The organism is Pontibacillus chungwhensis BH030062 (genome assembly GCF_000770675.1).
GTDB classification, from domain to species: domain Bacteria; phylum Bacillota; class Bacilli; order Bacillales; family BH030062; genus Pontibacillus; species Pontibacillus chungwhensis.
The window spans coordinates 1-115,343 of sequence record NZ_AVBG01000008.1 but is presented as its reverse complement, the minus strand read 5'-3'; the positions used below and the strand labels follow the sequence as shown (position 1 = coordinate 115,343).

General features: G+C 41.4%; 107 protein-coding genes and 3 riboswitches (1 of these 110 running past the window's edge). Of the genes, 76 read left to right on the top strand and 31 right to left on the bottom strand.

Annotated features, from left to right (window positions below):
• Positions 1-544: the 5' portion of an amino acid ABC transporter permease gene (locus tag N780_RS11670; RefSeq protein ID WP_036784105.1), read on the bottom strand. Its footprint begins 122 nt before the window's first position; the window shows 544 of its 666 coding nt (coding positions 1-544); it begins with the start codon at positions 542-544; its stop codon lies beyond the left edge, outside the window.
• Positions 545-653: 109 nt separating this feature from the next.
• Positions 654-1,460, bottom strand: coding sequence for a glutamine ABC transporter substrate-binding protein (locus N780_RS11665; protein ID WP_084599550.1), 807 nt, complete (start codon positions 1,458-1,460; stop codon positions 654-656).
• A gap of 295 nt (positions 1,461-1,755) precedes the next feature.
• Between N780_RS11665 and N780_RS11660 the strand changes: the two genes are divergently transcribed.
• Both N780_RS11660 and N780_RS11655 read left to right on the top strand, forming a co-directional pair.
• Complete coding sequence (locus N780_RS11660; protein ID WP_084599548.1) at positions 1,756-2,712, top strand: ABC transporter permease subunit; 957 nt, start codon at positions 1,756-1,758, stop codon at positions 2,710-2,712.
• On the top strand, positions 2,709-3,614 hold the full coding sequence (locus tag N780_RS11655; protein ID WP_036784101.1) for an ABC transporter permease subunit: 906 nt from the start codon (positions 2,709-2,711) through the stop codon (positions 3,612-3,614). The genes N780_RS11660 and N780_RS11655 overlap by 4 nt, the downstream gene beginning before the upstream one ends.
• Before the next feature lie 327 nt (positions 3,615-3,941).
• Here N780_RS11655 and N780_RS11650 read toward each other — a convergent pair whose 3' ends face one another.
• The gene (locus N780_RS11650; protein WP_036784098.1) at positions 3,942-5,903 is read right to left on the bottom strand and encodes a hypothetical protein; all 1,962 of its coding nucleotides are present in this window, start codon (positions 5,901-5,903) and stop codon (positions 3,942-3,944) included.
• Between the two features lie 27 nt (positions 5,904-5,930).
• Positions 5,931-7,199, bottom strand: a complete 1,269-nt coding sequence (locus N780_RS11645) for an ATP-grasp domain-containing protein (RefSeq protein WP_036784094.1) — start codon at positions 7,197-7,199, stop codon at positions 5,931-5,933.
• A gap of 255 nt (positions 7,200-7,454) precedes the next feature.
• Here N780_RS11645 and N780_RS11640 point away from each other — a divergent pair, with 255 nt between their 5' ends.
• Positions 7,455-7,685 (top strand): excisionase family DNA-binding protein, encoded by a 231-nt coding sequence (locus N780_RS11640; protein ID WP_036784092.1) that lies wholly within the window; start codon positions 7,455-7,457, stop codon positions 7,683-7,685.
• Between the two features lie 34 nt (positions 7,686-7,719).
• The gene (locus tag N780_RS11635; protein WP_036784090.1) at positions 7,720-8,772 is read left to right on the top strand and encodes a C45 family autoproteolytic acyltransferase/hydrolase; all 1,053 of its coding nucleotides are present in this window, start codon (positions 7,720-7,722) and stop codon (positions 8,770-8,772) included.
• 331 nt (positions 8,773-9,103) lie between these two features.
• Here the strand turns inward: N780_RS11635 and N780_RS11630 are convergent, their stop codons facing one another.
• Positions 9,104-9,490: a Rid family detoxifying hydrolase gene (locus N780_RS11630; protein ID WP_036784087.1), complete on the bottom strand. Its 387-nt coding sequence runs from the start codon at positions 9,488-9,490 to the stop codon at positions 9,104-9,106.
• Between the two features lie 288 nt (positions 9,491-9,778).
• Positions 9,779-9,900: riboswitch (SAM riboswitch) on the top strand.
• A gap of 123 nt (positions 9,901-10,023) precedes the next feature.
• Between N780_RS11630 and msrA the strand changes: the two genes are divergently transcribed.
• The 4 genes from msrA (at position 10,024) to N780_RS11610 (ending at position 12,814) form a co-directional block, all read left to right on the top strand.
• Positions 10,024-10,494, top strand: coding sequence for a peptide-methionine (S)-S-oxide reductase MsrA (msrA, locus tag N780_RS11625; protein WP_036784085.1), 471 nt, complete (start codon positions 10,024-10,026; stop codon positions 10,492-10,494).
• Between the two features lie 422 nt (positions 10,495-10,916).
• On the top strand, positions 10,917-11,966 hold the full coding sequence (locus N780_RS11620) for an IS1595 family transposase (protein ID WP_036784083.1): 1,050 nt from the start codon (positions 10,917-10,919) through the stop codon (positions 11,964-11,966).
• Positions 11,967-12,068: 102 nt separating this feature from the next.
• Positions 12,069-12,539 (top strand): competence protein ComJ, encoded by a 471-nt coding sequence (gene comJ / locus N780_RS11615; protein ID WP_036784080.1) that lies wholly within the window; start codon positions 12,069-12,071, stop codon positions 12,537-12,539.
• A gap of 56 nt (positions 12,540-12,595) precedes the next feature.
• The gene (locus tag N780_RS11610) at positions 12,596-12,814 is read left to right on the top strand and encodes a DUF7660 family protein (protein ID WP_036784077.1); all 219 of its coding nucleotides are present in this window, start codon (positions 12,596-12,598) and stop codon (positions 12,812-12,814) included.
• Between the two features lie 429 nt (positions 12,815-13,243).
• On the opposite strand, the gene N780_RS11600 is transcribed toward N780_RS11610, so the two are convergent.
• Positions 13,244-13,636, bottom strand: coding sequence for a methyltransferase (locus N780_RS11600; protein WP_036784073.1), 393 nt, complete (start codon positions 13,634-13,636; stop codon positions 13,244-13,246).
• Positions 13,637-13,759: 123 nt separating this feature from the next.
• On the opposite strand from N780_RS11600, the gene N780_RS11595 reads away from it, so the two are divergent.
• From N780_RS11595 to N780_RS11570, 6 genes are all read left to right on the top strand, one after another.
• On the top strand, positions 13,760-15,232 hold the full coding sequence (locus tag N780_RS11595; RefSeq protein ID WP_036784071.1) for a methyl-accepting chemotaxis protein: 1,473 nt from the start codon (positions 13,760-13,762) through the stop codon (positions 15,230-15,232).
• 89 nt (positions 15,233-15,321) lie between these two features.
• Positions 15,322-15,648: a thioredoxin family protein gene (locus tag N780_RS11590; protein WP_036784069.1), complete on the top strand. Its 327-nt coding sequence runs from the start codon at positions 15,322-15,324 to the stop codon at positions 15,646-15,648.
• A gap of 224 nt (positions 15,649-15,872) precedes the next feature.
• A complete protein-coding gene (locus N780_RS11585) occupies positions 15,873-16,310 on the top strand; it encodes a hypothetical protein (RefSeq protein WP_036784067.1) in 438 nt (145 codons plus the stop codon).
• A gap of 59 nt (positions 16,311-16,369) precedes the next feature.
• On the top strand, positions 16,370-16,831 hold the full coding sequence (locus N780_RS11580; protein WP_036784065.1) for a DUF2188 domain-containing protein: 462 nt from the start codon (positions 16,370-16,372) through the stop codon (positions 16,829-16,831).
• Between the two features lie 96 nt (positions 16,832-16,927).
• Complete coding sequence (locus N780_RS11575) at positions 16,928-17,626, top strand: AIM24 family protein (protein ID WP_036784063.1); 699 nt, start codon at positions 16,928-16,930, stop codon at positions 17,624-17,626.
• 81 nt (positions 17,627-17,707) lie between these two features.
• Entirely contained in the window at positions 17,708-17,986 is a 279-nt protein-coding gene (locus N780_RS11570) for a hypothetical protein (RefSeq protein ID WP_036784061.1), read from the top strand.
• Between the two features lie 69 nt (positions 17,987-18,055).
• On the opposite strand, the gene N780_RS19525 is transcribed toward N780_RS11570, so the two are convergent.
• A complete protein-coding gene (locus N780_RS19525; protein WP_438942505.1) occupies positions 18,056-18,241 on the bottom strand; it encodes a CDGSH iron-sulfur domain-containing protein in 186 nt (61 codons plus the stop codon).
• 129 nt (positions 18,242-18,370) lie between these two features.
• On the opposite strand from N780_RS19525, the gene N780_RS11560 reads away from it, so the two are divergent.
• Complete coding sequence (locus tag N780_RS11560; RefSeq protein ID WP_052115035.1) at positions 18,371-20,089, top strand: WG repeat-containing protein; 1,719 nt, start codon at positions 18,371-18,373, stop codon at positions 20,087-20,089.
• A gap of 502 nt (positions 20,090-20,591) precedes the next feature.
• Entirely contained in the window at positions 20,592-22,499 is a 1,908-nt protein-coding gene (locus tag N780_RS11555; protein ID WP_036784057.1) for an ATP-binding protein, read from the top strand.
• Between the two features lie 102 nt (positions 22,500-22,601).
• Here N780_RS11555 and N780_RS11550 read toward each other — a convergent pair whose 3' ends face one another.
• Positions 22,602-24,614 (bottom strand): sigma 54-interacting transcriptional regulator, encoded by a 2,013-nt coding sequence (locus tag N780_RS11550; RefSeq protein WP_036784055.1) that lies wholly within the window; start codon positions 24,612-24,614, stop codon positions 22,602-22,604.
• A gap of 156 nt (positions 24,615-24,770) precedes the next feature.
• Here N780_RS11550 and yfcC point away from each other — a divergent pair, with 156 nt between their 5' ends.
• From yfcC to N780_RS11525, 5 genes are all read left to right on the top strand, one after another.
• Positions 24,771-26,273, top strand: coding sequence for a putative basic amino acid antiporter YfcC (gene yfcC, locus N780_RS11545; protein WP_052115034.1), 1,503 nt, complete (start codon positions 24,771-24,773; stop codon positions 26,271-26,273).
• 24 nt (positions 26,274-26,297) lie between these two features.
• Positions 26,298-27,467 (top strand): beta-aspartyl-peptidase, encoded by a 1,170-nt coding sequence (iadA, locus tag N780_RS11540; protein ID WP_036784053.1) that lies wholly within the window; start codon positions 26,298-26,300, stop codon positions 27,465-27,467.
• Between the two features lie 152 nt (positions 27,468-27,619).
• The gene (locus tag N780_RS11535; RefSeq protein WP_036784051.1) at positions 27,620-28,684 is read left to right on the top strand and encodes a PQQ-dependent sugar dehydrogenase; all 1,065 of its coding nucleotides are present in this window, start codon (positions 27,620-27,622) and stop codon (positions 28,682-28,684) included.
• Positions 28,685-28,752: 68 nt separating this feature from the next.
• Positions 28,753-29,307, top strand: a complete 555-nt coding sequence (locus N780_RS20180; protein ID WP_052115033.1) for a hypothetical protein — start codon at positions 28,753-28,755, stop codon at positions 29,305-29,307.
• 155 nt (positions 29,308-29,462) lie between these two features.
• The gene (locus tag N780_RS11525) at positions 29,463-30,836 is read left to right on the top strand and encodes an alanine/glycine:cation symporter family protein (protein WP_052115032.1); all 1,374 of its coding nucleotides are present in this window, start codon (positions 29,463-29,465) and stop codon (positions 30,834-30,836) included.
• A gap of 33 nt (positions 30,837-30,869) precedes the next feature.
• Here the strand turns inward: N780_RS11525 and nhaC are convergent, their stop codons facing one another.
• From nhaC to N780_RS19520, 3 genes are all read right to left on the bottom strand, one after another.
• On the bottom strand, positions 30,870-32,294 hold the full coding sequence (gene nhaC / locus N780_RS11520; RefSeq protein ID WP_036784047.1) for a Na+/H+ antiporter NhaC: 1,425 nt from the start codon (positions 32,292-32,294) through the stop codon (positions 30,870-30,872).
• Positions 32,295-32,517: 223 nt separating this feature from the next.
• Positions 32,518-33,525 (bottom strand): rod-share determining protein MreBH, encoded by a 1,008-nt coding sequence (gene mreBH, locus N780_RS11515; protein ID WP_036784045.1) that lies wholly within the window; start codon positions 33,523-33,525, stop codon positions 32,518-32,520.
• Positions 33,526-33,703: 178 nt separating this feature from the next.
• Positions 33,704-33,838, bottom strand: coding sequence for a YflJ family protein (locus tag N780_RS19520; protein ID WP_084599544.1), 135 nt, complete (start codon positions 33,836-33,838; stop codon positions 33,704-33,706).
• 363 nt (positions 33,839-34,201) lie between these two features.
• Here N780_RS19520 and N780_RS11510 point away from each other — a divergent pair, with 363 nt between their 5' ends.
• From N780_RS11510 to N780_RS11475, 8 genes are all read left to right on the top strand, one after another.
• The gene (locus tag N780_RS11510) at positions 34,202-34,954 is read left to right on the top strand and encodes a YkgJ family cysteine cluster protein (protein WP_036784042.1); all 753 of its coding nucleotides are present in this window, start codon (positions 34,202-34,204) and stop codon (positions 34,952-34,954) included.
• A gap of 288 nt (positions 34,955-35,242) precedes the next feature.
• The gene (locus tag N780_RS11505) at positions 35,243-35,977 is read left to right on the top strand and encodes a CAP domain-containing protein (protein WP_036784039.1); all 735 of its coding nucleotides are present in this window, start codon (positions 35,243-35,245) and stop codon (positions 35,975-35,977) included.
• Positions 35,978-36,089: 112 nt separating this feature from the next.
• Entirely contained in the window at positions 36,090-36,542 is a 453-nt protein-coding gene (locus N780_RS11500; RefSeq protein ID WP_036784036.1) for a nucleoside deaminase, read from the top strand.
• A gap of 206 nt (positions 36,543-36,748) precedes the next feature.
• Positions 36,749-37,246, top strand: a complete 498-nt coding sequence (locus N780_RS11495; RefSeq protein WP_036784033.1) for a PTS sugar transporter subunit IIA — start codon at positions 36,749-36,751, stop codon at positions 37,244-37,246.
• A 106-nt stretch (positions 37,247-37,352) separates the two neighbouring features.
• Positions 37,353-38,180, top strand: a complete 828-nt coding sequence (locus tag N780_RS11490; protein WP_036784030.1) for a PRD domain-containing protein — start codon at positions 37,353-37,355, stop codon at positions 38,178-38,180.
• Positions 38,181-38,398: 218 nt separating this feature from the next.
• Positions 38,399-39,772, top strand: a complete 1,374-nt coding sequence (locus N780_RS11485; protein WP_036784027.1) for a sucrose-specific PTS transporter subunit IIBC — start codon at positions 38,399-38,401, stop codon at positions 39,770-39,772.
• 113 nt (positions 39,773-39,885) lie between these two features.
• On the top strand, positions 39,886-40,836 hold the full coding sequence (locus N780_RS11480; protein WP_036784024.1) for a carbohydrate kinase family protein: 951 nt from the start codon (positions 39,886-39,888) through the stop codon (positions 40,834-40,836).
• 12 nt (positions 40,837-40,848) lie between these two features.
• Positions 40,849-42,291 (top strand): glycoside hydrolase family 32 protein, encoded by a 1,443-nt coding sequence (locus tag N780_RS11475; protein WP_036784021.1) that lies wholly within the window; start codon positions 40,849-40,851, stop codon positions 42,289-42,291.
• A gap of 66 nt (positions 42,292-42,357) precedes the next feature.
• Here N780_RS11475 and glsA read toward each other — a convergent pair whose 3' ends face one another.
• On the bottom strand, positions 42,358-43,305 hold the full coding sequence (gene glsA / locus N780_RS11470) for a glutaminase A (RefSeq protein ID WP_036784019.1): 948 nt from the start codon (positions 43,303-43,305) through the stop codon (positions 42,358-42,360).
• Between the two features lie 126 nt (positions 43,306-43,431).
• Here glsA and N780_RS11465 point away from each other — a divergent pair, with 126 nt between their 5' ends.
• The gene (locus N780_RS11465) at positions 43,432-43,806 is read left to right on the top strand and encodes a DnaJ family domain-containing protein (protein WP_438942504.1); all 375 of its coding nucleotides are present in this window, start codon (positions 43,432-43,434) and stop codon (positions 43,804-43,806) included.
• A 432-nt stretch (positions 43,807-44,238) separates the two neighbouring features.
• On the opposite strand, the gene N780_RS11460 is transcribed toward N780_RS11465, so the two are convergent.
• A complete protein-coding gene (locus tag N780_RS11460) occupies positions 44,239-45,015 on the bottom strand; it encodes a 3D domain-containing protein (RefSeq protein WP_036784015.1) in 777 nt (258 codons plus the stop codon).
• 683 nt (positions 45,016-45,698) lie between these two features.
• Positions 45,699-46,529, bottom strand: coding sequence for an HAD family hydrolase (locus N780_RS11445; RefSeq protein WP_036784008.1), 831 nt, complete (start codon positions 46,527-46,529; stop codon positions 45,699-45,701).
• Positions 46,530-46,695: 166 nt separating this feature from the next.
• On the opposite strand from N780_RS11445, the gene N780_RS19260 reads away from it, so the two are divergent.
• The 7 genes from N780_RS19260 to N780_RS11410 all read left to right on the top strand — a co-directional run bounded on the left by N780_RS19260 (position 46,696) and on the right by N780_RS11410 (position 52,850).
• Positions 46,696-48,450, top strand: coding sequence for a CAP domain-containing protein (locus N780_RS19260; protein ID WP_052115031.1), 1,755 nt, complete (start codon positions 46,696-46,698; stop codon positions 48,448-48,450).
• A 68-nt stretch (positions 48,451-48,518) separates the two neighbouring features.
• Positions 48,519-48,965, top strand: coding sequence for a DUF4385 domain-containing protein (locus tag N780_RS11435; RefSeq protein WP_036784004.1), 447 nt, complete (start codon positions 48,519-48,521; stop codon positions 48,963-48,965).
• An 80-nt stretch (positions 48,966-49,045) separates the two neighbouring features.
• A complete protein-coding gene (locus N780_RS11430) occupies positions 49,046-49,711 on the top strand; it encodes an SOS response-associated peptidase (RefSeq protein ID WP_036784002.1) in 666 nt (221 codons plus the stop codon).
• Between the two features lie 218 nt (positions 49,712-49,929).
• Entirely contained in the window at positions 49,930-50,403 is a 474-nt protein-coding gene (locus N780_RS11425) for a sigma-70 family RNA polymerase sigma factor (RefSeq protein WP_232299531.1), read from the top strand.
• Entirely contained in the window at positions 50,403-50,852 is a 450-nt protein-coding gene (locus N780_RS11420) for a zf-HC2 domain-containing protein (RefSeq protein WP_036783999.1), read from the top strand. Before N780_RS11425 ends, N780_RS11420 begins: the two co-directional genes overlap by 1 nt.
• Complete coding sequence (locus N780_RS11415; protein ID WP_036783997.1) at positions 50,845-51,930, top strand: hypothetical protein; 1,086 nt, start codon at positions 50,845-50,847, stop codon at positions 51,928-51,930. The genes N780_RS11420 and N780_RS11415 overlap by 8 nt, the downstream gene beginning before the upstream one ends.
• Positions 51,927-52,850, top strand: a complete 924-nt coding sequence (locus N780_RS11410; RefSeq protein WP_036783993.1) for a LiaF transmembrane domain-containing protein — start codon at positions 51,927-51,929, stop codon at positions 52,848-52,850. Before N780_RS11415 ends, N780_RS11410 begins: the two co-directional genes overlap by 4 nt.
• A gap of 468 nt (positions 52,851-53,318) precedes the next feature.
• Here N780_RS11410 and N780_RS11405 read toward each other — a convergent pair whose 3' ends face one another.
• The gene (locus N780_RS11405) at positions 53,319-54,689 is read right to left on the bottom strand and encodes an alanine/glycine:cation symporter family protein (protein WP_036783990.1); all 1,371 of its coding nucleotides are present in this window, start codon (positions 54,687-54,689) and stop codon (positions 53,319-53,321) included.
• 171 nt (positions 54,690-54,860) lie between these two features.
• Here N780_RS11405 and N780_RS11400 point away from each other — a divergent pair, with 171 nt between their 5' ends.
• From N780_RS11400 to N780_RS11390, 3 genes are read left to right on the top strand one after another with little or no spacing between them, the layout of a single operon-like run.
• Positions 54,861-55,331 (top strand): low molecular weight protein-tyrosine-phosphatase, encoded by a 471-nt coding sequence (locus tag N780_RS11400; RefSeq protein ID WP_036783988.1) that lies wholly within the window; start codon positions 54,861-54,863, stop codon positions 55,329-55,331.
• Between the two features lie 16 nt (positions 55,332-55,347).
• Positions 55,348-55,641 (top strand): YtxH domain-containing protein, encoded by a 294-nt coding sequence (locus N780_RS11395; protein ID WP_036783986.1) that lies wholly within the window; start codon positions 55,348-55,350, stop codon positions 55,639-55,641.
• A 38-nt stretch (positions 55,642-55,679) separates the two neighbouring features.
• Positions 55,680-56,495 carry a YihY/virulence factor BrkB family protein gene (locus N780_RS11390; RefSeq protein ID WP_036783983.1) on the top strand — a complete coding sequence of 272 codons (816 nt, stop codon included), beginning with the start codon at positions 55,680-55,682 and terminating at the stop codon, positions 56,493-56,495.
• Between the two features lie 339 nt (positions 56,496-56,834).
• Here N780_RS11390 and N780_RS11385 read toward each other — a convergent pair whose 3' ends face one another.
• Positions 56,835-58,766, bottom strand: a complete 1,932-nt coding sequence (locus N780_RS11385) for a heavy metal translocating P-type ATPase (protein ID WP_036783982.1) — start codon at positions 58,764-58,766, stop codon at positions 56,835-56,837.
• Between the two features lie 277 nt (positions 58,767-59,043).
• Between N780_RS11385 and N780_RS11380 the strand changes: the two genes are divergently transcribed.
• Complete coding sequence (locus N780_RS11380; RefSeq protein ID WP_036783980.1) at positions 59,044-59,886, top strand: transporter substrate-binding domain-containing protein; 843 nt, start codon at positions 59,044-59,046, stop codon at positions 59,884-59,886.
• Between the two features lie 112 nt (positions 59,887-59,998).
• Here N780_RS11380 and N780_RS11375 read toward each other — a convergent pair whose 3' ends face one another.
• Positions 59,999-61,165 carry an MFS transporter gene (locus N780_RS11375; RefSeq protein WP_036783977.1) on the bottom strand — a complete coding sequence of 389 codons (1,167 nt, stop codon included), beginning with the start codon at positions 61,163-61,165 and terminating at the stop codon, positions 59,999-60,001.
• Between the two features lie 212 nt (positions 61,166-61,377).
• Between N780_RS11375 and N780_RS11370 the strand changes: the two genes are divergently transcribed.
• Positions 61,378-61,776: an OsmC family protein gene (locus tag N780_RS11370; RefSeq protein WP_036783975.1), complete on the top strand. Its 399-nt coding sequence runs from the start codon at positions 61,378-61,380 to the stop codon at positions 61,774-61,776.
• 131 nt (positions 61,777-61,907) lie between these two features.
• Positions 61,908-62,717: a YfkD famly protein gene (locus tag N780_RS11365; RefSeq protein WP_232299530.1), complete on the top strand. Its 810-nt coding sequence runs from the start codon at positions 61,908-61,910 to the stop codon at positions 62,715-62,717.
• Positions 62,718-62,840: 123 nt separating this feature from the next.
• Here N780_RS11365 and N780_RS11360 read toward each other — a convergent pair whose 3' ends face one another.
• A complete protein-coding gene (locus tag N780_RS11360) occupies positions 62,841-63,722 on the bottom strand; it encodes a mechanosensitive ion channel family protein (protein ID WP_052115029.1) in 882 nt (293 codons plus the stop codon).
• Between the two features lie 144 nt (positions 63,723-63,866).
• On the opposite strand from N780_RS11360, the gene N780_RS20065 reads away from it, so the two are divergent.
• The 5 genes from N780_RS20065 to pdaA all read left to right on the top strand — a co-directional run bounded on the left by N780_RS20065 (position 63,867) and on the right by pdaA (position 68,104).
• Positions 63,867-64,013, top strand: coding sequence for an SE1561 family protein (locus tag N780_RS20065; RefSeq protein WP_188655004.1), 147 nt, complete (start codon positions 63,867-63,869; stop codon positions 64,011-64,013).
• A 357-nt stretch (positions 64,014-64,370) separates the two neighbouring features.
• Entirely contained in the window at positions 64,371-65,462 is a 1,092-nt protein-coding gene (locus N780_RS11355; protein WP_036783974.1) for an AimR family lysis-lysogeny pheromone receptor, read from the top strand.
• Entirely contained in the window at positions 65,434-65,604 is a 171-nt protein-coding gene (locus tag N780_RS19875) for a hypothetical protein (protein WP_156969162.1), read from the top strand. The genes N780_RS11355 and N780_RS19875 overlap by 29 nt, the downstream gene beginning before the upstream one ends.
• Before the next feature lie 173 nt (positions 65,605-65,777).
• Positions 65,778-67,097, top strand: coding sequence for a Na+/H+ antiporter family protein (locus tag N780_RS11350; RefSeq protein ID WP_036783972.1), 1,320 nt, complete (start codon positions 65,778-65,780; stop codon positions 67,095-67,097).
• A gap of 236 nt (positions 67,098-67,333) precedes the next feature.
• On the top strand, positions 67,334-68,104 hold the full coding sequence (gene pdaA / locus N780_RS11345) for a delta-lactam-biosynthetic de-N-acetylase (RefSeq protein ID WP_036784293.1): 771 nt from the start codon (positions 67,334-67,336) through the stop codon (positions 68,102-68,104).
• A 32-nt stretch (positions 68,105-68,136) separates the two neighbouring features.
• Here the strand turns inward: pdaA and N780_RS19255 are convergent, their stop codons facing one another.
• The gene (locus tag N780_RS19255) at positions 68,137-68,760 is read right to left on the bottom strand and encodes a class I SAM-dependent methyltransferase (protein ID WP_052115028.1); all 624 of its coding nucleotides are present in this window, start codon (positions 68,758-68,760) and stop codon (positions 68,137-68,139) included.
• 12 nt (positions 68,761-68,772) lie between these two features.
• Positions 68,773-69,174, bottom strand: coding sequence for a VOC family protein (locus N780_RS11335; protein ID WP_036783970.1), 402 nt, complete (start codon positions 69,172-69,174; stop codon positions 68,773-68,775).
• 150 nt (positions 69,175-69,324) lie between these two features.
• Here N780_RS11335 and N780_RS11330 point away from each other — a divergent pair, with 150 nt between their 5' ends.
• From N780_RS11330 to mbcS, 10 genes are all read left to right on the top strand, one after another.
• Complete coding sequence (locus tag N780_RS11330; protein ID WP_036783968.1) at positions 69,325-70,209, top strand: DNA-3-methyladenine glycosylase family protein; 885 nt, start codon at positions 69,325-69,327, stop codon at positions 70,207-70,209.
• 149 nt (positions 70,210-70,358) lie between these two features.
• Complete coding sequence (locus N780_RS11325) at positions 70,359-71,798, top strand: glycogen synthase (protein WP_036783966.1); 1,440 nt, start codon at positions 70,359-70,361, stop codon at positions 71,796-71,798.
• Entirely contained in the window at positions 71,798-74,221 is a 2,424-nt protein-coding gene (locus tag N780_RS11320) for a glycogen/starch/alpha-glucan phosphorylase (RefSeq protein ID WP_036783964.1), read from the top strand. Before N780_RS11325 ends, N780_RS11320 begins: the two co-directional genes overlap by 1 nt.
• Positions 74,222-74,453: 232 nt before the next feature.
• Positions 74,454-74,834: a hypothetical protein gene (locus N780_RS11315; RefSeq protein WP_036783962.1), complete on the top strand. Its 381-nt coding sequence runs from the start codon at positions 74,454-74,456 to the stop codon at positions 74,832-74,834.
• 62 nt (positions 74,835-74,896) lie between these two features.
• Entirely contained in the window at positions 74,897-75,337 is a 441-nt protein-coding gene (locus N780_RS11310) for an SRPBCC family protein (RefSeq protein WP_036783959.1), read from the top strand.
• A 335-nt stretch (positions 75,338-75,672) separates the two neighbouring features.
• Entirely contained in the window at positions 75,673-76,521 is an 849-nt protein-coding gene (locus tag N780_RS11305; RefSeq protein ID WP_036783957.1) for a YitT family protein, read from the top strand.
• Positions 76,522-76,582: 61 nt separating this feature from the next.
• Complete coding sequence (locus N780_RS11300; RefSeq protein ID WP_052115027.1) at positions 76,583-77,272, top strand: GntR family transcriptional regulator; 690 nt, start codon at positions 76,583-76,585, stop codon at positions 77,270-77,272.
• A 290-nt stretch (positions 77,273-77,562) separates the two neighbouring features.
• Positions 77,563-78,198: a YczE/YyaS/YitT family protein gene (locus N780_RS11295; protein WP_036783955.1), complete on the top strand. Its 636-nt coding sequence runs from the start codon at positions 77,563-77,565 to the stop codon at positions 78,196-78,198.
• 287 nt (positions 78,199-78,485) lie between these two features.
• Positions 78,486-79,124, top strand: a complete 639-nt coding sequence (locus N780_RS11290; RefSeq protein ID WP_036783952.1) for a YczE/YyaS/YitT family protein — start codon at positions 78,486-78,488, stop codon at positions 79,122-79,124.
• Between the two features lie 627 nt (positions 79,125-79,751).
• Positions 79,752-81,335 carry an acyl-CoA synthetase MbcS gene (mbcS, locus tag N780_RS11285; RefSeq protein ID WP_036783949.1) on the top strand — a complete coding sequence of 528 codons (1,584 nt, stop codon included), beginning with the start codon at positions 79,752-79,754 and terminating at the stop codon, positions 81,333-81,335.
• Between the two features lie 57 nt (positions 81,336-81,392).
• Here the strand turns inward: mbcS and N780_RS11280 are convergent, their stop codons facing one another.
• Positions 81,393-81,941 carry a GNAT family N-acetyltransferase gene (locus tag N780_RS11280; RefSeq protein WP_036783947.1) on the bottom strand — a complete coding sequence of 183 codons (549 nt, stop codon included), beginning with the start codon at positions 81,939-81,941 and terminating at the stop codon, positions 81,393-81,395.
• Positions 81,942-82,198: 257 nt separating this feature from the next.
• Between N780_RS11280 and N780_RS11275 the strand changes: the two genes are divergently transcribed.
• On the top strand, positions 82,199-83,257 hold the full coding sequence (locus N780_RS11275; protein ID WP_052115026.1) for a class I SAM-dependent methyltransferase: 1,059 nt from the start codon (positions 82,199-82,201) through the stop codon (positions 83,255-83,257).
• Between the two features lie 341 nt (positions 83,258-83,598).
• Here N780_RS11275 and N780_RS11270 read toward each other — a convergent pair whose 3' ends face one another.
• Together N780_RS11270 and N780_RS11265 are read right to left on the bottom strand one after the other, a co-directional pair.
• On the bottom strand, positions 83,599-84,105 hold the full coding sequence (locus N780_RS11270) for a cupin domain-containing protein (protein ID WP_036783945.1): 507 nt from the start codon (positions 84,103-84,105) through the stop codon (positions 83,599-83,601).
• Between the two features lie 145 nt (positions 84,106-84,250).
• Positions 84,251-85,093, bottom strand: coding sequence for an STAS domain-containing protein (locus tag N780_RS11265; RefSeq protein WP_036783943.1), 843 nt, complete (start codon positions 85,091-85,093; stop codon positions 84,251-84,253).
• A 1,008-nt stretch (positions 85,094-86,101) separates the two neighbouring features.
• Positions 86,102-86,146, top strand: a riboswitch (PreQ1 riboswitch).
• A 97-nt stretch (positions 86,147-86,243) separates the two neighbouring features.
• Here N780_RS11265 and queC point away from each other — a divergent pair.
• The 3 genes from queC to queE are packed head-to-tail and all read left to right on the top strand — an operon-like array spanning position 86,244 to position 88,097.
• Complete coding sequence (gene queC, locus N780_RS11255) at positions 86,244-86,909, top strand: 7-cyano-7-deazaguanine synthase QueC (RefSeq protein ID WP_036783936.1); 666 nt, start codon at positions 86,244-86,246, stop codon at positions 86,907-86,909.
• Positions 86,909-87,388 (top strand): 6-carboxytetrahydropterin synthase QueD, encoded by a 480-nt coding sequence (gene queD / locus N780_RS11250; protein WP_036783933.1) that lies wholly within the window; start codon positions 86,909-86,911, stop codon positions 87,386-87,388. Before queC ends, queD begins: the two co-directional genes overlap by 1 nt.
• Positions 87,381-88,097 carry a 7-carboxy-7-deazaguanine synthase QueE gene (queE, locus tag N780_RS11245; RefSeq protein WP_036783931.1) on the top strand — a complete coding sequence of 239 codons (717 nt, stop codon included), beginning with the start codon at positions 87,381-87,383 and terminating at the stop codon, positions 88,095-88,097. The genes queD and queE overlap by 8 nt, the downstream gene beginning before the upstream one ends.
• Before the next feature lie 756 nt (positions 88,098-88,853).
• On the opposite strand, the gene N780_RS11240 is transcribed toward queE, so the two are convergent.
• On the bottom strand, positions 88,854-90,485 hold the full coding sequence (locus tag N780_RS11240) for a BCCT family transporter (protein ID WP_036783928.1): 1,632 nt from the start codon (positions 90,483-90,485) through the stop codon (positions 88,854-88,856).
• A gap of 442 nt (positions 90,486-90,927) precedes the next feature.
• On the opposite strand from N780_RS11240, the gene N780_RS11235 reads away from it, so the two are divergent.
• Together N780_RS11235 and N780_RS11230 are read left to right on the top strand one after the other, a co-directional pair.
• Complete coding sequence (locus N780_RS11235; protein WP_036783925.1) at positions 90,928-92,166, top strand: aminopeptidase; 1,239 nt, start codon at positions 90,928-90,930, stop codon at positions 92,164-92,166.
• A 154-nt stretch (positions 92,167-92,320) separates the two neighbouring features.
• The gene (locus tag N780_RS11230; RefSeq protein ID WP_232299529.1) at positions 92,321-94,528 is read left to right on the top strand and encodes an ATP-dependent helicase; all 2,208 of its coding nucleotides are present in this window, start codon (positions 92,321-92,323) and stop codon (positions 94,526-94,528) included.
• Between the two features lie 30 nt (positions 94,529-94,558).
• Here the strand turns inward: N780_RS11230 and N780_RS11225 are convergent, their stop codons facing one another.
• Positions 94,559-95,764, bottom strand: a complete 1,206-nt coding sequence (locus N780_RS11225) for a helix-turn-helix domain-containing protein (RefSeq protein ID WP_036783922.1) — start codon at positions 95,762-95,764, stop codon at positions 94,559-94,561.
• Positions 95,765-96,021: 257 nt separating this feature from the next.
• A riboswitch (purine riboswitch) is annotated at positions 96,022-96,123 on the top strand.
• Positions 96,124-96,234: 111 nt separating this feature from the next.
• Between N780_RS11225 and N780_RS11220 the strand changes: the two genes are divergently transcribed.
• Positions 96,235-97,536, top strand: a complete 1,302-nt coding sequence (locus N780_RS11220; protein WP_156969165.1) for an NCS2 family permease — start codon at positions 96,235-96,237, stop codon at positions 97,534-97,536.
• Positions 97,537-97,691: 155 nt separating this feature from the next.
• Here N780_RS11220 and N780_RS11215 read toward each other — a convergent pair whose 3' ends face one another.
• Positions 97,692-99,179, bottom strand: a complete 1,488-nt coding sequence (locus N780_RS11215; protein WP_036783916.1) for a potassium/proton antiporter — start codon at positions 99,177-99,179, stop codon at positions 97,692-97,694.
• A gap of 428 nt (positions 99,180-99,607) precedes the next feature.
• Between N780_RS11215 and trpE the strand changes: the two genes are divergently transcribed.
• From trpE to N780_RS11170, 9 genes are all read left to right on the top strand, one after another.
• Entirely contained in the window at positions 99,608-101,131 is a 1,524-nt protein-coding gene (trpE, locus tag N780_RS11210) for an anthranilate synthase component I (RefSeq protein WP_036783914.1), read from the top strand.
• Positions 101,124-102,149: an anthranilate phosphoribosyltransferase gene (gene trpD / locus N780_RS11205; protein WP_036783911.1), complete on the top strand. Its 1,026-nt coding sequence runs from the start codon at positions 101,124-101,126 to the stop codon at positions 102,147-102,149. Before trpE ends, trpD begins: the two co-directional genes overlap by 8 nt.
• A complete protein-coding gene (gene trpC / locus N780_RS11200; protein ID WP_036783910.1) occupies positions 102,142-102,906 on the top strand; it encodes an indole-3-glycerol phosphate synthase TrpC in 765 nt (254 codons plus the stop codon). The genes trpD and trpC overlap by 8 nt, the downstream gene beginning before the upstream one ends.
• Positions 102,899-103,558: a phosphoribosylanthranilate isomerase gene (locus N780_RS11195; protein WP_036783908.1), complete on the top strand. Its 660-nt coding sequence runs from the start codon at positions 102,899-102,901 to the stop codon at positions 103,556-103,558. The genes trpC and N780_RS11195 overlap by 8 nt, the downstream gene beginning before the upstream one ends.
• On the top strand, positions 103,536-104,726 hold the full coding sequence (gene trpB / locus N780_RS11190) for a tryptophan synthase subunit beta (protein ID WP_036783906.1): 1,191 nt from the start codon (positions 103,536-103,538) through the stop codon (positions 104,724-104,726). The genes N780_RS11195 and trpB overlap by 23 nt, the downstream gene beginning before the upstream one ends.
• A gap of 13 nt (positions 104,727-104,739) precedes the next feature.
• Complete coding sequence (gene trpA / locus N780_RS11185; RefSeq protein ID WP_036784284.1) at positions 104,740-105,552, top strand: tryptophan synthase subunit alpha; 813 nt, start codon at positions 104,740-104,742, stop codon at positions 105,550-105,552.
• 43 nt (positions 105,553-105,595) lie between these two features.
• Entirely contained in the window at positions 105,596-106,195 is a 600-nt protein-coding gene (locus tag N780_RS11180; protein WP_036783904.1) for an anthranilate synthase component II, read from the top strand.
• A 239-nt stretch (positions 106,196-106,434) separates the two neighbouring features.
• Positions 106,435-106,731: a hypothetical protein gene (locus N780_RS11175; RefSeq protein WP_036783902.1), complete on the top strand. Its 297-nt coding sequence runs from the start codon at positions 106,435-106,437 to the stop codon at positions 106,729-106,731.
• Positions 106,732-106,859: 128 nt separating this feature from the next.
• Positions 106,860-108,320, top strand: coding sequence for an FAD-binding domain-containing protein (locus tag N780_RS11170; protein WP_052115025.1), 1,461 nt, complete (start codon positions 106,860-106,862; stop codon positions 108,318-108,320).
• A gap of 61 nt (positions 108,321-108,381) precedes the next feature.
• Here the strand turns inward: N780_RS11170 and N780_RS11165 are convergent, their stop codons facing one another.
• The 5 genes from N780_RS11165 to N780_RS11145 form a co-directional block, all read right to left on the bottom strand.
• On the bottom strand, positions 108,382-109,278 hold the full coding sequence (locus N780_RS11165) for an ABC transporter permease (RefSeq protein ID WP_036783900.1): 897 nt from the start codon (positions 109,276-109,278) through the stop codon (positions 108,382-108,384).
• Between the two features lie 14 nt (positions 109,279-109,292).
• Positions 109,293-110,297: an ABC transporter permease gene (locus tag N780_RS11160; protein ID WP_036783898.1), complete on the bottom strand. Its 1,005-nt coding sequence runs from the start codon at positions 110,295-110,297 to the stop codon at positions 109,293-109,295.
• Positions 110,298-110,473: 176 nt separating this feature from the next.
• Positions 110,474-112,144, bottom strand: a complete 1,671-nt coding sequence (locus N780_RS11155) for an ABC transporter substrate-binding protein (RefSeq protein ID WP_036783896.1) — start codon at positions 112,142-112,144, stop codon at positions 110,474-110,476.
• Between the two features lie 43 nt (positions 112,145-112,187).
• Entirely contained in the window at positions 112,188-113,162 is a 975-nt protein-coding gene (locus tag N780_RS11150) for an ABC transporter ATP-binding protein (protein ID WP_036783895.1), read from the bottom strand.
• Positions 113,143-114,153, bottom strand: coding sequence for an ABC transporter ATP-binding protein (locus N780_RS11145; RefSeq protein ID WP_036783893.1), 1,011 nt, complete (start codon positions 114,151-114,153; stop codon positions 113,143-113,145). Before N780_RS11145 ends, N780_RS11150 begins: the two co-directional genes overlap by 20 nt.
• 206 nt (positions 114,154-114,359) lie before the next feature.
• On the opposite strand from N780_RS11145, the gene N780_RS19250 reads away from it, so the two are divergent.
• Positions 114,360-114,671 (top strand): hypothetical protein, encoded by a 312-nt coding sequence (locus N780_RS19250; RefSeq protein WP_052115024.1) that lies wholly within the window; start codon positions 114,360-114,362, stop codon positions 114,669-114,671.
• Positions 114,649-115,343 (top strand): N-acetylmuramoyl-L-alanine amidase (locus tag N780_RS19245; RefSeq protein ID WP_198135855.1); only part of this gene is annotated, 695 nt, incomplete at its 3' end. The genes N780_RS19250 and N780_RS19245, both read left to right, overlap by 23 nt.

Sequence of the window (115,343 nt, the reverse complement as noted above, 5' to 3'; positions counted from 1 at the left end):
GTTTTCCGAGATATAAGAGCTCACCAATGGCGATAACGGAAAATAAAGAGGTATCTTTCAAACTGATAACAAATTGGTTTCCAAGAGGAGGAATCATTCGTTTAAAAGCCTGAGGCCATACGATAAGGCGCATTGTCTCCCGCTCACTTAACCCAAGTGCACGTCCTGCTTCACGTTGTCCTTTATCAATAGAGTGTACCGTACCGCGGACAATTTCAGCAATATAAGCGCCGGCATTTATAGCGATTGCAATAATGGCAGTTGGAAGTGCTCCGATGTTGAAACCGATAATATCTTCTGTAAGTCCTGAATAGATAAAAAGAATTTGAGCAAGCATCGGAGTACCACGAACAATCTCTACAAACCAAAGAGAGGGTAAGTTGATAATCTTTTTCTTTGATAAACGTCCCAGACCTACGATAGCTCCAATGATAAAGCCGAAAAATAAACCAGCCAATGTAATTCCTATTGTGAGTATAAGTCCTTCAGGGAAGATCGCTTGAAAACTTCGAATGTAATGAGAATCCATAATAGCATCAAACATTGATTAATCGCTCCTTAATTAAGTACGAAATAGAAAAGCGCAACAAGTTCATAACTTGTCGCGCTTTCTGTTGTGCCTTCTAAGGTGTTATGAACCTAATTGACTTCTATTACTCTGGTTTTTTCCCGAAATATTTCTCGTAGATTTCGTCGTAAGTTCCGTTTTCCTTCAGAGTAGCAAGCGCTTCGTTAACAGGTTCTACAAGGTCTGAGCCTTTTTCCATTGCAATACCGTAAGACTCACCTTGAAGGGTTTCACCAACTGTTTTTAACTCACCCTCGCCGCTTTCTTGAATGTAGAATTCGACGTTTGGCTTATCATATAAAGATGCATCAACGCGACCGTTTCGAACGTCCATATAAGCGTTGATAATCTGAGGGAAAGCTTTTATCTTTGCTTCTGTATTTTCTTTTAAGTATGCTTCACTCGTTGTTCCTGTCTTAACGCCGACTTCTTTTCCATCGACATCATCAATTGATTGAATCTCTTCGTTATCACTTTGAACCATTAAGATTAAGCCAGAATCATAGTAGGGATCTGAGAAATCAATACTTTCCTTACGCTCTTCTGTAATAGAGATCCCAGCAATGGCAAGTGGATAGCGCCCGGACTGCATTCCAGTAATAAGTCCGTCAAACTGCATAGACTTGAATTCAACGTTAAAGCCAGCTTCATCTGCAATGGCTTTCATTAAATCAATATCGAAGCCTTTCATTTCTCCGGTATCCGGATCTTTATATTCAAAAGGCTTAAAGTTTGCATCTGTAGCAACCGTGTAGGTCTCTTTCTCTCCAGAGTCCCCACTGTCTCCACTATCTCCGTTTGTTGCATCCCCACTAGAGTCAGTTGAAGAACCACATGCTGCTAGTACAGCAATTGATAGAATTGTGATAAAAAGTGCAAATAAACGTTTCACCTAATGGACATCCCCTTCCAAATTTTATAAATCTGTGTACAAGTATCTCATAATAGTCAGAAAATTTAAATATCTGTATGCGCTAATGATTTAAAGAATAGTCTGAAAATTAAAGGTGTGTCGTAAATACGCTCGTTTTATTTACAATAGCGGCAATTTCTTTTGATTTTCTATCTTTTATTCATGATTCGGCTAAGTGAATATAGAGATTGGATTTTTTTGAAGGTATTTGGAAAATATTGTTGAACCATCATGTAATTAAGCTAATATTCTGATAGAAGGGATTTGTATACTGATGTGGCGGGTTATAGTTCAGACGTTTGGAATTTGGCTCTCTGTGACCCTGGTGTTGATCCTAGTCGTTCTTATACCAAGGGGGAACCACGAGGTCGACCGGTCGCTGTCTAGAGAAGAGCAGATGGAACAATACGAAGAAGGAATTACGGATTTTTCTTGGGAGGCTTACGGGAATAATGTGACGACTTTGATTCAGTATGCATGGAAACATAAAAGTTTAGGAGAAACCATCCATACTCACTCTGTAGAGTATGAAGTATGGAGGTATTTGAAGAAAAGCATGTGGCTTATTGTTCCTAGTTTTATCTTGAGTTCTATTTTAGGAGTGTTGAAAGGAATCTATGATTTTTATGTGAAGCATCGAAAGCTCAAGTTTTTGGGGGAGAAAACAACTGTGTTCTTTCTTTCAGTTCCTGATTTCTTCTTGTTATTAATGATCCAGGTAGCTCTTATTACGCTTGCCCATTATGGGTTTCCGCGTATTAGTTTATATGGAAGTGAGGAGGTTTCAAATAAAATTGTCGGTATTGTGTTTTTGGCCATTTATCCAACCTTTTATATAGCGAGATTAACGTATTCGAGTTTAGAGCAACAGTCTAACGAAGATTACATACGTACCGCGCTCAGTAAAGGCACACATCGCTTCAAGATCATTTGGACACATATGCTTAGTAACTGTTGGCTTGCCATTACAAGCCACTTGAACACGATCATGCTCTATATCTTATCAAATTTATTTATCGTAGAGTTGATTACATCCTACCGGGGAGCTGCTTATCGGTTCTATAAAGCACTCCACGTTAGAGGGAGCTTTACAGTAGGGAGCCCTCAGTCTATTGATACATCCCTTGTTATTGAATATATTATTGTATTCACAGGGGTGCTCCTGATTGTTCAACTATTTAGTAAACTAGCAGCATATCAGCTCTTGCGTAGAGGGGGTTCATCCTCGTGAAGCTAAATAAACAATTACTAGCAGGGATCATATTCCTTGTAGGACTTCTATTTGTAACGTTTGTAGGCCCCTACCTTCCATTTATTGATGAAGATATCGAAAAAAAGGGAATGATGATTACAGAGAATGGGGAGATAGAGATCCCGCCTTTCCCTCCATCTAGCGAGTATTGGCTAGGTTCTGACCACTACGGAAGAGACATTTTGAGTCGTTTAGTGGTGGGGACAAAAGAGGTGCTAGCGGTGGTGCTGTCCGTTGTTCTGATTCGTTACTGTTTAGCAATTCCCCTTGGGCTTGGAGCTTTCTATTACCGGAGAGTGCGTAGGGTTTTGCAGTTTTTAAACCATACATTATCTTTTGTTCCTATGATCTTTATCGTGTTGTTCTTTATTACGATGCCTTACTTGTATTTCTCACCGCATCGAACAACTTGGCTAATTATCATATTGGCAGTTGTAGAAGTGGGGAGGGTGGGAGATGTGTTGTATAAGCAAACAGAAGAAATCTCCTATAAGCCCTTTATGGATACAGCCATTACATCAGGAAATACGCCATTTCAGATGCTGCGGCGTTATTATTTTCCCCAGTTGTTTCCTCATATGGCGGTGAACATATCGCTCGATATTAGTCGTGTAATGTTTGTGATCGGTCAGCTCGGGTTAATTCAGGTATTTATCAGTCATAAAATTGAAGCCATAGCGTCAGTGACCACACCGGCTTATAAAGTTATTAACACCTCTCATACATGGCCTGTTCTTTTCCAACGAGCTACTTCTGATGTATTTGGTAGTGTTTGGGTCCCTTTTGCGGGGGCGGGTGCGATTACGATTTTTGTGGTTGGGTTTTACTTATTAGGGAACGGCATTCGACACTATTTTGAGAAACGTCAGAGTTATATTTAAAAGGATGATAAAAAGCTGCCTTCTTTAAAGAAGGCAGCTTTTCTTTTTTGGCCCCACAGGACGTGGGGTCGTTCGATGTTGCCACAGGATGTGGCGAACTTAGTCGAACTTCCTCTTTTGCTGAACAGTCGCCTGTGCTTTTCATGAGATCCAGCTCCGGCTCCTAGCCCCTAGCGTGATAAGCAATCTACCTGCAGTGACTAACGTCACTTCCGGCAGCTTGCTTATCCGGCCCCACACGACGTGGGGTCGTTCGATGTTGCCACAGGATGTGGCGAACTTAGTCGAACTTCCTCTTCTAACTGATCACCCCGCCTGTGCTTTTCTTTATACCCACGTATAGTCCTCGCCCCAGCTCTCTTTTGCTAGTTGTTTAACCTGGTTGATGAGGTGGGGTTCTACTGCGTAGGCGTCGCCTTGTTCGTATGGGTTGTAGTGGAAGGCGTAGAGGCGTGATGTGAATTCGTGAAATGGTAAGGAGCATTCGCCTTCTTGTTCCCCGTTGCCCATGACGCTTGGTTCTATGTTTTGTCCCCAGTTTTGTGAGCTGTCGTTATTTGGATTGTAAAAGTAGACGCGGTATTGATTGTTTGGGTCTTTGGCGATTCGGATGATCGATACGGCGTGGAAGCCGAGTAATTTTCCGCGTACGTTTGTGATAAAGATTCCGACTGGGTTCGGGTAAATCAGTTCGTAGTCATCGTTATAATCTGGATGGTGGGTCGCATAGAATAGACGCACAAATCCAGAGAAGTCGTTAATAAATCCAGTGAGTGGATCGATGACGGTACTGAATCCTTTTGGTACCCAGTCGCCGTAAAAGGATGGGTTCACCCATCTGTGACCATCTTCACCGCGCAGGGCAACTTTGGTCATCATTTCACTATAGATCCGGTCTAGGTGAGGAACTAGGACGAGTGAGACGGGATCTAGTTCTGTATGCAACTCTGGTGCTAGACCTCCTTTAAGGTTTTTTGAATGAATTGGTAGACCTTCAAAGGTAAAGTCAATATCCCCATCACGGGCTGCACGTGGTATTAAATCGAGCAAGACGCCTGGTGCGTGTTGGGCCCAAAGGCTAATGCCTCTGGCTGCCTGGCAAGTTGGATTAAATCCCTGACCGACCCCAAGTGGTTGACCGAGTACGCTAATGACACCGGCGACGAGAATGCTATTTGCTGTCATTCCCTCCCCATTTCGGACGGTTTTCAAAAGAGCTGTCCTGACATCTGGGAGAATGTCTAGTTCAATAAGTCTTCTGAGCCCAGGCATTACAGGGGAGGAGGATAACACTCCGCGCTCGAGCATTAGGGCCAGGCCGTAAATGGATTGGCATGTGGACGGAAAAATCGCTACTTTAATTAACTGGGTTACAAGTTCTTGGTGTTCTTCTAGATTCGCCTTTCCTTTCCCGCTTAGCTGAAGGGCATACGGAAGAAGGGTAGGGACTTTTTTCGATAGAACTCTTAATAGGGTTGCGTGATGCGGGCAGGCCAGACCTGTTTTGCGTAAGGAGGCGGCCATTGCAACGCATTCAGATCGAAGCTCTTGTTGAGACATCTCGCGCAAACGACTTCTGTAAGCGCTCAAATCAGTGTGTTGCTGACTGACCGGAGATGGGCCTTCAATGGCTTCTATATAAGTAAGTAAAGCTTCTCTTTCTTCATATTCAAGATCTGACTTGAGCATTTCTTTCCCCATTTTGATCATGGAGACCACGCGCTTAATCATTATGGGTCTTTGAGCCGTTATTCTTGTAATCTCAGACACAAGTGTTTTGGTTAATCCATTGTTAGATAAATAGCTTGCAATAAATTGAAAGACTTCGCTTGTTAAGTCATCGTTTTCGTGTTTTTCAATACGAGCACTTTCACTAGCATCAGGGAAAAGGAGGTTTAAATTTAAAGCTAATACTTCGTTCAGAAACTCCTCTGCTATTTCAGCTGAAATTTTTGGATGAGTATAGGCACCTTTGGCAATCGCAAGCATCCGTAATTCGCTTAAGATCTCGATAATCATCGGTACGCCTTTAGCCTTTAAGGATCCTGAAACAAGAGGAGGCTGTAAATTTTCAGCCTTTTCCCAAGGACCATCTTGGAAGACGCCTATTTCTTCAAACCGGTGAGCAAAATGAAACAGTTGCTCAAGTCCATCTTCCGTTCGAAGGAGGCGGTTGGCTTCCTGATACACGTCCGTTTGGTATCTTGATTTTGCAAAAGGTGCAGCTTTTTCTAAAGCTTGTAAAGCATGTGTGAAACGTTCGACTAGATCTTCAGTACGTTGAGCCATATTTACTCTCCCTTTACTTTTAGAAACTTAACGGTAGAAATTATATTCTTCGTACAACTGTAGTAATCGACGCATTTCTTCGCTGTCCTCTCCGTGGAAGAAAATCGTTCCATAGTGATTGCCAAAGCCGATTCGCTCCGCTACTTTCCCTTGAGGAGGCGTAAACAGATCGTGCTTTTCAAAAAACGGATGTTCCTCAAGCTCTTCTGGAATGTTCAACTCTTCTACGTAATCTGTGTTTGGATGAACCATCAAGCATCCTGCATAACCGTCAAAATCAGTTGGGCTAGGGAAGAAGAGTTCTAGTTCTTCATCTGTGGTATTTGGATCGCTGCATAGAATTTGTGCTTCGTACGCACTAAATCCATACGCTTTTTCAATCAGGTCAAAAATATGTCCACCCGGAACTCGTGCAGCAACTTCCCCGAAGTGAAGGGTTCCATCTGGAGTTATAAAGTATTCCGGATGAATGACTCCATACTCGATTTCGAACGCATCGACGAGTTGTTGAACAGCTTTTTCGATGAGAGGACGCTTCTCTTCTAATGAAGGAGAAGCAGGGACGAAATTGGAATAGCCTAAGCGAATGTATTCGGTAATGTTTAAGAAACGAACTTTGCCTTTATGAACAAAAGCTTCACACGAAAACTCTTGACCGTCTAAGTGACTTTCCATAAGTAAAGGGAAGTCCTGATCCTGAAGCTTTTCAACATCTTCTTCTGTATTAATGGCTAAGTGACCGACAGACCCTGCTTTATCAAGAGGCTTAACGTGAATTGGGTCGTACACATCACCATCAATTTTAAGTAAGGCTTCATTTACTCGCTTTAAGAACCATTTCACATCTTCGATTGAGCGTGCTTCTTCAAATACTCCAACTTTAATACCGGCAATTTGAGCTTTACGCTTCATCATTCCTTTGTCGCGTAGCAATAGGGATCTGTTGAAGATCCGTGGTTCTTCTCTAAAACGGGCGTTTAGTGCGCCAGCCCATTCTACACACTCTTCGTAAAGAGGAACGGCTAATTCCGCACCTAGTGCTTTTAACTTCTTATACAATAAGTCAGATCCTTCATTTAGCTTATGAAAGTCCCACCCAACAAAAGCAATATCATGTTTTTCCGCATAAGATTCAAAATCTGGAGGTCCAACTACGACAAATGGTCGGTTTAGTCGAGCGGCTGCTTCGATAGCAGGTAGACTCCAACCGATTAAGGCAGTTAAATAAGGTTTTGTTTGTTCCTTTAAATCCGTTTCTTGTGTAGATGTTTCTCTTTCTAATTGATCAAGTTCCATATAAATCGCTCCTTTTAATCAATAAATGATGAAACGTTTGTGGAGAAGCATGATGATTGCCAAAATAAGTTTGGATGGAGTGCAGTGTTAGTTTAAACGTATCATAACTCGCAAAAAGAGTAAGCGCTTTATAGTCGATTCGACAAAACTAGTGTCAATTCTACAAGGATTTGATGAACATATACCGAACAATTGTGTTTTTGTGCTAGTTTTGGTAATTTGAACGTACGATACTGAAGTGTAGAAGGTGAATGCATGTATTTATCTATACAAGAAACAGCAGAGTACTTAGAGTTGCCTGTAGAATATATTGAAAAGCTTGTAAGGGCGGGGCGAATCCGTTCTATATTTGATGGTGAAGACTATCTGATTAACCAAAATCAGTTTACAACTCATTTTGAACAAGTCGAGAAGTATCGCCAATATATACAAGACTACTTAAATGAACCAATCCCAGAAGACCCAGACATTAAGGACGAGGATTAATATGGGAGAGGCCATGTAGAAAGGGAGCTTTGCATTGAAAGAAATCTATAGTGAAGTGCTGCAATATAGAGGGACGCATTATGACTTTGGCTATAAACAAGGGGAACTCTTAAAGGATTCATTAACTGTGCGAAACAGAGAGAAGCAGTGGAAGATTCGAAAACCGCGTTTTACGGTGGAGGAAGAGGAAGTGAAACATGCTATTAAGCGGTTTGCTCCTGGTATTTGGGATGAATTATTAGGGCTTAGAGATGCTCTCGATTGGACGATGGAGAGGGTGATGATGGAGTTTGGTGGATATCGCGTCGAGTATGTAAAATCGGGCTGTTCCATCTTAACAGGCGATGGTTACATGATTCGTAACTACGACTATCAACCCAAAACATACGAAGGTCGTTATGTTTTCTATCAGCCAACCGATGGAGGATACGCGATAGCTGGGCCCTCACAGCGTGTAACGGGCAGAATGGACGGCATTAATGAAAAAGGCTTAGCCCTAGGATATAACTTTATGCACCGCAAGAAGCCAGGTAATGGATTTATTTGTTGCATGATTGGACGCTTAATTCTTGAATCCTGTGCAAATGTGGACGAAGCAGTTGCGATGCTTAAAGAAATTCCTCATCGCCATTCCTTCAGCTATATCGTTTATGATGGCAAAGGCGAGACCTATGTTGTAGAAACATCCCCTAGAGGTGTTGAGGTGCGCGAATCGAATGTATGCACGAATCATTTCGAAATTATGAAAGATGAAAATCGAAATTACTTAAAGGATTCTGAGCGTCGTATGGATGTGATCAATGAGGAGAAAGGGCAACTCTCAAATGGGTACGAGGCTTTTCGACTTATGAATGATTCCGACCGAGGTGTATTCTCAAAGCAATATAGGAACTGGGCAGGAACGATTCATACCTCCGCCTACTTCCCGAAGAGCCTTACAGCCTGGATGGCCCTTGGCGGTGACAGAGAACCGGTCGAATTTGACTTTGCTCACTGGTTGCAAGGAAATGACCTGGACATCTCACGCATCTATGGCGAAGTCGACACAGACTTACCATTTGTCCATATGGACGAAAACGCACGCTAACAAAGAAGGGCCACCTAAAAAGGTGGCCCTTCTTTGTTGCTGTAGGGTGTTTCCGTTCGCTTTAGTTGAGTGTAAGGTGGTTCGGAAGTATGCTAAACGAGAGGGAGCCCTCCTGGTTCTAAGTGCGGGTCCGTTTCCCCCATTTACGATCAGGGCTGGCTGGAGGACGGCGAGACTCCCGCGGGACAAGGAGCCTAGGGAAGACCCCACAGAGAGCGTTAGCGAACGAGGAGGCTTCCCAGCTCCCCGCAGGAAAGCGAGTTGTCCTCCAGCCAGCCCAAGCTCTTTTACCGTAACGGACCTTCTCTGCCCATAGTCACCTTTGGATTGCTTAAGCGTCTGAGCGGTGGGCGACTACTTCTACTTCGACTTTAACATCTTTCGGCAGACGACTTACTTCAATAGCTGCTCGTGCTGGGTAAGGTTCTTGAAGGAAGCTGGCATAGATTTCATTCACCGTTTGAAAGTCTTCCATAGAAGCAAGATAAATATTCGCCTTAGCGATATGCGCATAGTTAAGGCCTGCTTCTTCTAAGATTGCTCCAACGTTCTTCATCACTTGTGTCGTTTGTTCGCTCACATCTTCTGAAACAATTTCCATCGTGCTTGGGTTTAATGGAATTTGTCCGGATACGAATACAATTTGACCAAGGTCAATTGCTTGAGAATAAGGACCGATCGCTTCTGGTGCGTTGTTTGTTGAAATTGCTTTAACCATTTTGAAAAACTCCTTTACTATTTAATGGGACGGTATGTGAGGGAGTCCACCCCTATGATTGAAGCCCTCATTATTTATAAAAAGTCTAATGGACACGCATAAAAGCGATGAACTTCTTATATAATGAGGATACAAAAGTTGATGAAAACTTGCGTGACAAGTACGCCTATCATACCACATATTATCAGAAAATTTTAACGATCCAAATTTTTAGGTGCATACCACTTTACTTCACTAATGGGATCATGTATGATTTGGGATAACATAAAATTTTAAATAGCGATAAACTTCTTATCCAGAGAGGCGGAGGGACTGGCCCTTTGATGCCCGGCAACCATCGAGTCGATGAATACAATTGACAAGAACGGTGCCAATTCCTGCAGGAACAATATGTTCTTGGAAGATGAGAGGATCGTACGGATATACACTTACGAGCCCTTTCTTGGATAAAAGAGAGGGCTCTTCTATATGTAAGAGGCCGCGATCGTACTCTCGAAGAAAGAAGTGTCGTTTTCAGAAAGGGAGAGATTAGAATGGCAACAGCAGTATTTGCAGCAGGATGTTTTTGGGGAGTAGAGGCTTATTTTGAACGAATTGAAGGTGTGAAAGCGACACGCGTCGGATTCATGGGTGGCACTGTTGCAAACCCTTCTTATCAACAAGTGAAAGCGGGAGGGACTGGTCATGCGGAAGCGACGAAAGTTGAATTCGATCCAAGCCTGATTTCCTATAGCGAACTTGTCGATCACTTCTTTGAATGCCACAACCCTACACAGCGTAATCGTCAGGGCGAAGACGTTGGTTCACAGTATCGATCTGTTATTTTTGCAGCAGAAAATCAAAAAGTGATTGCAGCTAATAAGATCACGGAATGGAACAACAAAGGCATCTTTAAGAGCGAGATTGTTACGGAAGTTAATGAAGTTACAGAGTTTTACGACGCTGAAGAGTATCATCAGAAGTATCTTCAGAAGAATGGCTCCGTTTCTTGCGGAATTGGCTAAGGTAGCCTAACTTGTGTTTCTTCTGAACATATGATACTTTATTCTCAATGCCACCTCGTAATCGATACGACTGCGGGAACTTAACCATCCGTTTGAGGTGGCAGGTTACATAATGATTCATTCTAAAGGCGATGCGAACCGTTATTCATAACGGTACGCATCGCCTTTTTTTAACTGGCTTAATAATTGCTGCGGTATATATAAATAGGAGTTGTGGTATTCCAAGAACTCACTTGAACGGAAGATGAGGGAGTTATTCCGGGTAAGGAAAAGGTGTTGGAAATGACAATTCCTCTATAGTCAGACAGTGTTATGGAAAGTTCTCTCATTGCTTTAGTAAAAGGCTCTGTTAAAGTTTGTTGTTGATAATTGCTTAAATCGAACAAATGTTCTATAATGGAGTCACCAAATATGGGGTAGTGATGACTGTGAGAGCAAGCGATATCCTTAAAGCCATTCAAAAACTTAATCCTTCGGAGAAGCATCGTTTACGAGAATATTTAATAGACGCTCTTACTGCGTCATCCTTAACAGGAACCGTACTGGATGAAATATCAGAACGTAAAAATAAGGATGGCTATCGTTGCCCTGATTGCGAGTCAGAACATATTGTACGCTTTGGTAAATACTCCACTATCGTAGACGGTGAAGAAGTGAAGAAACAACGTTATCGCTGTAAAGCCTGTCGAAAGACTTTTACTGACCTCACCAATACGGCATTATATAGAACTCGTCATCTCAATCGTTGGATGAAGTTTATTGAATGTATGATAGAAGGCTATTCACTTCGTAAATCAGCAGAGTTGATTGGTGGCGTTACTCATGTGACCTTGTTCTATTGGAGGCACAAGCTCTTGTCGGCATTAAAGCAAATGAAAAGTTCAAAATTCCAAGGTATCGTTGAAATGGACGAGACCTATTTCCTGTACTCTGAAAAGGGGAAAAGAAAGATAAAGGATAGAAAGCCTCGTAAACGTGGCGAGTCCGCAAAGAAACGTGGCATAAGCAACGAACAGGTATGTGTCTTAGTCGCAAGAGACCGTGACAAAATGACCTTTTCCCAGACGTTAGGGATGGGGCGATTAACAAAAGAGCAATTAGACAAAGCCATCGGGCATAAACTTTCCCACGAGAATGTATTATGCACCGATGCTTGGCGTGCCTTTAAAACCTATGCTGCTGAAAAGGAGTTATCGATTTACCAATTCAAATCTGACGGTAAAGTTCGCACCAAAGGTCTTTATCACATCCAAAACGTTAACAATTACCACCGAAGACTTAAAGGGTGGATACAGCGATTTAACGGTGTGGCAACCAAGTATCTGAACAATTATCTTGCGTGGTTTCAAGTATTAGAGAGCATCCATCACCAAAGAAACGAAGTCACAATGAATGAAATGATAATAAAAGGAAATTTAATTCCAAGTGTGGAAACTTATGATACACTAAGATTGTCTAAGTTTACTGTGTAAAGGTTATTTCTTTATTCAACTAACGGGCAGTTTAGTGCAAGAAGAAATTTCTGATAAAATGCAGGGTATAATAGATTTATTATTTTTTAAAGGATTGATTAAATGAATGAGATGACTTTTGAAAGTGATATTCTCTATTCACAATTAGCAGTATTTCAGTATGGTTTAGAAAACCCCTTTAATGACTGGAATGACACTCATGTTAACCAAGGTTTTGCATGGAGAGAAGGTTCTGTATCTTTTGGAACTCTTTCTAATGATGAAGAATGCAAAATTACCGTGAGAGTTACTGATAAAAAAGAAGTGGATATCGATGCTATTAGGGCAATAGCTGTACCTCTTTATATCAATAACAAAGGAATTGAAGTTGGCACTATCATGGAAACAAAAGTTATTGATATAGAAGAGGGAATGTATGAATTACTCTTTACCGTTAAACGATTAGAAAATGGATTAGGTCATTATTCATTTTCCTTCATAAAAAATAATAATCCTATGGCGAATATTATCAAAGTAGATGAAGAACTTAATCCACCATCAGTGTTGGTGATGAACGCTGAACCAGCAATATAAAAAGTTCAGTAAGTGGTGGCTTCTCTTCAATATAGAAAGGTTGTTAGTAATACTAAATGGAAATTGAAAGCATTAAAAGTAAAGAAGAACTGATTTCCTTTATTGATAATTTAATGGATGATTTGGTGACTAATCAAACCGAGTGGGAAAATCTAACCCTTGGAGATTACTTGGAAGCAATTAAAGGTTGGGTAGAGGATACAAATTCTTTACCAAGTAATCCAAACTGGACTACCATTGCTAAAATTTTAATGGCAGGGAAGTTTTATGAATAACTTTCTTATTGCGTTAACGGGTGCAATTATTTAGCAAGAATAGTCATCTTTTTCTACTTTAAATTACTAAGAAATATTGTATTATACACTTGAAGAGATTTATACATAATGGAGAGATTTTATGAAGAATGTTTTGATAGGTATTTTAGTATTTGTAATAGGTTATATGATAATTGGGATTTTCGCTAATTACGAAGGAGGTAAAATAGAGTTATCATATTATGCAGCTATTGCATTTTCTCTTGTTTATTTAGCTAGTGTCATAACAGTTTGTACTGGTTTTATCGTTAGTGCATTGAAGAAGTATTCAAACATACAGTAGCTACACGATATAACTAAAGGGTGCGTTAGTTTAATAAGACAATAAAACAAACAGAACTTCCAATTATATGGAAGTTCTGTTTTTTCTATAAATATCAACACTTAACTTTAACAGAGCCTAGTAAAAAGATAACAGTAAATAAGATCAAATTGTTCAGGTGAAGCGGTAAAGAAATCTTTTTTAATGACAATTACATTTGAGTATCCTCTTAGACGAACCATCCCTTTCATATAGAGGAATGGTATAAGAGATGTTTCATAGGCGTAGACTTTTGCACTTTTGAACTCTTTTGCGAAAGCGAAAGCCATCGTTCCCCACCCAGCACCGAAATCAGCGACTGTAAAAGGGGGAGATGCATGTACTTGTCTTACTACTTCTTTCTTAACATTTGGATGAGTAGGTGTTGGAGTAATCCCATTGGTAATGGAGCGGATCAATAATGAGATAAAAATAAATGTAATGATAGCCAATAGGATGAGGGTTATAGCATTAGAGATCATAGAAGAATGATTCCTTTCTGATATATTTTTGATCGTGTTCTACAAAATTTGCCATATTATCTTAATCACACGCTCTAAGCTGTCGATAAAAAGAAAAAGACATCTTCTGGAGGTACAATATTTATGAATGTTACAGAAATGCGTTTACAGGATGTGAAAAAGAAAAATGTATTGATGACCGCCACTTACAGTGTAGCTATGTTGTCAGCACTATCCCTATCTTTACAGGAGGGAGCACTTCTTCGTTCATCGATTTATGGAACGGAGTTGGCGTTGTTTTGGATTTTGCTTTTTGTTCTGCAACGCATCATACATAAACCAAAAGCTTTTTCTTATATCGCAGTGCTTATGCCGATTGTCGGGTACGCTTTATTAATCTATGTAGAGGGTGGCTCCCTTTCAGGTGACCTAATCTTGTTGTTCCTTGCTGTCTTTTCAGCCGTTCACTTGGATCGTAAAACGTTTGCTATAGGGTATGTTTTTGGATTAATTACCTTAATTGCAAGTCATACTTGGCCTAACCCACAACAAGCTGATTTGATGAATACGATCTTCCCAACTATAACGTTAATCTATGTGTTAATGGGAGTCATTTTAGGTGTGATGGTCTATTTGGCAGAACGGACATTTAAAAAACTTGAGACAATTCTCGATACCACTGAACAGGAGCGAGAGCTTCAAGCTAAGCAGAAGGAAAAACTTGAGAAGGAGGCTACACTTATTGCGGAAAACATTACCCGTGTTAACGATCAGGTTCAGATAAACGTTCAGGCACAAGGGGAAATGAAAACAGCCGTTCAAGAGGTGTCAGCTGGTGGCCAAAGTCAAAGTGAGCAAATTGCAGATATATCGGAACACGCTCAAAGTACAATGACAACCATTTCTCAAATGAAAGAGTCACTAACTGTACTTCAGTCAGAAACGAATCAAGCGTCTGAAGAGATTAATGGAGGTCAACAACGTATTTACCATCTTGAAACTGAAATGAATGAGTTGCGAAGTGTGATTCGCATGCTCAATGATACATTTAATATTTTAACGGGTAAAATTAAAGAAACGAATCAATTTACTGAAGATATTCAGCAAATCACAGAACAGACGAACCTTCTTGCCCTTAATGCATCGATCGAAGCAGCAAGAGCCGGAGAAGCAGGGAAAGGCTTTTCAGTAGTAGCTGAAGAGATTCGTAAGTTGGCAGAGGTGACGGGTCAGTCAGCCAAGAAGATTACCACTAATCTTGGAGAATTAAATGATAGCAATGCACAAGCGTTAAGTCAGATGAACACAGGTAGTGAAAAGCTCGATGAAAGTGTAGAGACCATGAACGAAGTTATTTCTTCGTTTGAACGTATTCAGTCATCATTACGCCATGTTAAAGAACGCACAGATGAATGTAACACAATAAGCGAGGATGTCGAAAACCGATCGCGCCAAGTAGAAGCGGCAACGAGCGAGCTAGCTGCCATTATTGAACAAGCTTCTGCGAGCATGGAAGAGATGAGTGCCACGATTGAGAGCCTTAATGAAGATAGTGAGAAGATAGGTGCTTATATTAATGACACTTCGACAAGTGCCAGGCAGCTCATATCCCTTTAAGTCACATACCCCCATGAGCATATATGGAGTAACGTTCCTGCTCTTGTGGTACACTACGAGTATTCGATTATATGTTAGGTGGTGTACCTATGAAACATGTTCAAACAATGGAAGAGATCCACTCAACCATTGGACAAGATGGATTAAACCTCTTATATATTTCAAGGCCAGGATGTTCGGTGTGCCATGCCCTTCTACCACAAATTGATGAGGTGTTAGAGCAATACCCTGCCGTTCAAGCTGTCCATGCAGATGCAGATGAAATCCCTGAAATAGCGGGAGAATTTTCTATCTTTACTGTGCCTGTCGTAATGGTTTATGCAGATGGGAAAGAGCAATTCCGTAAAGCTCGTTTCGTACCTGTGGATGAATTCGAAGAGCAATTAGCAAAGTTAAACCGCCTTATTAATGAATAATTGAAGAACCTCGTTCATTCCTTAGAATGAACGAGGTTTTTATAGTTGGAAACTCAGAATTATTGAGTGATAAGCTTTCTGTTATCCTTTCTTTTTCAACATACATACATGATAGAATACTAATAAAGCAAATGTATTCCTCTGTGAAAACTATGTAAACTCTAGGAGTGAAGAGGAAATACTAGAAGGTGTCACGAAGATAATGAAGAGAGGATTGATCCAGCATGATTTACGCGCTTTTTGCGGTTATAGCCCTTTTCTTAGCGTATATGATTATTCGTACGGATCGTAAGAGAGAAGAGGTTGAGGAAGAGGGACATATGTCCATCATTAGCAATTATATCGTTATGGAAATAGAAGATGAAGAGCAATTTGAGAAGTCATTTCAACCATTGAAAGAGCTTTCCGAGCAATATTCGTGGTTCGAGCCTGGCCATATGCTTTGCAGAGTTGATCTGTACGGGGATCACTATGAGGAAACGTGGGAGGGACTTCTTGCAAATACTCGCTATAATAAGGAACAAGAGCCGTACTTCTTGTTTTTCGAGCATAAGATTCATGCGGTAACTCAATCTGACTTACCGTGGAAAGCGTTGGTTTTTGAGACGGCAAGTCTTGATGAAGCGAAGCAGTTCGTGAGTGGTTACGGTCGTTTGAAATAGGTTTACATTTGCTCCTAATGCGGTAATCTGTAAGAAAAAGGTTACCGGAGGTGGGCGATATGCCTTGGGATACAAATGATTATCCAAGTTCATTGAAGAATTTAGACACGCCTGTAAGAAAGAAAGCAATCGATATTGCGAATGCGATGTTAGATGATGGCTATGACGAAGACCGGGCTATTCCAATTGCCACAGAACAAGCGAAAGAATGGTATGACAATGCAAGTGATAAAGAAATCAATCAAGTGAACCAGATGAGTGATCAGGATTTAAAGAGCCGTGATGATCGAGACAAGCAGTCTGATCCTCGACCTGAACTTCTTGAAAAAGGAGAGCATGTTGTAGCTCATGAAGATGGATGGGCCGTTCAAACGGAGCAGGCGAAAAAGCCTTCCGATGTATTTGAGCAAAAGCAAGATGCTATTGACCGTGCTGAGGAAATTGCTCAAAACAAAGGAACGAAAGTCATTATCCATAAAAAAGATGGCAGTATCCAGAAACAAACATCATACGATTCATAATTACCAAAGCTGTCTCATACAACAAAGGTGGGACAGCTTTATTTTAAATCTGGCAAAGAGACTAGAGTTTATACTTAATAGAGGAGAGGTTGACTTATGAAACAGAACTATTCCATTGATGAGTTTATTCGGCAGACAAAACAGGATGAATCGGAGAATGATTACTTTGAGTTAGAAACTCCTCGTATGCTTGAGGTTAATTTAAATGGTGATGTGTGGGCAAAGATGGGGTCTATGATTTCTTATAATGGATCCATTCGATTTGAGCGTGAAGGAATCCTTGAACATGGAATTGGAAAGATGTTTAAGAAAGCTTTTTCAGGAGAAGGTGCTTCTCTGATGAAGGCAGATGGAAATGGAAAGCTTTATTTAGCGGATCAGGGAAAGAAGATTACCATCCTTCATCTGAATAATGAAGCCATTACGGTAAATGGCAATGACCTTCTTGCTTTTGAACCTGGCATCGATTGGGACATTAAGTTGATGAAAAAGGTAGCTGGCATGATGTCTGGAGGGCTCTTTAATATTCGGTTAGAAGGTCGCGGACTTGTAGCTATAACCTCTCACTACGAGCCTTTAACCCTTTTAGTTACACCGGATCAACCTGTTATGACGGACCCTAACGCCACCGTGGCTTGGTCTGGGCATTTGCAGCCTGAATTTAAAACCGATGTCACGTTGAAGAGCTTCTTTGGACGTGGGAGTGGAGAGTCTATTCAGATGAAATTCTCTGGCGAAGGTTTCGTGATCGTTCAACCTTTTGAAGAAGTCTACTATTCTCAATCTAACCAGTAAGTAAATCAGCGCTGCTACTCCAAGTATGTTTCCGACTCCATTCGTTCATACTGATAGAAAAAAAGGCAAGGAGTGGCAGGCTTGAAGCATCAACTGAAACGAATTGAGCGTAGTGGCAACCGCAGAGCTGAACACAAGCTCGTGGGCGTAAGTGTTGGGGAACGTGAGGAATGGCTATGGACGGCTTTTGTAAAGAAAGGGAACGTTGGATGGGTATTTGTATCGAGCCGCCCGAAAATGATGAATAGCAGAGAAGTAGAATGGAAGAGTCAACAAACTGTTCCGCCAGATGTGAACCGATTCATATCGGAACTGGCACAAAAAGTCGATGCATTGTTTAAAGTAAATGAAGTCTCTTAATAAAAGCGACCTTTCTTGTTTAAGAAAGGTCGCTTTTTGTGCGTAATATGATTTTTATATACCTGAACCTTATTCGCTGGCGCGGGATTCGTCTTTAAAAACGCCTTTATGTGCTCCGTCACAAAAGGGTTTGTTATTAGATCGCCCACACCTGCATAGGGAGCACCCTTTTTTCGTAGTAAATGGTTTGCCTGTAGCATCTTTAAGTGTGAAGTCCCCCGTTACGAATAAAGGGCCGTTGTCTCTAACTTTTATATCCGCGATCTTGATCTCCTCCTTTTTGTCACTATATGTTAATTGGCTAACTTTTACGACAGTCTAAGCACATTATGCAAATGGGCGAATAAACTAATGTAAACGTGTTCATTTAGGGGGGGAGCTGCTATGTCTATCAAGCGATTTCCGGTATTGGTTCAAACGGATGAGGGGGAAAAATGGGGATATATTGATCGTAAAGGCGACATTAAAATTGCGCCTAAGTACTCATATGCAAGGGATTTTCAGAATAATGGGTTAGCAGTAGTGGAAGTGGATCAGCGAAATGGAGTTATTAATATAAAAGGCGAATATGTTGTTGAACCTATATATGAATCCATTACGGGATTCAGTGAAGGGCGAGCAGCCGTTTATAGAAATAATGGGTTTCAGGTTATTAATGAGAAAGGGACGATCCTCACACCCAAAGCCTACTCTTACATTGGAGAGTATCAAAATGGTTTAGCCTTATTTAGTGAAGAGAAAGAAGGAACGACGTATTACGGTTATTTAAATAATCAGGGGCAAGAAGCAATTCCTGCTCAATACTTGTCCGGTGACCCATTTAAAGATGCGAGGGCAGTTGTGCAGGTCAAGGAGAATCAATACGCTTTAATTAACCGAGATGGAAATCCTTTTTATACCTATAATTACCCGTATGTTGGCAATTATGGCGAAGGAATGCTCGCCTTTCAACAAGATAAGGGTGGGAAATACGGTTATATTAACGAAAGAGGACGGGTGGTCATTGAACCTTCTTATGATTACGTGCAGGCTTTTAAAGAAGGGCGTGCAGTTGTCACCGTGACTGAAGATTATATCTTTAAGTATGGACTGATTGACCCAAAAGGCAACCAAATCTTACAACCTGTTCATGATGATATCAATCGGTTGGGGGAGAAGAGGATAGCGATCGGCAAAGCCATTGTCCCTGACCAACCGTATCTTGGGAGTAAATATGCTATAGCGGATTTAAATGGTGACCTTTTATCTCCATTTCGTTATCAAAATGTATTGGACTATGAGAAAGGATTGGCATCCGCCCATGATGATGAGAATACATTTTTCCTTAATCGTAAAGGAAATATTGCGCAAAACAAACCGGTCTTGCCAGGGCAAGGCAGCCTCTCGATAGAAGGCCCTCTTATTAAAGCTATGATTGACTATGAGCTTCTCTATTTAACACAAGAAGGGGAAGTGATATGGAGGCCAAAGAGGACAATAAGACTGAATAACCAGTTTCGAATTTTGAAGATGAAGTACAAACCAAATATCGATTATCTCGTCTACTACCCAGTCGTAAGAGGGATGGATGATACGGCTGTTCAAAAAGAAGTCAACGAAACATTAAAAGAGATGTCACAGGTTAAGGAAATCCCAAAAGAAAAGAAGCTCGATTACAGCTATTTCGGTGATTTCGCGATAGATTATTTCCATAAAGATCTTGTCGTTATTGAATTAAACGGCTCGCAATATTACTTTGGAGCTGCTCATCCTATGCCAACAAAACGGCATGCTAACCTGAATCTGGTTGATGGTACAATCTATCAACTATCGGATCTCTTCAAAGAAGGAAGCTCTTATGCTGAAGTATTAACAAAGCTAGTCAATGAGCAGATTAGAGAAGAGGATGACTCTTATTATTTTGACGATGTAGATGTGAAAGTAGATCCCGATCAGCCGTTTTATGTGAACGATACATCTTTGTTCTTGTATTATGCCCCTTATGAAATTGCTCCTTATGTAGCAGGTTTCCCTACGTTTGAAATACCATTTGAGCGTATCAGCGAACTTATTGATTATAACGGGTCCTTCTGGAGGTCCTTCCATAGCAATATGACCAACTAGGGCTTTGCCTTGGTTGGTCTTTTTTTGCTCTCTTGTTCAAGAATGGGGAATTAATCTTGAAGACACGAAGCTGAGAGAATGTTCCCGTATGCGTTATTGGGGGGGAGGTGGTTCGGGAAATCACTCGCTTTCCGCGGCGAGCTGGGGAGCCTCCTCAGTCGCATTCGCTCCCTCCGGGGTCTCCCCTAGGCTCCTACTGCCGCAGGAGTCTCGCAATTTCCCGAACCACCTCTGCCGTATAAGGTGTGACGGGAACATGCCGTACAGGGTGACACCAGATCTCTTGATGCGGTGTGGGGCCGTTCACCTCAAGCCCAAGCACTCATGAACGTAACGGGCCTTTTCGGCTCATTTATTGAGGTTTTTGTCGAATGGTAGCGAATAACCGAAAATACCCTCGAATCTATACAAACTTTTACTTATTTAGTATATGATGAGAGTACTATTATACGTGTACTTGATGAGAAAGAACTACGCGATCAAGGAAAAGAGAGGGATGTGTGTGGTTCAAACTGAAAAGGTGGAAGAGCACTTTCTTATAGACGAGTGTTTGGAAATGTTTAATGTAGCGGGGAAGTGGCTGTGTTTATTAAATGAAGAGAAAGGTGAGGTACGAGTTAATGAACAATTCATGGAGTTGTTCAAGTTAGATCACTCGGTGATTAATCGTGATGAGTGGATATCTATGTTTAACGAAAGGGGACAAAGTGGGCTTGAGGATGATGGTGGTGACACTTCTGTAGATGTTTTTATGACGAGTCCTGAGGGGATTAGATTTGAAGGGGTTATGAAGAGGCTTTCTTCTAACAGAGTTATGGTTACGGGTTCCCCTTCCTTGGCGAATGAAAGCAAAGGGAGCTATCAGATTGATGGTCAATTAGGGACGATTCCGGCTTCGCAATCAGTCGATCATTTTATGACTTGGCTTTCTTTGATAGATGACCAACTGAATAACCAATCCTTAAATACTAAGAGTTTAGAACGGTTTCTTGAAGCACCAGGTGGAAGTTCGGTTGTCTATAATCGTTTGAAAGAAGTTGTGGAGCACATTCCTCATGGATTCGCGGTGATCAGTAGGGACTGGGAGATTTTGTACGTGAACCCTACGCTTGAAGAAATACTCGGCCGTTCTTCAGAAACGTTGTGCAATCACAATTTGTGGGAGGTATTCCCAAGTGATGTCTATCAAAACTACTACCTTCATTTCAAACAAGCTTTTCAACTGAATCAGGTTGTAAAGTTCCAAGATTATATTTATGGGAGAGGTAGGGTGGTGGATGTTACTGCTTACCCTTCTAATGATGAACTTACTGTCTTTATTCAGGATATTACAGAGGTAAATACCTACATTCATGCGTTGCAGGAAACAGAGGAACGTTTTTCATTACTGGCTGATAACATTAATGAAGCATTCTGGGTTCTGTCATCCAATTTCCAAACATGGGAGTACATGAGTCCAACATTTGAATCAATTTTTGGTCTCTCAATAGGAGATGTTGAGAGGGATTATACTACATGGTTAGACCGCATTCATGTGGGGGATAGGGATCGTGTAGTGAGAGCCTTCCGTCAAATGGGGGCCGAGAAGACGGCATGTGAATACCGATTTGAGTATGAGCCGGGTGTGTGGAAGTGGATCCGTACAAAAGGCTACCCTTTAGAGAAAGCAGAAAGGGTTATGATTGTTGGGGTTCATGAAGATATCACGGATATTAAAGAAAAAGACGAGCTTATTGCTCGGTCTGAACAGTTTGAGACGATTACGCGTGTTGCTGCCGGAATTGCTCACGAAATCAAGAATCCTCTCACGTCTATTAAAGGCTTTTTACAATTGATGATGTCAGGACAAGCCAATAATGGGCAATATGGGGATATCGTTTTCTCAGAATTATCTCGAATTGAAGCGATTGTGAATGAATTTATGTTGTTAGCTAAACCGGAACAGGAAGTTGAGCTTGAAGATACAAATCTTATTGATGTTATCCATTATGTCCTTGCTCTATTTCGAGCTCAATGTCGCCAAGGTGGCATTAAAGTGACAACAGATTTTGATGCAGCAATACCAGACCTCCCTTCAGATCCGAAGCGATTAAAACAAATCTTTATTAACATTGTAAAAAATGCGATTGAAGCTATGGAAGGCCCTGGGGACCTTACAGTAGTCGGAATATATAAGGCTGATATAGATAGTGTTGTCATTAACATCTCTGATAGCGGAAAAGGAATTGAGCCAGAAAAACTCAAAAGAATCGGTGAACCCTTCTTCACGACAAAGGAAAAGGGGACAGGTCTTGGTATGATGGTCACTACTAAATTTATTGAGAGCTTAGGGGGTACCATTCGATATAAAAGTACAATCGGGTATGGTACAACAGTTACGATTACATTACCTTTCATACATTCAGATTAAAAATCGGAGCACCTTAAAGGGGGGCCGATTTTTTTTGCCACGCCATAGGCAAAGATCCCCCAAACATTAGATTCATAAATGCTTGGGGGATTTACCTTTTCATTATAAGGATTGACTTTGTAAAAATGAAACGCCAGCATCGGTAATTGCTGTTCCTGATCGGCCTTTTCCAACTTGAATGTAACCTTTCTCTTGTAGCTTGTGGAGTCTCAATCGAACTTGTTGCTCGGATAGAGGTGTCCTTTGGGTAATTTTACTTCGACTTGCCCTGCCTTGATGTTGGTTGAGGTCATAGATGACTTGAAGGAGCTCGACTTGCTCTTGTTTCTCTACAATATCTTCAGTGGTGGCCTGCGTAGTTTCAGGTTGATAAGAAACGGGGTTTGGTAAATCATCGCTCTTTAATTCGTTGGATTCACGTACGGCAAGCATATAGGATATGGTATTCTTTAGTTCCCTGATATTGCCGTTCCAGGGATTCATCTTCAATTGATTCATTACTGGAGAGGAGATATGGATCTCTTCATGAGTTTGCTCCCTTATGAACGTGGCTGCGAGTTTAGGAATATCTCCAGTTCGCTCTCGTAACGGTGGCAAAGATAAAGTTAACACTTTTAGGCGATGATAGAGGTCTTCTCTGAACGCCCCTTGTTCAATGAGTTTGAGTAGGTCCTTGTTTGTTGCAGCAACAATGCGGACGTCTATCGGGATATTTTTATTTCCTCCTATACGGCGGATTTCCAACTCTTGAATGACACGGAGAAGTCTTGCTTGCATCTTCACGCTTACATCACCTATCTCATCGAGAAAAATGGTTCCTCCATCGGCTTGTTCGAATAGTCCCCTCTTGCCTCCCTTTTTAGCCCCAGTGAAAGCTCCTTCTTCGTATCCGAAAAGTTCACTCTCTAGTAAGTCTTCAGGTAAAGCGCTAAAGTTAACAGCTAGAAATGGTTGATATTTTCTCGATGAAACGTTGTGGATCGCATTTGCATACAGTTCTTTTCCTGTTCCGCTTTCTCCTTGGATTAGAACAGGGAGTTCCGTTTGGGCGAGGCGGTTCGCGATTTGCTTTGTTTTTAAAACGATTGGACTGTTACCGATGATATCGTCAAACGTATATTTAGCGATATAACCCTTTTGGAGGAGGTCGTGACGAGCTGCTTTTTGCATAGAGATGGTCTCGTCTGTATTCTTAAAAATAATAACGGTCGTATCTTCTTCGTTTAAATGGAAGCGATAAACCATCAAGTTCATTCCGTTAATGGTAAAGTAACGGCTTGTTTCATCGTTTTGAAAAATAAACGAGAGAAGAGAGTCTTGCTTAAAAATATATTGAATGTGTTTCCCAATCGCATGAACGGAAGGTACGCCAGTATACTGTTCAGCCACTTGATTAAAAACGGTAATTTTTCCTCTTGAATCAAAGGCAACGACCCCGTCATTCACTCCATCAACCACATGTTTCAAATGCTGGTTCAATAGAGTAGTCTGCTGGTTTACGAGAGAAAGATGGTGACTTAGTTCTATGATCTTTCTAGTATAGCGATCGGAAATCTCCCCACCTAAAGCTTCTTTAAGGTTAAAGTGCTCTAAAATCTCCATAAGGGTGGTAATGTCAATCAGGCGAACCCCGATGTTAATCTTCTGTGTAACTGAGTCAGGAATTAAATGCATCTCGCCAGGTGTAATGGCCGTTTTAATGGTTTGCTGTTCGGGGGTAAGTGTTTTGCCTGGATAATAAGGGACGTAATGGATGTGTTGGATTCCGATTTTCTGGAGTGTCTCGATTGATTCTTCTGCTGTTTGGGGGAAGTCATTAACGTATAAAACCCTCTCACCTTTTGGGAGTTCAAAAAGTTGATCGATATATTCATAGTTTGTGGTACGGCGAGCTACGATGACTTTACATCCTTGCCCTACTACGTGTTGAACTTCTTCATCTATGATAGCGGAAGAATAGATAACGAGTTGATCTGTTAGTATTCCTGGTAGCCAATCTTCGGAGGCATAGCTGTGTATGGTAATGAATTCTCCGAGGATATCGTTTAGCTGGCCTTGAAGCGTATTTTGTGTTTCGGTAGTTCCGGCTAATAAGACGAGCTCTTGTTTTCTCATTGAATTCTCCTTTTAGGTTGTTATTGGTTTAATTATAACACCCTGAAACGATCGGGTAAGAGATTATGAACCAATTCAGGCCAGAAAATTCAGATTATTGAGTTGGCATGATTTTTGCATCTGTTCTAGATAAGACCATTACAGGGAGGAATTAAAATGGAGAATGATCAAAGAGAACCAAAGAAAGGGATAACGGTGCCTCATACGTACGTTATTATCTTTTTTGTCGTTGTATTGGCAGCTGTTCTGACTTATGTGGTTCCAGCTGGTGTATTCGAGACAAAAGAGGTTACGTATGAGAAAGGTGGAGAAACCCAGACAGAAACGGTCCTGGTTCCGGATAGCTTCAGTTATGTTGAAGGAGAGCAGGAAGGAACAAGTTTATTTGAACCTGGAGGAGGCGCTGGTTTCTTAAACTACGTTTTTGAAGGACTCGTTTCAGGAAGTAAATGGGGATCTGCTGTTGGAGTTATCGCTTTTATTATCATTGTGGGGGGTGCTTTTGGAATTATCATTCGCACCCGTGCGATTGAAGAGGGTATTCTTTCTGTTATTGATAAAACGAAAGGGAAAGAAGGACTTGTTATTCCAATCTTATTCTTTCTCTTTTCTCTAGGTGGAGCAGTATTTGGTATGGGGGAAGAAGCAATAGCTTTTGCTATGATCCTCGTTCCTTTAGTTGTTGCACTTGGCTATGATGCAATAACAGGAGTCATGATTACGTATGTAGCAACTCAAATTGGGTTTGCAACTTCGTGGATGAACCCTTTTGGAGTAGCTATTGCTCAAGGTGTCGCGGGAGTTCCGGTATTCTCAGGTGCACCTTTTCGTATTGCGATGTGGGCATTTTTCACGCTGTTAGGAATTGCTTACACATGGTGGTACGCAAATAAGATTCGGAAGCAGCCAACTCGCTCGCTATCGTATCAATCTGACGAGTATTTTAGGGAAGACTTTAAATCAAAAGACTTGGATGTCCATTTTAAAACAGGCCACATTCTTGTCCTGTTCACTGTGTTAGCCGGTATTACATGGATTATTTGGGGCGTTGTAGAGCATGCTTACTATATTCCTGAGATCGCAAGCCAATTCTTCACTATGGGGCTTGTGGCAGGTATTATTGGAGTTCTCTTTAAATTAAATAACATGCGGGTTAACGACATTGCCGATGCTTTTGCTAGTGGGGCAAAAGATTTACTGCCGGCAGCATTAGTTGTAGGAATGGCGCAAGGAATTGTGATTATTTTAGGTGGAGATAACCCGGCTGAACCTTCTATTCTAAATACTATCTTGTATGGAGCGGGACAGTTATTTGACGGTGTAACTCCGGCTATTTCAGCTTGGTTTATGTATGTGTTCCAAACTGTATTTAATTTCTTCGTTGTGTCTGGTTCTGGACAGGCTGCATTAACGATGCCTCTTATGGCTCCGCTTGCTGAACTTGCAGGTGTTACAAAACAAGTTGCTGTACTTGCTTTCCAGCTAGGCGATGGTTTTGCGAATATTATTGTTCCAACCTCTGCGGCCCTTATGGGATCATTAGGGGCGGCGAGATTAGAGTGGGGGACATGGTTTAAGTTTGTTATTAAATTCTTCGTCGTACTATTTATCGGAGGATCCTTGTTTGTTATTGGAGCTTCTTTACTAAACTTTGTGTAGACAGCAGGAAAGGTGTGAGAATCTATGCTAACCCTTATTCAGAATGGTGAGGTATATGCGCCGCAATATATAGGAAAAAAAGACATTTTACTCGTAGATCAAAAAATCGGAGCGATTCAAGATTCGATCCCGGTTCCGGAGAACTTTGTAGATATGAAAGTCATGGATGCGACTGGAAAAAAAGTCGTTCCTGGTTTTATTGATTCCCATGTACACATTACAGGGGGTGGTGGTGAGGGTAGCTATAAGACTCGTACGCCAGAACTTCAGTTAACAGACGCTACGCTTGGAGGGATCACGACCCTTGTAGGTGTATTAGGGACAGATGGAACAACTCGAACAATGACGAACCTTGTTGCAAAGGCGAGAGCGTTGCGAGAGGAAGGGGTCAGTTGCTATGCTCATACAGGTTCCTATCAAGTGCCTGTGAAGACGTTGACGGGAAAGATTGAGGATGACCTCATTTTAATTGACCTGATTATTGGGGCCGGCGAAATTGCAATAGCTGATCATCGCTCTTCTCAACCTACTGTTGAAGAATTGGCCAAAATTGCTTCACAAGCGCGAATTGGTGGGATACTTTCTGGTAAGGCTGGGATTGTGAATGTTCACGTCGGTGATAGTAAAGACGGAGTCTCGATCCTAGAAGAAATTGCAGAAGGAACGGATATTCCGATTAAACAATTCTATCCGACCCATATGAACCGGAATCCGCATTTATTTGAAGCAGGTATTCAATACGCGCTGAAAGGTGGCTATGTTGATTTTACAACAAGTACCATTCCAAAGTTCCTTGAAGAGGGAGAAGTGAAATGTGGACGTGCGCTAAAAAGAATGCTAGAAGCGGAGGTTCCTGTAGAACAGATCACGTTTACTTCAGACGGTCAGGCAAGCTTACCTGACTTTGACGCAAATGGTGAATTTATTGGCTTGAAGTTAGGGAAAGTAGATACGCTTTATAAAGCGGTGAAAGAAGCGATAATAGAGGAAGGCATTGATCTAGAAACAGCCATCCGAACGATTACGAGTAACCCAGCTCATATTCTGAAGCTTACTCATAAAGGGGAGCTTTCAAAAGGCAAAGATGCAGATCTTGTTTTGCTTGATGAGGATCTTCAAGTGGATACGGTATTTGCCCTTGGTAGGCTTATGGTTGAAGGAAAAGAAGCGATTGTTAAGGGTACGTTTGAATAGACCGAAATTATTTTGCAGTTTTTACGATAAAACGACCAGGGGATGTTTCCTGGTCGTTTTTTTGGTGGTTTGTGAAACTCTGTAGAATGCGGGGTCTAATTTGGTCAGTTATGGGGAAACGTGTAAGTAAAAGGACGGAAGGGATCGATCAAATGAAATACATTTTAATGGGAATGACTGCCCTAACATTAGTTGCGTGTCAGGCGGATGAAAAAAAACAAGAAGCTGAACCTGTTACGAACGATCAAATGGAAAGAGGAGAGGTCATTGCCAAGAACCTTGATGTGCCCTGGGATATCAATAAGGTGGGGGATTCGTTTTATATTAGCGAACGCAGTGGAACGATTGTGAAAGTCCAAGAAGATGGAGCGAAAGATGAGATGCCCCTTCAATTAGATAAGCCAGTTGTTCAACAGGGAGAAGGCGGTCTGCTCGGATTTGTGCTTCACCCTGATTTTGATAATAACCGTTTAGCGTTTCTGTACCATACGTATGAAGCTCAGGGGCGTTTTAACCGAGTGATTACGGTGAAACTTGAGGGTGACACTTGGAAGGAGCAAGGTGTTCTGATTAATCGAATTCCAGGTAGTAATATTCATAATGGAGGACGCTTAGAGATTGGACCTGATCAGCTCCTATATATTTCTACAGGGGACGCTGCGAATGAAAGTAGTGCGCAGGATCGAAATAGCCTTGCAGGTAAAATTTTGCGCATGAATCTTGACGGTTCAATCCCTTCAGATAATCCTTTTGCTAACTCGTACATATACAGCTACGGCCATCGTAACCCACAAGGAATGACATGGTCTGAGGATGGTACGATGTATGCTGCTGAGCATGGCTCTAGAGCTTATGATGAAATTAATCTCATTAAACCAGGTTCAAACTATGGCTGGCCTGTCATTCGCGGGGATGAACAGAAAGCTGGTATGGAGAAACCGTTATTTCACTCTGGAAAAGACACTTGGGCGCCTTCAGGCTTGAGATACTATAACGAAAAGCTCTATATGGCGGGGTTGCGAGGGGAACAGATACGGGCCTTCGATTTAAAGAAAGGAACGTCTCGCATCTATAAAGATGGGGTTGGTCGTATACGCGACTTGATTATAGAAGAAAATGTTCTGTACTTTGTAACGAATAATACGGATGGAAGGGGCACGCCAGAACCTGATGACGACAAACTCTACCGTACTGATTTAAAGGATCGCTCACAGTAAAGTGTCACATTCACCCAGTCAAAAGAATACACTAACATCGACTTAAGAAACATAAAGGGGAGATAAATGTGTATCAACAGCAACCATTTAATATGCAAATGCCACAGCAAGGCATGGGCCAAGGAAACGGAATGCAAATGCCACAGCAAGGCATGGGCCAAGGAAACGGAATGCAAATGCCACAGCCGGGCATGGGTCAAGGAAACGGAATGCAAATGCCACAGCAGGGCATGGGTCAAGGAAATGGAATGCAAATGCCACAGCAGGGCATGGGGCAAGGTGGAGGCATGTCACCTTCTCAAAATATGAGTGTGAAAGATAAGCAAAACCAAGCGAAGAGTCACATGCATTACTTTGTAATCATCGAAATGCAGGATGGTGCTCAGTATGAAGGGATTATTGATGAAGTAGATAAAGAAAATGTCTACATGCTTGTTCCAATGGGTGATGATGAAGATGATGAATCACCAGATGAGCGCCAGTTTGGATATGGCGGTTATGGTGGTTACGGAGGATACGGTGGTGGTTATGGATATGGTTATCCAAGACGCTTCCGACGATTTAGAAGATACCGTTTCCCGTTCTTCGGAATTGGTCGTCTGTTCTATCCATTCTTCTTTTAATCAAACGTTTGATCAATAATGGAAGAGGTCCTATAAATGGGCCTCTTTTTTATATGATTCCACCTCCCATAAATTACTGTCTACCCCCAGTGGAAAATGTCTTGCTGTAAAACGCTTGCACGTAATATACTCTTCTATAGTATTATGCGTGAATAATGAAAAGAGATCGAGAGGAATACATTGTGGAATTTCTAACAACTACATTTGAGCAGATTAACAGTTTTTTATGGGGGCCGGTTATGCTCCTTTTTTTACTTGGAACAGGTCTGTGGTTAACGATACAGCTTGGTTTCATTCAAGTTCGCTTTTTAGGGGAAGGATTTAAGCGTACGTTTGCCCCTTTGTTTAAAAAGCAGGAGGAAGACGGTATTAATTCGTTTAAGGCACTCGCTACATCCATTTCAGCGCAAGTTGGTACAGGAAACCTCGCTGGTGTAGCAACGGCGATTGCTGCTGGTGGTCCCGGGGCAATTTTCTGGATGTGGATTAGTTCTTTCTTTGGAATGGCGACAATCTTTGCTGAAGCGGTGCTTTCGCAAGTGTATAAAGTGAAAAAAGGGGATCAGGTGTATGGTGGTCCTGCTTATTATATAAGAGATGGTCTAGGCAGTCGCTGGCTTGCAGGCTTTTTCGCGATTGCGATTATTTTCGCGTTAGGGTTTGTGGGGAACATGGTTCAATCCAATGCGATTACTGTAGCTATGAACGAAGCAATCGGAAATCATTCTCAATTCTTTAATGTGACCTTGGGCTTGTTCATTGCCTTCTTTGTTGGGCTCATTCTATTTGGAGGAATTAGCCGTATTTCAACATTCGCTGGGAATGTTGTTCCTGTGATGGCGCTCCTTTATATCATAGGAAGTCTTGTTATCTTGTTCTTGCATGCTGATCAGGTCATTCCGACTTTAAAGTTGATTGTTCAATCAGCTATTAGCCCGGAAGCTGCAGGTGGTGGTGTACTTGGAGCGACGATTAAAGAAGCGGTGCGTTATGGAATTGCGCGTGGGTTATTTTCAAACGAAGCAGGTATGGGTTCAACACCACATGCTCATGCTGTTGCAAACGTGAAACACCCAGCCCAACAAGGGTTAGTTGCGATGGTCGGTGTATTTATTGATACTGTTGTTATTTGTACGTTAACGGCTATGGTCGTGCTATTAACAGATGCTCATAAATCTGGGTTAGAAGCGAGTGCGATTACTCAAGAGGGGTTTGCACGAGGCTTGGGTTCATTTGGAACTCCGTTTATCGCGATCTGTTTACTTTTCTTTGCATTTACAACAATCCTTGGATGGGCTTATTTCGGCGAAGTGAATGTAAAGTTTCTGTTTGGAGAAAAAGGTGTTCCGTTTTACAGAAGTATTGTTTTAACTTGCATTGTATTGGGAGCTCTCGTTCAAGTTGATTTTGTTTGGGAAATGGCTGATACGTTTAACGCTTTAATGGTCATTCCAAACATTCTTGCTCTCCTTGGCTTAACGAAAATGATTAAAAAAACATGGAAGACTTACTTACATGACTTCCGCTAGATGGTAAAAGGGGGACAGGCCCCCTGTAGCGTGTTAACGTGCTACAGGGAACCTGTCCCCTTCTTGTTGTTCGCCTTGCTCTGATTGAGAGTCTGCTTTTGTAATAGAGATCCCGGTGTACCCGTAGAATAAGTTGATGCCGATCACGAGATAAGCAAAGAAGATAAATGGGATGAAGCTATATGGGCTAACGTTTGTAATATTGCTAACAAACAGGGCCGTGACTCCCCATGGAACTAAGTTGATTCCCACCGTACCAGCTGCTTCCACGGTACGAGATAAGTTCTTCGGGTGAACCCCTTGTTTCTCATATGCTTCAGCCATTGCACGGGATGGGAGAATTACTGACAAGTATTGCTCACCACTTGTAAAGGCAACAACGAGCGTTGAGAGAACTGTGCGTAACACGAGTGACCCTGTGGATTGAATCGTATTGACGATGCGATTTAATAGAACTGTGAAGATTCCTGTTCCTTCAAGGACACCGCCAAGTGCTGTTGCAGCAATAATTAAACCGATTGTTGGAAGCATGGATGTCACGCCTCCGCCTTGATCGAATAAAGCATTTAATGTCTCTGAACTTGTGCTTGGAGCGAAGCCATCTGTCATAGCGCCCATAATCTGAGCAAGTGAACTGCCTTGAACGAAGAAGGCCACGATTCCTCCAATCACGCTCACGATCACAAGGGAAGGCACTGCTGGCAATCGCTTCACGATTAAGACAATCGTAATAACTGGTAGAGCCAGAAGTAATGGGTGAATGGTGAACGTGTCAGTTAGGCCGCTCATAATGGAAGAGATCTTCTCTGATTGAGCGGCGCCTCCTCCTGCGTTTAAACCAAGGAACCAGAATAAAATTAAACTAATACCAAATGCAGGGATCGTATCCCAGAGCATATGTCGCACGTGATCAAAAAGGTTTACCCCAACCATAGCCGGAGCAATATTGGTTGTATCGGATAGTGGTGAAATCTTGTCACCAAAGAATGCGCCTGATACTAATGCGCCGACGATATAAGGGTCTGGTATTCCCATACCGGCTCCGATTGCCATGAATGCTACACCCACTGTAGCAATGGCGGTGAATGAACTTCCGAGTGTAATGGCCACCACACCTGTTGTTAAGGCAATGGTAGGAAGGAATAGACTCGGTTTAATAAATTCTAATCCGTAATAGATAATGGAAGGGATCGTACCGCTTAGCATCCACGATCCAACGATGGTACCAATAATAAATAGGATGAAAATAGCAGGTAAAGCCCTGGAGACTCCGTTTTTCATATATTCTTGTAGCTCGTCCCATGAGTTGCCTGTAATCATTCCAACGATACTCGTAGCAACAATTCCAATGATTAAGGGAAGGAACATGCCCAACTCATTCGGAATGGAGTACGCGGCCGCTGCAATAAGGGCAGCTGGCGGGAACAGAGCTAGTAGAAAGCTAGGTTGTTTATTCATAGAGTGCAATCCTTTCATAGTGAAAAATCTAAGATGTATACAATTCGCTTTAACGCTTTTATGCTTTTATGCTTTTACTTACTAAAATATTTTACGTGCATCGGTCGGTGATGTCAACACGAGTATGAAAAGAGTGGGCATGACAGGAAATGGAAGAGTATGGCCTAAAAGCTCCAACCCAAAACAAAAAGGCTGTCCTACCATTAGTAGGACAGCCTTTTTGTTATTTTGCAGCTTTTTGAAGTTTTTGGATCATTTGTAAGGAACGGCCTGTGCCGATTGCAACAGATTCCAATGGGTTTGGAGCAAGGTGAACAGGAACAGAGATCTCACTGCTTAACCATTCTTCCATACCATTTAATAAGGCACCTCCGCCTGTAATGACAACGCCGTGGTCTACAATATCACCGCTTAGTTCAGGTGGGCAATCTTCTAGCGTGGCGCGGACGGTTTCAAGAATGTTTTCAAGGTTTTCGCGTAAGGCAGATTGGACTTCTCCTGAGCTAAGTGTAATCGTCTTAGGTAAGCCAGTTACCATATCGCGGCCTCGTACTTCCATCGTTATTTCTTCGTGATCGACTAGTGCATAGCCGATGTTGATTTTAATCTCTTCAGCTGTTCGTTCACCGATCAGTACATTGTAGTTTCGGCGTACGTGTTGGACGATTTCTTCATCCATTGTGTCTCCGCCATTTCGAACCGAGCGGCAAGATACGACGCCACCAAAGGAGATAATGGCTACTTCGCTTGTACCACCACCGATATCAAGCACAACGTTTGCGACAGGGTCACTTACAGGAAGGTCAGCACCAATTGCTGCTGCTACAGGCTCTTCAATTAAGTGAACATGTTTTGCGCCGTAACTTTTTACAGCGTTATGGATCGCTCGACGTTCCACCGATGTAGAACCAGACGGTGTGCAAATGACTACGTTCGGTTTACGCATAGAAAGGCCCATCTTCTTACTGACCTTTTTAAGCATTTCTTTTAACATTTGTGCGGTAATGTCATAGTCCGCAATAACGCCTTCTCGAAGAGGGCGGATCGGGATTACGTTCTTAGGAGTTTTCCCGACCATTTGTTTCGCTTCTTTTCCGACAGCTAAAACATTTTTAGTTTCTGTATCAATAGCTACAACAGAGGGTTCGTTTAAAACAATCCCTTTATTTTTAGAATAGATTAAAACGTTCGCAGTACCTAAATCAATACCAATTTCTGCATTAGAAAACATGTGTAGCGTTCCTCCAATGATGTATTTCTTCCTATAGGTATTCTCCTATAGACCAAGTTTTATGGGGGTGTCAGACGTCGTGATTTGTGCACAATATATTCCAATGGCTAATGAAGGATGAGGTTATTTAAACATAAAAAAACAGAGAGCGCGAGGACTCTCTGTTTTTCAAGCAACCTTACTTAGCAACTTTGCCGAAGTATAGGTTTGCAAGAATGTGCTTTTTATAGCTTTCAAGCTTGCGGCCTTCGTAACGGCTCATGCCAGCTTTTTTAAGTTCGTTAACATACCAACCTTTGCTTCCGATATGCATGGCTAACATCCTTTCTTCTATAGCATTTAATAAAGAGCATTAATCATCGTTGTCATTGTACCATCTTTCCCAAGCTAGTGAAAGGGTATCCCTTTATTTTTTTGGTCGTGTTTATGTTTACTCTTGTTTTTATTCGTTTCATATATCCTCCATATATGTGAAAGGCTTGAAGCTGGGACTTGGTTGAGGACGTTCCGTTTATTGAGGGAAGTTTGTCTTTGGGGCGCCTTCTCCCTTTTTAAAGGAGGTTACAAAATATGGATGGTGTTTCAGGGTGTTTGAATTCCCCTTTAAACTAGTACAAATGTAAGAGCTGATGTTAAACTATTGTGAGTAGGTAAGGTTTAGGAAAGGGTGTAAGGTGTGACATCACAGCACTATTTGTCATATGAAGACATTTTAAAACGTATTGAATCGTTAAATGAACAGTACGAGTTAAATGATAGATATTTTGCTTCGATTACGGATCAGCTATTGGCGAGTGAACGGTCGGCTGATGAGATTATAATGGATGGGTTTCAGCAATTTCTTCAACAAGTTAATGAAGAAATGAGCAACATGGAACAATTCATGGATGTTAAAGCTTCTTGTTTTATGGGATGTGCGTTTTGTTGTTACTTCCCAATTATTATTACCGAACTTGAAGCAAAAACAATGAAGCGGATCATTGATCATTGGCCAGCGGATCGTAAGCAGCGTATTATGGATCATTTGAAAAAGTGGCAGGCTAATTATAAGGAAGAAATTGAACATGTTACGTCCATTGATCACGAGAATGACCCTGAGTTTAAGAAGAAATACATTGCTTCACAGGTTCCTTGTCCAATGTTAGATACAGAGAGTAACATGTGTATGGCTTATGAAATCAGGCCAATCCCGTGCCGAACGTATGTGAACTATGCAGATCCACAGGTTTGTGCGGATAACTATATGCCAAAGGAAACGATTAGTTATGAATTCCTTTATGACTTTTATATGGGTTCATTAAATGAGGTTCTTCAAGAACTGTATGAAGACGGAGAAGAGATGTTTATAGACTATCCGTCAGACGTTTGGAACTATGACTATCTTGCGAACTGGGCCAAGCAATGGATCTCAGAAGAACAACAGAAATAATGTAACAACAAGTTTACAAAGCCTCCCTTAATGTTACAAGGGAGGCTTTCTTTTATAGACGTCAATAGCAATTCCTTTAAAAATTATACTATTATAGGTTATATATGGAATGGATTTGAAGCCCGTTTCTATCTGTATTTTAGTTCGGAATATCAATAATTGAGTCCTTTTTCGATAATAGAAATTCGTTTCGATATCCTCTCGTGTAAATCTATACCAAAAATATTACATAAAATCCGGTGGTATGATGAATGTGTTCCAAACAAGAACTCTACAGGAGGAGATTACATGTTTAAGAAAGTTACGATTACTACTGCTCTTGCAGCATCTCTTATGGCAGGAGGCGTGATGCAATCTGACGCACATGCACAGTCTCAAGATTCATTTAAGACGAAGACGTTCCAATTAGAAAGTGGACAACAAGTCAGCCAAGAACAAGTAAATCAATGGATGAACGATTTTCTATCAAACTATGAAATAAAATGGAATCAAACAAATGAACAACCAATAGAAAAACCTCAACAAGAGAAGCCTGAGCAACAAGAGGAAGCAACACCTGCACCTGCTAAACAGCAAGCACCGGCTCCGCAACAACAAGAGCCTACCCAAACTCAAAAGCAACAGGAGCAACAACAAGCAAATGCACTCAGTCAGTTTGAGCAGAAAGTGGTTGAACTGACAAACGAAGAGCGTGCAGCACAGGGCTTAGAACCGCTTGAGATTGATAAAGAGTTGAGTAATGTAGCCGAGAAAAAGTCTCAAGATATGGCCCAAAATGGCTACTTCTCTCATGATAGTCCAACGTACGGTTCTCCATTTGATATGATGAAACAATTTGGTATTGAATATCGCACAGCAGGTGAAAACATTGCTAAAGGGCAACAAACCCCTCAAGAAGTGGTGGATGCTTGGATGAATAGTGAAGGTCATCGTGCAAATATCCTAAACGAAAACTATACACACATTGGTGTTGGTTTCGTTGAGAACGGTAATGTATGGACACAACAATTTATTGGAAAGTAAGATCTCTTCGTGCTCCAGGTTATTATGCCTGGAGCATTTTTTGTGCCAATCAGGATACTTTAATAGAGAAAGAACGGGTACATAATATGAAAAGGGAAAAGGAGGCGTAGATATGGATCCTATAACAAGAGCTTTAGAGTTAGCAGTTCAGAACGTGAGCGAAGGTGGAACGCCGTTCGGGGCAGTTCTTGTAAAAGGGAATGAAATTGTAGCGGAAGATGTAAATCGTACACACCAAAGGTACGATGTTAGTGCACATGCGGAAATGGAAGCTATACGTAGGGCGCAAGAGAAGTTGGGACAAACAGATCTTAAAGGTTGTGTGATGTACGCAAGTGGCGAGCCTTGTCCAATGTGTTTAACAGCTATGTATTTCGCCGGCATAGAGAAAGTGTTCTACGCTCAAACGATTGTTGAAGCTGAAGAAGCAGGGCTTGGTTTATCTAAACACGTTTATATGGAGTTATCAAAACCTAAAGAACAACGCTCGATTGATATGGTGCACGTCCCGATTAGCAATTCAGACTTTGATGCGATGGGTTACTATAAAAAAGAAAATGGTTAATCACATGTGGATCGGGTATATTCATTGTATAAGGTAAACTACGTTACAACTTCTTGACAATCCATATGGATCCGTTTACTCTTAAAAGTAAACATATAACTTGGATTGTGACTGACTCGATCAGGCAAGACCTAAAACGTAGATAGCCTCTACCCGTTTTAGGTCTTTTTAATTTCATAAAATATTCTGAAAAAGGGTGACCTAATATGTTAAAGAAATTATTCGGTAAAAAAGACAAAGTATCAGAAGAAGTACTAGTAGCTCCACTAAACGGTAAGGTGCTAGACCTTGAAGAAGTACCAGACCCTGTTTTCTCTCAAAAAATGATGGGTGAAGGACTGGCAATTGAACCTGCTGATGGTAACGTTGTAGCACCAATCGCTGGTGAAATTGTTCAATTATTCCCAACCAAGCACGCAATTGGCATCAAGACAGAAGGTGGACTAGAAGTACTTATTCACATTGGTCTTGAGACTGTTAGCATGGAAGGTGACGGTTTCGAAGGTCACGTAGAAGTTGGGGATAAAGTGAAGCCAGGTGACTCTCTAATTACGTTCGATATGGATAAAGTAAAAGAAAAAGCTAAGAGCACTATTACACCAGTGATCATCACAAACAGTGATGAAGTTGAGAATATGGAGCGCTTAAATAGCGGTGAAGCAACAAAAGGTGAAACTGAACTACTAAAAGTAACCGTAAAATAATACACTAGCCGTCATTTGCTCCAACAAAAGTTGTGTTTATCATGGAAAACTGCCATGATAAACACAACCTTTTATTTTTAAGAAACGTATAGGAGGTGGCGGCGATATGAAAATTAACAAAATCCTAAATAATAATGCGGTAGTCGTTAAAGAAGATGAACAGGAAAAGATTGTCATGGGAGCAGGGATTGCCTTCCAAAAATCCAAGAATGATGTGATTAGCCAATCAAAGATTGAGAAGATCTTCGTGATGTCTGAAGGGAATAAGAAATTCCAGGAACTGTTGAAAACGCTGCCTGAAGACGTTATAGAATTAGCAGAAGAGATTATCAGCTATGCGGAGGGCTTTTTGAAAGTACCGCTTAGTAACCATATTCACATCTCTCTAACCGATCATATCTCCTTCGCAGTAGAGCGTTTAAGACAAGGCTTCCGAATTCAGAACAAGCTTATTACAGAAATTAAAACCCTTTATGCTCAAGAATTCTCAATAGGTTTGTGGGCAATTGACTTGATTGAGAAGAGGACAGGGGTTCCGATTCCTGAGGATGAAGCAGCCCATATTGCCTTGCACATTCATACGGCAAAGCTTGGAGCAAGTACGATGGAGAATACGATGAAGCATACAACGATGATTAATGAAATGATCGGTGTATTAGAAGAAGAGTCAGGCTCAAGTGTAGATCCTGAAGGGATTTCTCACCAGCGCATGGTAACGCATCTTCACTTCGCTTTAAATCGTATAGAAACAGGTGAACCATTTCACGATATGGACCCGGATATGCTTGATCTCATTCGAACAAAGTATGAAGGGGCTTTTGTGTTGTCTCAGAAGATGGCCAAATTTATTAAAAAAGAGTATGAAATCACATTCCCTGATTCCGAAATCGGCTATATTGCTCTTCACATCCAGCGAGTACTAGAACGTACCTAGACTGGAAAGGATTTTTAAGATAAAAGTATTGCATCTGGACAACGCTTACACTACAATGGTGATACAAACTAATAAAGCAGGATTGTTACTGTTTTGGCAGGCAAGACCTAAAGTGTTTACAAGGGACAAGTGTACCCTTTGTAGATGGTTTAGGTCTTGCCTTTTTTATATTTTAGAAACGGTTTGGTTAACCTATATTGAAAAGGGAGGAAAGCAACATGAACTACAAAGATATAGCAGAGAAGTTAGTTCCGTTGTTAGGTGGAAAGGATAACGTGGTTAGCGCGACTCACTGTGCAACACGTCTTCGCTTGGTGATTAGTGACGAAAGCCAAGTTGACCAATCTGCCATTGAAGATCTTGATGGGGTTAAAGGGGCCTTCTCAAGCTCAGGTCAATATCAAATTATATTCGGTACAGGAATCGTCAACAAAGTGTTCCAACCATTTGCAAAAGAATTAGGCATTGAGCAAGGTGAGCAAAAAGAAGGTGTCGATCATAAAGAGGCAGCTAAGCAAAACATGAATCCATTTGCTCGTTTCGCTCGTATGCTTTCAAATATCTTCGTCCCAATCATCCCGGCGATTGTAGCCAGTGGTATGTTAATGGGTCTTCTTGGTTTAATGAAGGCTTATGAGTGGGGAGATCCAGATGGCGCGGTCTTCACTATGTTAGATATGTTCTCTTCTGCAGCCTTTATTATCTTACCGATTCTAATTGGTTTTAGTGCAGCGAGGGAGTTTGGGGCCACCCCATATCTAGGTGCTGTTATTGGTGGTATTATGACGCACCCAGCCTTATTGAACGCTTGGAATTCAGGAACAGCTGATATTCCTACGATGGATTTCTTCGGCTTTTCCATTGAAATGTTAGGGTATCAAGGAACCGTAATCCCGGTATTATTAACTGTATATATCATGAGTGTACTAGAAAAGAATATCCGCAAAGTGGTTCCAGGAGTTGTTGACTTACTTGTTACACCATTCTTAACGGTTATTCTAACTGGTTTTGCAGCATTGCTTATCGTTGGACCAGCAGGACGCCTACTTGGTTCTGGAATTACGACTGCTCTAGATGCTGTTTATGGTACAGCTCAAGGAGCAGCTGGTCTAGTATTTGGTGGTACGTACTCTCTAATTGTACTAACTGGTGTACACCACAGCTTCCACGCGATTGAAGCAGAGCTTTTAACCAAAGCAGGTAACTACCTTCTACCAATCTGGGCGATGGCAAACGTAGCTCAAGGTGGGGCTGGTCTAGCTGTATTCTTCAGAACAAAGAACAAAAAAACAAAAGAAATTGCACTTCCAGGTGCTGTATCTGCATTCCTTGGTGTAACAGAGCCTGTTATTTTCGGTGTTAACTTAAAACACCGTCGACCATTTATCGGTGCGATGATCGGTGGTGCTCTGGGTGGCTTCTACGTTACTTTCACCGGTGTAATTGCAAACGGTATTGGATTAACAGGTCTGCCAATGATTGCTTTAACAACAGGTTCAGACACACTGAACTATTGTATAGGTCTTGTTATTGCAATCGGTGGTGCTTTCCTAGCAACATTACTGCTCGGCTGGAAAGAAGAGAAAAAATAGAACAAATGAACAAGAAGTCAGGCCCGGTTGCCTGACTTCTTTTATTCATGTAGGACATAAGAGTTCGTTTTTGGTAATCTTTAAGTATGGAACTTGTGAAGGGAGATAGAACCATGACAAAAGGAATTATTAGTTTGGGAGAAGCACTAATCGACTTTATCCCACTAACAAGTGAGAACATTGAATATCAGAAAAGCCCAGGTGGCGCCCCGGCTAACGTTGCAGTAGGTTTGGCGCGTTTAGGAGCGAAATCAACATTTTTAGGTAAGGTAGGGGATGACTCGTTAGGTCACTTTCTGAAAGATACTCTTACTTCTTATGGTGTGAAAACAGATGGCATGACCTTTACTCAAGACGTACGAACAGGTGTCGTGTTTGTATCTCTTGCAGCTAATGGAGAGCGTAGTTTTGAATTCTTCATTAATCCAAGTGCGGATCAGATGCTTCACGTAGATGATGTAGAAGAATCTTTATTTGATGAACATCGCGTTCTTCACTTCGGAACGATTTCGATGATTAATGAACCTGCTAAGCAAGCAACGAAGCACGCCGTGCAGGTAGCTCGTGAAAAAGGCATGATTGTATCCTTTGATCCAAACCTGCGTATGAGCTTGTGGTCGTCTGAAGACCAGGCGAAAGAAGCAATTGTTTCTATGCTTGACCAGGTAGATGTACTGAAAGTTTCAGAAGAAGAACTTGAATTCATTACATGTGAGAAAGACATTGAAGCTGGGATCAAGCAAGTGAACGAGAAGCACGATATTCCGTTTATGCTTGTAACACTTGGTGGAGAAGGTAGTTACGTGGTTACCAATGGAGAGATCGCTAAAGTGGACGCTATGAAAGTAAATGCGGTTGATACAACTGGTGCTGGAGATGCCTTCGTGTCAGGGATCCTTTATGCAATTAATGAAACGGATGTTTCTATGAAAGAGCTAACTATTGAACAAGCTGTAGAGATGGCGAAGATGGCCAGCGTATCGGGTGCCCTCGCAGCCTCGACTAAAGGTGCTATGACAGCTTTACCAACCATTGAACAAGTTAAACAACATTTATCTTCCTAAGGAGGGACTTTTGTGTCTCATAGAGATAATCAGCTTCGCCAAGAGGCTTATGCAGAAATCGAGAAATTTCGTGATCAAGTAGAAGCCGATCCTCATCGCCTTCGGTTTCATATCCAGCCACCTGTAGGTTTGTTAAACGATCCAAATGGTTTTATCCAATACAATGGCACCTACCATATGTTTTATCAGTGGATGCCATTTAAAACAGGACACGGTGCAAAATATTGGGGACATTATACATCCGATGATCTAGTAAATTGGCAGGCAGAACCGATCGCTCTAACCCCTTCCGAATGGTTTGAGAAGAATGGTTGTTATTCCGGAAGTGCTGTTGAAGCGAACGGATTGATGAACTTGTTCTATACGGGGAATGTAAAAGATGAAGAAGGCAACCGTGAAAGCTATCAAGTGTTAGCAACGTCAGAAGACGGGATTCATTTTGAGAAGCAAGGTGTCGTATTAGAATTACCTGAAGAATATACCGCCCACTTCCGAGATCCAAAAGTATGGAAGCATGGTGAGTATTGGTATATGGTTGTTGGTACACAGAATCACGATCTACAAGGGCGTGTTGCTTTGTTCCGTTCATCTGACCTTAGTGATTGGGAGCACATGGGCGTTGTAACTGGTGCACATACGGATCAACTGGATGATTTCGGCTTTATGTGGGAATGTCCAGATTTGTTCGAACTTCAGGATAACCACATCTTAGTTGTATCTCCTCAAGGGTTAGAAGTAGAAGGCAACCATTATCAAAATGTCTACCAATCTGGTTACTTTGTGGGCGATATGAATTATGAAACAGGGAAGCTTAAGCATGGTTCATTTAAAGAACTGGATCAAGGGTTTGAATTCTACGCTCCTCAAACCACTCTAGATGATCAAGGGCGTCGCATTTTAGTTGGCTGGATGGGTGTACCTGACCAGGACGAAGAACACCATCCAACGATTAAGCATAAATGGATTCATACGCTTACTCTCCCAAGAGAGTTAACGCTTGATGGGGACAAGTTGATCCAAAAGCCTGTGGCGGAGTTAGAGAAGCTTCGAAAAGAAGAAATCTCTTACGAACGCGTGGAATTAAACGGGGTAGAAACAACGATTGAAGGAATCGAAGGGGATGCCTTTGAACTTCAGCTTGGGTTTGAACACAACAAGGCAGATGTGTTCGAGCTAACGCTACGAAACAATGCGCGCGTTGTGTATCACAAGCCAAGTGGTGAATTAACCCTTGAGCGTAAACGATTTGAAGATCGTAGAATGGAATCAAGAACGTGCAAAATTGGTGAATTAGAAGATCTTCGTTTATTCGTAGATACATCTTCTGTAGAGATGTTTGTTAATGGCGGAGAAGAAGTCTTCACAGCTCGTTACTATCCTGAGCAAGAGAATCGTTCCGTTTATTTTGCTTCTTCAGGCGAGCTGACGTTAAATGTTTCTCATTGGAAGCTATAAGAAATAGAATCATCTAAAAGACGCCTTTGGGTTTTGCCCCAAAGGCGTCTTTCGTTTAATGACCTTTTACTCTTTAGCTTCAGGATGAAAGATGTTTAAACCGAGATCCTTCGAGAGACGTTCAAGGATTTTACTACCAGCTACACTGTTACCTTTAGGGTTAATAGCTGGTCCGATAACGCCTATTCCATAACGCCCTGGAACTGCTCCGAAAATCCCGCCGCTGATTCCGCTTTTACATGGGAACCCAACATTTACAGCAAAGCGACCTGATTCGTTATACATGCCAGATGTCATCATAATGGCTTCAATCGTTGTTAAATGATCGGGATGTAGAAGTTGTTCTCCTCCTTCAATCGTTTTGCCGCCGTTTGCAAAAAACAAACCGAGTAAGGCTAAGTCCCGTACCTGAAACTGTATGGAATTAATCCTGAAATACAAATCGAGCGCCTCCTCAGGATCAAGAGCCACAGAACCTGTACTGCTCATATAGTAAGCAAGAGCGCGATTCCGATCTCCTTTACGTCTTTCAGCTTTATAGACATCTTCATTCATGTGAATGTCATCGTGACCGAGGACGCTCTTTAACATCGTCATAATCCGCTCAAAACGCTCCTCTACTGAAGATCCTTTGATTAGAGAGCAAATGGCAATGGCCCCTGCGTTAACCATTGGATTAAACGGTCTATGTACATCATCAGCTTCCAAATGACTAATGGTATTGAAGAAATCACCCATTGGCTCCATCCCAACGGTTTGGAAGACTTTTTCTTCCCCGAGGTCTTCTAGTGCAATCATAAGACTGACAACTTTAGAAGCACTTTGTAAAGAAAAAGAGAGATCCGTAGTACCTGCTGTGTAGATATTCTGATCTAAATCAATCACAGCTATTCCGATGTCGTTTTGATTTAGTTCACTCACACAAGGGAGGCTTTGAACGACTTCTCCCTGAGTGGTATAAGGTGTATATTCGGTTATTATGTCTTTTAAATATTCATTGCTTAATGTAACCAATATTCCTGCCCCCAATCGTCTTCGTCCTAATTATGTAGCCTAACTTTCCGGTGTCGAAACGTCCTAAACGGTATGTTACAATTTTTGTAACGTAACGAGGAGTTCTCATAAAGGAGGTTCAGTCACTTGGATTATGTAACGATGATGGCTGAGGAGAAGATTAAACAAGCTGAGCGTGAAGGTGCGTTTAAAGACCTCCCTGGTAAAGGGAAACCGCTCGATTTATCAGAGATTCAAGCTGTTCCTGAAGACCTTAGGGCGAGTTATACGATTCTTAAGAATGCGAATATGCTTCCTGAAGAGATGGAAGTGAAGAAGGAAATGATTCGCATCGAAGAACTTGTGGCCCTTTGTACAGATGAGGAAGAACGACTTGCTTATCAAAAAGAGTTAAACGAAAAGCAGATTCATTTTCAAACGTTAATGGAAAAACGGAAGATGAAAGAATCGGGAGCTTATAAGAGGTATAGCGGTAAAATTCGCAGTCGTTTTGGTTTATAATCTGAAGCCTTTGGTCGTTATGTTTAATGAGTGTTAGGGCTATATTTTGACTAACGGCCCGTTTCTTGAGCTTTGTGTTGCCAATGGAATATACAGGTTTTTTGTGAATTTGAATGGTCTTAAGGTTGTTCAAGACTAATAAATAACACCACTGTGTTCTCTTTTGAAGAGTGCGCAGTGGTGTTTTTATTTTAGTCAGAGAGCTTCAGTAATCCTAAAAATCGAAGCTAAGTCACTGGGCAGGATAGCTCCGTTGCCAGAAGCCTGCCCTGACGGAAACGCCCTTATCTTTCGCAAAATAGAAATATCTCAACTTCATTTCTTCTTCCATATAAGGGGGCTTATATGGAAAGTTAAATGGTATGAGTAGAGCATAAAAAAGCCCAAAGCTGCTTTCAGCTTTGGGCTTGTATCATTTTTTAAGGGAAGGAATTAGTCTAAGATTGTTACATCTACTGATTTACGACCCCAGTTTAGGGCTTCTGATTGAGAAGGGATGAAGACGTCGATTCTGTTTCCTTGGATGTCGCCACCGATGTCTCCTGCTACTGCTTTTCCGTATCCTTCTACATATACTTCAGTGCCTAGTGGAATTACATTAGGATCAACTGCGATTACTTTGCGATCTGGGTTTTCAAGAAGGTTGATGCCCGTTCTTGTAATACCTGAGCACCCAACGCAATTCGCTGTATAGGCTGTTGATTCCATTGTAATCGTCTTTTGTTCTTGTTGTTGTGTTTGAACTTGTTTTTCTTCTGTTTTAGGTTCAGCAGGTTGTGTGCTTGCAACAGTTGATTTTTCTTTTGTAGCTACGTTTGATCCGTTTACATTCAGGGTATCTCCTGAATAAATCGTATTTGAACTTAAGCTATTCCAATGTTTTAACTCATTCACACTTACATTATATTGTTGACCAATAGCGAACAGTGTATCGCCAGGTTGAATTGTATACACATCACTGTCAGCTGTTGCTGTTTGAGCAACTTCACTGTCTCCGTTGCGGTTTACTGTTAGTTTTTGGTTCGGGAAGATTAAGTTAGATGTTAGGTTATTTTCTTGCTTTATTTGTTCAACGGACACATCGTAATCCTGAGAGATTCCCCATAATGTGTCGCCGCTCTTGACGTCTACTTCTTCTGCGCTTGCTGTGATCGCTGTTGTTGTAGAAATCGTTGCTACAGCAGCTAGGGATAGAAATAGTTTTTTCATTTTGTTGACCTCCTGGGAATTACAATAGCCATGAGCTGTTGAAATTCGCGGTTTATTGAGTAACGAATTAACTCTATGGACTACTATAACAACCTAATGGGAAAAGCCCAACAACAGAATGACAACAATGTGATTGCAATTCTAACAAGAATGTTACATGCATTTTACAATGTGGGAAAAATAGAGAAAAGGACCCTATTAGAGGATCTTTTTCTCTATTTTTCTGCATTTGAAGCTGAGAGAATGTTTCCGTTAACTCTAGTTGAGCGTAAGGTGGCCCTGGAAACCACTCGCTTTCCTGTGGGGAACTAGATAGGCTCTTCTGCCCACGGGAGTCTCGCAGTTTCCAGGCCCACCTTTACCATACAAGGAGGAACGAAAGCATGCCGTATAGGGTAACAACAGACCTACTGATGCGAATTGCGGGGCCGTTCACCCACCTTAAAGACAGGGCTTGCTCGGGGACTGCGAGACTCCCGCGGGAAAAGGAGCCTAGGGAAGACCCCGCAGAGAGCGAAGCGAATGAGGAGGCTTCCCAGCTCCCCGCAGGAAAGCGAGTTGTCCCCGAGCAAGCCCAAGCACTCTTAAACGTAACGGCCCCTTCCTGCTGAAATATCTCAACTTCAAGAAGGGGGGTTATATGGATTAAATGAATGCAACAATAAACAGTAACAGAGCTTAATTTAAAGAATGTCTGTTAACGAACGAACAGGATGGAGCTTATCGTGTTCCATATTTGGCTCATCAGGAGTGAGCCAGATGGCGTGCATGCCGAATTGAAGAGCCGGGGCGATTTCGTTCATGAAATTATCGCCAATAGAGACGGCTTCTTCTGGCTTAACTTTGTACCGTTTTAATAGCTCATGGAAGTGTTCACTCGTTTGAACGGGTTTTGTAGCTGATGTGATCCTGTCATGGAATAGATTCTGGAGGTTCAGTTCCTTTAGTAAACGATCTACATCTGTAGCCTCGCTATTAGTCATAAGAACGATCGTTTTCTCTTTTTTTATTTTCTCCAAGAAAGAACGTAATCCAGGTGTCTCTGTTAGCCACCCTTTTTGAGATGACATGTCGACTTTTGTTTCATCATAAGCTTTGTGACATTCACTCATCGGTAACCCATAATGACGAGCGAGTACATATGGGGGCCACCAGCCATCTCCGATTGCAATCCATCGGTCAAAATCAAATGTAGAGGCGGGTAATGGTTCATTTGAGGAGCGCTCTACTTGTTCACCGTTCCATGATTCAGGGTTGCTGATCTTTTCGGTAAATGGGTCCCACGTCCAGAATAGATCTTCTTTCGTGTCATAGACTTTTCCGATGGTGAGGGGGTGAAGGCCTTCTTTTACTTGTGTAAAGTCTCTTAAAAAAGACTCGTGTTCTTCTTTTGGTAATTTATCCTTTAACTTATAAGCAAAATGATCAAAATGTTTTGTGTCTTCATAAAGGGTTCCGTCTAGGTCGAAGATGAAGAGGTGACATTCGTCTAAGTATGAATCATGTTGAGACATGAGCGATCAGCTTCCTTTCCGGCAATTTGTTTCATTATCTGAAATCCCTTCTTCGATTTCAAGTAAAGAGGTAGGGAAGGGTATGGAAAAACTTTCTGAACCACTAGGAGTGTTGGTTTGTTTCTAGTAAAATAAAAGTAAAAGATCGGAGAAAGGTGTTATAAAGATGATCAAGCATTCGGTTTGGGTTCTAGTAGGTATTGTGTTGTTCGTCCTTTCGCCAGATCACGTTCATGGTACTGAGAATAATCAGCCTGAGAGGGAGTCCAATTCTTATACGATTCGTTATCATGAAGAAGGAGCTCCGACTGGTTTAGTATCTACAAGTTCCCCGGATATTACATATTTTATAAAACTATCACATTATGATTTGCCCTATGAGGTGGACATGTTTTTAAATGGAAAAGAAGTTTCCTCAACGTATAATGAAAATACAGGTATGCTCACTTATGAGGCCCGGGGTTTAACAGGTGCAAATACAGTAACAGTTCAACTTGAAGTGTATGGTAAAAAGCAACTTGAACGTTCTTGGTCATTTGAAATAGACAGTCGTAATATGGATCCTTTTGCTTCAATGGATAATGAAATATTGACCTCTGTCGGAAACGATGCGCTTGCTCGTGCTAACGAATATCGTGAGCGTTTGGATATTCCTTTATTAAAAAGCAATGATCATTTAAAAGAAGCAGCTCAAGCTCATGCCAATTATATGAACGTCTATTCCAAAGGTCACCATGAAACGAACAACAGCGCTAACTTATTTACCGGAAAACAACCTGCAGAAAGGACGTCTTATTTTGGTTATCCAAAATGGTTCGTAGGAGAAGGGATTTCTTATGAAGAGCCCGGCGGAGCATCAGCTGTTGATCATCTCTTTGACGCTCCTTACCATCGTTTGAGCTTAATGAACCCGTTTTATAACGAAGTAGGAACAGGATACAATCATCAAGGCGACGTAGTCATGAACTTTGGTGGAGATGGAAGTGAAGGGGAGCATCGTATTATTCAGTATCCTTACCCAAATCAAAGAGGTGTGCCAGTTTCCTGGTTTGCTTATGAAACGCCTAATCCTCTTCGTTTTTTCAACCGAGATCAGGTATGGACAGGGTATCCTGTTTCTTATGTGTATTATGGTCCTTCCTCTCATGAACTCCAAGTTTCAGAGGCATCATTAGTGAATGAGGATGGTGAAACAGTCCCATCCTACACGGTCACGCCACAAATGGAGAACGAAGGTACTCATCACGTTTTCCTAATTCCAAAAGAGAAGCTTATGCCGGGTGCAGGTTATAAGGTGAGAGTGAATGCTCAAGCGAAGACAGCGGAAGGAAATCTATTTGATGTGTCACGAACTTGGTCATTTAAAACTGGGGCGAGTGTTCTGTTTGATGATATTTATTTCGAAGCACAGAACGGGGTTCACTTTCTAACATTAGAATGGGCAAATGGAGAAGATCCTGAAGCTAAGGCTATCTTGAGTAAAGAAGATAAGGTTTATATAGAGAAGAAAGGTGATACGCAGCGTACTGTTCAATCCCTTCAATCAGGAACATATGAGTTGAAGGTTGATAGCCCTCACTTTAATGAGCAAGAAACCTATATCGTCAAGATTGAAACGGGGAAACTCCCTCACTACCAATACGGAAGCAACCTAAAAGTTGTGGACTTCTATCAAACGAATTCACTAGAGGCGCTCTATCAAAAATTCCCGATATGGGAAGCTCGCCAAAGCTTTTACGGCTCGTATAAGGTCTTTAATGATAGGGAGCAGCAATCGGATCATAATGAGGAGGGCACCTTCATTTTGGATCGTATAGGGAACTTAATCGCATCTTTTTTAAATGGAAGTGAGGCAGGAGATTCATCTACTGTTCTACCCACTCAAGAAGAGGGTGAAGAAAGTGGTTATATGCCTTACTAGTTTAAGAAGATTGAAGTGTTTCCCCCTCCTTTGTATTGGGAAGTTTAGCAAAGGAAGGGGGTTTTTCTATGAGCTTTGATTATGAAATGGATTTCGACAACATTAATTTTAGAGAGCGGCCGGACCTTTACAGAGTGGGGAAGGGAGAACAAGGTGTGCTAATGGTAGAGCCATATAAAAGTGAAATCCTTCCCCACTGGCGATTTAAAACTCCTGAAATCGCACAAGAGTCAGCAGATAAGATTTATGAACTGTTTCAGCAATACAAAGAGCAAGAAGATTTTGTCGGCATGGATATGGCGCGTAAATACATCCAAATGGGATATACACGAGCAAGACGTTATGCAAATTACAAAGGTGGAAAGAAGTACGACCAAGATGGCAATATAAATGAAAGAGACATCGACGAAGAAAAAGCCGAATCGGCACGCATCTTTGAGGAAAAGTGGAAAGAAGTGCGTAATGATGATGAATACTTAGCTTATAAGAAAGAGCATCAGAAGAATTATGGGTGAATTCTCTGTAGGTGCAGTTCAATTTGAAATTCTGCTGTAAAATGCTTACACTACCAGTAAGTAGAAAGGGGCGGAATGACATGTGTGGTCGTTTTACATTTTCAATAGAAGAACACGAGATTTTAAAAGAGTACGGGATTAAACCAGATGAAGACTTGATTGAACCTCGTTATAACATTGCACCTGGTCAACAAGTAGTAACGGTTGTAAATGACGGCGAGAAGAACCGGATTGGTCAATTGAAATGGGGGCTCGTTCCTGTCTGGGCGAAGGATCCTTCTATTGGGTATAAAATGATTAACGCAAGGTCTGAAACAGCTCATGAAAAGCCAAGCTTCAAACGTCTGCTAGAGAGAAAAAGGTGTCTGATCTTAGCGGATAGTTTCTATGAGTGGAAAAAAGAAGATGGAAAGAAACAGCCCTATCGAATTTCTCCTCAAGATCGACCTTTCTTTGCATTTGCAGGCTTATGGGACCGGTGGAAACAAGGGGAGGAAGAACTTGTAACCTGTACGATCTTAACGAAAGAAGCCAACGACTTCATGGCGCCCATTCATAATCGAATGCCAATTATTCTCCCCAGAGAACATGAGTCCTGGTGGATGGAGCAAACAAAGCAAGATCCTGATGAGATGCATGATTATTTGAGCCAATTAAATATAGAGACCCTAGAAGCATATCCGGTCAGCACGTATGTAAACAACGCTAAGAATGAAGGTCCGGAATGTGTGGAGCCTCTAGCTTAGAATGAGAGATAGGGATAGGGTTTTCGAATTGATAATGACTAAGTTCAGGTTTATAACCTGAGCTTTTTTATGTTTTGAAAAATTTTTCTAAAATGTGTAGGGGATTTGTTGTATGCTTCGTCTATAAGGTGGATTAGGAAAGAAGGGAGGGGAGCAGAATTCAGGATGAGCGGTTAATTGAAAAGGTTAAGGCAGGGCATCAGCAGGCGCTCAGGCTTTTGATTGAGCGTTATAAAGGACACGTGTTTAAAGTAACCTATAGCGTTGTCCGTGATGAGAAAGAGGCTGAAGATCTGGCTCAGGAAACATTTATAAAAATGATGGATGCGCTCCCCTCTTATCAGTCGCAAGGATTTAAAACGTGGTTAAGTCGTATTGCAATGAATAAAGCAATTGATTATAAGCGCAAGAAAGCCAGGCAAAAAGAGGATTTAGCTTTTGAAACGTTTGAGTATGAACGGATTCAAAGTGCTGAGGAAGAATGGCTTGAACATGAGAAAGTTACGGCTGTGTCTCAGTCTATCGGCTTGTTGCCAGCTAATTATCAAGGGGTTGTTCAAGCTTATTACATAGAAGGGAAATCATACAGCGAGATTGCTAGTGAGCAAGCGCTTGAGGAGAAGACGGTTGAGATGCGATTGTACCGTGCTAGGAAATGGATGAAACGAAATTGGAAGGAGGATGAGTTTTGATGAAGCATATAGAGACGACTCGGTTAGAAGCATATATAGAAGATTCATTGAGTGACCATGAACGTTGGGAAATAGAGGACCATTTAGATGTATGTGATTTATGTTTTGAAGCCTACATGACTAGTATAGAAACTTGGACATTAGAACCATCCCTCGCAATGGATTTCACTGATCAAACGTTTGATCAAATTATCAAAAAGCAAGTGATGCCGGGTAAAGAGGCTAAGCGAAGTGCTGTGCAGAAGCAGAAGAGGACGCTGGTGCATTACGGACTTGCGGCAGGCTTAACGATGATTTTAATGATATCGGGTGTGTTTGAACAAGTGCTTCATGTGTTTGATGAAGATTCATTTAAAGAAAGACCTTCTATCTCGAAAAATATTGTAAGTGAAACAGATCGGTTGTTGCAGAAAGTAAATGAAGATATGAGGAGTGATGCAGATGAATAAGTCAGTAATATTGGCATTTTTCTTTTCCTTTGTACCAGGATTAGGGCAACTATATCTCGGTCTTATAGTGAGAGGGGTGTTGTTTGGAGGTTTGTTCTTTGCTCCTTTATTTATTATTGCAGTAGCGGTAATGAATGCAGGAGGGGAAGCTCTTATACTATTGATTTTTCCTTTGCTAGTGTGGCTTATAAATATGGTGGATATGATAAGGAATTTAAGAAAATTGGAGAAGAGAAGCCAGCAAATAGAGATTACAGAGAAGGGCAGCACAATTCCGTCCACTTCGAAAGACCAAGAAAGGGTTGTAACTATTCTCTTATCATTTATTCCAGGTGTTGGCCATTTTCATCTTGGGTTGAACCAAAGAGGGCTCACCTTCCTTGTAGGATTTATTGGAGTAGGCATAATGATCTTCTTTGTCGCAGCTATTACTAGTACGGGTGGGTTTCTTATTTTCCTTTTAGCCCTGCCGGTCATTTGGATATACGGTTTATTTGATGTCATTCAGCTGTTAAATCAGAAAGATAAAGGCGAGACTCTTGAAGATCGGACAATACTAGAAGATTTTGACCGTCACCGTGATAGTGGGAAGAAGAGTCGTGTTATCGCGACATTACTCGGGATTTTCCCAGGAGCGGGACATATGTATTTAGGTTTACAGCGCAGAGGGCTACAACTAATGGCTGCATTCTTATTGTCGATCTATATTCTTGATGTCTTACATTTATCGATTTTCTTATTCTTGATTCCGATTATTTGGTTCTTCAGTTTCTTTGATGCTCTTCAGCTTGCTAGTCGATATGAAGAGGAGATCATTGAAGATATTCCAGTTATTAAATACTTTATTAATCATCAGCGTTGGATCGGAATTGCGCTTATTTTGCTAGGTGTGTTCTACATGTTAGATGATGTGTTAATGCCTGTATTAGCAGATGAAATCCGTGAAACGTTTCAGATCAATCTCTATTATTACTACGAACGCTATTTCCAAATGATTATTGTCTGTCTGCTCTTTATCGGCGGGGGGATTAAGCTATTATTAGGTTCAAAAGTGAAGAAGGAGGAGGTCAGCAAATGAGAAAGTGGCGCGTAGGAACGGTATCAATGGGACTTTCACTTATCTTCCTAGGAGTCTTACTAATGGTTGGGCAGTTTACAGATTGGGATCCTATTACATTAACCATGTCGTGGTGGCCGTTTATTTTAATTGTGCTTGGAGTCGAGGTGCTTGCATACATTGCTCTATCTAAGAAAGAGAAGCCAATCGTGCAATATGACTTCCTTTCAATCTTCTTTATCGGAGTACTTGGAATGGTCGCCCTGGGGTTATATTTAATGACTTCATTAGGTCTGGTGAATGAAGTGAAGGGAGCTATGAATGCAGAACGAGTTCAAGGTCCCATGCCTTCTATAGAAGAGTCAATCTCAGAAGATATCAATACGATCGTGCTTGAGCAAGCGTATGATGATTTGGTCGTTGAGACGAATAATGCTCGTAAGGTTCACATATTTGGAACATTTACCTCAGAATTTCTTAAACAAGAAGATTTAGATAAGAACGATGTAGCTTCAATTAACAAAGTAGGAGATAAACTGTACATTCAATTATTGCAAGGACCGTCTAAGGAAGGAATGCACTACAGTCGAACAACGTTTAACCGTACGATTTCCTTGCCGGAAGACGTTGATGTTGAGATCCGTGGGACTACAGGGAACCTGAAACTAAACGCAGGGAACATCACGGGGGACTGGATGATTGATGAAGCCCGTAATATGATCCTGAATCTCTCAAAAGAAGCCAGCGTTTCTGTTAAAGCTGAAAGTTATTCTGAGCAACTAGGTTGGGATGTTGAGTGGGATAAAGAAGAAACGATTCGTAGCGGTGACGAGAAGAATGAATTGTTTTATAAAGAGAAAGTGTTTGGAGATGGAGAAGCGGTCATACAACTGAATCTGGTTGATCAATTTACAATCAAAGACGTGGGCCCTAGGTCTTAAGAGGTTTTGCTTCATGGGGGCCGTTACGTTTATTGAGTGGTAGGGGTGTCTGGGGAACGACTCGCTTTCCGCGGGCGAGCTGTCGAGCCTCCTCCCTCACTGCGTTCAGTCCGGGGTCTCGTCGACCTCTTTCTCCCGCAGGAGTCTCCCCGTTCCCCAGACACCCCTTGCCATGTGAAGTACGAACGGCCCTGCTGCTTGGGCGTTCCTGATGCCTATTTGAATCTACATGTGGCATGTTTCCGTATCTACCGATATGGCAAAGGTGGGCCTGGAAACTGCGAGACTCCCGTGGGCAGAAGAGCCTAGGTGAGACCCCGGAGCCCGGCTTTGCCGGGTGAGGAGGCTCACCAGCTCCCCACAGGAAAGCAAGTGGTTTCCAGGCCCACCTTACGCTCAATTACAGCAAACGGAAACATTCTGTCAGCTCATAAAAAGAGCATCCTCGAATGAGGATGCTCTTTTTTGTTAGGCTTCATAACTGGGGTCAGATTTTGCTTTTCGTTCTTCTTTTGCAACGCGCATAAATCGTTTTGTTTCGGAAACAACCACACCAGATAATCCAAGAAGGCCAATTAAGTTTGGTGCAGCCATAAGACCGTTCATGATATCAGCAAATGTCCAAACGATATCAATTTTGACAACAGCCCCAACGAATACAAATGCGATGAAGACGATTCGATAGGCTGGGAGCATTCGTTCTTTCGTTAAGTATCCAAAACATTTCTCTCCGTAGTAAGACCAACCGACAATTGTTGAGAACGTGAAGAAGACCAAGCCAATTGCGACAATCATTGAACCGGTACTACCGAGGAAATGCTCGAAGGATGCACTTGTTAAATCGGCGCCATCAATGTTTCCTGAATACATATCCGCCATAACAATTGTAAGTCCTGTGATCGTACAAACTAAGATGGTGTCTAGGAACACTTGAGTCATGGAAACGAGTGCCTGACGGCCAGGATAGTCTGTTTTGGCGGCAGCGGCTGCAATGGGTGCAGAACCAAGACCAGCTTCGTTCGAGAATACGCCTCGAGCTACACCGTATCGGATTGCGCTACCTACTGCTCCACCTACAGCAGCTTCCCCTGTGAAAGCACTTGTGAAGATCGTAGAAAAGGCAGGACCGACAAGATCTAAGTTAAGAAGGATAATAATAAGACCAGCAATAATATAAAATATCGCCATAATTGGTACAAAGAAAGATGTTACTTTCCCGATACTTTTAATCCCGCCTAAAACAACTAAAATCGTTAAGACTGTTAAAATAATTCCTGTGAGCCAAGTCGGCACATTAAACGTAGTGTCTACGGCATCAGCTAACGTATTGGATTGGGCCATGTTTCCAATTCCAAAAGCGGCAATTGAACCAAAAAAAGCAAATAAAATCCCAAGCGGCTTTGCTTTTAGACCTTTTTCAAGGTAGTACATAGGACCACCGGCCATTTTGCCATTTTTGTCAGTCACACGGTATTTAACCGCAAGTATGGCTTCGGCATATTTGGTTGCCATACCAAAGAGTGCTGTGATCCACATCCAAAAGATCGCACCAGGCCCCCCTAGAAGAACCGCTCCAGCTACACCGGCGATATTACCTGTTCCAATAGTCGCCGCCAAGGCGGTTGTAAGCGATTGGTAGTGAGAAATATCTCCCTTTGATTTTTTGTCTTGTCGTTTTGGGCTAAACGCAAGCTGAAGAGCGTAGGGTAACATGCGTAATTGAAGAAACCCTAATCGAATCGTTAAGTATATTCCTGTTCCGACTAGCAGAACAAGGAGTGGTGTTCCCCATACGAAATCACTAATGCTACTTAATACTTCTAAGATCTGCTCTTGCATAGTACTGACCTCCTTTTTTCATATAGTATAAATATTCTGAAAAATCAGAAGAAATGTCAAGGGTCCGTGTGCTAAAAATTTTTATAAGTTTTCGAAAAGAGCTATGATGTGTAATTGAGTAGAGGATTTTATATAATAAAGAAAGAACTAATGATAGAAGAGGGTGATCGCTTGATAAATGTATTGTTTGTATGTCTTGGGAACATTTGTCGCTCTCCGATGGCGGAAGCGGTGTTTAGGAATTTAACAGAGCAAGAAGGGTTGAGAGGGCAATTTCGGATCGATTCAGCTGGTACGGGAAGTTGGCATGAGGGGAAACCCCCTCATCAGGATACGCGCAGAATGTTAGATCAACATAACGTTTCTTATGAGGGGATGACTGCCCGCCAAGTCAAGGTTTCTGACTGGGACGAGTTTGATTACATTATTGCAATGGATCGTCAAAATTATAGTGATTTAGAGACACTTCGTTCGTTTGATGAAGGTGTGGTAGTTGCTCAGTTCATGGATTTTGTAGAGGACAGCGATGATAAAGACGTTCCGGATCCTTACTTCACAGGGAACTTTGAGGAAGTATATGAACTTATCGAAAAAGGCTGTGAAAACCTTTTAGCTGACATAAAAGAAGCTTATCAGTTATAAAATAGGAGGAGATACCATGGGAGAAAACAAGTTAATAAAAGGCATGTTAATCGGGGCATTAGCGGGTGTTGTGTATGCGCTTTTTGATAAAGATACTCGACTCGAAGCTTCAACATGTGTAAAGCGAACGAGTGGAAAAATAAGAGAGTATGCAGCGCACCCATCTGATGCGATTCACGACTTTCGTTTGAAATACGAACATATGGCACAAGCTGTTACTGCAGGTTCTGAGCAAGCTGTTCATATCTTGGATCAGCTTAATGAATTTCTAGAAAAGATCGAAAGTCAAAGCGAAGAACCTCCTGAGTAACAACACTCCATTATTCATATGTGAGGTAGGGGGATACATTGTCGACTATAATTCAATTCGGGAAAGATTTGTTTCGTCGCTTCTCCGACCATGAAGTGGCTGGTCTTGCTGCACAATTGGCCTATTTCTTTCTGCTATCCATTTTTCCATTTATGATTTTTTTAATTGCGCTTATGGCTTACTTGCCGATATCTATTGAAGATATCGTGTTGGCCATGTCGCGCTATATTCCAAGTGAAGCGATGGATTTACTAACGACAAACTTAGAGACGAAAAATACAGGGCTGTTATCAGTCGGTTTACTTGCAACGCTATGGTCTGCTTCAAATGGTACGAATGCTGTCATGAGAGCATTTAACAGAGCTTACAATGTTCAGGAAGACCGCTCGTTTATTAAAAGTCGTCTCATTGCCATTGTACTTACCGTAGCGATGTTTATTGTCATACTTGTTGCTCTTATGCTTCCGGTATTCGGTAAAGCGATAGGGGTGTACATCTTTTCATGGTTTGGTGTGTCTGAAGATTTTCTGGCTATATGGAATGCGTTGCGATGGGTCATATCGTCTACGCTCTTCTTGCTTGTACTGATGTCTTTATACATCTTAGCACCTAACCATCACGTAAATATCCGGCAATCATTTATTGGGGCTGTATTTGCAACGGTGGCCTGGCAAGCTGCTTCGTTAGGGTTCTCATTTTATGTGAATTCAGGTGTGAGTAACTATTCTGCTACTTACGGGAGTTTAGGGGCTGTCATTATTTTAATGATTTGGTTCTACCTCTCAGGTGTTGTGATCATTCTGGGCGGCGAGATCAATGCGATGTTGCGTGAGCGTCAATGGTTTAAACGGTAACTCTTTCAAAGTCCTTACGATGTACATAAAGGGTGTCTCCTCGGAGCATTCTAATAAGGACTAATGAGAGGGAGGTTGATGTCGAATGGCTAATAACAAGCGTAACCAAAAAGCACGTAGTGATAAAAACCAAAATAAACAAACTTCTGATGATGCAAAGCACAAAACAAGCAGCTCAGCGAATAAAAAGAACAATTTCCATTAATAAATAGGCGAAGCTCAATTCGAGTAAGCTTCGACAATAGAAAGTCCCGTTATTTAGTTAGCGGGGCTTTTTTGTATGGAAATTAAAAAGGAGCATGTAGCTGAAGGACAGCTTCATACTCCTTGGATCTTCTCCTATGAGCGCAATAAACGAAGACCGTTTAAAATAACAAGAATGGTACTCCCTTCGTGGCCAACCACACCTAGAGGAAGGTTTAGGAACTGTAGGAAATTCGAAATGATGAGTAGCATTATAACGAGTATAGAAAAAATCACGTTTTGTTTCACAATTCGATTCATTTTTGTTGATAAAGACAATGCATTCGATATCTTCGGTAAATCATTCTTCATAAGAACGACATCCGCTGTCTCGAGTGCGACGTCCGTCCCTTCTCCCATAGCAATTCCTACGTTTGCGGTAGCTAGGGCGGGTGCATCGTTAATGCCATCGCCTACCATGGCCACATTGTCAAAGGATTGGCGGAGAAGCTTCACTTGTTCAACTTTGTCTTCTGGCAAACACTCCGCGACGTAATTGTCGATACCGCATTCTTTTGCGATGGCTTTGGCTGTTGTTTCGTGGTCACCTGTAAGCATTACGGTGTAAATGCCATTACGACGTAAGGTTTGGATCGCGCGTTTCGTATCCTTGCGAATTGTGTCTTTGAGCGCAATTAATCCAGCTATGCCATTCTCATCAGCAATAAAGGTTAACGTCTTTCCTTCGTTTGCTAATTTCTCAGCTATGCCGTTTTGGAAATGGAAAGCTTCTTCTTCTCCAACGAAAGCAGCTTTCCCGATTTTCCATTCCTTATCATATACGCTTGCTGTTACTCCGTTTCCGGAAACATCTTGCATATTGAATACATCCAAGTGCTCAGTAGCGTTATTTTCTTCCCCGTATTTTACGATGGCTTGTGCAAGTGGGTGATTCGATTCCCGTTCAATCGAAGTGAAAATCTCTAATAAGTTCTCATCTTCTGAGCGGAAGTAGGCATCTGTTACTACTGGTTTCCCGTTCGTTAAAGTACCTGTTTTGTCAAAAGCGATGGCTTGAAGATGGGATAGATTCTCTAGATGAACGCCTCCCTTAAAGAGGATGCCATTCCGTGCTCCATTAGAGATAGCAGATAATGTTGCAGGCATAATCGATGCGACAAGAGCGCAAGGAGAGGCAACTACAAGCAGAATCATCGCTCTGTAAATCGTATCCTGCCAACTCCATCCGAAAGCATAGTGAGGGATGAACATCATAAGAGCCACGGCAATCAGAACAACTTTGACGTATGTTCCCTCAAATCGTTCAATGAATAACTGGGAAGGTGATTTTTCGCTTTGGGCCGATTGAACGAGTTGGATGATCTTTTGGAAGAGCGTTTCGTTAGATCGTTTCGTAATCTTTACCGTAATGCTCCCGTTAATATTAACAGTTCCGGCAAAAACCTCTGCACCGATTTCTTTCGACACGGGTACGGATTCACCTGTAATAGCCGCTTCGTCCAAAGATGTATTTCCTTTAACGATTTCTCCATCTGAAGGAACGCGTTCACCAGCCTTTACGAGGATGTGATCACCAATTGTAAGTTCAGAAACGTGAACGAGTTCTGTGTTTCCGTTATGAACACGAAGAGCTTCTTCTGGTTGAAGGTCCATCAGAGATGAGATCTCACGTTGACTCTTGTTCATTGTGTACGTTTCAAGAGCTCCGCTCATAGCAAAGATAAAGATTAAGATAGCACCTTCTGTCCAGTACCCAATGGAAGCCGATCCGATCGCAGCAAAGATCATGAGCATTTCTACATTTAGGTCTTTATCTTCGATTGTTTCTTGGACACCTTCTTTTGCCTTAGCAAAACCACCTATGATAAAAGCAGAAATGTAGAGGCCGACGGTAGCAGGGTCACTAAGTATACCTTCTGTTAACCAAGCTGATAAAATAATCATTCCACTTATAATGGCCGCGATTAATTCACCGTTGTTTCTTACTCTGGCGATAAAAGCGGATGGATTATGTGTGGTGGACGTAGTGGAAGGGGAGGTGTTCATTGCTTTTGATTCAGCTGACATTTTCTCAACTCTCCTTTTTTAATTGAGAATGAAAACTCTTTTCAATTATCTCAAATGTTTCGAGTGTGTTTCGTAAGAGTATTAATGATAGTGATAACGATTCTTATTTATAATTATTATAATTTAGTATGTAATTTAATAGTAGCACGTTTCTGATCGAAGTCAAGACTTACCACTTAAATACGCATGCGCGGAGGATAATTTGTAAACTCACTTGAATTCAAAGGGGGTGGTTGCTATATTAAGTGAGATTACATCAAGAGGAGTGACAACAGTTTTGAAACGTGTAGTGATCTATGGAGCTCTCATATCCTTTGTTTTTCTTTTATCGGCGTGTTCTCAAGATACTCAACAATCTGATTCTAAGTGGGAACGAGTAAAAGAGAGTGGCGAGCTTGTCGTTGGGACCTCTGGAACGCTTGTAGGCGTTTCTTATACACCAGAAGGTTCTAATCAATTGTCGGGCTATGACGTAGAAGTTATGCGAGCCCTTGGAGAGCAAATGGGTGTAGATATTATATTTAAAGAGATTGGTGTAGATGAAATGTTTGCGGCAGTAAAGAGCGGAAAGGTTGATGCTGCAATGAACGACTTTCAGATAAATGATGAGCGGGAGAAGAGCTATTTGTTTAGTAATCCTTATAAGTATTCGTATACCACCATGATTGTGCGGGAAGACGATTATAGCGGAATTGAGGAGTTGGAAGACCTGGAGAATAAGAAAGCAGGGGGAGAAGCCACGACGACATTTAGTGAAATTGCACGTGCTTTTGGAGCTAAAGTAATTACATATGATAACGTTTCGAATGAAGTTTATTTAAAGGATGTCCATCGAGGAATACTTGATGTTATTATTAATGATTATTATTTATCGAAGTTAGGGCTTCAAGCATATCCTGAATATGATCTTGTCTTACATCCTGATATTAAACTAAACCCAACTGAGCATGGAGTTTTATTAAATAAGGAAAATCGATCTCTTCAGCAAGAATTGAATAAGGCCATGTTGTCATTGAGACAAGAAGGTCAGCTAACCCGTCTTGCTAAACAATTCTTCGGTGAAGATGCATCCGTCAAACCCCAAGCCCCAATCCCACAAAGTCCAGTAGCAACACAATAAGAAAGAGGCATCCCGTTACAGGATGCCTCTTTCTTATTGTAAAGCAGCGAAGCGTGCCAGACACCATTTAGTGCTTTAGTGTGACAGAGGGTGTCTGGCACGCTGTGGGTCTTTATTGTGTTGAAGCGAGTGGTGCTTCTTTCTTTAGGGAGATCGGAATTAATATTAGGATGAGCATGGTAGTGATGATGTGGAAGAAGGACGCTTCAGGCAATAAGTCAATAAAGACTCCTCCTGTGTAGGGTCCAATTATACTCCCGATACTAAAAGAAATTCCGCACATAATATTCCCGGCAGGCAATAGGCTCTTTGGTAGTATATCAGTCATGTAAGAAATACCGAGCGAGAAGATCGATCCTACAAATATGCCTGAAATTGTAAATAACGCAAATAACCAGGCTACAGATTCCTCATAGATCGAAGCAAGGAAGAAGCAAACGATTCCTGCGAGGATTACACCAATAAGCACGTTTTTACGACCGATTTTATCACTAAGGATTCCTAGGGGAAGTTGTGAAAGAATACTTCCAACTGCAAACATAGGGATGATTAATGACAGCATACCCACTTCATGTCCAATACGCATTCCGTACACAGGGAAGTTGCCGTGTAGGGTGGCTTCTAGAAAGCCATATCCAAATGGAGGCAGGAATGCTACCCAAGCTAGTTTTCCGGCTTGAAAGAAGCGGGAGAAAGAGCTTGAAGAAGAGGTGTATCCTCCATCATCTTCTGGATACTGATTGCGTACAAAAAGCATAAGAGACCAGACAAGTATACTGAGACCGGCGGATAATAAGAATGGTAATGCAATATGGATATCCACGAGCCTTGTCATTAATGGGCCAATCGCAAAGCCGGCACCAAAGAATAAGCCATATAACGCAATATTTCGACCTCTCCGTTCTTCAGGAGACGTTGTTGTAATCCAAGTCTGCGTTCCAAAGTGAAGCATATGATCCCCGATTCCAATCGTTACGCGCAAGATAAACCAGAACCATAAAGATTCCCAGAATGGAAAAAAGGCCATGGATACAAAGACAAGCGCACCACCTAGTAAAATCATGGGCTTAAAACCGATTCGTTGAAGAGGTTTTTCCATAAAGGGAGATGCAAGTAAAACGCCAATATATAATCCAGTCGCATGTAGTCCATTAATTGATGAAGAGACACCGTTTTGCTCTAAAATAACTGCAATTAACGGAAGGAGCATCCCTTGGGTAAAGCCTGAAATCGAAACTAAAAGAATTAATGCTGTAAAGCGAAAGCGTGTTGAAGCCATTATGTCGTCCTCCAAAACTTGTTCATCTGTTTATGCTACTAACGCTCATTGGAAATAGCAAGAAAAATCCGGTTAAGTCTCTTGTTTCATAAAGGACCTTGTGGCAAAGTTATGAAGGGTTAATGTAAGCAGATTACGTTATCAATCCACTAAGAACGGTTACACTATAAGTAACAAGAAATCTAACTAAATTTGAAAAGGAGTGAAGCATCATGCCACAACTACAATTTTATTTGAAAAATGAAGGTGTTCGTACATCTACGGAATTTGGTCAACTTAACATTTCACCTGATGAGGAGAAAGGGTTTCGCCCGTTTCAATTGATGGTATCTTCCATTGCAAGTTGTAGTCTTTCTGTTTATCGTCAAATTTTAGACAAGCAGCGTATTGGTTATGAGGATATTAAAGTGACAGCTGATATTACTCGTAATGAAGCTGAAGCCAATCGAATTGAGAAGATTCATTTGCACTTTGTCGTTAAAGGATCACACCTTGATGAAGCGAAGCTTACAAAGAACTTAGAGTTATCTAGCAAGAACTGCTCAATGGTTCAATCCGTTAAAGGTAGCATCGAGATTGAGGAAACAGTTGAAGCGATCGAGCTAAACTAATTTTGTATAAAAGGGAAAGAGCTTTGCTGCATGAGCAGTGAAGCTCTTTTTTGTGTATGAAATGAACCTCTGTATGCATACAAACTCCTGAGGACGTTCAAACTAAGCAAAAATCGAAAGGAAAGTGACCGATGAAAATAGATATGAAACAATTCCTTGCTCTTATTGTCGCTATCGTCCTACTTGTTCCTGGGTTTGTGAATGCAGCTGAAAAGAAAGGCTCTGATGAAAGTCAGGATGAAAAAGGCAAGATTCCAAGTCACGTATTAAACATATCAAAAGACAATACTTATCCTAACTCAACGCAAGATCAAGTGACGTTAGAGCCAAGTGAACTAACAAGAGAGTTAATTGAAGGTTCTGAAGTGAAAATTGAGAACCCTCAGTTAATTAAGATGCTTAATGAAACGAACTTAAAACCGTCACCTGTAGCGATTGGTTATCGTGGCATGATCTATATGGGGCACTGGCCACTTCAATATGAATCAGAAGAAACAAGTATTAATTGGCAGTACCAAAAGATTAACCAAAACCAATTAAACAATCTTGGTGGTAAAGAGACGCAAAAGCTTAATTATAATCAAGAGGCTGAGAAGCATATCAAAGGTGGCTTAACGGCTAAGATTGAAAAAACAGAAGACATCAAAAAGATGATGCTCCTTGAGGCGCAGGAGAATACAGATTTACCACTATCGTTCCATACGGTGTTTGGTAAAGGAACAAAGAAAGACAACTCCTACGGTATACCGCCTAAAAAGATCGGAACATTAAGTGCTTTTGCCCCAGCCGTAAATGAAAAAGGGAAAGTTACATTTGGAGAAGTATATATTGAATTAAAAGGTTCAAAAAAATACCTTGTTGTAAAAAACGTAACCAAACAAGGAATCGGAGCCTGGATCCCAATCCAAGACCACATCTCCTTCAACTTCAACATCCAATAACACTTTAGCCAAACAAAGCGTGCCAGACACCATTTAGAGATTTAGAGTACTAAAGGGTGTCTGGCACGCGGTGGTCCTTTACAGCAATAAAGAATGCCTGTCCCTTTATAGAGGGCAGGCATTTTATTGGTTCTGTTCATTTGATGTCGGAGATGGAAGGTCAATATGTTGTAGTGACATCTGAACGCCAGAGTCAAACAGCTTTTCAGCGATCATTCTCCTGGCTTCTTTCGCAGCAGTCCAGTACACAAGGTCTTCGGTTAATCCAACAATGGTGTATTCATATCCTCTGTGATCTTTGTTTAAGGAGGTCATGCCGTACACCTGGAATGGTTGAATCGGCGTCTTTGTTAAGTCTTTCTTAAGGTATTGATCAAGTTCTTCATTAAGCTGTTCACAAGTTTCTTCTAAAAGTGTGAATATACGCTTTGGGTCCTCAGTGAAGCTAACTGTAATAGCCTCAATCACGCGCATATGATCAATATTATAGTTTTGGATCGAAGTTACTTGTCCATTACTAATGGTTAGTAGCTTCCCGCTCCACTGCCGTACTTTAAGGAAGCGTAGCCCAATATCTTCAACAGTCCCGATGAACTTGTCGTTAATCGAGACAAAATCGCCTTTATGTAACTGCTTCTCATAAATAAAGAAGATCCCAGATAAGATGTCTCGAATAAGACTTTGGGCACCGAAGCCAAGAATAATACCGATGACCCCTGCCCCGGCAAGGATGCTTCCGACTTCTACGCCATAGACAGAAAGAATATAAATAATAATTCCGATTGTAGCTGTGTAGGAAACAATGGAGTTAATCATTGATTCAAGCGTCTTTTCTTTTCGTTCTTCTATGAAAGAAGTTCGATAAAAGAAAGATCGAATCGAACGTCTGATGAACCGGATTCCTATAAAAACGACAAGAATCGCAACTATGACTTGAACGATTTTATATTCAAATATTTGAATAAAAACTCCGTACCAGTCTTGCAATTTGTTTATCCATTCCATATCGACACCTCCGTCGTGCTGTATGTTGGCTATATTATAGCATGAACGGAAGTGCGACTCTATAAACACTAGGCGCCATTAGACAAATTACGACTTTTCTAATAGGATAGAGCTACATGACTTCAATCAAAAAGGAGCACATCCATGAGTAACGAAGCTAAAATTGATGAACTGAAATTACGTCTAAATACGTTTATGACGAAAGTTGACGAGTTAGACCCAGAGAAAACATCTGTCGAAGATGTGGATCGTTTAATTAAAATGCTTGAAGATTTAGAAGAACGCTTTTAATGAAAAGACACCTTTACGGGTGTCTTTTTTTATATCTATATAGGTAATCACAAGTAAGAGAAATGAGTCGAACGGTAAATACGGGTTGGGGTTTATAAATCGATCTGACAACTTTTATAGGAGTTTACTTTTTGTTTTAACTTTTCTATAAATTCTTCATTTTTAAACATTTAGAATGGTAAAACTTCCATTTTTATATTAAGATGATAACTAAGATAGTCACAGAGAATCATTGACAATGCAGAAATGTGAAAAAGGACACCTTAGAAAAGAACCTCAGAAAGCACCAAGAATTCTGGCATCTTACTAAAAAACGATCAGATGTGAATTCAATCTTCTATATAAGGGGATTAGCATATGCGAAATGAAGAAACTGGTCCAATCTGTTCTTCTGAGCAATTAGAGTCGGTTCGACAGTTAGTAGGCCCCGATGAGCCTGCGCTGTTTACCGTGTTGCAACAGTTAACGAAGGAATATGATGAGAAAACTACTTTGCATTTAGCTAAAGAGTTTTGTTTTATGTGCCATTCTTATGAAAGTAAAAGAGTAGGGATGGAATTTCTTTATATGAATGGGTTTGATGAAGACTTACAAAAGCTTATAGAAATAAATTGCTCTTCAAATGATGAAACTAGTCAGGAATGGGGCTACGTTTATCAACATGTATTAAATCGTAGATTGTATAAGCTAGACTACCAAAAAAACATCCTTGAATTTCTTAACGAATATAAAACTGAAGACTTAAATCTACAAGCGTTAAAGTTATTTTTGAGAATCTATAGCCATTGTGACATTCAAGACTTTAAAAAAATAGAAGACTATCATGATGAATTAACCGCTAGTTTGTTACACATTGATAATACATTATTAAGGATTTACTTTCAGATGCGGGAAAATGAGTTAATGTTTCACTACCATTGGAAACGAAATGAATTGGAGATTGCCAGAACATATGCTTTTAACATTTTGGATAATACATTATCTAATTATGAGAAAAAATGCTACACCTTGCTTTGCTTGTCTCAGACTTATATTTTTGAAGGATATGACAAATCTAAGGAATATGCTGATCGGGCATTACGTATCTCTAAAGAACATAACCTCACATATATGAGACAAGCTATAGAGAAGCAAGTAATTCCTTTCATTTCTGCTTCTAACGGAATATATAAAGGTGTAGAAACTACTGAACCTTCAGAGGTTGCTCACTTAGCCATAGCAGCAGGTAATTTAGACAAAGCTATAGAAATTTTGTCAAACTTTGAATACTTAACACCTTTTCAGGAATATTACTTGGGTTTAGCTAAAAATGATAAAAACTTATTATATAACTCATATAAGAGGCTAAAAGAAGAATATCAAGATGTCTTCTTTGCAAACTTACCACTTAAGGAACTGAAGAAAAGGGGGTGGGATAAAAATGAGGAAGAAGTTAATTATGTTAATTAGTGCTCTGGTTTTAGCTCTTGCCGTAAATTTTGGTGGGGCTGGAGTTGAAGAGTTCCAAACCAAAGAAGATCTTCTTACTAGCGATAGTCACTTAGAGATGCAACAGTTAATGTATGACCCACACGTTGTTGGAATAGGTTAATCATAAAAAAATGCCCAGCTGGGCATTTTTTTTGTACAAATATTCCACCTCCCTTTTTTAATCAAGAGGGTTGATTTTTTTACGTTAGTCCTTTACCATGTTAAATTGTTAACGAACTAATACAATAACGTAAAAATACAAATTTCTTGAAGACTATAGGAGGGTATTAATATATGCTAGCTTGGTCAGTTGTCGTATCTGTGCTTGTTATGACGGTTTTAAGCTTGCTGCGCGTCAACGTTATCATTGCCATATTAGCTGCAGGGCTTACAGGCGGGCTTATGACTGGTGCGAGTTTGACGGATACGCTAGATATGATTATTAACGGTATGGGTGGTCAGGCGCAGGTTGCTCTAAGTTATATATTATTAGGAGCCTTTGCTGTTACGATTGCTTATTCAGGTATTACAGGCATTCTTGTCCAAAATTTATTAAAGGTGATGAAGGGGAAACGAGTAGCGCTTCTATTCGTGATTGCAGGTGTTGCTTCTTTATCCCAGAACGTAATTCCGGTTCATATTGCTTTTATCCCAATTCTTATTCCACCGCTATTAAAGTTGTTTAATGAAATGAAGATCGACCGTCGCGGGGTAGCTACAGCTTTAACATTTGGCTTGAAAGCTCCTTACCTTATGATTCCGGCTGGTTTTGGCCTGATCTTCCATCAGACTATTCAAGACTCTATGAAAGAAAATGGAGTGAGCGTTTCAGTGCCTGAAATTGCTCAATCGATGCTGATTCCTGGTTTAGGAATGGTTGTTGGACTCCTTATTGCGGTCTTGTTTACGTATCGTAAACCACGTGACCCTGAGGAGATTATTCAGGTTGATCCTGAAAAAGCTGAAGTAGCTGCTTCTGACGAAAAAGTAGAAACCTTTGGTCGTAAGCATGCATTAACGATTGTTGCCATTATTGTTGCCCTTGGTATTCAGTGGTATACAGGTAGCATGGTGTTCGGTGCACTTGCTGGACTGGTTTCTATGTTTGCTTTCCGTATTGTACCTTTCAAGAAAGGTGATCAAGTTGTTTCAGAAGGTATTGGCATGATGGGGACGATTGCCTTTGTTATGCTTATTGCCTCTGGATTTGCTAATGTCATTCAGACAACTGGTGCAGTTGACGCCCTTGTTGAACAAACATCTGGTCAACTTGGTGATAATAAGATTATCATTGCGTTCCTTCTCCTTGTTGTTGGTCTTGTGATCACAATGGGGATTGGCTCATCCTTTGGTACAATTCCGATTTTAGCAGCTCTTTATGTACCAATCTGTGTAGCAGTAGGCTTCTCTCCACTTGCTACTGTAGCGCTTATCGGTACAGCAGGAGCCCTTGGCGATGCAGGTTCACCTGCATCTGACAGTACCCTTGGCCCAACATCAGGCTTAAACGCTGATGGTCGTCACAACCACATTTGGGACACCTGTGTTCCGACCTTCTTACACTACAACATCCCATTGTTTGTGTTCGGTTGGGTCGCAGCGATTATCTTATAAATGAATAAATCGATCGTTCCACCAGCCTGCCCCACCACACCGGGGCAGGCTTTTTTATGACTTTAAATCACTAAACGGTGTCAGGCACCCTTCATTTCACTAAAGCACTGCAGGGTGTCAGGCACGCTGCACTGCGTTAGAGTGATGAAGGGTGGGTGATGTATATTTTGGTGGTTGTGATGAAGACTAATGTAAAAAGGTGGTGTGTGCTTGTGAGGATTTGGTTGCTTATTAGTATGGTGGCGGGGTGTTTACTCTATGCGCCAAATGTGAGTGCTCACGGTAGCTATGGGTGGGGGTTCAGTAAGGTGGGGGAAGGACAGCCTCCTGATGTTGGTAAATATGGACCGCTTTTAGAGAAATATGGCGGTTATTATATGGACCATACAGATGAAAAAGTCGTGTACTTAACGTTTGATAATGGATATGAACAAGGGTACACAGGACAGATTTTAGATGTATTAAAGGAGAAAGAAGTTCCGGCAACATTCTTTGTAACGGGGCACTATGTGAATAGCGCATCTGATCTTGTGAAGCGAATGGTTCAAGAAGGTCATATTATTGGTAACCACTCCTGGAATCATCCAGATTTCTCGAGAACCTCTTCTGATAAAATTCAAAAAGAATTAGACAGGGTTGAGGACGCTGTTGCGAAGCTTACAGATCAGGAATCCATGCAATACCTACGCCCTCCTAGAGGAACCTTTAGTGAGAGGAGCCTAGCTGAAACAGAAAAAATGGGCTACATTACAATGTTTTGGTCGTTAGCTTTTGTGGATTGGCACACGGACGGTCAAAAGGGATGGGAATATGCATATAAAAGTGTTGTAAAACAAGTCCATCCAGGGGCCATTATACTGCTTCACACTGTTTCAGAGGATAATGCACTTGCTCTTGAACATATGATCGATGAACTTCGTAAAAGAGGATACACATTTAAGAGTCTTGATGATTTAGTATTGAAAGATCTACTGCCAAATCCACTGCAGTCATTATCTTCGCCATAAGAAATAGCGAGGCCTCGCTTTTAGAGGACTCGCTATTTTTGTAATGTAATGCAGTTGTAGTGCGTCTCGACTTCAACCAAATTAAATTGATTCAACTTCTGGTCGTTTTGGAAAAATGTTTTCTCAGGAAACCATTTGGAAGAAACATCTTCTACAGACCATTGGTTATTAATGTGCCACTTTGTGTCTTCCCATTCCTCGTACCATTCTTCAGGAAAAAAGGGAGCGGTCTCGGTATTTTCATTAGCGGAAAGAACTTTTTCGCTAACTATGAGTAAGGTTCCGTGTTCAGTAAGGACACGGCTTGCTTCACTCAAAACTTTCGGGCGGTCAAATAAATGCCATACCCCAAAGGCTATGACGACATCGAAACTGTCCCTTTCAAAAGGCAAGTGTTCAGCATCGCCTTTACGGTAAGTGATGTTTGGGTTTCTGCTTTTAGCATCAGCGAGTTTCTTAGTAGAACAATCAAGTCCTGTGACGTGCGCTTCGTGATGAAAGAGAGCATTTGTGAAAGCACCATCTCCACAGCCCAGGGCTAATACTTTTCTCCTGCAGACTGTTGTGCCCTGGTCTTCACATTTTTGCAGGAAGTAGTCAAACTTATGTGAGGCTTCATGTTGGGGATCAACCGCCCCAATTTGCTCGGAGCTCATTAGATCAACTCCTTACTGACTGGCATGGTTGGTTGTGCTCATGCATAACCAATGTTCATCTGGGTCTTGAAAATAAAAGATTTTTCCCTTTTCGGCTTCTTCGATCTCTGTAACGGACAGATTCACTTCGTGGAAGAAGTGGTAACAGGCATGAATGTCTGTTGTATAAAAATCTATGACAGGATTATGCTCGATATTCGTGTTGGAATTGGAGAAATGTAAAGGAGAGACCGAATTTGTCTCCGTTAATTTGATTGTCGCTGTTCCTTTTTCTCCAAAGGAAAGGTAGCAGGCATGGTCTTGTTTCTCTACCGTGTGTAGGCCGAGAATTTCAGTATAAAACTCTTGTGACTTATCTAAATTTGAAACGGGGACTTCGATGGTTGCAATTTTTACGATTAATTTATCATCCATGATCTTCACCTCTTCATCTTTGTTTACAAACTATTATTTTCTGTTCCTTTTTTGTAAGTCTGATAAACAACAAAACCATATCAAGTTACATATGGATCGTTTTAGGGTAGCGTAAAAGACATTGAGATTATAGAAAGAGAGGGGCTTGATATGTCGACACGTTACGCTTGGGAGGAACATGTTCATTTAGATACGGTTTATGACTTTGACTACACATTGCTACGTTTTAGTCTCGACCCGTTGAGTAAGTTAAACCGGGAAGAAAGATGGGTGCAAATCCCTGTCCAAATCGGTTCAGAACAGCATGTTGTTGAAGTAGAAGGGACTGGCACAAGAGAAGAACCTGCCTTTGTTATAAAAGGGGATTCCGTAGAGCGGAAAGAAGAGCTGCTTCATCATATACACGACTTATTTCAGTGGGATGTGAATCTTGAAGACGTTCATGAGCATTTTCTCCATACGAACCTTGATCAGTTGTTTAAGGATCATCCTGCCACGCCGATTGTTAAAGATTATCATCCATATGATTGCCTGATGAAAACGATTATTCATCAACAGCTTAATATGAAATTCGCCTACACATTGAGTACGCGCTTTGTTCAGGCATACGGTAATCAAATAGATGGCGTGTGGTTTTATCCAACACCTGAGCGCGTAGCAACAATCCCTTATGAAGAGCTACGTGCTCTGCAATTTAGCCAGCGAAAAGCTGAGTATGTAATCGATACATCTCAAAAGATTGTTGATGGGGAGCTTAACTTGCAAGAACTCACGACATTAGATAACGAAGAAGTTATGAAGAAGCTCACCAAAATTCGTGGGATTGGACCTTGGACGGTAGAGAATTGGCTCTTATTTGGAGCAGGACGAGCTAACTTTTTACCTAAGGCTGATATAGGTATCCAAAATGCTTTAAAGCACTACTTTGGATTTGAATCAAAGCCTAAACAAGATGATATTGAGGCTATGAGTACTGGTTGGAGTCCATATAAAAGTTATGCATCTCTGACTCTTTGGAGAAGTATAGAAGGATGAAGAAGCCTGGTCATGTGAAATGACCAGGCTTTTTTTATTTGATTCAAAGTAACCATGAACGGAAAGTGGGCATGTTTGTTGTTCCTGAGCATACATTTTTCTATATGTCTTTTATCACATATACGATCAATCGAGTGAGGAGATGAAAAATGAACGTACTCCATATCGCTTCAGAATGTGTGCCCTTTTGTAAAACGAAAGGTTTAGCTGATGTACTAGGTTCCTTGCCAAGGGCTCTTCAGGAACAAGATGTTAACCTCAGCGTTATACTACCTTTATATAAAGCGATTCCTTCTCATTTTCGAGCGTTGATGACAACTAAAACAGTATGTTCGTTGCAGTTGGGTTGGAGAGAGAAGGTTTGTTATTTGAGAGAAGCAGAGTTTGATGGACTGAGATATTATTTTATAGAACAAAACGAGTACTTTGGGAAAGAGGAGATCTATGGTGCCCCTCAATCCTTTCATGAAGCGGAGCGCTTTGCTTTTTTCTGTAAAGCCGTTCTAGAAGTTCTTCCAAAGCTTCGTGATAAGCCAGATGTGTTGCATGCGCATGACTGGCAAACAGCATTCATTCCTTATTTGTTAAAAGAAGAGTATATGCATAACACTTATTATGCTTCCATAAAGACCCTATTCACGATCTATCAATTGAATCAACAAGGAGTCTATTCAGCCGGAACCTTTAAGGATCTGCTCAGTATAAATGAAGATACCTGTGAGTACTATGGCAAGGTCAATCTGATGAAAGGAGCTCTGATACATGCGGATTTACTTACAACAGTAAGTAAAACTTTTGCTGATGAAATTCTCACTCCCGATTACGGCGAAGGTCTTGATGGTGTGTTACGTGAACAACAATCTAAACTTGTAGGAATCTTTAATGGGATAGATCTATCTGTTTATGACCCCTATACAGATCCTTCACTCGTCTGTCACCCCCCACTGAAAGAGTGGAAGGCTATGAATAAAAGGGCTCTTCAACAACACCTTTCATTGGCGGTAAGAGAAGTTCCTCTTCTTATTATGGTTTCTACAGCTGCATATTCAAGGGGAATAGAAATCCTCTTACCTGTCTTAGAAGAATTATTAGATGAAGAAGTACAAGTTCTGATCATAGGAAGAGAAAGTGAGGGCTTTGAGCACCGTTTGAAAGAATGGCAGAACGTGTATAAAGAAAAGCTTTTCGTTCATAGTGGGTGGGACGAAGAGTTGGTTAGGCAGGCGTACGCTGCGGCGGATCTATCGTTAATCCCTTCTCAATGTGAACCAGGAGGGGAAAGGGCGTCTATGGCTTTTCAATATGAGGTGGTCCCTGTGGTGAGAGAAACAGGTGGGCTGAGGGATACCGTTAAGAGCTTTAATGAATTTACAGGAGAAGGAAACGGATTTAGTTTTGCCCCTTATCAAGCTCACGACTTGCTTTTCACCGTGCGGCGAGCCCTTCACTTTTATAGAGATCCGTTACTTTGGTGGCGTATTGTGCAAAATATTAAATCTGAAGACCATGGCTGGAATGAACCATCTAAATCGTACGTAAATTTATATAAAACGCTTCTTTCATACACTGATCAGGAGGTGCGGTTATAATGTTTCGAAACGTAGATGCTTTTAAAGAGGCTTACCTAGAAAGGCTAGTGAATATGCATGGGAAAGGTGTGGAGGAAACGACTCCATCAGACCAGTATGCAACGCTTGGAGCAATGGTTAGGGAATATGTTAGTCGAAATTGGATTACCACGAATAATCAGTACCGGGATAAGGGTGAAAAACAAGTATATTATCTGTCTATGGAGTTTCTGTTAGGGAAGTTATTGAAGAGTAATTTGATGAACTTAGGAATCCGTGAATTGTGCGAGCAAGGACTGGACGAATTGGGGATTGATTTGGACAGGATCGAAGAGCAAGAGCCTGATGCTGGTCTTGGAAATGGTGGATTAGGGCGTCTTGCAGCTGACTTCCTTGATTCAATGGCTTCTCTTCGACTTCCTGGGCATGGGTGCGGAATTCGCTACAAGTACGGATTATTTGAGCAGAAGATCATAGATGGGTATCAGGTAGAGATCCCTGATTATTGGCTGAGGGAAGGGAATGTGTGGGAGCTTAGGAAATCGGATAAAGCTGTTGAAGTCCGATTCGGGGGACGGGTAACGTCTTATGAAAAGGATGATCAACTAACGTTTGTGCACGAAGATTATGAACCCGTGTTGGCTGTTCCATATGATATGCCGATTGTCGGGTATCAGAATCAAACGGTGAATTCTCTCCGCTTGTGGAGTGCGGAGTCTGCTATTAAGGATTTTGATTTCAATCAAATGAATGACCACAATTACCACCGTCTTATTGAATATAAAAAAGCGACTGAAGCCATTTCGGAATTCCTGTACCCCGATGATTCGACAGAAGAGGGGAAGCGGCTTCGGTTAAAGCAACAATACTTTCTTGTATCAGCGAACCTTCAAAGTATCTTGTGTCGTTTTAAAAGAATGAACAACGATTTGTCAGAGCTCCCGAATAAAGTGGCGATTCATACGAATGATACTCACCCAGTCCTTGCTATTCCTGAGTTGATGCGCCTGTTAATGGATCAAGAAGGGTTAGGTTGGGATGAGGCATGGTCGATTACGAAGAAGACGATTTCCTACACCAATCATACACTTATGGCAGAGGCGTTAGAGCGATGGTCCGTTGATCTAATGCAAACGCTTCTTCCGAGAATTTATATGATTATAGATGAGATTAATGAGCGCTTTTGTAAGACCTTGTGGGAAACGTATCCTGGTCAATGGGAGAAGATTCGCCACATGGCGATTATTGCTGATGGGTATGTGAATATGGCCAATTTAGCTGTTGTAGGAAGCTATAGCGTAAATGGTGTTTCAAAGCTTCATAGCACCATTCTTAAGAAGGAATTGATGAAGCCTTTTTACGAATGGGAACCTCATAAGTTTAATAACAAGACAAATGGCATCACTCACAGGCGTTGGCTAATGTATGCGAACCCTGACCTAACATCAGTCATTACAGAAGCGATTGGCTCAACGTGGTTAAAGAACCCTAGTGACCTGATGAATTTGCAATCTTTAACCAATGATCCATCACTTCAACAAGCCAGCGCTTACGTGAAACGTCACAATAAAGAGAGGCTATCCAATCATATTGCAGATCAATACGGAATCTCTGTGGACCCTGACTCGATATTTGATGTCCAAATTAAACGTATGCACGCTTACAAACGTCAGCTTTTGAATGTATTTCATATTATGGATCTTTATCGCAGGATAAAGGAAAACCCAAAGAGCAGAATTACGCCGCGCACGTTCATATTTGGTGGTAAAGCCGCCCCGAGCTATCATTTAGCCAAAAGTGTTGTAAAGCTGATTCATACAATTGCGGATGTCATCAACAACGATAAATCAATTAATGACCAGATTAAAGTTGTTTTTATCCGGAACTATGGGGTCTCAGATTCAGAACGAATCATCCCGGCTTCAGACATTAGTGAACAAATTTCAACGGCAAGTAAAGAAGCATCAGGGACAGGAAATATGAAATTTATGATGAACGGTGCTGTTACAATCGGTACACATGATGGGGCTAATATTGAAATCGCTGAAGCAGTTGGGGAGGAGAATATCTTCTTATTTGGCCTTAAGCCGAATGAAGTTCTTTCCTATTATGAGAATGGTGGTTATCATGCCCGCGAAATGTATAATCAAGATCCAAGGTTGAAGCAAATTTTAGACCAGCTGATGAATGGAACATTTGTAAAAGAAGACGTAGATTTTAAGTCCATTTATTATAGCTTAATTGATCACGATGAATTCTTCGTGCTGAAGGACTTCTCTGCCTATATTGATACCCAGCAGCGCATTGCCAAAGCGTATGCGGATCAAAAGGAATGGAGGCGCATGAGTTTACACAACATCGCACATTCCGGCAAGTTCTCAAGTGATCGGACCATTCATGAGTATGCAAGTGGGATCTGGCAGCTTGAACCGGTGTTTATCTAATAGGCAATTTGTTCAAAGGGTGGCGCTACGCGTCATCCTTTTTGCCTCTTACTTTCGTAAAAAGACTTCTATTTCGTGAAAATTTATACGGAATATCTGTATTTATATATCTAGTATTTCTTTTTCTACCACACTACATACTTGTAAAATGAATCATTCTTTTGGACTAGTATTAAAGAAAGAGATTGAGATATAATAGAGAAAAGGCTTTATTTTAGGAGGGGAAGAAACCATGGAAAGAGCGAAACGCTTTGTTGTCGTGCAAACCCCTGATTGCTTTTTTATATTGTCTAGTTATGATTACCAAAGTTTTCAAAAAGTATGGGGCTACGTTGATGTTGTAGGAGGTTTTCCTACGCAGAAGCAAGCCAGGAAGTATGTACAAAATCGGTTGCGGCAAGGGAAAATTCAGCTTGATACAGAAGGTTATGCTGTGTATCGGGATGATAGAGGGAATTTAAAGTATATAGAGTTGAAAGCGGTCCAGGATTTAAGAGAGCGTTTCGGCTGGTTCCCGATTGAGGGGAAATTCTTATCTGAAAAGGAAGCGCTTTCATATATTATCCATGCACAAACATCCATGGACCCACCTTGTTTACCGCATACTTCATAGATTTAATCTCGCCCCGTTTGATATACTAGCTTAATAAGAACGTTAAGGGGAGGAGACTGGAAATGAGTGCATTTACAGACAAAATTGTAATCGCAAAACCTTGTGAAGAGGTTTTTGCATTTACAACTAATATAGAACATTTTAAAGACGTAATGCCTAATGTAGTACAAATGGAATCAATTACGGATGGTGCATTTGGAGTCGGGACAAAGTTGAAAGAAACACGAGAGATCAAGGGGAGGCAAGGTACCTCTACAATTGAGGTGATTGAATATGTGCCAAATGAGCGCTATTCTGTACGAAGCGCGCTTGAAGGGTTAGAAACAATCTATCGTTATTCCTTCCATGAAGAAGAGAATCAGACCAGACTTGAGCTTGAGTGCGAACTGAAGACTTCTGCATTGAAGATGAAGATGATTAAACCGATTTTTAAGAGAACCCTTCAGCGAGAAGACAAAGAGCATTTGGAGCTAATCAAGAAGGCTTTGGAGGAAGGCGAGTAGGACCCTTTTGTTTGAATAGGTATTACATTTTAAAAGTAGCTACGCTTAGAGTTTTTAACTCTAAGCGTTTTAATTTGTCTTAGCAATGTAATAGCTTATAAATTGCAAATACATAGAGTAGATTGAAAAGTATTAACTTCTTTATAATTGTTAGAAAATTTGTTTAAGTAAACGCTTTCCGAAGGCTCCGTATCAAGGTTTCAGCGCTTGTGTGGATTTTTTGTAAAAAGTTAAATTCAGCTGTTTACACGGTCTTCTATGAGTCTTATAATTTCAGATTGTACTACAATTTTGATCGACAATACGAAAACAATTTGAAGAAAAGGAAGATGCGTATGTTCAAAAAGGTTCTTTCCTTTTTAATCATTAATCTGGGTGTATTTTGTTTAGCGGTAAACGTTCACTTTTTCCTATCTCCAAACAACCTGGCAACAGGCGGAGTAAGTGGTCTTTCTATCGTTCTTCATAATATCTATCCGGACATTTCATTGGGACTTGTTATGTTAATCTTGAACGTGCTTTGTTTCATACTAGGCTTTATCTTTATCGGATTTAACTTTGGAGCGAAAACCATTTATACAAGCTTTGCGGTTTCGTTCATGGTTTGGGCACTTGAGCGATTTGCTCCCCTTAGCCAACCGTTATCCGATGATATTCTAATCCAACTAATTATCGGCCAAATGATAGCTGCTGCTGGTATTGCTATGGTCTTTCACCAGGGAGCATCTACGGGAGGAACCGATATTATTGCTATGATTATTAATAAATTCTTCTCCCTAGAACTTGGTAAGGCTGTCTTGCTTTCGGATATTGCTATTGCAACATCATCCATATTCTTATTCGGTCCACAAATCGGACTATATGCCTTCTTTGGTGTTATTCTGAATGGAATTGTGATTGATTACGCACTGCAGCAATTTGATAATAACAAAGAGATTGTCATTATCAGTCGTGAAAGTGAACGAGTTCAACACTTTATCGTCAATGAACTTGGAAAAGGGGCAACGATTCATACTGCTAAAGGTGCCTTTACCCAGGATTCTAAAGAAGTTATTACAACGATTCTGAAACGTAAGGATTATACGCGTCTTAAGAAATATATTGCTGAAATTGACCATACAGCATTTATTACCGTTCATTCGATGAATGAAATCATCGGAGAGAACTTTAAACGTTTGGCCTAAAAGTAGATGGTAAATAAACTTGTCAAAATAGAACTTGTTTATAAAGGATGAATTGTTCACCATGAGTGAGAAAAAATCAATGATTGATCGCGTTCATCAATCCCTTAAAGAAGCGATTCTTTATAGGAAGATTGCTCCTGGAACGCAACTAGTTGAGAAGACGATTGCTGAGCAGCTTAGTGTTTCTAGAACGCCCATTCGACACGCAATGATTCGTTTAGAGCAAGAAGGACTCGTCACGATTGTTCCAAATAGAGGAGCCTTTGTTGTTCAACCTACAGTAGAAGAAATCAGACAAGCGTTTGTCATGAGAAAGGAACTAGAGAGTACTGCAGCTCGCTTAGCAATTGATGAGATAACAGACGAGGACCTAGAAGTCATGAGAGAGCTGGTTTCTAGCGAAAAAGAAACGTATGAAAGCGCCGATATACTAAGATATATTCACGTCAATAAATCCTTTCATATGTATCTAGCTCAGAAGACTGGGAATACGTTTTTGCAAGACTATATGGAGCGAATATTGGATCAGATGAATGTCTATCTAGTATTATATGATGTCTTCTACGATGCTGACTCATCGATGGAAGGAAGTACACGCTTCGTTGAGCATGAGCATATCATTGAAGCTCTTAGTAACCGGAATCTTGATCAATTGATGCATTTAATCGAGCGTCATATGCAAGTTAGTTTAGAATCAATGAATTTAGATAAAACCACATATCGTTCGCTAGAGAACGTCCTCAAAGACTGATTTGTTGAATGGTGAGCCATTTCGCAATCAGTCTTTTTTATGAAGTGTTGTTCCATATATGCCTCCTTATATGGAAGTCTCTAATCCTCGGCTAAATAATTTAATAGAATCAATATAAAAGCACCTAAAAAGATAACGATTTCAATTCCCTTTCAAGTAGAAATTTAAACCTAAAATGGTAAAAAATATTGTTATAAGTGTTGACTCTAAAAGTGGTAGATTTTACAATTATCAATGGTTTAAAAATAAAGCTCATCTTAGCCAATGGAACTAAGAAAGGGGACGCTTTGTTGACTTATAGAATAACGGTTTATTTGTTAGGAATGTTTGTAAACTTCTTCGGTGTAGCCTTAATTGTAAATGCGGCATTAGGAGCAGGGTTCTGGGCATCATTCTTTATCGGTCTGTCTGACTTATTTGGATTGACAGTCGGAACATGGACAGGGATCTTTCAGTTTTTAATTATCTTTTTAAATGCCTGGCTCATTAAACAAGCTCCAGAATATAAAGCAGTTATTCCAGTAGTGTTAGAAAGCTTAATATTAGATTTTTGGTTAGAGATCGTCTTCTCTCGTATTGATTTCACAACAGCACCGTATGCTGTACAAATCGTTATGTTAATCGCTGGCGTCATCTTTTGTGGCCTTGGTGTTGCGATTTATATCTTACCTGAATTCCCACGTGGGCCAATGAACCAATTGTTCTTGGCGATAGGGAAACGTTTTAATGTAAGTTTAGGCACAGGACAAACCATCGTAGCTGTCATTGTAACGATTAGTGCGTACCTTATTGGAGGACCTGTAGGAATCGGAACATTAGCGAATATGTTCTTCCTCGGACCTGGCATTCAGTTCTGGTATACGCACGCATACCCTATGTATTACCGACTACACCCAGCATATCAAGACGAACTTGAATTAGTATAAATAGATAAAAGAAACCTGAACGTATACTTCTCTGGAGGATTTAGAGGGGATGGCGGTTCAGGTTTCTTTTTTTGAAATGATCGGTTATTATTACTGTTTTTATGTAAGTGTGAATCAGTGAATACGATATCATTTTTGAGTGTAATAAAATTGTTAAAAAACGTTATTGAATAACTGGATTACACGTGTTGACCACCTCGTATAAGCGGGTGTAGAATGTTTTCAGGATTTTTCAATTGGCCCTACAGCTTAGCGAATAATTACATCAAAGAAAGGAGGAAATCGTCATGACTTATAGAGTAACGGTTTACCTTCTTGGAATGTTTGTGAATTTCTTTGGTGTAGCATTAATTATTAATGCCACACTTGGAGCGGGATTCTGGACATCGTTTTTTATTGGTATGTCCGACCTATTTGGTCTTACGGTGGGTACTTGGTATGCCATCTTTCAATTTCTCATTATCTTTGTCAATGGATGGCTAATTAAGCAAGCACCTGAATTTAGAGCAGTGATTCCTGTGATCTTGGAAGGTTTTATTTTGGATTTTTGGTTAGAGATTGTCTTTGGACATTTAGACTTTTCAACAGCTCCGTTTCTATTACAAGTTGTTATGCTTATATCAGGTGTCCTCATTACGGGTCTTGGTGTAGCAATCTATATTATTCCTGAGTTCCCAAGAGCACCAGTGGATCAGCTGTTCTTAACTGTAAGCCGCCGCTTTAATCTAAGCTTGCGCATGGGGCAAACGGTCGTAGCTGTTGTTATGGCTACAAGTGCATTTCTTATTGGTGGTCCTGTTGGTCTTGGGACATTAGCTGGTATTCTATTCTTAGGCCCAGCCATACAGTTTTGGTATATGAAAACTTATCCAATGTATTATCGGTTCCATCCGAATTATCAAGATGAGGTTGAACTCATCTCCTAATAAACACGAGGTTCATTCCTTCTATTGTATAGAAGGAATGCCTCGTGCTTTTTTATGTTTTCGATAGACGGGGGAAGGTTTCCGTCAGCTTTAATGGAGCGTTAGGTGGGCCTGGAAATCACTCGCTTTCCGCGGGCGAGCTGCCGAGCTTCCTCGTTCGCTTTCGCTCTCTGCGGGATCTCGTCTAACTCTTTCTTCCGCAGGAGTCTCGCAATTTCCAGGCCCACCTTTGCCAAATGTGAGGAGACGGAAACGCGCTATAAATGGTAGTGAGGGCTTAAGAACAAGGATTGCGTGAGGTCCGTTCACCATCTATTGAAAGGGCTTGCTCGGGGACTGCGAGACTCCCGCGGGAAAAGGAGCCTAGGGGAGACCCCACAGAGAGCGATAGCGAACGAGGAGGCTTCCCAGCTCCCCGCAGGAAAGCGAGTTGTCCCCGAGCAAGCCCAAGCACTTTTACAGCAACGGACCTATTCACCTAAAGTGTCTCAGCTTCGAGTCTTCAGCTATCCTCCCCTTATATAGATTAAGAAAGTGTAGTGCGGGTGGGGAGAATATGCCTCTTCCTAAATTGTTAGAAAATTTGGTATAATGAAGTCGATCAATTTGTTGAGAGGGGATGTCAGGATGAAACGTGAAGATTTAATTGCTCCAGAGCAGTATAATGTCGTGAGTGAAGTAGAGCGGTTTGCGAACGATTCGAACCATACAGCTCTTCACTGGGAAGATGATTCTGGTAATGCTCGTGAGATAACATACCGGAAACTGATAAAACGTGCAAGTAAAATTGGTAACGCTTTCTTAAGGCAGGGACTTAAGAAAGGGGATAAAGTATTAGTCATGGTTCCTCGGCTCATTGAAGCGTATGAAGTTTATCTTGGTGCACTGAAAGCTGGTCTTGTCGTCATTCCGAGTTCAGAAATGCTTCGTGCGAAGGATCTTCAATATCGAATTAAGCATGGGGAAGTTAAGGCTGTAGTCAGTTACTACCCTTATGTGGACCAATTTGCTGAGGTAGATGGAATTGGTCAAGTAACTAAATTTGTTGTAGGACACGAATCGGAAGGGTGGCTTTACTTAGATTATTTAATGGACCAAGAGAATGATTATCTTGAGATCGCTCCTACATCAAGGGATGACATGGCATTTCTATCTTACACATCTGGAACAACAGGGAACCCTAAAGGGGTTGTACATACCCATGGGTGGGGGTTTGCTCACCTGCGGACAGCTGCTTATAAATGGCTGGCTATTGAAGAAGGAGATAAAGTGTGGGCTACAGCGGGTCCTGGCTGGCAAAAGTGGATATGGAGTCCGTTCTTATCTGTTCTGGGCACCGGAGCTACTGGTTTTGTCTACCAAGGTAAATTTGATCCTGAACGCTATCTGACCTTGTTGGATAACCACAAGATCAACGTATTGTGCTGTACTCCAACTGAATATCGATTGATGGCGAAGCAAGATGGCTTAGACCGGTTTGATTTATCACACTTACACAGTGCCGTATCAGCAGGTGAACCATTAAATAGGGAAGTTATTGATATCTTCTTGAACCACTTTAATGTAACGGTGAGGGATGGATATGGCCAAACGGAAAATACGCTGTTAGTTGGTATATTAAAAGGTATGGAAGTTAAACCAGGGTCAATGGGGAAACCGACGCCTGGTAATGAAGTTGCGATTATTGATGAAGAAGGGCGACCATTAGGGGCGGGAGAGATCGGTGATATTGCCGTTCATCTGAATACACCAGCTCTATTTAAAGAATATTATAAAGACCCAGAACGTACGAAGATGTCTTATAGAGGGGATTACTATTTAACTGGGGACCAAGCTAGTATGGATGAAGATGGGTACTTCTGGTTTGAGGGGCGGAGTGATGACATTATCATCAGTTCAGGATATACAATTGGACCTTTTGAGGTAGAGGATGCTCTTGTGAAACATCCATCTGTGCAAGAGTGTGCCGTCGTAGCTAGTCCTGATGAAGTCAGAGGGAACATTGTGAAAGCGTTTGTGGTGTTGAAGCAGAACATTCATGTGGACCAAGACGAGCTTACCCGTGAACTTCAACAACATGTCAAAGATCATACAGCTCCTTATAAATACCCTAGAAAAATTGAGTATCTTGATGAGTTACCAAAGACAACATCAGGAAAAATCCGCCGGGTTGAACTTCGGAATAAAGAAAAACAATCAGAACGCGCATAATACCCTTGCATAAAAAGCTGGTGTACAAGTCTTCAACGACCTCTACACCAGCTTTTCTTATTTCATAAGTTCATACTCTTCTTTTAAGAGACTGTAAACAACATGATCTACATAACGATCGTATAACCACTCACATTGTCTGATCGTTCCTTCTTTTGTGAAGCCTAGGCGCTCAGGGATAGCTTGGCTTTTCTTATTTCTCTTTGCGCAGCGTATTTCTACTCTATTAAATTCACGTGTTTCAAATAGATAATGCAGATAGGTGGAAACGGCTTTTGTAATGATCCCTTTACCCTGGAACTTCTCACCTAGCCAATATCCAATACTCGTGTGTTTATTTTGATGGTCCAATTGATGGACGCCAATCACACCGGCTAGCTCTCCCTTATAATAAATGCCAGTTTCAAACCCCTTGTTATCAGCGAATTTCTTCATGGTTCCTTCAATAAAACGTTTAGTATCTGCTGGTCTTTCTGTTTCATCGATCCAAGGTAACCATTTTCTTAAGTGGATTCGATTCGAATGAACCAATTGAAATAGTCGGTCTACATCTGTTGTATCTAGTAATTTTAAATGAAGTTCTTTGTTAATTTGATAGATAAACATGAATGAATCCTCCTTATTGAAGGTTATTCAATATTTTATCAAAAGATTGTAGGTTACGATACGAAAAGGAAATGGGCGGATAGTTGAGATGTTTCAACTATTTGGGTGAGTGGAATAGATTAACATTACATAATCCTTAGTGGACCGTCTTATTCAAATCGGTATCTTTCCTAAACGAAGCATCTCAGAATCAAAACAGCTTAAATATTTTTTAACGTACGGAAGACTATCCATGGGGGAAAGAGGAGTGATGGGAAATGAATATAATCCAAACCGCCTTAAAGGCGAGAAATTGGATGAAACGGAATGAATCATTCTTACCTACCTGGCATGCCTACGTAGGATATGAGTTAGACTTATTTAAGACTTTCAAGAATCCGAAGACAGTAGATGAAGTTGTAGCAGAAACAGGACTCAGTAAAGAGCTTTTGCAGTGTTGGGTAGATGTGGGGGCTTCCATTAAGCATTTACGAAAACGGACAGGTGGACGGTATCGAACGTCTAAACATCACTGTGGGGAGTTTCTTGAAGATGGATCAAACAGTGTGGGGGCTCTCTTAAAAGAGATGATGGAACTGCACATCCCCACATTACTTGCTTATCCAAAGTACATGAAATCAAACGAACGTGCGGTATTCAATCATGAGAAGTTCGGAGATGTGGTGGCGGAAACGTCTACATTGTTAGAGCACTTCGCCATACGTCGGATTAAGAAGATGATGAAAGAACATAAAGTAGAAACCGTGATTGATTTAGGTTGTGGACACGGAGGCTACTTAAGAAAGCTTGCGAAAGATTTCCCTGAAGTACAAATGCTAGGTGTGGATGTGAATGAACGGGTAGTCGAATCAGCGAGAAAGGCTTCAGCAGGATATGACAATATAGATTATATTGTTGCAGATGCTAGTGATTGGCGTCCTGAAGAGGGTGAAAAAGCTGATTTGATTCTATTGCATAATGTATTTCACTATTTAGACCCAATCGCACGCACGGAACTTTTGAGTAATTTAACGACCTGGTTATCTGATGAAGGTCGCATCTCAGTCATTACACCTGTGAACGAAACAGCTCAGGGGCAGGCATTTTCTACAGCCTTCAATAGTTTCTTTACGGCACACTCTAACTTATATGCGCTCCCTTCCTCTGAGGATATAGAAGAGTTAGCTGACGCTTCAGGTCTTACACTATCAGATTACAACTCTATTATTAAAGAAGGTGGATGGTATGCCTTTTGGTTAATGCCACAAACTGTGTCTGATCCTGAGGTGGAGAGAGAGCCAGAGTCGCGACCTTTGATAGCATCCGGGAAAGTCTGATCTACAATAGTAGGTCAGGCTTTTTTTGTCTCTGTTACTAGTGAATGTTGATTGTTTTCACATAAGCCGCCTTATGTGGAAGGCTCTAAGTTGAGGTATTTAAGCTGGAAAGGACCGTCATGTTTGATGAGTGGTTGGGCTAGCTCGCGGGGGCAACTCGCTTTCCTGCGGGGAGCTGGGAAGCCTCCTCGTTCGCTGTCGCTCACTGTGGGGTCTTCCCTAGTTTTAAAAGTGCAGGTGTGGTGCCTAGGACCTAGCGTGATAAGTCAGCTTCTTAATCATTCACACGAATAAGAAGAGGCTCTCATTTAGTGGGAGCCTCTTCTTATATGTATTGCCTATTATTTGCCCCAATACTCTAAGAACAGAAGATCGTCTCCAAATACGGGATCTGTTGAAGGGAGAGTAACCTCTTTAATGTTTTGTAAGACTTCAGGGCGCTCGTTTGGATTGCCTTTTCGCATATCTTTATACTGGCCTTCTGGATAAGCTCCAACAACAAGGAAATCTCTCGAACCATAAAGCTGTTTGTGTCCTACACCTGCTGGGATAATAAGAACATCACCCGGGGATACTTCTAATTTCCGTCCACTTTGACCACCAAACTGAACTGTGGCTTCACCGCTTAGGACCCCGAGCACCTCGTGGGCAGTGCTATGGTAATGGTGGTGGGGTAAGATTGAGCCAATCCATGTACTGTGCCACCCTTTTTGTAAAAAGATCTCGTCCATCTGATCGATGTATTCGTTTAGTACTCCTGGATAAACCAATAGCGGAAGCGGACTATTTGGGATCTCTCCGTCGTCTTCAAATGAGTAGGTTTGTATCTGATTAGCAAATGCATGCATAAGACTTTCCTCCTATAACCAATTCCTTAGGAAAATACCCTCCTATAGATATAATTAAACCATAAAATATGAAGAAAAAGGAAATCTTTAGTAAAAAAAGACTCAAGTATATGTTTATACTTGAGTCTTTGGAGCCTATCAGAAATCACTTTCCTTGGTGTAAGGATGCTTCTTCAAGTGCATGATAAAGCGTGCTTTTAATAGGCACATTGGAGAAGTTGATTCCGAGTTGGATAGCTACTTGTGCTACTTTTGGATTCATTCCGCATAGGACAGACTTTACTCCTAGAAGATCTAGGGATTGAATAAGTTGATATAAATGATGAGCTACCAGGGTATCGATGTTTTGAACGCCTGACATATCAAGGTAAAGTGTTTCATAAGGATGCTGGTTGCATTGTTCTAACGTATGTTCTTGAATATGTTTCGTGCGCTCAGGATCTAAGTCACCAATAAGAGGAATGATGGCTTCTTTATCTGTAATAGGTATAACGGGTGCGCTTAATTCATTGATAAGCTGTTGTTGAGTATGGATTTGGCGAATGCTTGTTTCGTAATAATGCTTAGAGAATTGATAAATCACATAGTCTTGGGCGTCGTTAAACATTTGGCCGATATCCATTGCCTCTTCGATCCCAATATTATATTCATTGACAAATGTCTTAAGGTGTTGCCAAATCGCTTTCCGGAAATTTGAGAACTGCCCAAGTACTTCATTAATAGGTACCTGCTCTCCCACTCGTTTTTCAGAAATTTGTTGCGCCCAGTCTTTTAGTTCAAGATTTGGATCTGTTTTCTCAGAAATGAAAACATTTGATAGAGATTCGATTAATTGATAATTCTCATTCCTTAGTTGGTCAGTACTAGCATTACTCTTTGTTGAAGAGTAGTAGGAAGTTATATCGTGGTCGCGCATGTTTAGCCATGTTTCTGTAATGTCTGATACGTTATTGTTTATGTATTCATAGAGTTTATGATAAATGTTCATCGTTTACACCTCCGGCTTATTCTTGCTCCTCCCATCATATCTAAGATGAAAGTGTAATGAAATTAATAACTGGTAAATCTACTATAATTCTTTGTTTGGATTATTGAGAAAATAAAAACATCTTGATTTCCAAGTATTTTATGTTGCTGAAAGCATTTTCAACTTGATACATTATAGAAGGTCAAACGCCATTGACCACCTTTTACCCATAAAAAAAGTCGCCAAACGCCCCCCTTTCGTTATTGTCGATTACGTCAGGTTTAAACAATATCCTTTGGCTTATTGAACTCCGTGTCCCACAAATGTTTAACCGGTTTAGATAGAAAGGTTTGGCGGCTTTTTCCCTTTATGCAATTGGAGAATCTTTTCCCCCGTGTGCATTGTAAAAAGACTCCTAAATTGTAAAAACCACTCCCATAAGAGAAAGCTAGCACCTTGGAAACGAGCTGCTAGCTTTCTTTTTTGTATGGACATATTTAATGTTTTGATTTATGTAAGTATTTTTATAGAGTTAGTAAGATGGAGGGGGCGAAGTTTAGTGAATGTTTCCGTTTACGTTTGTGTCGGGTAAGGTGGGCCGGGAATCTACTCGCTTTCCGCGGGCGAGCTGTCGAGCTTCCTCGGGGAAATCGCCCTGCGGGATCTCGTCTAGCTCTTTCTCCCGCAGGAGTCTCGCAGTTTCCCGGCCCACCTTTGCCAAGTATTGAGGAACGGAAACATGCTATTTCTTGGAGGGGGAGAGAGGGTCCTTTCAACTACCTATGTCAGGGGTTGTTGGGGGACAGCGAGACTCCCGCGGGAAGAGGAGCCTAGGGGAGACCCCGCAGAGAGCGTAGCGAACGAGGAGGCTTCCCAGCTCCCCGCAGGAAAGCGAGTTGTCCCCCAACAAGCCCAAGCACCTTTTCCCGTAAAGGACCAATCCAATTTTGTCTCAGTATCTTACGTTTTAATGCGGTCTATGTTACAATCAAGTAGACAAAAAATTGAATGAAAATCTGCATGGTTGATGCAGGAGAGGTTCTAGCTACACCCTCTATAAAAAACTAAGGATCGAACTGTACCTTCGCCTTAGGTATGGTTTTTTTATTTAGTTCGAATTGATGTACGGGTGTGTAGAATTCTCTTTTTATAATGAAAGGAGAATTTTTTTATGGATAATAAGAAAGCCCTTGTTGTGTTTAGTGGGGGACAGGATAGTACGACTTGTCTTTTCTGGGCAATGAAGCATTTTGATGAAGTAGAGGCGGTGACGTTTGATTATAATCAGCGTCATGATGAGGAAATTGAAGTTGCAAAAGAGATAGCTGAAGATTTGGGTGTGAAGCATACCATACTAGATATGTCATTATTAAGTCAGTTGGCACCAAACGCTCTGACTAGAGATGATATTGAGGTGAAAGATGGGGAAAATGGTGATCTACCTTCTACATTTGTACCGGGACGTAATCTATTATTCTTATCTTTTGCATCTATTATGGGGAAACAAATTGGCGCGCAGCATATCGTAACAGGTGTTTGTGAGACAGATTTCAGCGGCTACCCGGATTGCCGTGATGTATTTATTAAATCTCTTAACGTAACGCTTAATCTATCAATGGACGATCAGTTCGTTGTTCATACGCCGTTAATGTGGTTAGACAAAGCACAAACATGGGAGCTTGCGGATGACCTTAATGCGCTTACTTACGTGAAGGAACGTACGTTAACGTGTTACCACGGTGTTCGTGGCTCAGGCTGTGGCGAATGCCCATCTTGTAAATTAAGACAAAACGGTTTAGACACTTATATCAATCAAAAAGAAGGAGCGAACGCATAATGGCTATGGATCAATATGGATTTCGCATCGTAGAAGACTTACAGAAAATTGACCAGGATATTAAGCGTAGTGACCTTCAGTATCATAAAAAGCGCGTCATGGTAAGTAAAGAATTCACGTTTGATGCTGCTCACCATCTGCATTGCTATGAAGGGAAATGTAAGAACTTACACGGACACACGTATCGTGTTGTGTTTGGCATTAGTGGTTACACGGATGAGATCGGTATTGTAATGGACTTTGGTGATATTAAGCAAATTTGGAAAGAACAAATTGAAGTCCACCTAGATCACCGTTACATTAATGAAACACTACCTTTAATGAATACGACTGCCGAAAACATGGTCGTGTGGATTTATGAGAAGATGGCGGGCGCATTACCGCAAAATGATCAGTCCCTTCGTGTTGAATTTGTAAAGCTTTACGAAACACCAACAAGCTTTGCAGAGGCAAGAAGGGAGTGGATGGAGCTTGAGTAAACTTCCTGTTTTAGAAATATTCGGACCGACTATTCAGGGGGAAGGGATGGTTGTTGGGCGAAAGACGATGTTTGTACGGACAGCTGGCTGTGATTACAGCTGTGCCTGGTGCGACTCCGCCTTCACTTGGGACGGAAGTGCGAAAGAGGACATTCGTTTACTAACAGCTGAAGAAATATTTCATGAGCTAAAACAAGTTGGTGGAGGATCCTTTGATCACGTTACAATCTCTGGTGGCAACCCTGGATTGTTAAAACATATGGGCAAGCTCGTCGATCTCTTACACGAGAATGGTTGTGAGGTCGCTCTTGAAACGCAGGGGAGTAAGTGGCAGGACTGGTTTACAAGTATAGATGACCTTACGATTTCACCGAAGCCACCAAGCTCAATGATGAAAACGGACTGGCAGAAGCTTGATGACATTATTGAACAACTAGATCCTCAAACAACGAGCTTGAAAGTTGTTGTATTTGATGAAGAAGACTTGGAGTATGCCAAAGGAGTGCATAAACGCTATCCTGGTATTCCGTTCTTCGTACAGGTTGGGAACGACGATACGGATGAAGCAGATGATACGAAACTGATGCATCATTTGTTAGGGAAGTATGAATGGCTTATTGAGCAAGTAATGGCCTCGACAGAACTGAACCGCGTCCGCGTCTTGCCTCAGGTGCATGCGCTTCTTTGGGGTAACCGACGAGGTGTATAAGGTGAAGCAGTACTCTTTTGAAGAGTGCTGCTTTTTTTGTGGGATATTTCAGCTGGGAAGGTCCGTTACGTTTATGAGTGCTTGGGCTTGCTCGGGGACAACTCGCTTTCCTGCGGCCCCACACGATGTGGGGTCGTTCGACATTGTCACAGGACGTGACGGTTTTAGTCGAACTTCCCCTTCTTTTTAGAGCCTCCTCGTTCGCTTTCGCTCTCTGTGGGGTCTTCCCTGGTTTAAAAGTGCAGGCGTGGTGCCTAGGACCGTACGGACAAGACAGCTTTTTGGAAAAGGCGTTAAGCCTTTGTAAAAAAGATGACTTGTCTCGCTAGGTCCTCCACGCCGGAACTAGATAGGCTCCTTTTCCCGCGGGAGTCTCGCAGTCCCCGAGCAAGCCCTGGCTTTTAAGGAGGTGAACGGCCCGCAGTTCGCATCAGGAGATCTGATGTCACCCTATATGGCATGTTTTCGTTCATTCTTATATGGCAAAGGTGGGCCTGGAAACTGCGAGACTCCCGTGGGTAGAAGAGCCTCGGTGAGATCCCGGAAGCCGGCGTGCCGGCTGAGGAGGCTCACCAGCTCCCCACAGGAAAGCGAGTAGTTTCCAGGCCCACCTTAGACTAAACTAACGTGAACGGAAACATTTTCTCAGCTTCGAGTTTCCAACAAACTTATCTTCTATATTATTGTTTAATACAGCCTAAATAAAAAAGGTGCTCCTTAGTGAAGGAGCACCTTTTCTTCTATATAAATAGGGGGTTAGCTTACTTGAGAGTCTTCTTGTTCTTGTTCTTTTTGAAGACGTTTTTTGCGCTTTAAGCGTCGTTTGATTTGTTTAGAATCTAGATTAATTGTTTTTGGTTGGTAGTCATCTGAAGCAACGATGTCTTCGTTTGAAGCTTTCATAAATGACCAGGCTAGCATGACCATAATGAATAATAATGGTGTTCCTCCGACGATACTAGCTGTTTGTAATGTTCCTAAGCCGCCTAAAAACATTAGGGTAAGTGGAAGTAGGCAAAGGGCAAAGGCCCAGAACAATCGATTCCAACGTAAGGGTTCTTCTTCAACGTAATTCTGTACAACAGACGCCAGTATGTAAGAACTGGAGTCAAATGTTGTTGCAAGGAAGATAATTGCTAGAACAGTAAAGGTTGTAATCATGATAGGAGCCATTGGCAATTGTGCGATTACACTAATAATTGCAGCTGGTGCTCCTTGTGTATTTAAGACACCGATAACATCAAATTGTCCTGTAAGTTGCATGTACATACCATAGTTTCCGATTACTCCGAAGAAAAGAACGCATCCTAGTGTACCGTAAAGCATTGTTCCAAGAACCATCTGCTTAATTGTACGTCCACGCGAGATTCTAGCAATGAAGAGTCCAACGAATGGTGCGTATACAAGCCACCAAGCCCAGTAGAAAACCGTCCATGATTCTGGGAAGCTTGTTTCAGCAATGGAGTTAAGACCAGCAAATGATTCTGTCCAAGTAGCCATACGGAAGAAGTTATCCGCTAATAAACCAAGACTATTAAACGTTGTTTCAGAGATGAATTTCGTTGGTCCGAAAATAAATACAAAGGCAAGTAAGAAAAGTGATAACCATAAGTTTACGTCACTTAGTACTTTAATTCCTTTTTTTAATCCTGAGTAAGCACTAATGCCAAAAATAATAGTACAAACTACTAGTATACCCGTTTTAAGTCCGAGTGTAACTTCAACGCCAGTAAGACTTGAAATTCCTTCGGCTATCATAGGTGTCCCTAGTGCTAGTGTCGTACCGGCACCGCCCATTAAACCAAACATGAATAGAACATCAATAATCGTACCTAGAGGGCCGTCAGCTCGTTTTCCGATAACAGGTCGACAAGCTTCACTAATTTTTAATACAGGCTTTTTACGAACATAATAGAAATAAGCAATTGGTAGTGCGGGTAATGTATAAATGGCCCAAGCGATTGGTCCCCAGTGGAAGATCCCGTAAACACTTGCCCATTGGATCGCTTCTTTCGTGCCACCTTCAGCGGCGAATGGAGGAGATTGGTAGTAGTAAGCCCACTCGATTGTACCCCAGTATAGAATACTAGAACCGATTCCGGCACAGAATAACATCGCTGCCCAGGAGAATGTATTGAATTCAGGCTTTTCACCTTTGTCACCTAATTTAACTTGACCGTTTTTACTAAATGCGACATAGAGAAGGAATAAGAAAATGCCGAGGCCAACCATCATGAAGACAACACCGAAGTTTGTGGTTATGATCCCTTGGAGTTTGTCTACAACAATCTGACCTTTTTGAGGAAATAAAATGAGTGGAATTGTAACTGATAATAGTAGGAATAATGCCCCTGCAAATGTGGGCCAATCCATTATTTTTTTATTCATATAATCGTCCTTTCTGTAAAGTACATATTTAATCATAATAGATTGATAACTTTTTGTACAGAACAAATTGTATAATCTATTTGAATTAATTGAAAAGAACGTGATGATCAAACTGGACAAACTTACTGAAAATACTGGGTTGAAGAGGTACTGGAATTTTGTCGAAAAAAATGAAAAAATCTCGCTTTGCATCGAAGTTTTTGGGGAATGTTACATAGTTTTTGATAAAAAGTGTAAGAGTTCCTTTGAATTCACGGTGGCTCAGTCCAGTCTTTTCTGATAAGCATGGTTCTGTCCCTTATTTTTACATCCCGTGAAGAAAAACGATTCTTAATAGTGGATAATAAAGGAATAGTTAGAAGGCTTTTGTTACAAAAAAGGCCGGGATTTGTTATGCTAAATAGAAGTCGAAGTATTCAAAACACTTAAAAGGAGGGCTTATATGCCTGCAACACAACAGTTAGAAAAATACGCAGAGTTAGCTATACATAAAGGAGTCAACTTACAGAAAGACCAAATTCTTATGTTGAATGCTCCAGTTGATGGTGCTGAGTTTGCGCGTATTGTAGCTAGGAAAGCCTATGAAGCTGGTGCAAAAGATGTTCATATTAACTGGTCCGATGATGTTATGCAACGTCTTTACTTTGAACATGCTTCACAAGATGTATTAGAAACAGTCCCTCAATGGAAAGTAGATCAATATGACTACTTCGCTGAAAATGGTGCTGCTGTTTTATCTATTCGTTCAACCGACCCTGATAATTTAAATGGCATTGATTCTTCTCGAATAGCAGCCGCTAGTAAAGCAAGTGGAGAAGCGATGAAGAACTTTAGAAAGTACACGATGAATGACAAGATTACTTGGTCAATCGTAGCCATACCAAATACAGAATGGGCTAAAAAGGTTTTCCCTGATGTATCGGAAGAAGAGGCGGTATCAAAGCTTTGGGAACAGATCTTTACGATCACGAGAGTAGACCAAGAAGAACCCCTGAAAGCATGGGATGAGCATAATAAAACGTTAGGGAAAGCTCGTGATTATCTTAATAAGAAGCAATTTAAGAAATTGATTTATAAATCCCCAGGTACCGATCTTGAGGTAGATCTACCTGATGGTCATGTTTGGAAAGGTGGATCGTCTAAATCAGAGCAAGGGATTTCCTTTAATGCAAACATGCCTACTGAAGAAGTCTTTACATTACCTCATAAATACGGAGTGAATGGCACCGTTTCAAGTACAAAACCACTTAGTTATGGAGGAAACTTAATCGAAAACTTCTCTTTAACATTCAAAGAAGGTAAAGTGGTTGATTTTGAAGCAGAAACAGGATACGAAACATTAGAGCAACTGTTAAACATGGATGAAGGGGCTCGTCGTTTAGGGGAGCTTGCCATTGTTCCTCATCAGTCCCCAATTTCTCAAAGTGGCGTTATTTTCTATAACACACTTTACGATGAGAATGCGTCTTGTCACCTTGCTTTAGGTAAAGCCTACCCTAGTAGTATTGAGGGGGGAGCAAAGATGGATGATGATCAGCTTGATGAAAACGGTGTGAATAACAGCATTGTTCACGTTGACTTTATGATGGGATCAGGAGAACTTGATATCGACGGCATCACGCCATCTGGTGAAACAGAACCTGTTTTCCGTAATGGAAACTGGGCATTTGATTTCTCTTAAAAGCCTGTGTGGAGAGCTCTATTTGAGCTCTCTTTTTTATGTCGCCTTTATCACTGTAAATAATCGCAGGGTGCCAGTCCCCCTTTACCTGAGTAAAGGGGGACTGGCACCCTTCATTGCTGTGCATGGTTAAAGGGGTGGGTTGTTTGGTATAATGATGTACAAACAAATGTTCTGTTCGGAGGTTGGTTATATGGAAGTGGATGGAATTTTTAATGGTCTAAATGAACAGCAAACAACGGCGGTTACTACAACTGAAGGAGCTGTTCGGGTTATTGCTGGAGCTGGTTCTGGTAAGACACGAACTCTAACGAATCGATATGCCTATTTAGTAAGTGAATTAGGCCTTGAGCCTTCTAATCTCTTGTGTGTCACGTTTACAAACAAAGCAGCTCAAGAAATGAGAAGAAGGGTGAAAAAACTTGTAGGAGGAGAAAGGGATACGGGTTATATTAATACGTATCATGGTTTTTGTGTGAGGATCTTACGAGAAGACATTCACCATCTTTTTTATCCGAAGCAATTTCTTATTTTGGACACTGAAGATCAAAAATCAATCTTAAGGGAAATTTATGAAGAGTTCGGGTTAAAGGTGAATGATCATAAGTTTGCACGAATTTTAAAGAAAATTGGTGAATATAAAGCAGATACCGGCTATGTGTATGACCTTATTTCAAGGGAAAAAAGCCTTGAGCCTGACCAAGTAGAAGAGCTAGACCAAAAGATTATAGTGGCCTATTTAAAGAAGCAAAAAAGGGTGTATGGGCTCGATTTTGATGATCTTTTAAACTTTACATTAGTTCTCTTTGAAGAATATAAGCACGTATTGGAGAAATGGCAAGAAAGACTATACTATATTCAAGTAGATGAGTTTCAAGACAGCAGTCCAAAACAATTTGAGCTCATCCGAATCCTAAGTAAAGGTCACGGAAATGTATTTGTTGTTGGAGATCCAGACCAAACGATATACGAATGGAGGGGCGCTGATCCGAAATTTATGGTGAATTTTGATCAGTGGTTTCCTGGTTGTAAAACGATCCTACTAAATGAGAATTACCGCTCAACTCCTCAAATCTTAAATCTCGGAAATGCATTAATAAAGCAAAATAAACTAAGAGTGGATAAAGATATGTTCACACAAAATCCAAAGGGCGCTACTGTCATTCATTATCATGCTAAGACAGAGCAAGAAGAAGCCAAATGGATTGTTTCACGAATACAATCTTTGCAAAAAGAGCGAGGCGTCTCGTTAAATGAGGTAGCGATCTTATACCGTGCGAATTACTTATCGCGCTTTGTGGAACAAGAGCTCATCCATGAAAACTTAGACTATAGTATTTATGGAGGGTTTAAGTTCTTTGAACGTAAAGAAATTAAGGATGCGCTTGCTCATCTTAAGCTTGTGGCTTTTGAAGATGATTTATCATTTATGAGAATAATAAATACACCTAGAAGACAAATGGGTAAGAAGCGAATTACTTTTTTACGAGAGCGGGCTGAAGAAGAAGGGAAGTCACTATATCAGACGTTACGTGACCATATAGACCACTCTATCTTTAACCGTACGAAAGCGAAAGAATTCATTGAAGTCATAGAAGCAATGAAACTAAAGAGGAACGAACTATCTGTCGCAGATTTACTTCAAGATTTATTGCAGGCTACGGGATATGAAGCCTTTATTCGTGAGGATGGAGATCATGAGAGGTTAGATAACCTTATGGAACTGAAGCATTCCGTTGTACAGTACGAAGGAGCAATGGGGGAAGAGATTTCTCTTGAATATTATTTACAAATGCTTACGCTTTACACGGAAAATGATAGAGAGGACCAGCGAGAAGCTGTAAAGCTAATGACTATCCACACCTCGAAAGGATTAGAATACCCGTATGTTTTCTTGGTTGGATTTAATGATAGGGTTATACCTAATGAACGATCTCTGAGAGAAAGAAAAGAGTACGCCCTTGAAGAAGAACGTCGCCTTGCTTATGTCGCAATCACTAGAGCGGAACGTGAACTATACCTGACCGAATCTGAGGGGACAAGTGGAAGAGGAGAGAAGAAGTATCCTTCTCGTTTCCTGTTTGAACTAGAAGAAACACTATATGAACGGATCGGTATAATCGAGCATGGGTTTGAACAAGAGGCGAAGGAAGTCATTCGGATGAACAGTCAATTGGACTCGACGCACACATCTGATGCTCAATTCAAGAAAGAAGAGCGGGTAAAGCATCCTGTCTTCGGTACAGGTACCATTGAAGAGGTTGATGATCGGAAAAGGATGTATAAAATCTATTTCGAAGAGATGGAAGTAACTCGCCCTATTAGTTGGAACTTCAAGCGTTTAGAACGGTTAAATGATTAAGAAACGAGGCTGCATGTGACAGCCTCGTTTTTATAACCCATTTTGTTTTCGATAGTTGCTTGGTGATACACCTTCGTATTTTTTAAATATACGAGAGAAGTGAGAACCGCTCTTGTAGCCGTATTGTTCTGCGACGGATAAAATAGAGTCTTTTTGGTGCAGTAATGCTTTTTTTACTTCTTTCATTTTTTGTCTATGAATGTATTGTTGAAGGGAGAGGCCAATTTCTTTTTTGAAGAGATTGGATAGGTGCTCTGATCTTACACCTAACTCCTTCGCCATTCTTTCAATTGTAATAGGTTTATGAAGGTTAGCTTGTATACTCTCAAGACAGGCTTGCATGAGTGGGGTGTGGTCATGTTGTTCTTGTTTTTGTATTTTAGAAAGATAATCATGGACCATTACTTTTTCTAAATGCATAAGATCTTCAACTTTCTCTTTTTGTTCGATTTCATTTATATAGTAGTAAGAAATGGATAGGGATTCCGTTTCGTTCACTCCTGCTTCAATAGCTGTTCGGGCTACTAGCGTCACTGTGGCAATTAACCTGTTCTTATAAGAACGTACCATGTTGTCCTTCCCGTAAGTTGGAGTAGGGTAATACTTGGCGTGACTCAAATCATCAATCGCAGAAGGGTCTCCTTGTCGTAACTTGTGCAAGAACTCTTGCTCTAACTGAAAAGCTTGAGATAAGAACTTTGTGTCTTCTTGAGATGGCTCTGTTTTCTTAGGGAAAAAAGTAAATTGATCAAACGTTTGATCAAGGATCGACGTGTCCCAATCAGTGGTGAGTAAGGCGAGTAAGACTTGTCCGTAATAAAGAACTTGCTTCGTATGAACAACAGGAAGTTGGGAATAGTAAGCTAACACCTTCCTCGAAACATAAATAGATTCTCTTTGTCTTTGAAAGGCTTCTTGAATATCCTGGTTGTTTAACTCATTGTACAGGAAAGGCCCTATACAAACATACCCTGTTGGAAACGAGGCAAATGTTTCGGTATTAATAGCTAAAAAGTGGCGGTGGAAAGCGTCTGTTACGTGGTGAACCCGTCCTTTTTGTTTCATTTTCTCTAGGATGAGTTGCCTTTCTTCTTGGTATAAACGCTCGAACGGCGCTGGAATCTCACCTAAGGATGTCTTATTCTGATTAGCGTACTCGAAGAAATAGATGGGAACTCTGGTCGAATAATAAAAGGTGAACAGAGCGCGCAGAGAATGATCTGTTTTCATCTCCATACTATAATCTCCTTTTATTGTAGTCTATTCGTTTACATATAATAGCATTAAATGGCAAAGATGTATAAGAAATATGTGTTTTTTGTATAAGTTTTTTTACCCTACATGAAGTAAGAGGGTTCATTGGTATGACCATCTTCTTCTACCTTCTTTAAACACTTAATTTTTCGAAAATGATAATAATGTTGACGGTACTATCCCAGACTGCTAAAGTTGCTTAAGTGACGATATCGTCATCAATGAATTAATACTATACACTACACTTCACTTCATTTCCTTGTATAAGTTCGAGAATAGGGCTCGAACGTATCTACTAAGCTACCGTAAATAGCTAGGCTACAAGGGATTTCGTTTATCTATAATTCCACTTCTGGATTTTGATACGCGATCCCTTTGTAGATCTCAAGCTTCGGTAGATACCTAACCGAAGCTTTTTCTAATGCATAAAGGGAGGATCAACTATGAACCGCATACAAGAGTTCTTTCAATTTAAAGAACGCGAAACGAATTTCAAACAAGAAACTATTGCTGGGATGACAACTTTCTTGGCACTTGCCTACATCCTAATTGTCAATCCGGCGATTTTAAGTCAGGCAGGAATGGATAAGGGTGCTGTCTTTACCGCTACGGCCTTAACCATTATATTTGGTACACTCATGATTGGTTTAATCGCCAATTATCCGATTGGGATTGCACCAAGTATGGGCTTAAATTCATTCTTTACTTTTGCAGTTGTAAATACAATGGGGATTCCTTGGGAAACAGCCATCACTGGTGTATTTATAGCAGCAATTCTATTTACAATCTTAAGCTTATTAAAAATCCGCGAAAAGATTATTAACGCCATTCCCCAAAATTTAAAGCATGCTGTATCAGCTGGTATTGGCTTTTTTATTGCTTTTATTGGTTTAAAAAACTCGAGCTTGATTGTGAGTAACCCTGACACGATTGTAGCATTCGGAGATCTAACGGACGCGAGCACGCTTTTAGCTGTATTCGGATTTATTATTACAATTATTATGCTAACTTACGGATGGAAAGGTGCTATCTTTTACGGGATTATTATTACTACGGTTGTAGGTTTATTTACAGGTATGATTGAAAAGCCAGCCGCCATTGTAGGGAGTATTCCAAGTTTAGAGCCAACTCTTGGTGTGGCGCTCCAACCTGAGAACCTAGCCAACGCGCTCTCTCCTGCTGTTTTACCTGTAATCTTTACGTTCTTATTCGTAGCTTTCTTCGACACAGCGGGTACCCTAATTGCCATTGCATCTCAAGCTGGTTTAATGAAGGACAATAAAGTACCAAACGCAGGACGTGCTTTACTTTCAGATAGTACAGCTTCAATGGTAGGGGCTGCACTTGGAACTTCTACTACCGCTTCAATGGTAGAATCTTCTGCAGGAATTGGAGCAGGAGGACGTACAGGATTCACAGCTGTCATTATGAGTATCTGTTTTGCTATTGCAATCTTCTTTGAACCTGTTCTGTCCATTGTCCCAATTACACTAACTGCACCAGCTCTTATAATTGTTGGTGCAATGATGGCATCAGAGGCCAAAGCAATTGATTGGACTCGAATCGAAATTGCGATCCCATCGTTTATAACCATTCTTATGATGCCTTTAACAAGTAGTGTCGCAACAGGTATCGCTCTTGGGTTCATCGTATATCCAATTACAATGATTGCATCCAAACAACACAAGGACATGCATCCAATGATGTATGTGCTATTCGTTCTATTTATTCCTTATTTAATATATAGTGCGTAAAGAGCCAAGCTCCTCAAAATCCCCTGTAACCTTACAGTTGCAGGGGATTTTTTTGTAGGGGATCTTAAAAAATCAACAACGCTTTTTGATAGGACTTTCGTAAACGCAAAAAAAGCACTCCGATTTGGTTCAATCGAAGTGCCATTAGGTAAACGTTATTCAATTTGGGCGTGAAGCGTTTCGGCTTGCAACAGCTGTTGTAATTCTGATTTGTTCTTCTTGGAAACAAGGATGTATAATACATCACCTTCTTGAATGACGGTTTGGCCATAAGGTGTCACAATATCTCCACCACGTATAATCGCATTAATGAGCGTTCCTTCTGGGAATTCGATGGACTCAAGGTTCTGCCCATTAATGGAGGTAGTAGGTGTCACCTCATATTCCACAAGTTCTACGTTAGCCTTACCGATGGAGATGAGCTCAAGGGAATGAACCGGGTTGTTTCGTGCTTCACCTGCAAGCTTTAATCTCTTAGCTAGCGGTGTAATAGTAGCTCCTTGGAGAAGGGTAGAAGTAAGCACGATAAAGAATACAACATTAAAGATCAACTGGCTGTCATCAAGGTCTGCCATTAGTGGAAAAGTAGCTAAGACGATCGGTACAGCTCCCCTCAGTCCTGCCCAAGACAAGAAGAATTTTTCTTTAACAGAGAAAGAAAATGTCCCAAGGGATATAAAGACTGCAATTGGACGAGCAACGAAGATGAGGATAACCGATAGCAGTAATCCTTTTCCAATTACATCTGTTGTGAATAATTCAGAAGGGAAAACGAGTAACCCTAGTATGACAAACATCGTAATTTGCATCATCCACGTAAATCCTTCGTTGAAACGGAGAATAGAGTGACGATAGGTTAATTCTGAATTACCAATTACAAGAGCTGCAGCGTACACAGCGAGTAAACCACTTGCTTGCAGTAATGAACTTACGCTATATGTAAGTAAGGCAAAGGAAAGAGCAAATAAAGGATAGAGTCCTCCAGAATCTAAATTTATTCGATTGATTGCCATGCTCCCGAGCTTCCCGATACCTAAGCCAACAAGTAAACCAATGCCCATTTGCCAAAAGAAAGAGCCTGCAATAATGAAGTAATTGGCTTCTGGTTGTTTAATCAGTTCAATAAATGAAACGGTTAAGAAAACAGCCATGGGATCGTTTGACCCGGACTCGGCTTCTAGAGTTGCTTCAATTTTTCCTTTTACATTTTTCCCTCTTAATACGGCGAAGACGGCCGCAGCATCCGTAGATCCGACGATTGAGCCAAATAGCAAGGCTTCAAGCCAAGAAATATCAAATATAAATTTAGAGGCTACACCGACAAGGGCTGAAGTAATCAATACCCCGACTGTAGCAAGGATTAATGCAGGCGTTGCGACCTTTTTTATCGTGCCCCACTTTGTTTCTAGTCCACCTTCAAACAATATAACAATGAGTGCAAACGTCCCGACCGTTTGAGCAAGTCCGGCATTATCGAAATAAATAAAGCCAAGACCGTCACTTCCAACAAGCATTCCAACTCCAATGAACAAGACAAGAGACGGTACACCTAGTCTTGTTGAGAACTTGGTGACTAAAACACTTGTTATTAATAAAATTGATATAAGCAGTATGGTTTGATTAGATTGAAATAGCTCTTCGATTCTGAATCCCGTCCTTTGTAACTGACACTTATAAATGTATAAACAGGCAATATTATTTCTAGCTTGCCCAATTATTTCTTTTCTTTATTATATTAAAAAGGGAAATCAATCTCCAATAAATGCATTCGCGTAAATGTTGGACAGCTGTCCGATTGACATGGAGTGAGGCATGTATTACACTTGTTTACAAGTTTTAGAAGAGATTAGATTAGAGAAATTTAGGCAAAGAGATGTATGTAGAGTAGAGAAGATTAGTATGATGTTAAGTAGAAGAGATTAGTTTAGGTGAGTTGAGAATGAGATAGGTGAGTTGAGGAGTTTTTAGTTGAGTTGAGTTGAGAATAGGTCCATCAAATAAGGATGGTTCCCCATATATTTATCCTCAAGCCCTCTCATTCTCCATGAATTTTTATGGAGAGGTGAGATCGATGAAAGACATACTTCAATTTTTACAGGAGTCGTCTACCCATAAGACGGTTCCCGTTACGTATCAGTGTTATAGTGATACCGTAACCCCCATTCAAATGTATGAACGCTTGCGCGAAGAAGCGGTTTATTTATTAGAAAGCGGAGACCATACCTCCTCTTGGTCTCGATATTCCTTTATTGGATTACACCCATTTATTACAATGACAGAAACGAATGGCCGAATTTCGTTTTATGATGAAGATCGGCAAGAAACAACAGAAGCAGATTCCCTTCAAGATGGTTTTGATCAAGTTTTTGATCGACTACAGGTGAAACTCCCGGATGTCCCATTGCCATTTCACGGCGGGGGAGTAGGATTTGTTTCTTATGACGCCATTTCTGATATGGAGAAGATACCAGCTCCTCTTTATGACGACTTAAATATGCCTCATTATCACTTTTTGTTTTGTCGAACCTTATTGGCTTACGACCATAAGTCGAATGAGCTAACTCTTGTTCGATTTGTTCGAAACGAGGGTGATGACGAAGATACACTTCGTCAAAAGTACGACGAGGCTGTGAATACGGTCAATGAACTTTTGTCAAAGCTTTCCTCAACACAAGAGGCGCAGCCATTTTTAGCTTTTCATAACCATAGTAAAGCAAACAGTCTCGAGGGTGTTGAGACGAACTATGAGAAGAGCAAATATAAAGAAGATGTAGAGAAAATTAAGGAATACATTCGCGCAGGAGACATATTTCAATCTGTATTATCCCAACGATTTTCAAAGAAAGTGAGTGTTGATGGACTTCAGTTGTATCGTGTATTACGCCATGTGAATCCATCACCTTATATGTTTTATATTAACTACCAGGATTATGAATTGATTGGTAGTTCCCCCGAACGTTTAATTCAGGTAGCTGATGATGAAATCGAAATCCATCCCATAGCTGGCACACGTAAGCGTGGGGAAACAGAAGAAGAAGATGATGCTTTGGCAGAAGACCTTCTCCAAGATGAGAAAGAGAGATCAGAACACTACATGTTAGTGGACCTAGCGAGAAATGATGTAGGTCGAGTAGCTTCTTTTGGAACAGTCAGAACCCCGGTGCTTTCTGAAATCATGAAGTTCTCAAGGGTTATGCATATGATTAGTAAAGTTACGGGGCACTTAAGCCCGGGGACGCATCCGATTGAAGCATTTCAGTCAGCTTTTCCGGCAGGAACGTTATCAGGAGCTCCTAAAATCAGAGCTATGGAAATCTTACAAGAGCTTGAGCCGACTGCCCGTAACGTATATGGCGGGGGCGTCGTTTACTTTGGCTTTGATGGAAACCTCGACTCGTGTATTGCGATTAGAACAATTCTACTTAAAGATCAAATGGCTCACGTGCAGGCTGGCGCAGGTGTTGTAGCTGATTCCGATCCTGAGAAAGAATGGCAGGAAACGGTGAATAAAGCAAGCGCGCTATTACAGACCATTGATCAAGCAGAAGAACTGTTTGGAACGAAATCTCACGAGGAGGAGACCAACTATGCTTAAAGCAACCCTAAACCGACTGTTAAATGAAGAGACTTTAACAGAACAAGAGGCCTTTCAGATTATGGATCTTATCATGCAAGGAGAAATCGGTACAGAGCAGCTGGCTAGTTTTCTGTCAATCTTGCGTTTTCGTGGAGAAACGGTCGAAGAACTACTAGGATTTACTAAAGGAATGCGTAAGCACATGCGAACGATTCAGCATTCAGAAGAGGTAGTTGTAGATACTTGTGGAACGGGCGGAGATGGTTTGTCTACATTTAATATCTCAACAGCCGTTGCAATCGTCCTAGCTTCAATGGATGTGAAAGTCGCAAAGCACGGAAACCGAAAAGTATCATCTGCAAGTGGAAGTGCTGACGTCCTGGAGTATCTCGGAGTGCCGGTTGATACAACAGCTGAACAAGCGGCTGAAATGCTGGAGACTACAGGGATGACGTTTTTATTTGCTCCAAATTATCATCAAGCCATGAAGCATGCTGTAACAGCAAGACGGGAACTGGGCTTTCGAACAGCCTTTAATGTACTAGGTCCTTTATCAAATCCTGCTAACGCTAGACATCAAGTGATCGGGATTTATGATACCTCTCTTGGAGAGAAGTTGGCTCATACTTTGCACGAACTTGGATCTGAGCATGTTCTGCTTGTAACTGGAAAAGATGGCTTAGATGAATTTTCGATTGCAGAACAAACGAACGTGGTGGAATTAAAAGAAGGTGTTGTGACGAGAACGACTGTTGAGCCCGAGCAATTTGGTCTGAAGCGTGGGCGTTTAGAAGATGTACAAGTCAAGAATTCACTAGAGAGTGCTAATCTCATACAGGCAATCTTTGAAGGAACCGCAAATGAGAGTGCGAGAGATATTGTTATCCTGAACGCTGGTGCTGGTCTTTATGTAGGAGGAAGAGTTTCTTCTATAGAAGAAGGGGTACAAGAAGTTCAGAAGGCATTAATGAATAAAACGGTTCATCATTATTACCAATCATTGCGACACACGCTGGAGGGAGCTCGTTATGCTTAATCGAATCATTGAAACGAAGAAAGAAGAATTGAGTATTCTTTCATTACCTGAACAAGCAGAAGTGGAAAAGCGTTCCTTTTATGAAGCGTTAAGTACGGGCGAAGATCCCGTTTCGCTCATTGCTGAAGTGAAAAAGGCATCTCCATCTAAGGGTGTAATTCGTGAAGACTTCCGTCCTGTCGAAATTGCTACTATATATAATGAAGCAGGAGCTAGTGCGATATCTGTTCTTACCGATCAGACCTACTTCCAAGGAAAGAGGGAAGACCTAACGGCAGTTAAGCAACACGTCACAGTCCCTGTTTTACGTAAAGACTTTATTATAGATGAGCTCCAAGTGGAAGAGAGTGCACGGATAGGGGCAGACGCGATTCTTCTTATAGGAGAAGTGTTAGAACCTCAGAAGCTTTACGAACTTTATCAAAAAGCCGCAGAGTTAGGTCTCGATGCTTTGGTGGAAGTTCATGCAGCGGAAACGCTCGAGCGCATTCTTGATGTTTTTCAACCGAAGATTATTGGCGTGAATAACCGAGATTTAACAACTTTTAAAACGACTCTAGAGCAAACAGAAAAGATTGCCAAGTTAATTCCTGAAGGTAGCCTTGTCGTTAGTGAAAGTGGTCTATTCTCTTATGAAGATGTGAAGCGGGTGAAACAAGCAGGAGCCAAAGCAATTCTTGTCGGAGAGGCTCTCATGCGTGAGAACAATGCTACAAAACAAATTCACAACATGTTAGGACGTGTACATCATGAGTAAAACCGCTCTTAAATTTTGTGGGAACCGAAGCTTTGAGGACCTAAAGAATTCTATTCAGTCAGGTGTCCCTTACGTAGGTGTAATCTTTGCTGAAAGTAAACGCCAAGTTCTTCCCGAGCAGGTTGCAGACTGGTTAGAGCGGTCGCCTTTAAGTGAGGATCAGCAAATAGTGGGTGTATTCGTAAATCCGTCCATCGCTGATATTGAAGAAGCCCTGCACCTGACTCATTTAGATATTATACAACTGCATGGAACGGAGACGTTGTCTGAAGTCCTAGCTATTAAAGAACGATTTAAGAAACCGGTTTGGAAGGCAATCCATCACTCTGAAGACGCGCTCGAAAGAATGGGCTTGTTTCAAGGTGTAGTTGACGGATACGTGGTCGACTCTAAAGTGAAAGGACACTGGGGCGGTTCAGGTGTTCGCTTTGACTGGGGGCAGGCTCCTTTCTATATAGAAGAGGGGAAAAGACAAGGCGTACCTTGCTTTATAGCTGGGGGCGTAACAGATGAAAATGTGCGTGAATTAGTAAAGTTAAAGCCTGAAGGTATTGATGTTTCTTCAGGGATTGAGACAGATGAAGCTAAAGATCTAGATAAGATGAGTAAATTTGTGAGGGGGACACATCATGTCAGTCGTATATCCGGATAATAGAGGCCGTTATGGTGATTATGGAGGTCAATTTGTACCTGAGACGTTAATGGCTCCGTTAAAAGAGATTCAAGATGCGCTTGATGAAGCTATGAAAGATGAGAGCTTTCAGGAAGAATACCGGAATGAATTAGAGCATTATAGTGGTCGTCCAACGGCTCTTACTTATGCCGATCAGCTCACGAAGACATTAGGTGGAGCGCAGATCTATCTGAAACGTGAAGATTTAAATCATACAGGAGCTCATAAACTTAACAATGCGATTGGTCAGGCCCTTCTTGCCAAAAGAATGGGCAAGAAAAAGATTATAGCTGAAACAGGTGCCGGTCAACATGGTGTCGCATCTGCTACCGTAGCTGCGAAGCTCGGGTTAGAATGTAAGGTCTTCATGGGAGAGAAAGATATTGAACGCCAGCAGCTAAATGTATTTCGTATGCAGTTGTTAGGAGCGGAAGTCATCTCTGTCTCTTCTGGTGACAAGACGTTGAAAGATGCCACTAATGAAGCGATTCGTTACTGGGTTGCTCACTGTGATGATCATTATTATCTAATCGGATCTGTTGTAGGTCCACACCCATATCCGAAGATGGTTCGCGATTTCCAGCGGGTCATTGGCGATGAAACGAAGCGTCAGTTCAAAGAAAAGGAAGGGGGTCTTCCTGATCGAATTTACGCATGCGTAGGTGGAGGAAGCAATGCCATTGGCATGTTCTATCCATTTTTAGAGGACGATGTGGAGCTTGTTGGTGTAGAAGCGGCTGGTAAAGGAATCGATACGCCTGATCACGCAGCAACGCTTCTTAATGGAACACAAGGAATTATTCATGGTTCTATGACGTATTTAATTCAGGATGATCACGGCCAAATCGTAGAGCCTTATTCCATTTCAGCTGGACTTGACTATCCTGGTATCGGGCCAGAGCATGCTTACTTGCACAGTTCCGGGCGCGTACGTTACGAATCCATTACAGATGCTGAAGCGTTAGAAGCTGTAAAGACCCTTTCTCAGGCAGAGGGGATTATTCCAGCTATTGAGAGTGCTCACGCCATTGCTCAAGCCGTTAAGGAAGCAAAACAAATGGATCCTAGCGAAACCATTGTAATTAACGTATCTGGTCGAGGAGACAAAGATATGAATACGATTATGGAACAATTTCAGGAGGGGTAACACGATGACGCAAATGGTCGAACAAACACGTTTTCAAAAGAGATTGAAGCGCGAGAAGGATTTATTTATACCGTTTATCATGGGTGGAGACCCGACTCCTGAGGCCACTGTTGAGATTGCATACACCATGCAGCAAAGTGGAGCTGATGTATTAGAACTAGGCGTTCCTTATTCAGACCCTTTAGCTGATGGACCAACGATACAAGAAGCAGCAGGTAGAGCTCTGGCGCAAGGAATGAACCTGACAGAAGCGATGAAGCTGGTTCCAAAGATGAGGGAGCGCGGAGTCACTATTCCGGTTGTCCTATTTACGTACTACAATCCTGTATTACGATATGGTCTTGAAGCTTTCGCGAAGGCGATGGAAGAAAATGATGTTGATGGGTTACTCATTCCAGATATTCCGCTAGAAGAAAGTGAAGATATTCGGGGATTTACAGAACAGTACGGGGTAGAGCTCATATCCCTTGTGGCTCCAAATTCTGAAGAACGCATTAAGCGCATTGCAGAGCAAGCAAAAGGGTTCCTTTACTGTGTTTCCTCCCTTGGTGTAACGGGTGAACGAAAGGATATGAACCCTGATATCGCTTCTTTCTTAGAGAAGGTGAAGCAATATAGCCAAGTACCTGTAGCGGTTGGGTTTGGGATTTCGAGCTATGAACAAGTCAAGCTCGTTCAAGGACATAGCGACGGTGTCATTATTGGAAGTAAAATCATTAAATTAATCGACGCTCATCGTGAAGCTCTATCAAATGAAGGGACTAGAGCAGGAGCGTTGCAAGAGTTACAGAGTGAAGTGGAGCAGTTAGTTAAAGGCAACGAATAATATTCCTTTGGAGCCGAGAATAGCCGAGAATAGGAGAGTAAATATGATCTTAATGATTGATAACTATGACTCTTTCACATATAACTTAGTTCAATATGTAGGTGAGATTTATGGAGATATCACAGTAAGGAGAAATGACGAGGTGAGTATTGAGGAGATTAGAGCTATGGCGCCTGATGCCATTATCTTATCTCCTGGTCCGTGTAGTCCAAATGAGGCTGGGATTTGCCTGGAGGTCGTTCGACAATTTGCTGGTGTCACGCCGATCTTAGGCGTTTGCCTGGGGCATCAAACGATTATTCAAGCGTTTGGTGGGGAAATCGGTCGAGCGAAAGAGTTGTTCCATGGCAAGACTTCGCTCGTTTTACATGATGGACGTAGCATCTATAATCAAGTTCCTCTTCCATTTACCGTGGCTCGTTACCATTCATTAATTGGAAGTGAAGTAACGTTGCCACAGAGTCTGGAAGTTACCGCGCGTACGCCAGAGGGTGACTTAATGGGAGTTCGTCACATGGATTTTGCAGTGGAAGGCGTTCAGTTTCACCCTGAATCGATCTTAACCGAACATGGTAAGAAACTCCTTCGTAATTTCTTAGACTATTATAAGGTTGGGACCGCTAAAAAAGAAGCAGTTCAATAGGTGTATAGAAGTAGTTCAGTATTTAAGGGGGTGATTCCCTTGAACTGGACTACTTTTTTGTATAGCGGGGAAGTGGGAAGTCTTACGTAAAGAAGGGAGTATCTATCTGTAATAAATATTTTACATAATATTATTAGAAAATTTAGAACAATCTACAAAATTCGCGCGTTTTTTCGCTAGAAACGTTTTATAATACTTGGGAACGGGTATTATATAAATATAATTAGGAGGGTATGCATATGACAATGACAGCAAAGTTTCTTGAATCGGACTTAAGTTTATTGCAAAGCATTTCCCGGGCGAAACAAGAACAAGATGAGAAAACTGTAGAGTATTTGATTACTTTTAGAAATGAAAATATCGTACACGTGCCTAATTGCTTAATTGAATTAAGAAACGGTCAATACGTTGGAAGTGGAGATTATATTCATAATCAAGAAGGTACCTTTTACTTATGCTCTGCCAATGGATCAACGAAGATGGTTGATGCAGATTTTGTTTACGAATTTTGCAGGGGAATTGCCTATCATTTATAAAGTTTATGTTAGATAGAGAAGGAGTACTCGGTAATCGAGTACTCCTTTTTTATGGAGAGCGCTTCTATTTCTGTGCGAATGTTTCCAATTTGATTTACAATAATTGTACATCAAGAGGGGGGATTCTTGTGTTACATGTAGTTTGGTATAAACGAGATTTACGTATTGGTGATCATCGTCCGCTTCAAGAAGCATGGAGAGAAAAGGAGCCTATTTTACCTCTTTATGTGGCGGAACCGTCTATTTGGCAAGAGAGTGAATTATCCATTCGCCATTTACAGTTCGTGAAAGAAAGTTTGGAAGATTTACAAGGAGCTTTTGAAAGATTAGGGGGATCAATGTTCGTGACGATAGCAGAGATGGAGAGCGTTCTAGGTACGATTTACGAATCTGTGGGCCCTTTTACATTGCATGCGCATGAAGAGAATGGAACTCCTGTTACATACGAGCGAGACAAACGTGTGCGTCAATGGATGAAGGATCGGGGTCTTCTTTTTCATGAATATCAACATTGTGGGGTTGTGCGGGGAGAGAGGAGCGAGGAACTTTTTAAGAAAGATTGGAAAGAGTTTATCGAAACGCCAGTTATGAATGCTCCTGATTCGATTCTGACTCTAGATCAGGAAATTCTCCCAAGTACGATTACCACTAATATGGATACGCTTTTGAGGTTTAAAATCGGAGGATATCGTATCAAATACGGGCAACAAGGGGGAGAAGGGCTGGCGCATGAAACGCTTGAGAGCTTTCTTGACGGGCGATTTACAAGATACAAAGAAGAACTTGCCAATCCTCTTGCTTCAACGAACACTTGTAGCCGGCTTTCTCCTTACCTTGCTTTTGGGAATATATCTATGAGGCAGGTCGTGCAGCTAACAAAGGAAGCGATTGAGCAATGTGATAAGAGTGATGACAAGAAACAATTAAAAGCGTTTAACTCTAAGTTGGAAGAGCATTGTCGTTCGATTCAATGGATTGAGGACCACCCTCAATTTGCTTGCAACTCTGGTAACCCTACATTCGATCCAAGTAGGGATGTATGGCAAGAAGGCTTTGAACGTTGGTCTAGAGGAGAGACGGGTTTCCCTATAATTGATGCGGCGATGCGAGCTCTAATAAAGACAGGATGGCTTAACTTTAGATCACGGGCCATGCTTTTATCTTTTGCGTGTCACACACTTAGAATGAACTGGAAGGAACCAGCTGACTACCTTGCAGGGCTTTTCGTAGATTATGAGCCTGGTATTCATTATAAGCAGGTACATTTAGTGGTTTCCCCTGAATCTATGAAAAGGGTATGTTTGTATGATCCGATCAAAGAAGGGAAAAAGCATGATCCGGAAGGGAGATTCGTGCGTCAATACGTGCCGGAATTAAAGCATGTCCCGGATAGTTACATTCATGAACCTTGGAAATATGATGGCTTCTTTCACTTGGATTACTATGGACCGATTGTTGATGTAGGTAAGGCTAATCGACATGTGAGAGCACGGATGGCAGACGTTGAAAGTAGTGGGGACGGGTTAAAAAAGAAGGAAGCGGATAAGGAAGGAAATGAACAAATCGTATTTGATTTGTTTACGGAATAAAGATGTATAAATGCGCGAAGGGTTAAATGGACTCTTCGCGCATTTTTCTTGGACAAAAGTGTTATTGTTTCATCTTAGGGTCCAGGGCATCCCGCAATCCATCCCCCATTAAATTGAACCCAAGGACCGTCAACATAATGGAAAGTCCGGGGAAAATCATGGTCCACGGGGCTTGTACGAGGTAACTTTTTGAATCTGCAAGCATTTTTCCCCAATCGACGTCTGGTGACTGTGCACCTAGACCAAGGAAACTTAGTGCAGCTACTTCAATAATCGCTGTAGCTACAGCAAGTGTCCCTTGTACAATGACCGGGGTCATACTGTTAGGGAGTACGTGATGGAAAAGGATCCGCGCATCATTCATGCCAATTGATCTGGCTGCTGTGATGTATTCTTCTTCTTTCACACTCAACACTTTTGAACGAATGAGTCTACCGAAATTCGGTACGTTAATAACAGCGATGGCAATGAGTGCATTTTGTAAATCCGGTCCTAGTATAGCTACGATTGCAATAGCGAGAAGGATGCTAGGGAAGGCTAGCAAGATATCGAATATTCTTGAGATGACTGTATCTACCCATTTTCCGTAAAAACCGGCTAATATCCCAAGTGTACAGCCGACTAGAATGGATCCTGCAACACAAGAGAAACCGACCCAAAGCGAGATTCGTGCACCATAAATAATGCGTGATAGAATATCTCGTCCGAAGTCATCTGTCCCGAGCCAGTGCTCAGCAGATGGACCTTTTAATCGATTTAATAGATCTGGTTTCGTATGATCATAGGGCATAATAAGTGGGGCAAAGAGCGCCACTAAGATAAAAAAGACAACAATACTCAAGCCTGCGATAGCTATTTTATTTTTGGCAAAGCTTCGCCATGCGTCACGCCAAGGAGATGATGGTTTTTCGATAGAGGTGTTCGCAGGTTGTTGAAGTGAGGGTGTGGTATGCTGCATGTGTTTCCTCCTTTCTATTTATAATCGATTCGTGGATCAATAAAGGCGTAAAGCAAGTCCACAATAACGTTAATAAAAACGAAAATCGTTGCAATTAATAGAATCCCAGACTGAATAACAGGGTAGTCTCTGTACTGGATGGCATCGTAAATATATCGACCGATTCCAGGCCAACCGAAGATGGTTTCGGTTAAGATCGCACCACCTAGTAAAAGACCGGTTTGAAGCCCAATAACGGTAAGGACGGGAATCACGGCATTTTTTAGAGAGTGCTTGTACACCACCCAGAAGTTTGTAAGCCCTTTTGCGCGTGCCGTGCGGATATAATCAGAACGCATGACCTCAAGCATTGATGAACGAGTCATCCGGGCGATAATGGCCATTGGGATAGTGGCAAGAGCAATCCCGGGTAAAACTAGGTGCTTCGCTACGTCTGTAAACTGTTCCATATTTCCTTGTAAAAGTGTGTCCACCAAATATAAATGCGTGATAGGGTCGATTACGCTTGAAGCTTCATAACGGCCAGTAGAAGGGAGCCAGTCTAATTGAACAGAGAAGATATATTGCTCCATTAAACCGAGCCAGAAGATTGGCATCGAAACACCAATAAGAGCAAAAATCATAGCGGTATAGTCGAACCAGGAATTATGAAACCAGGCGCTAATGATTCCTGCGTTGACTCCGATAAAGATCGCAATGATCATAGCGATCATCGTTAATTCTACTGTAGCAGCGAGATAGGGGAAGATCTCCTGGCTGATTGGAACGTCCGTTTTAATAGAGGTCCCAAGGTCCCCTTGAAGAAGACTGCCGATATAATCTACATATTGGATATGCCATGGTTGATCAAGTCCGAGCTGCTTCTCTACTTCAGCAATGGCTTCAGCGGTTGCTCTTTGCCCCAATATAATCTGCGCTGGATTACCAGGAATTAAGTAAATGATTGAAAAAACAAGTAAACTCATACCAAACAAAACAGGTAAAAGCATAAAAATCCTACGAACGGCATAAGCCCCCATACGACACCTCCCGTAATAACAAACTTTACTGCTTTATCATAAAGAAGGGTGCCAGACACCCTGCACCACTTTAACGCTGTACAACAACTTAGGGTGTCAGACACCCTTCAGTTCTTTAATGCTGTACAGTATGGCATGGTGTCTGACACCGTTTCTTGCTTTAATGCGTGAAATTTTTATTTGGTGAATTCTGTGTTTGTGACTGGTTCAGATCCGGTTGGGTGCGGGATGTAGCCGCTGATTTCCTTTTTAGCTGCGATGACTGGAGTTGAGTGAACAAGTGGGATCCATGGCGCGTCATTGTGTACGATGACTTGTGCTTCTTTGTATAGCTCGTTACGTTTGTCTTGATCGGTTATCGTTTGAGCTTCAATCAAGATGTCGTGAAGCTCATCGTTTGAGTAGTAAGCATAGTTGTTACTGCCGATGCTGTCTTTATCAAGTAAAGTGTAAATGAAGTTGTCAGGGTCGCCATTGTCACCTGTCCAGCCAAGTAAGAAGGCATCAAAGTCACCTTTGCTGGCTTTCTCAAGATACGTACCCCAGTCAGCTGTTTGTAAGTTCGCTGTGACCCCAATTTCCGCGAAGCTTTGTTGTAGGACTTCTGCGATTTTTTGGCCTTCTGGAATGTAAGGGCGTGGAACAGGCATATACCATAAGTCAAACTCGAAGCCATCTGCATATCCGGCCTCAGCCAAGAGAGATTTAGCTTTCTCTAAATCGTATTCATAATCCTCAATAGCATCGTTGTATCCTTCGATGCTTGGAGGCATAACTGTTTTTGCAGGTTCTGCTAACCCTCCGTAGAAGGCTTCAATGATTTGATCCTTTGGTACGGCATGAGAGAGAGCCTGGCGCACTAATACATCAGCCATTGGTGTTTCGCGATTCATAGTAAAAGCCATGTATCCAATATTCATAGACGGGCGTTCTAATAGCTGAAGAGTGTCATCTGCTTTGATTCGTTCTACATCAGAAGGATTCACGCCATCAATGAGGTCAACTTCTCCTGACATAAGAGCATTCAATCGAGCAGAGTTCTCAGGAATAACCGTGTAAATCACTTTACTAAGCTTTGGTAGTCCTTCTTTCCAGTAATCTTCGTTCTTCTCTAATACAATACGTTCGTTACGTTTCCATTCAGAGAACTTAAATGGTCCTGTTCCAATAGGGTTCTCTGTAAATTTATCACCGTATTCATCGAGGGCAGCTGGACTTGCCATTCCGAATGGGGACATAGCTAAGTTTTTCAGGAACGGAGCTTGAGGGCGATTTAAAGTAAATTGAACAGTTAACTCGTCAACGGCTTCGACGCCTGCGATAACGTGTCCCTCGTCTCCTTTAAATCCGCCAAACATGGTGTAGTAAGGGAATTGATCTGCATCCCCGTTCATCCAACGCTCAAAGTTAAATACAACTGCTTCTGCGTTGAAAGGAGTTCCGTCATGGAATGTCACACCTTCTTCAAGTGAGAAGGTATAAGTTAACCCATCCTCAGAAACGTCCCACTCCTTAGCCAGACCTGGAACTAATTCTGTATTTGTATCTTCATAGTTTAATAAGGTTTCAAAAAGGTTTTCTGTTACGCGGAATGTTTCACCTTCCGTCGTTGTAATCGGATCAAGGGCTGTTGAGTCTCCACCGCGAGCATAAACTAAGGTGTCCTTTACTTCCTCAGTTCCCTCTTCTGATGCTTCGTCTGTCGTTTCTTCTGTTGTGTCATCGGTTTGGTCTTCTGTAGCAGGTTCCTTCGTTTCGTCTTCTTTCTCCTTGTCACTGCAACCAACTAAAGCCACAGATAAGACAAGCATAAGTAGTAATGATAAAAGCCAAAAACGTTTCGTCATGCGTGAAATTCCCCCTTAAATGTTAGATAACTTTATATAAATGTTACGCATCACCATAAAGGTGGCACGCAACGTGATGCCCTGGACTAATTTCTTGAAATGTAGGTCGGCTCGTTTTGCAGACATCCATACACTCCTTGCACCTTGTGTGAAAGGCACAGCCCTTAGGAGGGTTAGAAGCACTCGGGATCTCTCCTGTTAAAACTTCGCTATCTGACTGATCGTCTGGATCTGGTACAGGAACAGAAGAGAGGAGAGACTTGGTGTAAGGGTGAAGCGGTTCCTCGTAAAGTCTTTCACTGTCTGTTAGCTCGACCATTCTTCCTAAATACATTACGCCAACACGGTCGCTGATATGACGAACAACTCCTAAATCGTGTGCAATAAAAATATATGTGAGGTCAAATTCAGCTTGTAAATCCTTTAATAAGTTCAAAACTTGAGACTGTATGGAAACGTCTAGAGCTGATACAGGTTCATCTGCAATGATGAGCTTTGGATTTGTCATTAATGCACGAGCAATGCCGATTCGCTGGCGCTGTCCGCCGCTGAATTGGTGGGGATAACGCTCGGCGTGGTATCGGTCTAATCCGACGGTTTCGAGCATGTTCATGATTCGTTCTCTCCGCTCTTTTTTATCCTTAATGCCATGAACAATGAGCGGCTCTTCTAGGATCTTCTCAACTTTGTGCCTTGGATTAAGGGAGGCATAGGGATCTTGGAAGACGAGCTGCATTTCTTTTCGGATCTTTTTCAATAGTTTAGGTGAAAGTGCTTGGATATCTTTGTCCTCGAATCGTATTTCACCATCTGTAGCTTCCTGGAGGCGGAGTAAGAGACGTCCAATTGTCGACTTTCCACACCCACTTTCCCCTACAAGACCTAACGTTTCTCCTTTGTACACGGCAAAAGAAACCCTATCTACGGCTTTGACCTCTCCAACTTTTCTACCGAGGATGCCACCGGTAATGGGGAAGTATTTCTTAATCTGGTTTACTTCAAGGAGTGGTAGTTTCATGGCTTTCCTCCTTTGCCTCTGTGTCATATAGAAAGCATCTTACTTGTTGATTTTCCTCTGCCTTGTATAGAGGAGGGTCTTCTGTGAAACATCGCTCCATTGCATGTTCACAACGCTCCGCAAATCGACAGCCCTTATCAATGGATCCAGGCTTTGGCACATTGCCAGGTATAGATTGAAGGCGATCTTTCTTAGAACGAATATCTGGAACAGATGCGAGGAGTCCTTTTGTATATGGATGTAAAGCGTGTTTAAAGATCGTCCTAACAGGCGCTTCCTCAACAATTTTTCCGGCATACATGACCACCACTCTGTCACAGACTTCAGCTACAACACCGAGGTCATGAGTAATCATCATGATGGATGTATGAAGCTTTTTATTTAATTCTTTCATCAACTGAAGTATTTGTTTTTGGATCGTGACATCTAAAGCTGTGGTAGGCTCATCCGCAATTAAAAGTTGGGGTTCACAAATCATGCTCATCGCAATCATAACCCTTTGTCTCATACCCCCTGATAACTGATGTGGGTAATCGTTAAGTAGTTGCTCAGCTCTCGGTAGCCCAACAAGCTCAAGCATCTCAACTGATCGCTTTCTCGCCTTTTCTTTGGAGCATGATTGGTGGGTATGAATGGCTTCTGTGAGCTGGTTCCCTATCTTAAATAGGGGATTGAGTGAGGTCATGGGCTCTTGAAAAATCATGGCAATTTCATTTCCCCTTATAGACCGCATTCGTTTTTCAGTAGCTTTCGTAAGGGATTCCCCTTGAAACAAAATCTCCCCATCCACGATTCTCCCTGCTTGAGGGAGAAGGCCCATAATCGATAATGATGTAACGCTTTTTCCGCAACCGGATTCTCCAACAATCCCCAATACTTCTCCTTTGTGAATGGTGAAATCGATATGATCGACTGCTGGTACGATTCCATTATCAGTAAAGAAACTTGTTCGTAATCCTTGTACATGTAAAATGTCCTGCTGCTTGTCCACAGTTCCACCTCTTTCTCTATATCTAGTACTATCACTCTATTCACGTAACGAAATGAATATTCACAAATTGATTTTTGGTAGAAGATAGGCACCTTATATTAATTTGGACGCGATTATAGAGGAGAAAGGGGTTGTTTTTCCTGGATTATACAGTCAAAAGTGGACCACCTTTCATACTTTATAGAAAGAGAAAAGGAGGTGAGTATATGAAGAGGAACAAATGGAAGAGTTATCGACTATGGGTAGCTATTGCTGCGCTATTGGGAATGTTCTTGCAAGATTGCGGGTTTATCGATATGGTAGATCGATATGAAATGTACGTGAGCGTGATTCTTTCCATCTTAATCTTCCTTGGCGTCATCCATTCACCTGAGAAGGAAGTCATTAAGGAAGTATTAGAAGAGGAAATCAAGTCTAAGGAAGAAGAACAACAGCCTTTAGATCAGGAGGCAAATAGAGAAGTTATAGAAGAAGAGACGAAGAAGGAGGAAGAGGATGAAAATCAAAAGTCTACCTAAACTAGTAGATCTACGTGGGAAAACAGCGCGGGATGGGGATTATAAACGGTTTGGTTTAGAGAGCAAGACAGATATTGCGATTCACCATTCGTTAACGGATGAGGGGGACTCAGAAGCCTTTGCCAGGTATCATGTCCATACGAATCAATGGCCAGGTATCGGCTATCACTTTGTCATTCTGAAAGATGGAACGATTGAATGGAACCACGATTTGGATCGAATGAGTTATCACGTAGGAAATGGGAATAAAAGAGCGATCGGAGTTTGCTTAGTAGGGGACTTCAGGTATTATGAGCCGAGTCTGGATCAGAAGAAAGCACTCAGACTCCTTCATGAGGCATTGAAGGAAGAGATGCCTCGCTATGAGCGTACGTTAGGTCATAATGAATTTCCAGGTTATGAATGGAAAGCTTGTCCTAGTTTTGACTTTAGGGCTGTGTTGGATAAAGCGAAGGTGGAAGCAGACGTCAAAAGATACCGAATAATGACAGGCACATTCTCTACAGCTGAAGAATTGTCAAAAGGGAAAAAGCGTTTATTAAGCCGCTTTAACTGGACGGTGTATGAACGAGCGGACCATTCAAACTTTAACCCACCTTACCGACTCATAACAGGCACATTTGTATCAAAAGAGGAAGCTGAGCGGTATGCATCGGTACTAGAGGAGGAGTT

Excerpts from the sequence above, each read along its gene's own strand:
- N780_RS11560 (WP_052115035.1), top strand. The coding sequence starts at position 18,371 with ATGTCTATCAAGCGATTTCCGGTATTGGTTCAAACGGATGAGGGGGAA.
- N780_RS11265 (WP_036783943.1), bottom strand. The coding sequence starts at position 85,093 with ATGAACATTTATCATAAACTCTATGAATACATAAACAATAACGTATCA.
- N780_RS11500 (WP_036784036.1), top strand. The coding sequence starts at position 36,090 with ATGGATCCTATAACAAGAGCTTTAGAGTTAGCAGTTCAGAACGTGAGC.
- N780_RS11535 (WP_036784051.1), top strand. The coding sequence starts at position 27,620 with ATGAAATACATTTTAATGGGAATGACTGCCCTAACATTAGTTGCGTGT.
- queD (WP_036783933.1), top strand. The coding sequence starts at position 86,909 with ATGGCTATGGATCAATATGGATTTCGCATCGTAGAAGACTTACAGAAA.
- N780_RS11410 (WP_036783993.1), top strand. The coding sequence starts at position 51,927 with ATGAGAAAGTGGCGCGTAGGAACGGTATCAATGGGACTTTCACTTATC.
- mreBH (WP_036784045.1), bottom strand. The coding sequence starts at position 33,525 with ATGTTTTCTAATGCAGAAATTGGTATTGATTTAGGTACTGCGAACGTT.
- N780_RS11235 (WP_036783925.1), top strand. The coding sequence starts at position 90,928 with ATGCCTGCAACACAACAGTTAGAAAAATACGCAGAGTTAGCTATACAT.
- N780_RS11525 (WP_052115032.1), top strand. The coding sequence starts at position 29,463 with ATGAAAAGAGATCGAGAGGAATACATTGTGGAATTTCTAACAACTACA.
- comJ (WP_036784080.1), top strand. The coding sequence starts at position 12,069 with ATGAATGAGATGACTTTTGAAAGTGATATTCTCTATTCACAATTAGCA.
- N780_RS11395 (WP_036783986.1), top strand. The coding sequence starts at position 55,348 with ATGGGAGAAAACAAGTTAATAAAAGGCATGTTAATCGGGGCATTAGCG.
- trpB (WP_036783906.1), top strand. The coding sequence starts at position 103,536 with ATGTCAGTCGTATATCCGGATAATAGAGGCCGTTATGGTGATTATGGA.
- N780_RS11325 (WP_036783966.1), top strand. The coding sequence starts at position 70,359 with ATGAACGTACTCCATATCGCTTCAGAATGTGTGCCCTTTTGTAAAACG.
- msrA (WP_036784085.1), top strand. The coding sequence starts at position 10,024 with ATGGCAACAGCAGTATTTGCAGCAGGATGTTTTTGGGGAGTAGAGGCT.
- N780_RS11310 (WP_036783959.1), top strand. The coding sequence starts at position 74,897 with ATGAGTGCATTTACAGACAAAATTGTAATCGCAAAACCTTGTGAAGAG.
- N780_RS11550 (WP_036784055.1), bottom strand. The coding sequence starts at position 24,614 with ATGAGAAAACAAGAGCTCGTCTTATTAGCCGGAACTACCGAAACACAA.
- N780_RS11195 (WP_036783908.1), top strand. The coding sequence starts at position 102,899 with ATGAGTAAAACCGCTCTTAAATTTTGTGGGAACCGAAGCTTTGAGGAC.
- N780_RS11320 (WP_036783964.1), top strand. The coding sequence starts at position 71,798 with ATGTTTCGAAACGTAGATGCTTTTAAAGAGGCTTACCTAGAAAGGCTA.
- N780_RS11580 (WP_036784065.1), top strand. The coding sequence starts at position 16,370 with ATGCCTTGGGATACAAATGATTATCCAAGTTCATTGAAGAATTTAGAC.
- N780_RS11180 (WP_036783904.1), top strand. The coding sequence starts at position 105,596 with ATGATCTTAATGATTGATAACTATGACTCTTTCACATATAACTTAGTT.
- N780_RS11150 (WP_036783895.1), bottom strand. The coding sequence starts at position 113,162 with ATGAAACTACCACTCCTTGAAGTAAACCAGATTAAGAAATACTTCCCC.
- N780_RS11460 (WP_036784015.1), bottom strand. The coding sequence starts at position 45,015 with ATGAAAAAACTATTTCTATCCCTAGCTGCTGTAGCAACGATTTCTACA.
- N780_RS11175 (WP_036783902.1), top strand. The coding sequence starts at position 106,435 with ATGACAATGACAGCAAAGTTTCTTGAATCGGACTTAAGTTTATTGCAA.
- iadA (WP_036784053.1), top strand. The coding sequence starts at position 26,298 with ATGCTAACCCTTATTCAGAATGGTGAGGTATATGCGCCGCAATATATA.
- N780_RS11640 (WP_036784092.1), top strand. The coding sequence starts at position 7,455 with ATGTATTTATCTATACAAGAAACAGCAGAGTACTTAGAGTTGCCTGTA.
- N780_RS11630 (WP_036784087.1), bottom strand. The coding sequence starts at position 9,490 with ATGGTTAAAGCAATTTCAACAAACAACGCACCAGAAGCGATCGGTCCT.
- N780_RS19875 (WP_156969162.1), top strand. The coding sequence starts at position 65,434 with ATGAGGAAGAAGTTAATTATGTTAATTAGTGCTCTGGTTTTAGCTCTT.
- N780_RS11240 (WP_036783928.1), bottom strand. The coding sequence starts at position 90,485 with ATGAATAAAAAAATAATGGATTGGCCCACATTTGCAGGGGCATTATTC.
- N780_RS11650 (WP_036784098.1), bottom strand. The coding sequence starts at position 5,903 with ATGGCTCAACGTACTGAAGATCTAGTCGAACGTTTCACACATGCTTTA.
- N780_RS11660 (WP_084599548.1), top strand. The coding sequence starts at position 1,756 with ATGTGGCGGGTTATAGTTCAGACGTTTGGAATTTGGCTCTCTGTGACC.
- N780_RS11370 (WP_036783975.1), top strand. The coding sequence starts at position 61,378 with ATGCCACAACTACAATTTTATTTGAAAAATGAAGGTGTTCGTACATCT.
- N780_RS19255 (WP_052115028.1), bottom strand. The coding sequence starts at position 68,760 with ATGAGCTCCGAGCAAATTGGGGCGGTTGATCCCCAACATGAAGCCTCA.
- N780_RS11430 (WP_036784002.1), top strand. The coding sequence starts at position 49,046 with ATGTGTGGTCGTTTTACATTTTCAATAGAAGAACACGAGATTTTAAAA.
- yfcC (WP_052115034.1), top strand. The coding sequence starts at position 24,771 with ATGGAGAATGATCAAAGAGAACCAAAGAAAGGGATAACGGTGCCTCAT.
- N780_RS11585 (WP_036784067.1), top strand. The coding sequence starts at position 15,873 with ATGATTTACGCGCTTTTTGCGGTTATAGCCCTTTTCTTAGCGTATATG.
- N780_RS11315 (WP_036783962.1), top strand. The coding sequence starts at position 74,454 with ATGGAAAGAGCGAAACGCTTTGTTGTCGTGCAAACCCCTGATTGCTTT.
- N780_RS11575 (WP_036784063.1), top strand. The coding sequence starts at position 16,928 with ATGAAACAGAACTATTCCATTGATGAGTTTATTCGGCAGACAAAACAG.
- trpD (WP_036783911.1), top strand. The coding sequence starts at position 101,124 with ATGCTTAAAGCAACCCTAAACCGACTGTTAAATGAAGAGACTTTAACA.
- N780_RS11230 (WP_232299529.1), top strand. The coding sequence starts at position 92,321 with ATGATGTACAAACAAATGTTCTGTTCGGAGGTTGGTTATATGGAAGTG.
- trpA (WP_036784284.1), top strand. The coding sequence starts at position 104,740 with ATGGTCGAACAAACACGTTTTCAAAAGAGATTGAAGCGCGAGAAGGAT.
- N780_RS11405 (WP_036783990.1), bottom strand. The coding sequence starts at position 54,689 with ATGCAAGAGCAGATCTTAGAAGTATTAAGTAGCATTAGTGATTTCGTA.
- N780_RS11275 (WP_052115026.1), top strand. The coding sequence starts at position 82,199 with ATGAATATAATCCAAACCGCCTTAAAGGCGAGAAATTGGATGAAACGG.
- N780_RS11300 (WP_052115027.1), top strand. The coding sequence starts at position 76,583 with ATGAGTGAGAAAAAATCAATGATTGATCGCGTTCATCAATCCCTTAAA.
- trpE (WP_036783914.1), top strand. The coding sequence starts at position 99,608 with ATGAAAGACATACTTCAATTTTTACAGGAGTCGTCTACCCATAAGACG.
- N780_RS19260 (WP_052115031.1), top strand. The coding sequence starts at position 46,696 with ATGATCAAGCATTCGGTTTGGGTTCTAGTAGGTATTGTGTTGTTCGTC.
- mbcS (WP_036783949.1), top strand. The coding sequence starts at position 79,752 with ATGAAACGTGAAGATTTAATTGCTCCAGAGCAGTATAATGTCGTGAGT.
- N780_RS11305 (WP_036783957.1), top strand. The coding sequence starts at position 75,673 with ATGTTCAAAAAGGTTCTTTCCTTTTTAATCATTAATCTGGGTGTATTT.
- N780_RS11490 (WP_036784030.1), top strand. The coding sequence starts at position 37,353 with ATGAAAATTAACAAAATCCTAAATAATAATGCGGTAGTCGTTAAAGAA.
- N780_RS11350 (WP_036783972.1), top strand. The coding sequence starts at position 65,778 with ATGCTAGCTTGGTCAGTTGTCGTATCTGTGCTTGTTATGACGGTTTTA.
- N780_RS11360 (WP_052115029.1), bottom strand. The coding sequence starts at position 63,722 with ATGGAATGGATAAACAAATTGCAAGACTGGTACGGAGTTTTTATTCAA.
- N780_RS11280 (WP_036783947.1), bottom strand. The coding sequence starts at position 81,941 with ATGTTTATCTATCAAATTAACAAAGAACTTCATTTAAAATTACTAGAT.
- N780_RS11505 (WP_036784039.1), top strand. The coding sequence starts at position 35,243 with ATGTTTAAGAAAGTTACGATTACTACTGCTCTTGCAGCATCTCTTATG.
- N780_RS11330 (WP_036783968.1), top strand. The coding sequence starts at position 69,325 with ATGTCGACACGTTACGCTTGGGAGGAACATGTTCATTTAGATACGGTT.
- N780_RS11420 (WP_036783999.1), top strand. The coding sequence starts at position 50,403 with ATGAAGCATATAGAGACGACTCGGTTAGAAGCATATATAGAAGATTCA.
- N780_RS11590 (WP_036784069.1), top strand. The coding sequence starts at position 15,322 with ATGAAACATGTTCAAACAATGGAAGAGATCCACTCAACCATTGGACAA.
- N780_RS11225 (WP_036783922.1), bottom strand. The coding sequence starts at position 95,764 with ATGGAGATGAAAACAGATCATTCTCTGCGCGCTCTGTTCACCTTTTAT.
- N780_RS11480 (WP_036784024.1), top strand. The coding sequence starts at position 39,886 with ATGACAAAAGGAATTATTAGTTTGGGAGAAGCACTAATCGACTTTATC.
- N780_RS11415 (WP_036783997.1), top strand. The coding sequence starts at position 50,845 with ATGAATAAGTCAGTAATATTGGCATTTTTCTTTTCCTTTGTACCAGGA.
- pdaA (WP_036784293.1), top strand. The coding sequence starts at position 67,334 with ATGGTGGCGGGGTGTTTACTCTATGCGCCAAATGTGAGTGCTCACGGT.
- N780_RS11165 (WP_036783900.1), bottom strand. The coding sequence starts at position 109,278 with ATGCAGCATACCACACCCTCACTTCAACAACCTGCGAACACCTCTATC.
- N780_RS11595 (WP_036784071.1), top strand. The coding sequence starts at position 13,760 with ATGAATGTTACAGAAATGCGTTTACAGGATGTGAAAAAGAAAAATGTA.
- N780_RS11155 (WP_036783896.1), bottom strand. The coding sequence starts at position 112,144 with ATGACGAAACGTTTTTGGCTTTTATCATTACTACTTATGCTTGTCTTA.
- N780_RS11355 (WP_036783974.1), top strand. The coding sequence starts at position 64,371 with ATGCGAAATGAAGAAACTGGTCCAATCTGTTCTTCTGAGCAATTAGAG.
- N780_RS11600 (WP_036784073.1), bottom strand. The coding sequence starts at position 13,636 with ATGATCTCTAATGCTATAACCCTCATCCTATTGGCTATCATTACATTT.
- N780_RS11445 (WP_036784008.1), bottom strand. The coding sequence starts at position 46,529 with ATGTCTCAACATGATTCATACTTAGACGAATGTCACCTCTTCATCTTC.
- queC (WP_036783936.1), top strand. The coding sequence starts at position 86,244 with ATGGATAATAAGAAAGCCCTTGTTGTGTTTAGTGGGGGACAGGATAGT.
- N780_RS11495 (WP_036784033.1), top strand. The coding sequence starts at position 36,749 with ATGTTAAAGAAATTATTCGGTAAAAAAGACAAAGTATCAGAAGAAGTA.
- N780_RS11610 (WP_036784077.1), top strand. The coding sequence starts at position 12,596 with ATGGAAATTGAAAGCATTAAAAGTAAAGAAGAACTGATTTCCTTTATT.
- N780_RS11270 (WP_036783945.1), bottom strand. The coding sequence starts at position 84,105 with ATGCATGCATTTGCTAATCAGATACAAACCTACTCATTTGAAGACGAC.
- N780_RS11290 (WP_036783952.1), top strand. The coding sequence starts at position 78,486 with ATGACTTATAGAGTAACGGTTTACCTTCTTGGAATGTTTGTGAATTTC.
- N780_RS19250 (WP_052115024.1), top strand. The coding sequence starts at position 114,360 with ATGAAGAGGAACAAATGGAAGAGTTATCGACTATGGGTAGCTATTGCT.
- N780_RS11435 (WP_036784004.1), top strand. The coding sequence starts at position 48,519 with ATGAGCTTTGATTATGAAATGGATTTCGACAACATTAATTTTAGAGAG.
- nhaC (WP_036784047.1), bottom strand. The coding sequence starts at position 32,294 with ATGAATAAACAACCTAGCTTTCTACTAGCTCTGTTCCCGCCAGCTGCC.
- N780_RS11365 (WP_232299530.1), top strand. The coding sequence starts at position 61,908 with ATGAAAATAGATATGAAACAATTCCTTGCTCTTATTGTCGCTATCGTC.
- N780_RS19520 (WP_084599544.1), bottom strand. The coding sequence starts at position 33,838 with ATGCATATCGGAAGCAAAGGTTGGTATGTTAACGAACTTAAAAAAGCT.
- N780_RS11485 (WP_036784027.1), top strand. The coding sequence starts at position 38,399 with ATGAACTACAAAGATATAGCAGAGAAGTTAGTTCCGTTGTTAGGTGGA.
- N780_RS20065 (WP_188655004.1), top strand. The coding sequence starts at position 63,867 with ATGAGTAACGAAGCTAAAATTGATGAACTGAAATTACGTCTAAATACG.
- N780_RS11645 (WP_036784094.1), bottom strand. The coding sequence starts at position 7,199 with ATGGAACTTGATCAATTAGAAAGAGAAACATCTACACAAGAAACGGAT.
- N780_RS11385 (WP_036783982.1), bottom strand. The coding sequence starts at position 58,766 with ATGTCAGCTGAATCAAAAGCAATGAACACCTCCCCTTCCACTACGTCC.
- N780_RS11335 (WP_036783970.1), bottom strand. The coding sequence starts at position 69,174 with ATGGATGATAAATTAATCGTAAAAATTGCAACCATCGAAGTCCCCGTT.
- N780_RS11160 (WP_036783898.1), bottom strand. The coding sequence starts at position 110,297 with ATGGGGGCTTATGCCGTTCGTAGGATTTTTATGCTTTTACCTGTTTTG.
- trpC (WP_036783910.1), top strand. The coding sequence starts at position 102,142 with ATGCTTAATCGAATCATTGAAACGAAGAAAGAAGAATTGAGTATTCTT.
- N780_RS11620 (WP_036784083.1), top strand. The coding sequence starts at position 10,917 with ATGACTGTGAGAGCAAGCGATATCCTTAAAGCCATTCAAAAACTTAAT.
- N780_RS11375 (WP_036783977.1), bottom strand. The coding sequence starts at position 61,165 with ATGGCTTCAACACGCTTTCGCTTTACAGCATTAATTCTTTTAGTTTCG.